Origin of the sequence: Streptomyces phaeolivaceus (assembly GCF_009184865.1) — a bacterium.
In the GTDB taxonomy this organism is placed as follows: Bacteria; Actinomycetota; Actinomycetes; order Streptomycetales; family Streptomycetaceae; genus Streptomyces; species Streptomyces phaeolivaceus.
The window spans coordinates 9982128-10095767 of the sequence record NZ_CP045096.1 but is presented as its reverse complement, the minus strand read 5'-3'; the positions used below and the strand labels follow the sequence as shown (position 1 = coordinate 10095767).

Here is a 113640-nt window from a genome sequence, read left to right as displayed (position 1 = left end):
CTGCTCTCCGGGGGCGCCCCGCCCAGCGCCGTCGCGCGCCGGATCGGGTACGCCCACCTACCCACGTTCAGCGCCGCCTTCTCCCGCTTCCACGGACTGTCTCCGCGCGACTACCAGCAGCGCGAGTCCGAGCGGAGCCGGTAGGCCGGCAAGTTGGACGGCCAGCAGCCGGGGGGAGCTTGGGCCTCTTCGGCCACTCGATCAGCAGCCAGCAGCCAGCGATTGGGCAGGATGCCGTCCCGCCAGCCCTGCTCGGCTGAGGCGGCGGCCCGGATCGGCCGCTCGACGGCGTCGCCGACAGGGCGGAAGCGCACGGCGGAGCACGACAGCAACCCGCTTACGATCGCGGGCGGTTGAACCAGCGTTCGACACCCCACTCGATGCTCGCTCAGGTAGGGCCAATCGACTCGTTCGAAGTTAGGCGGCCTTCCCGAAGGCGCTCCTTACCGGGGCGGGCGCTGGTAGCGGTGTCAGTGCCGCCCTGGATACTCGCGCCATGCCGAACACAGGGCTGGATGCCGCCGCCCACTCCTTACGGACCTGGCTCAACAGCCGGCACTTCACCGACCTGACCGCGCACCAGGTGACCAGGTTCCTGACCGATTCGACTGCTCAGTGGGCCGACAGCCTTGGCTACAACGCCCAGCGGGAGGTCTGGCTTCCGGCAGAGCCAGAGCAACCGCGCCCCCGGCGGCTCGATCTCCAGCTCAAGCACCGTTCCGGCAAAGGCCGGCTCATCAGCATCGAGATCGACCGAAGCAGCAAGCTCCTGTCCCTCGAAAAGCTCACCAAGGCCGCCGAACTCGGCGATCACGCCCTGTGGCTCCGCTGGAGTCGCGAAGCTGTCCGCGTCCCGATCCCGCCGACCGTCCGGCTCATCCGTGCCCAGATCCTGCGCCGCACCGTCATCCACGGGCCCAACCGGTACTCACTCCAGGTCGAGAGCTGCGGCTAAAACCGGGTACCTCCGGCGAACCGCCGCTCCCAGGGCCCCAGTCGCGTCCGGCGGCTGCCCGAGTCCACCCGTCGTCCGCGCAAATTCTGCACCGCCCGGTGCCGTGGCCGCGCCGCCCAGGGCCATGCGCCGCAGGGGTCTCATTCCCGGCAGCCCCATCGCGGCTTGCCGCGTCCTCTGCCCTCTGCCCTCTGCCCTCTGCCCTCTGCCACCGAACCTGGATCGCTTGCCAGTGATGTTGGACCGCTGCTTCGTTCGAGGGTTGTCCGACACGGACCGAAGGGCGCGGGCGTACGCCAGTTGTGTGTCAGCTTCTGTCTCGTGCGCTCGCCCGGACGGTCGGCGTCCGCTCCTGGTGGATCGGGAAGGACCCTGGCGCAGACCGTACTCGTACTTCGCGCGGCACTCCACGGCCGGGTCTCGTGCTCTTCGGGGCCATCTCGCGGCCGGTCACTCGGGGCTTCGGCCCCGCGCGGGCCAACAGGAGCCGGACGAACCGGGAGCGGCACCCTTGCGCCCGACCCGAAAGGTGATCCATGACCACACGCACGCCGGCTGATCCGTCCGCACAGGCGCTCTACCAAGCCATGTCCGGCCTCGCCGGTCCGCTGAGTTCCGGCGAAGGCTCCGCGCCGGACTTCGCCGCCGCACCACGCGCGGCAGCCGGCGAGGAGAAGTCGGTGCTGATCCTCGGCGCGGGGGTCGGCGGGCTGACCGCCGCCTACGAACTGGGCAGGCTCGGCTACCGGTGCACGGTCCTGGAGCCCCAGACCCGTACCGGCGGTCGCAACCGCACCGCCCGCAAGGGCGACAAGCTGCACGAACTCAACGGCGAGGGTGACAGCCCGGTCCTGACCCACACCTGCGCCTTCGACAAGGGCCTCTACCTCAACCTCGGCCCCGGCCGCATCCCGTACCACCACCGCCGCGTCCTGAAGTACTGCACCGACCTCGGAGTGGCGCTGGAGCCGTACATCATGGAGACCACGGCGAACGCCGTGCACCGCGCGGGCCACACCCCGCCCGGCCGCCCCTGGCGCAACCGGCGGATCGCCAACGACACCCGCGGCCACCTCGCCGCGCTCCTGTCCGCCACCCTGACCGACGGAGACGAGTTCACCGGTCTGCTGCGGGACCTGCTGCGCAAGTTCGGCGACCTGGACGAGGAGGGCGAGTACCACGGCTCCACCCGCTCCGGCTACGCCGAGCCCCTGGAGGTCCAGGAGTTTCCCCGGCCCGCGCCCCCGCTGGCCCTGGCCGACCTGGTCGCGTCGGAGTTCTGGAAGCACCGCTTCTACCAGCCTGTGGACTATCTGTGGCAGGCCACGATGTTCCAGCCGGTCGGCGGCATGGACAAGATCGTCCACGCTCTCACCGAGCGGATCACCGCCGAGTACGACGTGACCGTCGAGCTCAAGGCCGAGGTCACGACGGTCGATCTGACGGGCGACGGCGTCACTGTCACCTACCGCTCGGGGGGCCAGGAGCTGACGGCGTCGGCCGACTACTGCGTGAGCAACATCCCGCTCCCAGTGCTCAAGCGGCTCACACTGAGCGGCTTCTCCCCAGAGTTCCGCAACGCCGTGGGAGCGGTGGACTTCGCGCCGACCTGCAAGGTCGGCTGGCAGGCCAACCGCCGGTTCTGGGAGAACGACCACAACCAGATCTACGGCGGCATCAGCTGGACCGACCATCCCATCACCCAGTTCTGGTACCCCTCCAACGACTACTTCTCCAAGACAGGCACCCTCACCGGGGCCTACAACTTCGGCGACCACGCCGAGGAGATGGGCAAGCTCGCGCCGGGCGACCGGCTGCGCCTGGCCCGGGACGGCGCGGCTCAGCTGCACCGCGAGTTCCTGGAGAAGACCACCGTGCCCCAGGACCTGGGCGTCACCATCGCCTGGCACAAGGTGCCCCACCAGCTCGGCGGCTGGGCCGACTGGGACCCGGCCGACCCCGGCCACCAGGTCGCCTACAAGCAGCTCCTCCAGCCCGAAGGCGACGGCCGCTTCTACGTCGTCGGCGACCAGGCGTCCCCCCTGCCCGGCTGGCAGGAAGGAGCCATGATGTCCGCCCAGTACGTCGCCGCCCAGATCCTCGGCCTCCTCCCCCGCACCGCCCCCGAAACCGTCCAGGTCCCCGACGCCACCTTCCTCACCCAGGGCCTCTGACCACAGCACACGCTCGGGGCCCGGCCCACGGCAGCCGAGCCCCGACCTACCGACCTACCGACTGACCGGCGGATGAGCCCGTGAGGCGGAGCTCGCGGGCCATGCTTCGGCCCGCCCCTGGTCCGGCCCGCCGCCGCGGAGGACGACGGAGGCATGGGCGAGCACGGCCACGGCCACGGCCACGCCTACGCCTACGACGGCGTCGCCGAACCCGCGCGGCCGTCTGCCGCGAGCCGCCCTCCCGGGTCGGTCTCTGTCGGATCCGCCTCCTATGCTGTACGCCCTGCTGTACAGTCAGGGGTATGTCGAAGTCAGTGACGATCCGGGTCCCCGAGGAACTCCACGCCCAGCTGCAGGAGCGTGCCGAGACAGAGGGCACCACGGTGACCGCGCTCATCACCGAGGCCGCGCGCAACGCGGTCCGCGACCCCCGTCTCGAGGACGCCGCGGAGGTCTTCCGCCAGTTCGTCGCCGACAACGCGGACGCGTTCGACGCGGCCTTCCCCGACGACGCGCCCGCCCGCCCGGACGCTGCCGGGCGCCAGGGGCGGGCTGCCTGAGGTGGAGCTCCACATCGACATCCGCTGGCTGCTGGAACGCCAGGCGGAAGTACTGCCCAAGCAGCCCGAGGTCCACGACTTCTCCAACCTCGTGGCCGCCGTCGCCCGCCACCGCGTCAACACCCCGCAGGTCGGCGCCAGGGTCGACAACGCCTGGCGCGCGGCAGCCCTGATGCACGCCGTGATCCGGCTGCGCCCCCTCCCGGCCCGCAACGCCCTGTACGCCGCCGCGATCGTCGTCGCCTACATGGACGGCGCCGGCGAGACCGTCGACCCGCCGTACGGCGCGCTGATCGACCTCGCCCGCGACATCGACGCCGACCGCGCCGACGGGTACGACACGGCCGACCGCATCCGCTCCTGGCGGATCTGACCGTGCGCTCCACCCGGCCGCCGCTGATCACAGTGCACTGGTTCCGTGGGGGTCCCGTACAGCCCGCCGGCTACTGGATCTGCGCGTTCCCGGACTGCGGGTGCCACCGGGCTGATCACGTCCAGGCCAGGGCCAGTGGCTCGACCCGGCGCACACCTTCACACCGCAACGCATCGCGCGGTCCCGCTGCCGGACGTGCGGCTACCACCGGCAGCACACCAGACACCTGCCGTGGATGAGGGACCAGTACCCCTCCGGGTCAGGGAGCGGAGCAGGTCGCGGGCGACGGACTGAGCGTGTTCGCGGAGCGGAATGTCCTGCTTGTTCCACGTGGCGGACACATAGTTGGCAGGTAGGCCACGGCACGGTCGGAGTCGCTCGGGCCGCTGAAGAGGACCTGGCCGGCGGCGAAAGCGACGTCAGCGGCCGGGGTCGACAGCTCCCCGTCGCCGGCGCCGGGGTCCAGGCTGCGGTCGTAGTCCATGACCGACTCCTAGCGGAACCAGGCCCGCCGCGAGCCGCTGCGGGTCTGGACGGTGATGGCGTCCTCGCGCGGGTTCATTCGGTCGGCGTGGCGACCACGAAGTGCGGATGTTCGAGATAGATGGCACCGCGATGCAGAGCGACCTGCCCGGCATGCAGGCGGTCAGCGCACGGTGACCAGCATCTGGTCGATCGCCGGCAGGGAACTCGGCATCTCCGTCGTCCGGGAATCGCCGGTGCACCCTGGCAGGGCGTGACTCGCCCTGCCACCGCACGGTGCAGTCGTCCTCCGGAACGACGTGTGCGCAGGTCAGCAGGGTGCCGGGACCGATGAAGAAACCGGAGCCCTCGGATTCGCCGCAGCTGATCTGCGCGACGACGTGCAGCAGGAGGTCCTCGATGGTCTCCTCACCCGTCACACAGCACCCCCGATGCTGATGCCACAAGGTGGTATCAAGGTCACACAGGACAGCGCTTACCCCAACTGGCCGGAAATAAAGCATATATGAGCAACAAAGAGGCCGTACTCCGGTTGCAATACGAATGTACGTTCGCAGCTGGCCGACGGGGACCGCCGCCGCTCCTGCCGAGGACGGCGCCGCCGCCGATTCGGGATTCGTCGGCATTCGAGCAAAGTTGCAGGTACACGGCTCCGCAACTTCGTACCATGTGCCTGCACTTGACCATCTCGGACCCTCACCGCACCGCATACGGACCTCATGGAGGCGCGATGTCGTCAGACGGCTCGACCGTGGCGCGCGCTTGAAGGGCCCGGATGCGGTCCTGGACGAGCTGACCCGGATCCTGCTGCGTCTCGACGGTTTCCGGGACGAGCGGACGCGCCAGGTTCTCCTGGAGGAACTGGCGGCGGAGACCGGCGAACAGATCGAGGTCGGGGGCGATCCCCTCCAGCAGGCGCGCTCCCTGATCCGCCAGTGCGCACGACGGCCCGACGTGATGCCCGTACTCGTGGACCTGCTGCGCGACTTCCACGGAGACATCGCCGAGACGCTGCGCTTCCGTGAGCTGACGCCCCGGCTCGCCTCGCCCCCGCTGCTCACCGGGGACGAGCGCGACGAGCTGCTGAGCATGCTTCACCCGCGGGAGAACGACGGTTGGCGCGGCGCCTACGCCTGGGCGGCGCCGCTGGTCCCGGAACGGCCGGACGACCTTCGGCACGCCCTGGAACTGCTGGAGGACCTCATCAGTCCGTCCAGGGACGTCCCCCCGCTCGTGCGCTTCGTTCTCGCACTCGCCGATCGTTCGGCACCGCACGACCGCCGGCGCCTGCGGGAGTGGGCGGGCCGGGTCGCCGAACGCCTCGGCGTCCCCGCCGTTCGGCTGACCGGCCCCACCGTCCCCGACCGCCCCGGGCCACGGGAGAGCGTGACCCTGGTCCTTCGTCTCCAGCCCTTTCTGCCGAGGCGTCCGGAGTATCTGCTCTCGGTGTGGCTCGGCCACGGGGGCCGGCAGTGGATGCCTCTCGTCCATGAGGACGAGCCGCAGCGCCTCGACCAGATCTCGGCCAGGATCGACGACTTCCTCGTCACCGCGCGCGAGTACGACCGTGACGGGCCGAGCCGTATCGAGTTCATGCTGCCCCGCGAACTGATCAACCTGCCCGTGGAGCAATGGCAGGTGTCGGAGTCCGCCGACGGCCCGGAGCAGCCGTTGGGATGTCTGTATCCCGTCGTCGTACGGGACCAGGACCGCCAACGCGATCCCGATGTCCGCCGGTTGTGGGAGGCCAAGTGGCGGCGACTGCGGCACGAACACCTGGACGCCTCGTCGTCCCTCCTGCTCGACGCGGAACACCCGGCCTCGGGTCGACACGACCTGGTGCCGCGGATGATGCCGGCTCTCACCGTGCTCGTCGCTGGGACGGCAGCCTGGGAAGACCGAGGGGACACCCTCCAGGAACACCTGGAGGCCGCCCTGGAGGCAGGTGTGCCCATCATGCTGTGGGATCGCGGAGGGGGATCTCGGAGCACTCGCTACTTCAAGGAGAGGCTGGCTCCCGAACTGGCCGACGAGGGGGGACGCGCCAGACTTCCGCACACCATTTTGGACTTCCGCAGACGAAGCGCGGGGCTGGAAGACGCGCGCCGGTTCGCCGACCTCGCTCTGCTGTGGGACGACCCGGAACACTCCCCGGTTCAGGCCGGAGGGTTCCACGCACCTCTGTGAGACCTCATGAACGAAGGGCAGGCATCGCTGGTGTCGCACGCATGGCACGTCTACCGAGGCACGGGAGTACCGCACGACGGCATCGAGAAGCTGCCGCCGCCGCCGCCGTGGCGCGCCCCCTCAGCGGCCGAATGGCCGTACGGTCGCCCGGCGCCGGACACCCGGCTGCGCGGCGCCGTCTACCAGGTCACACCGGAGATCGTGGACGTCGTCAACGCCGCGCTGTACCTGCGGCGCCCCCTGCTCGTCACCGGTCCACCGGGCTCGGGCAAGTCCAGCCTCGCGTACCACGTCGCCCACGAGCTGCGGCTGGGCCGTGTGCTGAACTGGCCGATCACCAGCCGCTCCACCCTGCGCGACGGCCTGTACGCCTACGACGCGCTGGGCCGCCTCCAGGACGCCAACCTGAGTGCGGACCCGGTGGTGCCCGCAGAAGACTCGGCCTACTTCGACCGTCATGGCCAGGGCATCGGCAGATATCTGCAGCTCGGCCCGCTCGGCACCGCGCTGCTGCCCGGCGGGGTGCCGCGGGTGCTGCTGATCGACGAGATCGACAAGAGCGACCCGGATCTGCCCAACGACCTCCTGAACATCTTCGAAGAGGGCGAGTTCGTCATTCCCGAACTCGCCCGCCTCGACCATCCTGAGGCCCATGTGCAGGTGTACGACAGTCCACGCGAGAGAGTGCGCGTCCACCAAGGACGCGTGTGCGCCGACGCGTTCCCCTTCACGGTGCTGACCAGCAACGGCGAGCGGGAGTTCCCTCCGGCGTTCCTGCGCCGCTGTCTGCGTCTCGACCTTCCCGAACCGGGCCTCGACCTTCTCGTCCGTATCGTCGAGGCGCATCTCGGGCGGGAGGCCGTGGAGCGAGGGGCGGCGCTGATCGAGGAGTTCGTCCGGCGCAGGCCCACGGAGGCCCTCGCCACCGATCAACTTCTCAACGCGGTCTATCTGCTGCTCAGTGGCGGAACCGATGACGGCCTCCGCGAGACCCGAGAGGGAGACGGCGTGCTGCGCACCGTCATGAGGCGTCTGGATCCAGGGTTCTGATGACCGACGATCTCATCACCAGACTCCTGGCCGACGTCGAGGATCAGCCGACCTGGCAGGAACTGGCCGATGTCCTGTGGCTGGCGGAGCGCCTCTCCCGGGAGTCGAACGGCCGCCCCGGTGCCCGGCTCGGGGAACAGCCACCGGTCCCGGACGCCCGGTCCCCGCTGGATTGCGGGCCGCCGGCGGGCCGTACCAGGCCACCGGGGGCGGACCCACCGCACTCGGAGCCCGTCCAGCTGTACGCGGACGTTCCCCGGGACGTGCTCTCCGCGTCGGCGCGCCTGGCCCTGCCCGGCGGGCAGGACGCGGTCGGGAACGCGACGCCGGTCCGGCTGCCGACGACGCCCGCACTGCGCGATGTGCTCGCGTTACGCAGGGCACTGCGCCCCCTGGGAGGCCGTGCCTTCCCCGGGCCCGAGCTGCAGTTGGACGAGGAGGCCACCGTGGAGCGCATCGCCGACACCGGGTTCTGGCTCCCGGTGCTGCGCCCCGCTCCGGTGCGCTGGCTCGATGTCGCCCTGGTCGTCGACGACAGTGTGTCCATGGCCGTGTGGGACCGCGCGGTACGCGAATTCCGGGACCTGCTGGACACCGCCGGCGCCTTCCGGTCGGTCCAGGTGTGGTCTCTGCCGTCGGAGGAGTCCCGCTCGCTCGGGGTCGTCCTGCGGCGTGGACTCCCCGCCCGCGCGTCGACCACGTCGGCCGCCTACAGCAGCCCCGGCGAACTCGTCGATCCGACCGGACGGCGGGTGGTGCTCGTGGTCTCGGACTGCATCAGCCCCTCGTGGTCGGACGGCACGCTGGAGCAGTTGCTCCGGCTCTGGGGACGCAGCGGTCCGGTCGCCATCGTGCAGCCCCTGCCCCGCAGGATGTGGGAGCGCTGCCCGCTGAATCTGCACAAGGTCACCTTGCGTGCGCCCGGTCCGGGCGCCGCCAACACCAGACTCGTGAAGCCCGGTGCGCCCATGCCCGTGCCCGTGCTGTTGCTGGACCCCGACTCGATCGGCCCGTGGGCATCGCTCACCAGCGGGGAGTCGTCGGTCGTCGACTCCCTGGTCACCCTGGTCGGGTCATCGCCCCCGCAGCGGCCGGAGCTCCCGGACGACCCGGCCACGACGGAACTCTCCCCCACCGAACTGGTGCAGCGGTTCAGGAACGACGCCAGCCCGGAGGCCTACAACCTGATCGTGTACCTGTCCGCCGTGGCGCTGAGTCCACCCGTGATGCGCATCGTGCAGCATCGGATGCTGAACGACCCGCGTCCCTCCCAGCTCGCCGAGATCTATCTCAGCGGCCTTCTGGAGCGCACCGAGGACAGCGTCGGCGCACGCGGTGACGACATCGTCTTCGACTTCCGCCCGGGGGTACGCGCGGAACTCCTCGGCGCGCTCCGCGGCAAGGCCGCACGGCAGATCCTGCGGTACGTCACCGAGTACCTCGAAACCGCGCACGGCTCTCGGGTCGAGTTCGCCGCGCTGCTGCGCAACGACGACACCGCGGTCGCGGAGCTGCGCAGACACCGGCCGTTCGCCGAGGTGTCCGCGCATGTGCTGCGCCGGCTCGACGCGAAGTACGAGACGGTCGCGCGAAGTCTGGAACGGCCCCGGATGCCCGACGTGACGACCGACGCGGCAGCGGACGCCCACGAGGTGTGGGGCGCTGTGCCGCCGCGGACGGCCGAACTGCTGGACCGTGAGCGGCTGCTGGACGAGTTGCACCGGGCGCTGACGAGCGGTGGGACGGCGCCCCAGGTCCTGTATTCGCCGGAGGGCGGAGGTGCCACGGCTGTCGCGGTGGAGTACGCGTACACCCTCGGCTCGGCGTTCGACTTCGTTCTGTGGCTGTCCGCGGGGTCGCCCACCGTCGGCGGCGCCGAGCGGGCCCGCCTCGCCGACGAACTGGCGCGGCGGAGCCGGCAGGGTACCGAACCGTCCTGGCTGGTGATCGTGGACGGCGCGGCGGCCGGAGAGGTACTGCCGGATCTGCCCGCCGGCCGCCGCTCGACGCTGATCACCTCGTCGGCCGCGGACTGGCCCGAGGGGTTCGCCGTCCACCGCGTGCCCGCGCTGAGGCGCCGCAAGGCCTTCCCGCTGGCTCGGCTGCACGCCACGGAGGTGACGGCCCCGCAGGGCCGGCACCTTGCGGAGCGGTTCGGCGGATCTCCCCTCGCGCTGGAGCTGGCGGCCACCTTCCTGGCGGTCACCGGCGAGCTGCCCGAGGCCGGTCCCGAGCGCGCCGGGCCGGGCGACGGCTCCTCGGCGGCGTCCGAGGCGACGTCGGAGGCGGTGTCCGACCATGCGGTCGAAGCGTGCCGGATCTCCCTCGACCATGTCCTGCGTACGGAACCGTCCGCCCGGGACCTCCTGCACCGGCTGGCCGTCCTCGCCGCCGGCCCCGTGCCCCTGACACTTCTGGTCGGCCGATCGCCGAACAAGTCGGGGCAGGCCTTCGATCCGGGGCTCACCGCGTTGCGCCGCCTCGCCCTGCTGCGGGGCGGTGAGCCGGGCGGTGAGTACGTCTTCGTCCACCCTGTCGTCCGGCGCGCCTGCCAGGAGCGGTTCTCCGAAGAGGAGTTGGCCGAGGCCCGCAGGGCGGTGCGCGCCCGGATGGTCGAGGACTACGGCCGCGACGCGCCGGACGTCCCCGCGCTGTGGTCCCGATTCGGCGCGCTGACCCGGCATCTGGACCCGGTGGGTGCCCTCGGCGACACCGATGCCTACGTCCGCGAACTCGTACTGGGCCAACTGCGGTACCTGCGTGCCTGCGGCGACACGACGGGCTGCCGGGCGCTGGGGACGCTCGCTCTGCGGCGGTTGGCCGCCACCGCCGATGCCGGGCATCCCGGTGTGCAGGCGCTGGTGGCGCTGCTCGCGGACCTGTTCGAGGAGTGCGGTGCCGGGGAGGACGCGGCGGCGCTTCGCGCCGACCCCGTGGGCTGGTCGCGGCAGGAGCCGGGCGCGACGTGACAGCCACCACGGGGGAACCGCCCACGCCCGCCCGGCGCCGCCGGGCCCTGAGCATCGGTGTCTCCGCATTCGCGCCCCATCCCGATTTCGGGAGCGAGGACGAGGACGAACCCGATGCCTTTCCCTTCGCCCTCGACCATGTGACGGCCCTGAAGGAAGCCCTCGAACACGAGGCCTTCGGCTACGACTGCACCACCCTCACCACCCTGGGCACCGAGACCACCGGCACCGCCACCGGCGCGGCCAACGATCCCGGGCCGACGGCGGCAGTGCTCGGGGCCGCGATGCGCGAGGCGCTCATGGAGTCCTCCGGCGACGACGTGTTGATCGTGCACGTACTCAGTCACGGACTGCCCCGCGCCACCGGGCTGTACGTTCTCGGATCGGACAGCGCGTATCTGCCGGAGACCTCGGTGGACGCGTGGCTGGCGGCGATCGAGGACTTCCCGGGCCGTCCGGCCGTGCTCTTCCTCCTCGACCTGTGCCACGCGGGAAAGGCCGCCCGGCAGGACTGGCAGTTGCGTTCCCTGGACGGTTCGAACCGTGCCTGGGTGGTGGCGGCGTCGGGCGAGGCACAGGTCGCCCTGGACGGACGGTTCACCAGGGCGGTCGCCGACGTGCTGACCGACATCGCGGAGAAGCGGATCCAGTACGACGACGCTCGGCCCTTCATCGACTACTACTGGTTCGTCGGCGAGGTCCAGGCACGGGTGGATCAACTTGCCGAAGCCTCCGGCGGTCTGCGCCAACGGGTCACCGCCGTCGCGGTCGACAGGGCCGCTCCCGACCTTCCCTTCCTGCCCAACCCGTGCCATGACTCCAGTCGGCGCAACCGCGTCCGCAGCGAGATCGGGGCCGAACTGGGCCATGAGCTGGGCGCGTTCCTGGACGAGGTCGTCGGCCTGCCCCACTTCGCCCGCCACGCCCGCGGCGGGGCGGGCTTCCCCGAGGTGTCCCGGGCCGAGGACGGCGAAGGCCTGTTCACCGGCCGTGCGGCGGAGACAGCTCACCTGGCCGAATGGTTGGAGGACGAGAGCGCCTCGCGGATCTGTGTGGTCACGGGCAGCCCGGGAGCCGGCAAGTCGGCGCTCATCGGGGTCCTGCTCTGTGCCGCCCATCCGGAGCTGCGGGCACGGACGAGGCCGCTGTGGGAGCCCCTGGGCCGGTCCGTGACGGTGAGCGCTCCACCGGCCGCCGTGCACGCCCGGCAGCGCACGCTGAGGGAGATCGTCGACGCCCTGGTCCGGCAACTGGGCCTGAGACCGGCGGCACCGAACGGAGAGGCACCCGCCGACTGGACCGTGGAGGCGCTGATCGACGCGCTCCGCCGGCTGACGGGCCCGCCTCCCGTGGTGATCATCGACGCACTCGACGAGATGCGGTACCCGCACGAGGCCGTGACGACGCTGCTCCAGCCGCTCGGCACGGCCGTCAGACCCGACGGCAGACCCGTGTGCCGGCTCCTGCTGGGCGCCCGTCACGAGGAGCCGTTCACCACGCTCGTGGACTCGGCCGCGACCTCGGGGGTCCTGGTCGACCTGGACGCCACCCGACCCGAGGACCTTGAGAAGGACCTGCGGGAGTACATCGTCAAGCTTCTCTCCGTCGCGCTCGGCGACACCATGGCGGACACTCCCGCCCAGGAAGCGGTGACCGCCTTCGCCGCCGCCACGGCCAAGGCGATCGCCGGCACCGCGACCGGCCCCTACCTCATGGTGGCGCTGTACGCGTCGTACGTACTCCAGGACTCCGTGCGCCCCCGGCTCGCGGACGCGGCCACGGCGCGGGAGCTCGGCGCCGAGGTACCCCAGACTCTCCCCGGCCTCCTCGACCTGAGTTTCGGTCAGGACCACACCCATCAGTTGCTGCGTCCGGTGCTCGCGGCCCTCTCGTTCGCGCAGGGCGACGGTATGCCGGTGTCCGCGGTGACCGCCGTGGCACGGGCGTTCGCGCCCACCACCGTGCGGGTGGACGACACCACGGTGGGACAACTCCTGGACGACGTAAGGGCGTTCCTGCGCTCGGTGCCGGACCGGGGCACGATGCTGTACGGGTTGCTGCACAAGAGTGTCGCGGACGAGCTGCGCCGACATCCCGTCCCCGTGGGGCCGCAGTTGTCCGACACTCCCGAGATTCTGGTCTACGAGGCACTGGTCGGGGCCTTGCGATCGGGCCCGGACGACCGCCCGTCATGGGGTGTGCCGCACAGTTATCAGCTTCGCCACCTGGCCCAGCACGCGGTGGACGCCGGCCGGTTCGACGAGTTGTGCGGCGACCCCGAGTTCCTGGTGCACGCCGACCCCGACTGGCTCGTGCCCGAACTGCGGCACGCCGTCTCCGAGCCGGCGCACAGTGCGGCAGCCGTCTACCGGACGAGCGTTCATCTGCACCGCCGGGTGGAAGCCGGGCAGCGGCGCCACATCCTGGCGCTCGACGCGGTCCGGCACGAGGCCCGCACCTTCGCCGACCGGCTCGCCGATCCCGCCCCGGGCACCGGGTCCCTCATGCTCTGGCGTCCGTCCTGGGCGACGGGAGGCCGGATCAGCGCGGCCCACGCGTTCACCCTCCAGGTGCCGGACAACCGGGTGACCGCCCTGGCGGCGACCACGGTAGGCGACACACCGTTCGTCGTCACGGGGAGCAGGAACGGCAGGATCCGCGTGTGGGACACCGGCACGGGGCGACAGCGGGCGTCGGCGGACCCCCGGTTCGGGGAGGTACAGGCTCTCGTCTGTACGGAGGTCGAGGGGGCGCCGGTCCTGCTGGGTGCGGGCAGTGGGGGTGCGCTGGCGCTGTGGGATCTGCCCGACCTGACGCCCCGGAGCCTGTCGTTGGAGGGGCACACCACCACGGTGCGGGCGCTCGCGTGCGGCGAGGTGGTGGGCAGTCCGAGCGCGCTGACCGCGGACGAGTCGGGCCGGCTGCTGCTGTGGGACCTCCACGGCGACGAACCGGTGAGTCCGTTGCGGCTGCCCCGCGGTCAGGGCCGGATCACCGCGCTCGCGCAGACGACGGACGAGAACGGCAAGGCCCTCGCGATCACGGCGGACGACACGGACCGGATCCGCTTCTGGTCGCTCGTCACCGAGGAGGAACAGGGCCCCGGAATCCGCCACCCGTCACCGGTCAGAGCCCTCATCGTCCTCACGGCCCGGGGATCGGAACAGATCGTGACCGCCGGAGAGGACGGGCACATACGGCTGTGGAACGCCCGCACCCACGAGCTGACCGCGCGGTCGGCCGCACCGCACGACCGCCATGTCTACGCGCTGACCCGCGTCACCGGCGAGGAGGGCGTCCGAATCCTGAGCGGCGGCAGCGACGGAACGATCCGCAGCTGGGACCCGGAGGGGGACAACCGCCTGCTGTCGGAGGTCAACCGCTTCGTCGGCCACATGGGCGCGGTGACCGCTCTCGCCCACCCGAAGTCCGACCCGCCGGTCGTCATCTCCGCGGGCACGGATCCGGTGCTACGGGTGTGGAACGTGCCGTGGGAACGTCAGCGTCCCAGCACCCCGGTCGGACACACCTCCTGGGTCACCGCCCTCTCGATCGCCACGCTCCCCGACCGCGTCCTGCTCGCCTCGGCGGGTGCGGACGGCCACATCCACCGCTGGCACCTCACCGACGGAACCCCGTACGGCAGCACCCCCATCGCTGCGGGCGACGCGCCCGTGCACGCCCTCACCACCGCCGTTCTGGACGGCCGCCCGGTCCTCGCGGCGGGGGCAGCCGACGGACGTATCCACCTCCTGGACGTCGCCGACGGCACACCGTACGGCACCCCCGTCACCACCGGCACCGGCCCCGTGCACGCGCTCACGGCCACCGACCTCGACGGCCGCGTCGTCCTGTTGTCGGGGGGAGCCGACGGGCTGCTGCTCTGCTGGGACGCGGCGTCGGGCGAGAGGCGCGGACTGCCGTTCGCCGGGCATGACGGCGGCATCAACGCCGTGGCCCGCGTGGACGTGGAGGGCAGACCCACCGCTGTCTCCTGCGGTGACGACGGCGCCCTGCGGACCTGGGACCTGCGGACCGGCCTGGCCACGCGGGCTCAGGTCGCGGCACACGACGGATGGGCGACGGCACTGGCCTGCACGGTGCTCGACGACGGCACCGCGGTCGCGGTCACCGGTGGGCAGGACGGCACCGTACGTGTGTGGGACCTGGCGAGCGGCGCCGCGCTGTTGGATCCGCTGGAGGTCATGGGCGGTGTCAACGCCGTGGCCTGCGGAGTCGTCCTCGGAGTACCGGTGGTGGTCGCCGCCGACGACTGCGCCCTGCGCGTCTGGGACCTCGCGTCGGGCCGGCTGCGGGAGAACATCGGGGTACCGGGAACGGTGCCCGCCCTGCTCCTGCGCGATCACCAACTCGTCCTGGGCTGCGAGTGGGAGGTCGTGGTGCTGCGCCGTACCGGGAACCGGGAGAGCTGACCGCCTCAGGTGGAGGGGAGGAACGGGCTCAGCTCGCGGGCGAGTTCCGACTGTGCCAGATAGCGTGTCGCCTTGTGCGAGGCCACCAGGCCCAGGGAGACCTCGTAGTGGGCGTCGATGCCCGGGAAGCGGCTGGGCAGATCGCGCGGCAGGGCCACGATGTCGCCCACGTCCGCGATGTTCACCCAGCGTCTGACCTTCGGAGGCCGCTGCCCCTTGTTCTCGTCGTTGCCCTCGCCCAGCGAGAGGCGCTCGAAGAACGCGTGCGGCATGCCGAGCGGCGAGCCGAGCGTCACGAGCAGGTCGAGTTCGACCGGGCTGTGCCACAGCGTTTCGTACGCCACGACGGAGCCCAGCGAATGCGCGATCACCACCTTGGGCTTCCGCTCTTCCAGCACCCGCCCCAGCTCCGCGCGCACGGCCGCCCGTCGCGGCGAGCCGGGGTCCGAGACATAGGTGTCCGCCTCACGGCACAGCATGATCACGAACCGTCGGGCCGCCGCACCGTACCGTTCGGCGAGCCACTCGGCCGCCTGCCGGACGGGCTTGGTGCCCCGGCCCATCGTGACCTCCGTGGGCGCACCCAGCGCCGACACCCACTCCACCAGGAGCCGTTGACCTCCTGGCGGCAGCAACTCGGCCTCGTCCGAGCCCTGAGCGGTTCCGAGGTGGAGCAACGGGGCGTAATAGGCGGTGTGAAGTGTCCTCGGCTCGGGGGGCAGCCCCAGCGCCTCACTCCACTCGGCGGCGAGTGCCTCACCGGCCAGCTCCGCGCTGCCGGCCTCGGTCAGGTACCGGTAGCACCGAATGCCGTGAACCCCGACGATCATGTCGCCTCCCCCGCCCGGCACCGACGCCGCGCCCCGCGGGCAGCGTAGGACACGAGCAGCGACGTACGCAGTCGAACTCGCGATCCCGAGAAGCGAGCTCCCCTTCGCCCGGCACCCCGGCGCGCCACAGGCTTCGTGATCGTGCGCCGCGACGGGGACCAGTTGGCAGAAGGCACACCAGCCTGGGGTCACCGGGTGCAGGAAGCCGATGAGGCGCGGGCGAGGTCGTCGTCTCCGCCGGGGCCTCGTTCGAGTCCGGAGTGGGTGATGGGCCGGACTCCGAGGTCTGGGAGCCGCAGTCAGTCATCACCATGCGGGTGCCGGAGCCGGTGGCCGTGCGGCTGCTGACGCGGCATCACGGGCTCTCCTACATCCGCCATCGCCACTGCCAACGAGTGGAGCGACCGCACCGCCCCGGACCCTCGATCCCAGCGGTCCCCCGACCCCTGCCGGACGCCGCCTCCCTCCTCATGCCTCCCGCAACGCCGGAGCAGGCCGCTCCCCCGACCCCCGGACGATCAGCCGGGTCGGGACGGTGATGGTGAGGGCGCGGGTGCGGTCGCCGTCGAGGCGGGACAGGGCCGTGGTCGCTGCGGTTCTGCCGATTTCCTCGGGGTTCTGGGCGACTACGGTCAGGGCCGGTTCGAGGGCCTCGGCGAGTTCGACGTCGTCGAAGGCGACGACGGCGACGTCCTTGCGTCCGCTGCGCGCGAGTTCGGTGACTATGCCCAGCGCGACGATGTTGTTGCCGGCGAAGAGGGCGGTGGGGGGATCGGTCAGGCCCAGGAGCTGGGAGGTCGCGGTGGAGGCGCCGTGCTGGTCGTGGGCGTTGGTGATCAGGGCGCGGTCGGCGGGGAGGCCTGCCTCCTGGAGGGCGGAGCGGTAGCCGGCCAGGCGCTCGCGGCGGGTGTAGAGCTTGGTGGGGAGGTCGCCGATGAAGCCGATGCGCCGGTGGCCGTGGGCGATGAGATGGGCGACGCCGTCGTGCGCACCGTCGCGGTTGGTGCTGACGACGTTGTCCGTGGGCAGGCCCGACCCCGGGCGGTCGAGGAAGACGACGGGCAGACCGGCGGTGCGGTGGGACTTGAGGTGGGAGTGGTCGGCGCCGACGGACGGCACGACCATCAGGATGCTGATGCGGCGGGCCAGGAACTTGTCCGTCAGGGCGCGTTCACGGTCGGGCGCGTCCGCGGAGGAACCCATCAGCAGGGTCAGACCGCGGTCGCGGACGGTGTCCTCGATGGCGCGGGCCACGGCTCCGAAGAAGGGGTTGCCGAGGTCGGGGATGACCAGGCCCACGGTGGTGTCGGGGCCGCCGACACGGATGTTGCGGGCCATCAGGTTCGGCTGGAAGCCGAGCCTGTCGACGGCGGCGAGGACCTGTTCCCTGGTCCGGGCCGAGGCGGGGCCGTCCTCGTTGAGGACACGGGAGACGGTCTTGGCGCTCACGCCGACTTCTCGGGCGACGTCTGCCAGGGTGGGACGGCGGTTCGCTGCCATGAAGGAAACGGTCTCCTGTGCTCGTCACCCGCGGGTTCCGGCCACGGCCTGGGCCGGACCCCGTGAGTGCTCGGTCGTACGTCAGTGGGCCTGGACTCCCGCGGCCTTGGCCGCCGCGGAATCCGCCACGACAGTATCTCCGGCCGCGTCGACGGTGAGGGCGCCGGTCATGATGGCGACGACCTCGGCCATGGAGTAGTCGGAGGGCTTGATCACGGCGGCGCGCCTGCCCAGCCGGTGGACGTGGATCCGGTCGGCTATCTCGAAGACGTGCGGCATGTTGTGGCTGATCAGGACGACCGGCAGGCCCTTGTCCCGGACGCGTCGGATGAGGTCGAGGACCTGTCCGGACTCCTTGACGCCGAGGGCGGCGGTGGGTTCGTCCATGACGACGACGCTGCGGGCCCAGGCGACGGACCGGGCGACCGCGACGGCCTGCCGCTGTCCGCCGGAGAGGGTCTCGACCGACTGGGTCAGCGAGCGCAGGCCGATCTTCAGGTCGGCCATGTGCTCGGCGGCCTCCTGACGCATGCGTTTCTTGTCGAGCATGCGGAAGACGCTGCCGAGGACGCCGGGGCGGCGCAGTTCGCGTCCGAGGAACATGTTCGAGGCGATGTCCATGGAGGCGGCCACGGCGAGGTCCTGATAGACCGTCTCGATGCCGTGGGCGCGGGCGCTCTGCGGTCCGGAGAAGGTGATGGGCTCGCCGTTGAGCCGTATCTCGCCGGCGTCGGGGGTGACCGCGCCGGTGAGGGCCTTGATCAGGCTGGTCTTGCCGGCGCCGTTGTCGCCGATGACGGCGAGGACCTCGCCGGGCAGCAGTTCGAAGTCGGCGCCGTCGATGGCGGTGACCTGGCCGTAGCGCTTGACCAGACCGCGGGCCTGCAGCACGGGCGTCGGGGCGGAGGGGGTGGTCATCGGGCCTTCTTCCGGGAGAGCTGGTCGACGGTCACCGCGAGGATCACCAGGACGCCGGTGATCAGGGTCTGGTAGATGGAGGCGACGCCCATCAGCTGCAGGCCGTTGCGGAAGACACCGACGATGAGGACGCCGATGAAGGTGCCCAGGACCGAACCGCGCCCGCCGAAGAGGCTGGTGCCGCCGAGCACCACGGCGGTGATGCTGTCGAGGTTGTCGGTCTGTCCCGCCTGGGGGTCGCCGACGCCGGTGCGGGAGATCAGCAGCAGGGCGGCGATGCCGTAGAGGACGCCGGCGACGGTGTAGACGCCGATGGTCAGCCGGGAGGTGCGGATGCCGTTCAGCCGCGCCGCCTCGGGGCTGTTGCCCAGGGCGTAGACGTGCCGGCCCCAGCCGGTGCTGCTGAGCGCGTAGGCGAACAGGAGGAACAGGGCGATGGTGACCAGGGAACCGTAGGTGATGTCGGTGCCGCCGAGCGGGAACGTCTGCCCGAGGGCCGTCAGCGGGCCCGGCAGGTTGGTGACCGTCTGCTCCTCGGAGTAGATGTGCGTCAGAGCGAACGCCACGTTGAGCATGCCGAGGGTGACGATGAACGGCGGCAGCGGGATCTTCTGCACCAGCAGCCCGTTGAGCAGTCCGAAGCCGCCGCAGACGACCAGGCCCAGGGCGATGGCGGCGAGCGGTGGCAGGGAGCCCTCGGCGGCCATCTTGGCGATCATGATGCTGCCGAACGCCATCACGGCGCCGCACGACAGGTCGATGCCCGCCGTGAGGATGATCAGTGTCTGCCCGATGGCGAGGGTGCCGACGACCATGACCTGCTGCACGATCAGCGAGAAGTTCCCGCCGGTGAGGAACTGGTCGGTCGAGAGGGAGAAGAAGGCGCAGGCGAGAAGGAGGGCGACCAGGGGGCCGGTGGTCGGTGCCGTGAGCAGGCGGCGGGCCGTGGTCGGTGCTTTGAGCTCGGCGTACGGCGAGGACGTGTCCGGGGGTGTGGTCGTGGCTGTCATGCGAAGTCCTTGTCGGAAGACAGAGGTCGTCGCCCGCCCTGGAACGGAGGCCAGGAGGGGGGCAGGAGGGAGGGCAGGAGGACGAGCGGGCGGCCGTCCCCCCGGTCGGGGGAAAGGGACGGCCGCCCCCGCTGAGGGGAGAGCGAATGTCGTACGGGCCTCAGGGGCCGAGCCGTGCGGGCCTCAGGGGCCGAGCCGTACGGGCTTCGGGGCCGCTCAGCCCCAGCAGTTCTCCAGGCCGTAGGCGGTGTCCTTGGACGTGACCCCGTCCTGTGCCTTGTCGGTGATCAGGGTGACGCCCGTGTCGGTGTAACCGGACGCCTTCTTGCCGTCCTTGGCGTAGGTGACGACGGCCTTGACGCCCTCGGAGGCCATCTTCAGCGGGTACTGCTGCGAGGTGGCGGCGATGGTGCCGTCCTTGACCGCCTCGGTCCCGGTGCAGCCGCCGTCGACGGAGACGATCAGGACGTCCTTCTCCCGGCCCTTGGCCTTGAGCGCGGTGTACGCGCCCAGCGCGGCCGGCTCGTTGATCGTGTAGACGACGTTGATGTCCGGCTCCTTCTGGAGGCAGTTCTCCATCGCCGTCTGGCCCTTGGCCTGGTCGCCGCCCGTGTCCTGGGCGCAGACGACGTCGTCGTCAGTGGCGCCGAAGCCCTTGAGGAAACCGTTGTGCCGCTGGACGCCGACGGAGACGCCCGGCGCGAGGTCGAGGGCGGCTATCTTCGCGGTCTTGCCCTTCATGGCGGCCTTGGCGTACTCGCCGATCAGCTCGCCCGCCTTGAGGTTGTCGGTGGCGAAGAGGGCGTCGACGGCGCTTTCCGGCTCGGTCGGGGTGTCCAGGGCGATGACCAGGACGCCCTTGGCCTTGGCCTTCTCTATCGCGGGCACGATCGCCTTGGAGTCGCTCGGGGTGATCAGGATGCCCTTCACTCCGGCGGCGACCATGTTCTCGATGGCCGTGACCTGACCGGCGTTGTCGCCGTCGAACTTGCCGGCCGCGGTCATCAGCTCGACGCCCTCGCTCTTCGCGGCCTTCTCGGCGCCCTCCTTCATCTTCACGAAGAACGGGTTGGTGTCGGTCTTGGTGATCAGGCCGACCTTGACCTCACCGGAATCGGAGCCGGCGGAGGCCGATCCGGAGCCGGAGCCGGAGCCGCAGGCCGTCAGGGTGAGGGCCGCGACGCCCGCGACGGCGGCCGTTCTGAGGAGGGAGGAGGAAAGGCGAGTGGTGCGAGACATGATCGACTCCTGTGGGATAGCGGGCGGCACGGGGTCGGATGCAGAGCATGCCGTCCGGGGTGTCATCGTTGACTCATGTCATCGTTGACACTGCCTGGCGAGGATGATGGACTCCCTCTCCCGGAAACGTCAATGCCCTTCACCTGTCACAAATCGGCAACGCCCGAGCCCCACCGCCCGAGCCCCACCGCCCGCGGGCGGTCGCCCGGTGGCAGCGCCGGGACGCGTCCGGTCCGTCGTTACGTCCGTCAGAGATGAGCAGCCCATGAGCACGCGTCAGATCACCGTCCTGGGAGAGTGCGTCGCGGACGCCTTCACCGAACCCGCGAGCGCCTCGGACGAACTCGCCCTGCGCGTCCTGCCGGGCGGCGGACCCGCGAACACGGCGGTGGCCCTGGCCCGCCTCGGCACCCCGGCCCGCTTCCTCGCGCGGCTGTCCGGCGATGTGTTCGGCCGCCTGTTCCGCTCCCATCTGGAGGCGTCGGGGGTGGACCTGTCGTACGCCGTCCCGGCCGCCGAGCCCAGCACGCTGGCCGTGGCGGAGCTGGACGCCCGGGGGCAGGCCGCGTTCTCCTTCCACGCGCAGCACACGGCCGACTGGCAGTGGACGGCCGAGGAGCTGGCCCGGGTGGACCTGTCCGGAACCGCCTGTCTGCACACCGGATCCCTGGCCCTGGTCCGCGAGCCCGGCGCGGCGGTGGTGGAGGACTTCCTGGCGACGGCCGCCCCCGGCGCCACCGTCAGCATCGATCCCAATGTCCGGCCGCTGCTGGTGCGCCCCGACGTCTACCGTGCCCGGCTGACGCACTGGTGCGCCCTCGCCGATGTGCTCCGGCTGAGCGAGGACGACCTGGAACTCCTGCTGCCGGGTACCCCGCCCGAACAGGCCTGCGACATCTGGCACGCGGCCGGGGCGCGGCTCGTCGTGATCACCCGCGGGGGCGACGGCGTGCTCGCCTCGCTCGACGGCGCGCGGATCCAGGTGCCCGCCGTGCCGACGACCGTCGTCGACACGGTCGGGGCGGGGGACTCCTTCACCGCCGGGCTGCTCCACCACCTCGGCGAGCGCGGACTTCTCGGCGGCCGGCTGACGGAGGTCGGGCTCGACGACGTCGCGGAGGCATGCCGGTTCGCCGTCCAGGTGGCGGGGCTGACCTGCTCGGTCGCCGGCCCCAATCCCCCGTGGCGGAGCCGGCTGCCGGAGCCGGCCACGGCCGACCGGGCGTGACGGACGGCGGACCGCCCAACAACGCATGACGACCGAACCGTTGACGCGTCGGCCGGATTGCCGCCATCATCGGGCCACTCGATGTCATCGATGACACATGTCAACGATGACACTCTCTGGCGGCGCCGTGGACGACGGCGCCGGCGAGACGTCACTTTCGATCGGTCCGCGCCGGGCATCAGGCTCCGCGGCACGGACGGCCGCAGCACAGGAGACGACATGAGCCCTGGACGTTCATCCCGGCATGCCCGCACCCGGCTGATCGCGGCGGTGGCAACCGTCTGCGCCCTGTCCGCCGCCCCGCTCGCTCCCCATGCCGTGGCCGCCGACACCCCGCCGTACTCCGAGACCTACCGGCCCCAGTTCCACTTCACGCCGGAGAGGAACTGGATGAACGACCCCAACGGCCTGGTGTACTACCAGGGCGAGTACCACCTCTTCTACCAGTACAACCCGAACGGGAACTCCTGGGCCGACATGTCCTGGGGCCACGCGGTCAGCGAGGACCTCGTGCACTGGGAGGAACTGCCGCTCGCCCTGTCGCACGACGACGAGGAGATGGTGTTCTCCGGCAGCGCCGTCGTCGACGAGAACAACACCAGCGGGTTGGGCACCAAGCAAAACCCGCCCATGGTGGCGATCTACACCAGACACGACAGATCCACCGGCATCCAGTCACAGGCACTCGCCCACAGCACCGACCGCGGTCGCACCTGGACCAGGTACCAGGGCAACCCCGTCCTCGACATCGGCTCCAAGGAGTTCCGCGACCCGAAGGTCCAGTGGTACGCGCCGACCCAGAGCTGGCTGATGACGGTGTCGCTGTCCACCGAGCACAAGGTGCGGTTCTACTCCTCCAAGAACCTCAAGGACTGGACGCAGCTCAGCGAGTTCGGCCCGGCCGGCGCGACGGGCGGGGTGTGGGAGTGCCCCGATCTGTTCCCCCTCGCCGTCGACGGGGACAAGAGCAACATCAAGTGGGTCCTGGTCGTCAACATCAACCCCGGTGGTATCGCGGGCGGTTCGGCGGCCCAGTACTTCGTCGGCGACTTCGACGGCACGAAGTTCACCGCCGAGGACGACGGGACCTACACCCCGCCCGCCGGGACCGTCGTGCAGGACTTCGAGGGCTCCGGCTTCGGTGCGTGGACCGCCACGGGCACCGCGTTCGGCCCGGGACCGGCGGCCGGGACACTCGACGGGCAGCAGACCGTCTCCGGCTTCGACGGCAGCGGCCTCGCCAACAGTTTCCACTCCGGGGACGGCACCACCGGCACCCTCACCTCCCCCGCCTTCACGGTCGACAGCCCCTACCTGAACTTCAAGATCGGCGGCGGCCGGCACCCGCACCGGCCCGGGACGGTCCTCGCCGACTTCGAGGGCGGCGCCTACGGCGACTGGACGGCGACCGGCGACGCCTTCGGCCAGGCACCGGCCACCGGCACCCTCCCCGGCCAGCAGCAGGTCTCCGGCTTCCAGGGCGGCGGCCTGGTCAACACCTTCCTGAACGGCGACGCCGGCACCGGCACCCTCACCTCGCCCGAGTTCACCCTCGACAAGCGCTACGTCAACTTCCTCATCGGCGGCGGCAACCACCCCGCCGGCTCGGCCGGCCCCACCGCCCTCGAACTCCTCGTCGACGGCCAGGTCGTCCGCAGCGCCACCGGAAAGGACGCCGAGGCACTCGAGACGGCCTCCTGGGACGTCGGCGACCTGGCGGGCAAGAAGGCGCGGATCAGGATGGTCGACGACAACACCGGCGGCTGGGGCCACATCAACGCGGACCAGATCGTGCTGTCCGACACCGAGGCCCTACCCGGCTCCCAGGAGACCTCCGTCAATCTGATCGTCGACGGTCAGGTCGTCCGCAGCGCGACCGGCTCCGACAGCGAGACGCTGGACTGGGCCTCCTTCGACATGCGCCCCTACCTCGGCAAGCAGGCGCGGATCCAGCTCGTCGACATGAACACCGGCGGCTGGGGCCACATCCTCGCCGACCGGTTCACCACCGCCGCCTCGCCCGCCCTCTCCGTCCTGCGGCGCGCCGGCTGGGTCGACTACGGCAAGGACTACTACGCGGCCGTGTCCTGGGAGAACACCCCGGGCAGCGAACGGCACATGATCGGCTGGATGAACAACTGGGACTACGCCGGCGCCGTCCCCACCTCCCCCTGGCGCGGAGTGCAGAGCATCCCCCGCCAGATGGCGCTGCGTACCGTCGACGGCCGCGTCCGGCTGACCAGCGAGCCGGTGAACAGCGTGAAGTCCCTGCGGCAGGCCTCCCCGGCGACCGCGACCCCGGACACCGTGACGAACACGTCGAAGGCGCTGATCGGCCCGGCCGCCGAGGGCAAGGCGCTCGACATCGAGGCCACCTTCTCCCCCCAGGACGCCGACCGCTTCGGCCTCAAGGTCCGCACGGGCGCGGGTGGCGAGGAGACCGTCATCGGCTACGACACCACGACACAGGAGCTGTACGTCGACCGCACCCGCTCCGGCGCCGTGGACTTCAACGGCACCTTCCCCGGCGTCCAGACAGCGCCGCTGAAGACGGACAACGGCAGGATCAGGCTGCGGATCCTGGTCGACTGGTCGTCCGTCGAGGTCTTCGGCGGCAACGGCGAGGCCGTGATCACCGACCAGATCTTCCCCGACCCCGCCAGCCAGGGAGTGCGGGTCTTCGCCGAGAACGGCTCGGTGAAGCTGGACGAGGCCACCGTCTGGCACCTCGACTCCGCGCACGACTGATCGACTCCGCGCGCGACCGACCCCGACCACGCGACTGACCCCCGACCCCGACCCCGACCACAGAGGACACCGCACCGTGAACAAGACCCTGCTCGCCGAGTTCACCGCCCGCGAGGGCGCGCAGGACGAGGTCACCCGCCTGATCTCCGAGTACGCCGAGAAGGTGCGCAAGGAGGACGGCAACCTCGCCTTCGACGTCTACACCAAGGCGTCCCGCCCCCGCGCCTTCTGGATCTTCGAGGTGTACCGGGACGAGGACGCCTTCCAGGCCCATCTGAAGGCCCCCTACGGCGGCCCGTTCAACACCGCGCTCACCCCCCTGATCGAGGAGGACGCCTCCGTGCTGACCTTCCTCGACCCGGTGACCTGACGGCCCCTCGCACCGAACACCGCGGGGGCCGGGCGGGTCGCGTACCTGGCACCGGCTCCATGGGGCGGTCAGGCCGAGGTGGCGACGCCCAGTTCGGCGAGCAGAGCGCGTACCCGCTGTTCGACGGCGTCGCGGATCGGCCGGACGGCCTCGGCACTCCGGCCGGCCGGGTCGTCGAGCTGCCAGTCCAGATACCGCTTGCCGGGGAAGACGGGGCAGGCGTCGCCGCAGCCCATCGTGATCACCACGTCCGAGGACCGCACGGCCTCCGTGGTGAGGACCTTCGGCGTCCGGGCGGAGATGTCGATGCCGACCTCCTTCATCGCCTCCACGACCGCCGGGTTGACGGAGTCGGCGGGCGCGGAGCCGGCCGAGCGGACCTCGACCCGGTCGCCGCCGAGGTGGGCGAGGAAGGCGGCACCCATCTGGGAGCGGCCGGCGTTGTGGACGCAGACGAACAGGACCGACGGGCGCGGGGCGGGAGTGCTCATGGCGGATGTCTCTCTCGAGGGTGTGGTCAGGGCGAGACGGGTTCGGGTCCGCCGCTCGGGACGCCGGGCTCGCGGCGTGCCGGGACGGTGTCCGGAGCGGCGTCAGGGACGGCGTCCGGGGCGGTGTCCGGGGCGTAGATCGCGGCCACGGCGGCCAGGCCGAGCGCGGCGCCGAGCAGTTGGGCGGCGATGAACGGGGCGACGGAGGCGGGCGCGATACCGGCGAAGGTGTCGGTGAAGGCCCGGCCGACGGTCACCGCGGGGTTCGCGAACGACGTGGACGAGGTGAACCAGTAGGCGGCCCCGATGTAGGAGGCCACCGCGGCCGGAGCGAGCGCGGCGCGGCCGACCCGGGCGAGGCCGAAGATCAGCAGGATCAGCCCGGCCGTGGCGACGACCTCGCCGAGCCACAGGTGACCGGCGGACCGGTCGTGGGTGGAGAAGTCCACGAGCGGCCTCGCGAACATCGCGTCGGCCAGCATCGCCCCGCCGATCGCGCCCGCCGTCTGGGCGGGCACGTACGCGGCGACGTCGCGCAGGGGGAAGCCGTCCGGGGTCCGGCGGCCGGTGAACCAGGCGGCCAGGGTGACGGCCGGGTTGAAGTGCGCGCCGCAGACCGGCCCGAGCAGCAGGATGAGGACGCCCAGGGCGAAGACGGTGGCGAGGGAGTTGGCGAGGAGTTGGACGCCGACATCGCGCGACAGCTCGGTGGCCTGGATGCCGGAGCCGACCACCACCGCCACCAGCAGTCCGGTGCCGATCGCCTCGGCGGCGACGCGGCGGCCGAGGGAGGCGTTCACGTGGTGGCCCCGGCGGGCTGCGCGGTGGTCAGGAACGCGGCGACCCTGTCCAGGACTCCGGGCAGCACCCAGTAGTAGACCCAGGTGCCTCGTCGCTCGCAGTCGATGAGGCCGGCCTGGCGCAGCAGCTTGAGGTGGTGGGAGATGGTCGGCTGGGACAGGTCGAAGGCAGGGGTCAGCTCGCACACGCAGACCTCCCCGCCCTCGCCGCGCGAGGCGATCATCGACATCAGACGCAGCCGGACCGGGTCTCCCAGGGCCTTGAAGACCTTCGCCAGCTCGGCCGCCCGGTCCTCGTCCAGCGGTGCGGCGGCCAGACCCGGACAGCAGGCGGCGTCCCGGCCGATCACCTCAAGCTCTTGTTTCGACATGCCTCTATGTTGACATCCTTCGATTCAAGGCGCAAGGTTGCATCAACGAATATCGATACAGGCCGTTCCGGGCCCATGCTGCGGCCCGCCACCTGGGAGTGAGTCATGAACGAGCAGTCCACCGACCTGCGTGAGACCGTCCGCCGGCGGTATGCGGCGGCAGCCGTGAAGGTCACCGAGGGCGGCACCGCGTGCTGCGGGCCCGCGCCGGTCGAGGTCGACGAGAACTTCGGCGCCACCCTGTACGCCGCCGACGAGCGTGACGCGCTGCCCGCCGAGGCCGTCGCCGCCTCACTCGGCTGCGGCAACCCCACCGCCGTCGCCGAACTCCGCGAGGGCGAGCGTGTCCTCGATCTCGGCTCCGGGGGCGGCATCGACGTACTGCTCTCCGCGCGCCGCGTCGGCCCTGCGGGAAGGGCGTACGGGCTGGACATGACCGAGGAGATGCTCGCCCTCGCCCTGGCCAACGCGGCGAGGGCGGGGGCCGCGAACGTGGAGTTCCTCAAGGGCACGATCGAGGCGATCCCGCTGCCCGCGAGCACGATCGACGTCGTGATCTCCAACTGCGTGATCAACCTGTCCGTCGACAAGCCCGCCGTGTTCGCCGAGACCTTCCGCGTCCTCAGGCCCGGCGGCCGGTTCGGCGTCTCGGACGTCGTCGCCGACGACACCCTCACCACCCGGGAGCGGGCCGAGCGCGGGGACTACGTCGGCTGCATCGCCGGAGCCCTGTCCTTCGCCGAGTACCGCGCGGGACTGGAGGCGGCGGGCTTCACCGACGTCGAGATCGTCCCGACGCACCCGGTCGCCGACGGCATGCACTCCGCGATCGTCCGCGCCACCAAGCCGCCGACCACCGAGACCCGGCCCCGGCCCGAGGTGACCGAGTCCGCCGGCGCCTGCTGCGGTGTAGACGCATGCTGCGGTGGCGACGCCCGCCGCACCTGAGCCGAACCCACGTGGGAATGCCGCGGACATCGCCCGGACAACCTCCGCGCCGGAAGGAATCCGCGACTGGCCACCTTGACGCGTAACCTATGGGTTACATTTCTGGTGTGGACGAGCTGAGCGAGGTGGCCGAGGCGATCGCCGATCCGGTGCGCCGGGAGATCCTGACGATGTTGCGCCGCACCCCGCTGACGGCGGGCGACATCGCTGCCCGGTTCACCATCAGCCGCCCTGCGGTCAGCCGCCATCTGCGGGTGCTGCGGGAAAGCGGCCTGGTCCGGGACCAGCAGATCGGACGCCACCGGCGTTACTCCCTCGTCCGCTCCCGGCTGGGTGAACTCGCCGCCTGGCTCGCCGAGTTCGACACCCGGCCTGTCGACTGGTCGCAGCGGCTGGCGGCGTTGGAGACCGAGGTCCACCGCGCCCGTCGGGACCACGGTCGGGCCGAGCCCGCGAACGAGCGCCACACCGCGCACCATCCCAAAGAGGACACGGCATGACGCCCGAGCCCACCGGACGACTCATCCCCACGCCGACAGGTCACGACCTGATCCTCACCCGCAGCTACCGCGCCCGCGCCGACGACGTCTGGGCGAGTGTCACCGAGCCGGAGCGCACCGCCCGCTGGTTCGGCCCGTGGCGCGGCCGGGCGGCACCCGGCCGCACCATCGAGGTGCAACTCGCGTTCGAGGAGTCGGCGCCTTGGTGCCGGGTCCGGATCGAAGCCTGCGAACCGCCGCGCCGACTCGCCGTCTCGATGCAGGACGAGGCCGGATCCTGGCAGCTGGAGCTGCTGCTGGCCGAGACCGACGGCACCACCGAACTCCGGCTGATCCATCACCTCGCCTCCGCGGACAACCTCGGCGAGACAGGCCCCGGCTGGGAGTACTACCTGGACCTGCTCACCGCCGCACGCACGGGCGGGCCACGGCCCGACTTCGAGGACTACTACCCCGCGCAGAAGGCCTACTTCGAGTCCCTGGCCTGAACCCGACGCGATGCTCTGCGGGGCATCACCCCACTGGCCTGCTCAACGCCACGGGGCGAGGTGGTACCAGACCTGGCAATTCCCGCCGTTGCAGGGGAGGGTGTAGGCCTTCCCGTCGTAATTGGCGTCGAGGCACCGTCCGGTGGCCTTGTTGACGATGCGGTACACGTGGGTGTGGCGCTGCGTCCGCTCGATCCATCGTGAGCCGAGATCTTCGACGCGCCAGCGTTGGTAGTTGCCGTTGTTGCGGGTGAGGCCGTAGACCTTGCCGGCGCCGTTGCTGTCGAGGCAGCTTCAGACCGCGCCGTCGCGGACGATCGCGTAGTAGCCGCCCTCCCTCAGGTTGAACGCGAATTTATGACCGGGGACCGAGAAGCTCTGCCCTCGCCTCCCGACTGGCCGAGCAATTCCCGCTCGCCGAAAGGCCGTTGGCCCTCACCTGCGACAGCACCGCCCCCGCACACGCCCACGGAAACCCCGACGAATACGAACGGCTGCCGCGCAATCTCCTCGACAACGCCGCCCGGCACGCCGCACACCGCATCCAGATCACCATCCGGAACGAGGACGACTGGGTCGTCCTCACGGTGCACGACGACGGACCGGGCGTGCCCACCGAGGACGCCGAGCGCGTCTTCGAACGCTTCGTCCGGCTCGACGACGCCCGCTCCCGCGACCAAGGCGGCACCGGACTGGGCCTCGCCATCGCCCGCGCTCTGGCCCACCGCCACCGAGGCACCCTCACCCTCACCCTCACCCCCCGGACCCTCGGGGCATGCTTCCGGCTACGCCTTCCCAGAGCCCCCGGCACCGCCGAGAAATGACACGCTTCACCGCGGGCCGCCCTGCGAAACCGGAAGACCACCAGATGGCACGCGATCGCAACGCGGCGGCCGCCATCGGGTGGGGCGCGAGAAGTCAGGAGCTTCGGTCCCCTCCCCCGGTCGTCAAGGTGGCCTGGAGGTCCGCCTGTTGGAGTTCGACGAGCAACTCCCGCTGGCCTGCGAGCAGTTCGGTCAGGATGCGGCGGGCCGCGCGGAGCAGCTCGGCCACGTCGCCGCCGGCGAGCGCGTAACTGACCGTGGAGCCCTCCCGGATGGAGACGACGATCCCCGAACGGCGCAGTACGGCCAGTTGCTGGGAGAGGCTGGACGGTTCTATCTCGATCTCGTTGAGCAGGTCACGTACGGGGAGCGGGCCGTTCTGCAGGAGTTCGAGGACGCGGATGCGTACCGGGTGTCCGAGCATGCGGAAGAACTCGGCCTTGGCCTGGTAGAGGGGGACCTGCATGAGAATCGCTCGCTCCCTGTCGTGTTCGACGGGCTCTCTGGGCACGGCGTCCACTGGACGCTCCCGCAGGCGGTGCCACGCTCCCATCCTGGTGGATCGGGCCTCGCACACCCGGGGGATTGACCTGATCCGGATTTTCCCAGTTGAAGAATTCTTCAAGTCATGGGCACGCGAGGCCGCGGGCAGAGTGTGCTTCTACACCTCTAGTTGCACTTCCACGCGCTTGAGCTGGTGGCGGGCCATGGCCAGGTTCGACCTTTCCTTGTCGAGCACGAGGTAGAGGAACAGTCCGTTGCCGCTACGGCCCTTGAGCGGCTGGATGATGTGGTACTGACTGCCGAGCGTGATCAGCATGTCCTCGATCTCGCCCGTGAGTCCCAGGTGCTCCATGGTGCGGGTCTTGGCACGGATCACATCCGTGTTGCCCGCCGCCGCGACGTTCAGGTCGAGGTCCTTTCCTCCCCCGAGCGTGCCCAGTGCCATTCCGCTGGTGTAGTCGACCAGAGCGGTCCCCAACGCCCCTTCGATCGACGTCATGATCTCCTTCAGGGAGATCTCCACATTGCTCATACCAGCGTCCCCTCCTCATCGATTGCGCGGCTCGGGCCTCGGCCCTCCCCGCCGGTGCAAGGACCCTATGAAGCAGCTACGGACGGCATGCCTGCTGTTCCGGTACTGAACGCGGGAGATCCGAAATGGAGAGGGAGGCGTCGTTTATGACCGCGCATCCTTCGTAAGCGGTCGCTGCGACGCACGAGGAGGACGGCGTCTCCGCCGAGTCGAACGGCTCCGGCAGGACGATGCGCGTTCAACACCCCATGCAGGCGCGCAATGTAGCGGTGGAATCCCGGCCACCGAACCGGGACTCCACCGCACCACCGAACAGCGGGCAATGTTCCGCAGCCGCTGTCGACAGACTCGGCCGGCTCCGGCATGGCCCGTGCCCGCTCCGGGACTACCTGAAGCGCGCCCACGCGCCGGTGCGCCAGTCGGCCTTCGCCCGCCTGACCGGTGGCCGAGGCCGCGGTGTCCAGAGCGATGAGGTCGTCGCCGAAGTAGAGGCAGCGGCCCGTAGCCCGAGCCGGTCGCGGACCAGGCCCTCGAAACCATTCCGGTGCGCGGTGAGCCAGGCCATGCAGTAAAGCCCCTGATTGATCACGCCGACGGCGGTTCCCCGGTGGTACGTACTCGCTCACGAGGAACGCGACACCCGACATCGTCCCCGATGTGCACCCCGACAACGCTCTGCTCGTTCACTCCGTGCCGATGGCACGTTGGAGAAGACGGTCCGGCTATCGCCAACCCGGTCGGACTCCGCGCGCGTCTCTCAACGGACCGGGCGCCCCATACGCTGTGCGCACCGCCAGCTTCACCCGATCCATACGTACACGCACGACGGAGCAGTACCTCGTGCCCGAACTCTGGGCCGGAACGAACGCCGGCAAGACCGGGCACCACTCTGCGGTCCAGGCGCCGATGACGCGGCTGGCCGCGTTGAGACAGTCCGGCGGAGTGACTATCTTCGTGGGGTGAGTGAGCGCGTGATGCAAGAGCCCACCTTGATGGTGCTGACAGCCCTCGCGGACGCACCCCGGCACGGATACGCCATCGCGCAGGAGGTCAAGGCGATGACCGGCGGCCGTGTCGTGCTGCGTACGGGGGCCCTGTACGGAGCCCTGGACCGCCTGCTGGCCGACGGTCTGATCGACGTCGAGCGCGAGGAGGTCGTCGATGGCCGGGCCCGGCGGATCTTCACGTTGTCCTCGGCGGGGCGGGAACGGCTGGCGGTGGAGGCCGAGCGCCTGGCCGCGACGGCGAGGGAGGCCACTCGCCGCCTGTCCGTCACGCGGCCCTCGGCGGACGCCACTTGATCGAGCACGTGCTGCGGCTGTATCCCGCCGCCTACCGACAGGCTCATGGCGGGGAGATCGCCGCGACCTATCGCGAAATGACCGCGGGTGAGCCGCTGAGCTCACGGCTGCGAGAAGGTGCGGGTCTGGCGGCGCACGCGATGCGGGTGCGGATGGGGCTGGGGTCGGCCTCTCCCGTCGCGCAGGTTCTCGCGCTGGCGTATCCGTTCGCCCTGGCCGCCTCGGCCGCCGCGTGCGGACTGCACCTGCTGCGCTGGTACGCCGGTCTGGTCGCCTCGCCCACCCCGTTGGGAGTGCAGCTCGGCACCGACCTGCGGAGCGCGTGGGGTGCGCTGCTCGTCTCGTCGCTGATCGTCGTCGCGGGTGCGGCGTCGGCGCTGGCCGGCCGGTGGCGTGCGGGGGTGCCCTGCACGGTGGCGGGGCTGCTCGTCTTCGCGGTGGCCGCGGTGGCCGCGGTGGTCAGCGGGCCGGCGTTCGGTGACCCGGTCGTCACCCCGGCCGCGATGGCCCTGGCGGCGGCCGTGGTGCTCGCGTGCCCGCCGGACCGGCGCCCGGAGAACACCTCGGCGGGCTGGGCGGGCATGGCCGGTGCCGTGATCGCGCTCGTGATCGTGCCACGGGCCGCCATCGACGCACGCGCGGTGCCGTGGGTCAGCACCGACTACGGGTGCTGGCCCGTGCTCGTCCTCGCCGCAGCCGGTGTCGTGCTGACCTGGCGCAGCGGATCACGAGGCGGCCGTGAACTGGGGGCGATGGCCCTGGCGTCCCCGCCTCTGCTCGCCCCCGCCTACACCACCGCGTGGGGTGAGACGACTGCTGCCGCGTGCCTGGCAGCCGTATTGCCGACGACCGCGGTCATCGCCCTTCTGGTCGGCCGCTCGGGCCGAACCGGACGCGCCTTCCCCTGAACGGCTGACCGCGTCCGAGCATCCAGCCGGGGCACGGTGGCGTCCGCCACTCAAACAATAGTCCGTTTGACGTAATATTCTGCTCGACGGACTATAGGGCCCGGCGAGAGGATGCCCATGCCGTTCACCCTGTCCCACCCCGCGGCCGTACTGCCGTTGATGCGGCGACCCTTCAGCCGGGCCGCGCTGGTCACGGGAGCCGTCGCACCGGACATGCCCTGCTTCGTCGTCACCACGGGCCTGCCCGTCAGCGCGCAGTCCTGGTACGAACCCTTCGTCAACGCCACGACCTCGCACACCGCTCTCGGCGCCGTCACCGTCACCCTGCCGTACGCCCTCGCACTGTGGGGCCTGTGCCGGGCCGGCCATCGCCCGCTGGCGTCCCTGCTGCCGGTACCCGTCACCCCGTCAACCCTCACCCCGCCGCCGGCCCGGACGGTCGGCACCCTGATACGGCGAGCCGGATGGATCGCCCTGTCCGCCCTGATCGGCATCGCCACGCACCTGCTCTGGGATGCCTTCACCCACCATGACGGCTTCGTGGTCACCCATGCCCCCTGGCTCACCTCCCCACTGGTGGGCGGCCTCACCTGGGCGCGGGCGCTGCAGCACCCGAGCACGATCGGCGGCCTGGCCGCCACCACGGTGTACACGTGGCGCAGGCGTGCCCGCCTCCGTACTGGTGAGGGCGGCACCAAAACCGGCGGCACAACACGGCGCCTTGTCCTCCTCGCCATGGCTCTGGTCACGGTCGTCGGAGCCGTCGCCCACACCTGGCGGCGGCTCGCCGGCCCAGAGCCGGTGGCAACCGGGACAACCGGACTGCCGCTGCGCGTCGTGATCGAAGGGGTGCTGTCCGACGCGGCGAAAGGCGCGGGCGTCAGCCTGATCGGCGCCCTGGTCCTCCACGTCACCGTGTGGTGGATCCGGCACACCGTCACGGCACCCCGCCGCGACGAGAACGGAGTCGGCTCCGCGGACCACGACGCCCCGCAGGCAAACACCACCGCCTGACTCGCCACCATCGAAACCCAGTGCCGCCATGCCCCAGGGCCAGCCATGCCTTCATCGGGCCGGTGGCGTGGAGGGCCAGATCCGGTGCACCCGGTCAGGTGACCATCGCCATCGGGTGCGTCAAGCCGCCAGCATTCCTTGGGCGATCGCTGTGCCGAAGCAGCCGGGAAGGGCGGCAGAGAGCGCCTCACCGCCGTACGGATGACGATCGTAGGCTGGCGCCCCGGCCGGGGACATAGTCATCCTCGCCGTGCCGTACGCCGGCGCGGCGGCGGTGGGAGGGAGTACGGGGACGCGCTGCGCGGCAAGGTCGTCGTCGACATCACCAACCCTGTAGCCCCCGACCTGCAGAGCTTTGTCGTCCCTGACGGCGGTTCCGGCGCTCAGGAGATCGCCAAGGCGGCCCCCGACGACGCGCATGTCGTCAAGGCGTTCAACACCGTGTTCTCCCACGTACTGGCGGCCGGGCCGACCGAGGGCCGCCCGCTGGACGTGTTCATCGCCGGCGACGACGCGCACGCGAAGGCACGCGTCTCGGCGTTCGTCGAGAGCTTGGGGCTGCGCCCCTGGGACACCTGGCAGCTGTCCATGGCGCGGGCCCTGGAGAACGTCGGCCTACGGGAGTTGGGCCTCATGAAGCACTCCGTCAAGCACACCGATTTCTCCCTCGACGTCACCCTTCTCGACTGAGGGCTCTCCCATCCCTACCTCTCGTGCCGCATTACGCCAGTTCGCTCGGCGGCATGAAGAGACTCTGCACCTATTACCTCAAAAGGACAGTTGAATGCGCGTTTTCGTCACTGGGGGGACCGGCCATTCCGGTACGTACATCATCCCCGAACTCATCGCCGCCGGGCACGAGGTCACCGGCCTGGCCCGGTCGGACGCTTCTGCGGCGGCCCTGTCCGCGCTCGGCGCGAAGGTGCGTCGCGGCGACCTCCGGGATCTCGACGGGCTCAAGGCGGCAGCCGCGGACTCCGACGGCGTCATCCACGTCGCCCACAGGCAGGATCTGCTGCCCTCCGGCGGACTCGACGCCGTGGCCGCCGCGGAACTCCCGATCATGCTCGCGTACGGCGAGGCTCTCGCGGGAACCGGCAAGCCGCTGGTCACGGCGGGAAGCATCGGCTCGCCCGGGAACCTGGAGCGGCCGGTCACCGAGGAGGACCCGGCCCTCCCCGCCGGCGAGGAGCACAGGGGCACCCTGCGGGTCCGCAACGTCGTGGAGAAAGCCGTTGTCGACCTCGCCGAGGGGGGGTGCGGTCTTCGGTCGTACGGATCGCCAACATCGCGCACAGCACGACCGATCGTGCCGGCTTCCTCCCCACCCTGATCGCACTCGCGAAGGAGAAGGGGGTCGTCGGCTACCACGGCGCCGGCGCGAACCTGTGGAACGCCGTACACATCCGCGATGCCGCCACCTTGTTCCGCCTGGCGCTGGAGAAGGGGTCGGGCGGCGCATATTGGCACGCGGTCGCGGACGGTGGCATCCCGTACCGCGACATCCCGTACCGCGACATCGCCGAGGCCATCGCCGGGCGCCTGGGCCTGTCCGCCGTGAGCGTTCTCGACGATGCCCTGATGCCGCCGGGGTACTTCGGGTTCCTCACGAATATCGTCACGCAGAACTATCCGGTGTCCAACCTCATCACCCGCCGGACCCTCGGCTGGGAGCCCACCCTGCCCGGCCTGCTCGCCGATATGAACAACGGCCATTACTTCCCCGCCGGCTGACGGCAGGAACCCGGATCGCAACGAGGCCCGGCAACCGGCAAGTTCGGCTTGTCGCAAGGACCATCGCACAACTCGCTGCCGAGGCCGGCACCAAGTGGTGCCCAGCAACTCGCGCAGAGGGCAGGCGGTGGAAGTGCAACCCGTCGCCCCCGACCGAACTCCTCGGCCTCGTCGTTACCGACGACTGCGACGGCTCCCTCAGGAACCCCAGGCAGTGTGGCCACGCGGGACGCCACCGCCAGAAGATCCCGCTCGCCGGCTCCGGTGATGAGGAAGACGTAGACATCCCCGTCCTCCTCGCCCTCGTCGAAGACTTCCACGTCACCTTGGTCTTCGAGACCGGACAGGAAGTCCTCGACCTCCTCGATCCAGGGAAACGGGTAGGAGCCGTGGGGCAGACCGGGCGTCGGCAGCAACGGCACATGGATCTCAACAACCATGACAGGCACCAAGACATCCTGCCCCAGAGCTTCCGCCCGGCTCAGCCAAGGGCGAGCCTCGTCAGCAGCCCGACCGGGATGAAAGAGGCTCACTGCCTCCACATCCTTACGGCACACGTCGGCGGATCCATGAGGAACCTCATACGCTCGCCCGTCGGCTCATGGACGTACTTGCCGTTCACCCGCGACGCCTTGACTTCGACCGACCCGGCCACGGTCGTCACCGGCTGCGGCCGGTGATAGCCGTCGCGGACGACCAACCGTCTTGCCGGAGCCGACACACAACTGTGTGGTTCGGCGAACATCATGGCCCGTGCCGCGCGCGGCAGGGTGAGCGCATGCAGCCGGGGTGACGCTGGTCCCGGCCTGGAGCTCTGGCGCGAGCGAGAGAGCGGTGACCGGTTCTCAGGCCTTGGCGGCCTGCCAGGCGATCGCGGCCGGATGTGTCACGTACCACGGGGAGTTCGGCCAGGTGAGGGCGTCCCGGGCGTGATCGGTGGTGAAGGGGACGCTCTCCGCGAAACGGAGTGCCCCGGCTTGCGCGCCTGCCCCCGGTACCTCGTGGTTGGCGGCGACGACGGACGGAAAGGGGATCAGGACCCGGCCCGTGCCGCACGAGGCCTCGATGTACAGCCCGGTGAGGAAGGCATCCTCTGGCGGGCCGGAGCCTGAAGCAGCACGTCCACGACGCGACAGCGCTCTCCGTCCGACCACCCGACCACCCGACCGTCCGCTGCGTCGTGGCGGATGTCGGCGGAGGCAGAGGCGGCGGCAAAGGCGGCGGCGGCGGCGGAGGCGACCGGGGGCGCTCCCGCTCACGCGCCGCCTTGGTGACGGCTCGATCGTGGCTGTGTCGACTGCGGCTGTATCGACATCAGTGCCGGGTGGTGTTTTCTCACGACCTCCGGGTGGGCTCGGGCCCATCCCTTGAGTTCGTTCCAGCCGAACTCCGCGAACAGCGGGTTGCCGGGATCCTGGGTGATGCCTCTCGCATCCGCCGCGGAGGGGAAGGGAAGTGGGGCGATGCGGGCGTCGAGCCGTGGGTTGTAGAAGAACGGGGCGGAGAAGCGCTCGCGTGCGCCCGGTGGGGAGACCACCCGGTGGTTGGTCGCCCTGAGATACCCGTTGGTCGCCACTTCCAGCAGTTCACCCAGGTTCACCACGAAGGCGCCCGGCAGGTGGGGCACGTCCATGAACCCGGCGCCGTCGGGCGATTCCACCTGCAGGCCGGGCACTTCGTCGGTGAGCAACAGGGTGAGGAAGCCGTAGTCCTTGTGCATCCCCACACCCTGAGCGTCGCCCTCGGGAGATCGCCCCGGGTAGCGGACGAGTTTCAGGTGGTTGCGCGGGTTGCCCGCGAAGACGTCGTCGTAGAAGTGCGCGGGGCCACCGATCGCGGCGAGCAGTTCGTGCAGCAGTCGGTGAGCGACACCGCTGAGGCGGTCCATCCAGGCGAGCGCGACCTCACGCAGCGCCGGCAGGGCGACCGGCCACTGGTTCGGCCCTTCCAGCCACCAGTACGGCGGCTCGCCGGGGCCGGGCACGCGGGCGGGCAGCTCGTTGCTGATGTCGAGTTGGTCGCGTCAGTCGCGGCGTCCCTGGGTCTGCTCGTTTCCGATGCGCGTGTAGCCGCGAAAATGCGGGGAGTTGAGGTTGTCGACGGCATGCCGTTCGCTCTCCGGCAGGGCGAAGAACTCACGCGCCGTGTCCAGGAGCCGGGCCTGGTCGGCAGGCGCGACACCGTGGCCGACGAGTTGGAAGAAGCCGACGTCGCGGGCGGCCCGGTGGAGCGCGTCGTGTCCGGCCCTGGCGAGCACACCGAAGTCGACAAGGTCCCTCAACAACCGCGACGTCTGCCCCTTGTCCAGCCCGTTCTCCTCGGCGAGCCGGACCACGCCGGGCCCCCCGCGCGGGTCGAGTTCGCCGCGGACCACCCGCTCCACCAGTGCGAGCCCTCGGGGCAGCGCCCCCGTCACCACGTCCATCCGCCGGATGGTACCGGCCGCGCTCGCCCCGCCGTCCTCGGACCGAGCCTGCTCGGCGTCGGCGGCCGGCCGGCACCATCAGCATCACCCTGGCCCCGACGGACCGGGGCCGTCGCGCCCGTCGTAGTGAAGCCCGCGGCGGTATCAACGTGGGCTCGAACTGCCCGACCCTGAGAATCGGGCTGCTACCCGCGCGTGTCGTCGAGCGCCATATTGCCCGTGCCGCCGCACGCGTTCGAACCGGTGGTCGCCGCGAAGGCTGGTGCGCGCGAGCGGTGGGGACACGGCAGCCCTATGGACGGTGTCCGTTCCGGTGATCGTGTTCCTCCGGCCGGGACCGCCACCGATCGAGCGGCTCTTCCGGGGCGAGCCGGGACAACGCTTCCGTCAGGCGCTCGCAAGCCTCCTCGATTTCCCGGAGGGTGCGTTTGCGCTCGGTGATGAAGGCCGAGAGCACGAGGGCGGTCAGTGACACGGTGCCGTTGAAGGTCTGCAGGATGATCATCTGGGCCAGGAGTTCGTGGCCGGAGAACGGGCCCACCCCGGCGGACCCCGCGCCGACGGCGATCACGGAGGCGACCAGCGCGCAGGGAGCGGCTCCGGCCAGCTGGAAGCGGAACGCCGCCCAGATCAGGAAGGGCCCGACGAGGAAGAGGAGGTTGATCGTGCTGTGGGTGGCCACCATGGTGACCGCCGTCGTCCCGCCCAGCAGGGCCACCGCCTCGGCCCAGCGCAGGACGGGTACGCCGCGAGGCAGCCGTGTGATCCGTACGGCCAGCAGGAACGGCGCGATCACCAGTACTCCCATCGCGTCGCCCGTCCACCACACCGCCCAGGTGGACCAGAATTCATGGGCCGCCAGCGCGCCGGAGATCGCCAGCGCTCCCGTGCCGACCGTGGCGCTGACCAGCATCCCGCTCAGGGCCCCGAGGAAGACCAGCGCCAGAGCGTCCCGCAGCCGGTCGAGGGCGGTTCGGAATCGCACACCCCGCAGGAGAAGGCAGGCGCACACCGGAGCGAGCGTGTTGCCGACCGTGATGGCGAGCACGGGAAGGATCGACGGTCCGAGTCCCACGTTCACCAGGAACGCTCCGAGCGCGATTCCCGGCCACACCCGCAGTCCCCACCACAGCAGAGCGACGAGCGCGATGCCGGTGGGCGGCCAGAACGACGTGACCTGCCCTCGCACCAGCTCCTGCTGGAGCCCGATCCTGCCGGTGAGGTAGTAGGCGGCCACTACGGCAGCCAGCCGCAGGCCCTGGGTGACGTACGGCCGGAGCCGCTGCCCACGGGCCTCGTCGGTCATCCCCGGCCACCTCGGCGGGGCAACCGGACGAGGCCGGCCACCCCCTCGTCGTACAGGCCGAGCATGACGCTCACCCTTCGTCCTGCCGCTGCGGCTGAAGCCCTCCGTATCGGAGGACGAGTACGGCGGCATCGTCGCGGTGGCCGGTGTGATCCGCCACCTTGACTATTCTCCCGGCCAGCTCGTCGGGGGCGCCACGCCAGGCGTCGCGGGCGAGGGAGGCCACCCGTTCGAGACCTTCCTCGATCGGGTGGCCAGGGCCTTCCACCACCCCGTCGGTGAGCAGCACGAACACACCCACGCCGGTCAGCTGCCGACGGGTCGACGGATAGGTCTCACCGCACTGGATACCCAGCGGCAGACCACCGTCGTTCAGCACGATGTCGCAGCGGCCGTCCGCCCCGGCCCACACGGCGGGGACGTGTCCGGCACGGGCCTCGGCCAGCTCGCTCGTGACCGGGTCGAAGCGGAGGAAAGAGCAGGTCACGAACAGTCCCGAGTCCATGGAGACCAGCAGATCGTTGGTGCGTCGGAGCACCTCGGCCGGATCGGTGGTGGCGGTCGCGACGGCCCGCAGACAGATGCGCACCTGCCCCATGAGAGCCGCCGCCTCTACATCGTGACCCTGCACGTCGCCGATCGCGAATCCCACGGAGCCGTCCGGCATGGTGAAGCCGTCGTACCAGTCGCCTCCGATGTCCAGCCCCGCCCGCGCGGGCGCGTACCGTCCCGCGGCGTGCAGGGAGGGCAGGACCGGCAGCCGGGCGGCGAGCACCTGACGCTGGAGCTCGGTGGCGAGCTCCACCCGGGCCTGCTGGAACTTGACCCGGTCCAGCACTCGCCCGGTCAGATCCTCCAGCTTGTGCAGCAGCTCCCCGGTGCCACTGGACGAAGCGGTGCGTCGGTGAGGCACGGCATCACACTCCGGCTTCCCTCGGAGTCGCGCCCTATGTCAGGTCTTCACGGTACTCCGGGTGCCGCTCCCTACTCGGCTTGCATCCCGCCTCGTGGATGTGCGGGGTGAGTGAGACGGAGGCCCACAGGCGTTCTCGTGCGGCGGCGAGGCGGGCCAACGGTCAGTTGTCGCTCGGGGCAGGCGGCCTTCGAAGGCCATCTGGAACGCGTTGAGGGGTAGGTGCACTTGGGGGGCGGCGGCCTTGTGGGGGGGAGTGCCCGCAGGCGCGGACGGCTCTGCGGATACGGGCCGCGACGCTCTCGATCACGCAGCGGGGTGGACCACGCAGACTCTGGACAATCGTGCGCGGACAGACGGTCTCCACGGCCTCGGACAGGCCCTTGAACCCGTCGCGGACCCGCATCAGCACGTCCCAGGCCGGCAATCGGAACGGCGGCGTGCTCGCTTCCGCAGCAGACAATACGCTGCGGTTCGTCACCGGCATCGTCGTCGGCGCGAGACTGCTCACCACCGGGTGTGCTGCTGCGGTCTGTGGGTCGGGCAGCGCGGAAGCGGGGACCCTGTGCGCGGTGCCCCAGGGAACCGTCGCTACCCGCGAGCGCCTCGCACCGTGAGCCGAGTCAGTGCCCTGGCCTTGTGCTCACGCCTGCTTTCGGCCGGGCGGGCGGTGTCGTCGGAGTTCGACGGAGTACACGGGTCCGGGGAATTCCCAGCCGTCGGAGCCTTCGCCGATGTCCGCGACGATGACGTTGTCGACGAAGTGGTCCTCGAAGCCGTCGTCGGTGGGTTCACCGCGGAGCCAGAGATCCTCGATCGCGGCGACAACCAGGCCGAGGACGTCCACAGCCAGGCCCCGCTTGCGGCCCGGCACCCGTTTCGCGGCGTCTTTGCCCGTCGTGACCGAAGAGACCCCGATGGCCGCCCGGACACTCTGGGGGTCCAGGATCACCAGGGTCGGGTCCTCTGATCGCCGGGTTCCTCTCCCGCGCCTGACAGCGCGGGAGTTCATGGATCTGCTGGTCGGTGCCGTCGTCCCGCCAGGCGGCGAAGTAGTTACGTCGCACTCCTGGGCGGCAGGTCGTTCGGCGGCAGGGCCCGCTGACAGTCGGTCCGGGACTGGTAGAGGATCGCGTCCACGATCTCCCGCATCGGACAGCGGCCCTGACGGCCGCTCACGGAAGGGTGCCGGTACTTCCAGGCCGTGAGCACCGGCTCGACCAACGCCCACTGCCCGTCGGACAAGTCGCTCTGGTACGGCTTGCGTTCACCCACCCCACCGACCAGGGCACTTTCGGTAGCGACGAACTCATCGTCCCTGCCCTCCTGGCACCGAGGTTCCGGTAGAACCGCTCCGCCGGAGGGTGAGATACCACGCGCACGCCGGTCAGGCCTGCCTGGCAGCTTCACCGAGCATGTGGTCGACCAGGAGTCGGCCGACGCCATGTAGTGGGCCGTGGGATGGGTCGCACCGGCACAACATGGGGGGCACATGGCCGGGTACCTCTCACCATCTGATCCGCGCACGCTCGCCAAGACCCCCGCAGGCACCACCGCCCGATCGTCCCGACACTGCCGGGACCGAGCCGGGCGCCGCGATGTCGTGGACCCGCGTGTCCCGCACTCCGGAACGGTAACTGGCATGGTCCGTCGGTGTTCGCGTCTGCTGGCGTGACACCCGCCGCTTCCGGACGGGTGGTCCCGTCCAGGTACAGCGCCACAGCCCTTCCCCCCCCCACATGATCCAGGAGGTGGCACAGGCCGTGCCGCGAGAGTCCACAGCGCTGCCGCTAGGCGGATTCACTCTTGACCGCAACCTGCCCGAGCCGCTCTACCAACAGCTCTACGAACGGCTCAAGGACTCGATCTGCAGCGGACAACTCCGCCCCGGTGTACGGCTGCCAGCCACCCGGACGCTCGCGCAGGAACTCCAGGTTTCCAGGAACACCGTGCTGGTCGCCTACGAACGGCTCGTGACGGAACGGTTCGCCACCGGGCAGGTGGGGTCGGGAACCCATGTGGCCGTCCACCGGGGCGAGGAGGGACAGGGGGACGGGGGATCTTCGGCCGTCACGCGGCTGCCGACGCCGCCCGAGGCGTCGGGCCGGACGTCCCAGCTCTCCGGCACCGCACGGCTGATGCTCCAGGCCACGCGTACGTTCGACGGTCGGCAGCCGGCCTCACCGGCCGCCGCCCAACCCTTCGTCCTCGGCGTACCGGCGCTGGATCTTTTCCCCGGCAAGCTCTGGTCCCGTGTCGTCTCACGCCGTGCCGCCCGGCTGCCGAATTCGCTGCTGCACGCCCAGGACCCGGTCGGCTACTGGCCCTTGCGCAAGGAGGTGGCCACCTATCTGGGCCTGACGCGGGGGGTGTCGTGCACGGCGGAGCAGGTGGTGATCACGAGCAGCACGCGGACCATCACCCATCTGATGGCCCGGGTCCTGCTGGAGCCCGGCGAGCAGGTGCTGGTCGAGAACCCGGGGTTCCCCGGCGCCCGTGCCGCGCTGGTGGCCGCCGGTGTCGTCCCCTGCCCGGTGGACGTGGACCACGAGGGGCTGTGCGTCTCTTCGGGCGAGAGCCGCTACCCGTGGGCGCGGATGGCTCTGGTGACCCCCAACCACCAGTTCCCGACGGGCTGCCGTATGACGGAGTTCCGGCGCGGTGAGCTGCTCGACTGGGCGGTGCGGTCGGACGGCTGGGTGATCGAGGACGACTACGACGGGGAGTTCACCTCGGGCAGTCCGCTCCCGCCGCTCCAGCGGATGGACACCGCGAACCGGGTCATCTATCTGGGCACCCTCAACAAGGCGCTGTTCCCCGCGCTGCGGCTCGCCTACGCCGTGGTCCCGCCGGATCTCGTCGACATCGTCGCCGCCGCCCAGCACTCGGCGTACGGGGCGCCGCCGGTGCTCGAACAGGCGGCCGTGCACGACTTCATGGCGGAGCATCACTTCGCCCGGCACATCCGCCGAATGCGCCAGGCCTACGGGGAGCGGCGGGAGGCCTGTGTGCAGGCCCTGCGGGACCAGTTCGGCAACATGGTGCGGGTGATGTCGGCCGCGGGCACGCATCTGGTCGCCGGGTTCCCGCCGGGTACGGACGAGCGCCTGCTGGCCCGGCTCAGCTGCCGATCCGGGGCCACCGTGTACCCGCTCTCCTCCTACCACTCCACCGGGAGGACCCCCGTTCCGGCGCTTGTCCTGGGCTTCGGTGCCACCCCTCCCGAACAGGCGGTCCTCGGTGTGCGCCGGATCGCCGCCGCGTTCGAGCGGTCCATCCCCGCGGAGGGGCGGGGGTGCGGCCTCGACGGGTAGGGGGCGGACGGGGCCGGTCGGCCACGGCGTCCGTACGGTCCGTCACACCGGGCTCCCCGTCACCGTCGGCGCGACCGCGCCCGGATCCGGGCCCAGATCCGGGCCGGGATCGGACGCGGCTGCGGGGAGCGCTTCGCCGAGCAGTGCGGCGACGGTCTCCGCGCAGCTTCCGCAGCCGCTGCCGGCGCGGGTGCGGTGGCGTACCGCCGCCAGGTCGGCGCAGCCGTTCCGGGCGGCGGAGCGGACCGTGCCCGCCGGGACGTTGTGGCAGTGGCAGATCACCGTCTCGTCGGGGAGCGGTCCGACGGCCGCCGACCGGCCCTGCAGCGGCCCAGGGACGACGAGTTCCTCGACGGGGGCGGGCAGTGGCCGGCCGCTGCCCACGAGGGGGCGCAGCGCCGTGTATCCGGAGGAGTCCCCCACGAACGTACCGCCGAGCAGCCGACCCTCGCCCGACACACGGAGGCTGCGGTACACCCCGGCCCGGGTGTCGAGGTGGGTGGCCTCGTACGCGCCGGGCGCCGTCTCCTGCGGCTGGTCGCCGAGCGAGGCGACCACCACACCGAGCAGCTTCAGCCGGGTCGCCGTGTCCCATCCGGTGAAGGTCCGGGTGCCGCCGGCGAGTCGGTCGGCGACCACCTGGGCCATGGCGTTGCCGGGGGCCAGCAGTCCGTGGGCGCGTCCGTCAGGAGTGAGCGCGCAGTCCCCGACGGCGTAGATGTGCTCGTCCCGTGTGCGGCACGTCTCGTCGACGACGACGCCGCCCCGCTCCCCCACTGCGAGTCCGCAGGACCGGGCGAGTTCGTCGCGGGGGCGTACTCCCGCCGCGAACACCACCACGTCGGCCGCGATGGCGACGGGCGGGGCGCCGTCGGGCGGTTGGAGCCGTACGCCGGTGGTCCGGTCGTGCGCGTCGGTCTCGACGGCGGTGAGCCGGGTGCCCGGGTGGACGGTGATGCCGAGGTCCTCGATGTGGCGACGGAGCATCCAGCCGCCGTACTCGTCTAGTTGACGGGGCATCAGCCAGGGGGAGAACTCGACGACATGGACCGTCATCCCGAGCGCCCGTAGCGCGCCTGCGGCCTCCAGGCCCAGCAGCCCGCCGCCGATCACCGCGCCCACTCCCATGCCCGCTCCCACACCGACGCCCGCACGCGCCGCGTCGCAGTGCGCGCGGAGGGCCCGTACGTCCGCGGCCGTCCGGTAGGTGAAGCAGCCGGTGGCGTCAGCCCCGGGGACGGGCGGGACGAGGGGGCGGGCGCCGGTGGCGAGGACCAGGGTGTCGTAGTCGAGGACGCGGCCGGCGGCCGTGGTCACCCGGCGTCGGCGGCGGTCGATCGCGACGGCCGGGTCCCCGAGCTGGGTGCGGACGCCCGTGCGGTCGCCGAAGCCGGGGTCGCCCAGCAGCAGTCCTGCGGGGCCGGTGCGCCGGAAGAGGCGGTCGTCCGGGTCCGACTCGCGGAAGTACCGGGACAGTTGGATGCGGTCGTAGGGGGGTACGTCCTCTTCGGCGACCACCGTGACCCGGCGGTCCCGCAGCGCGCCGCGGGCGTCGAGGGCCGTGAGCAGGGTGTGGCCGACCATGCCGTGGCCGACCAGGACCAAGCGGTCACTCATCCGTCCCCTCCGAGGGCCGAGACCAGGTGGAGGCGGTCCGGGGGCAGGCGCCGGGTCGACTCGTAGGCCCGGCGGACCGTGTCGACGGTGGACAGATCGCCGAGCAGGATGCCGCCGACGACGTGGTCGTCCCGGGTGACGATCTTCTTGTAGACGCGCCGTCGGTCGTCGAGGACGGAGAGCACATCGGTCCTGGCCCCGCCCCGGTGGACGGTGCCGATGCCGGTCGTGGCCTCGCCGAAAACCGCGAGGTCGACGTCTCCCGCGATGAGCCGGGTGAGGGTGCGGGCGCCCGTGAACCGGGCGTGCGGGTCGTGCCCGGACAGCCGCGCGGCGAGCACCTCGGCCTGCTGCCAGGCCGGTACGGCCGTGTCGTGCACGACGCCTCGGTGCTCCGCACAGTCGCCGACCGCGTACACGCTGGGATCGCCGACGCTGGCCAGCGTGTCGTCGACCACCACCCCCGCCGCGACCGGGAGTCCGGCCGCGCGCGCCAGTTCGACGCGCGGCCGGGTGCCGCAGGCGACCACGACGAGGTCGGCGGCGACCGAGTCCCCGTCCCCGAGCGGCACCCTGCTGGGCCCGGGGCCTCGGGCCGGGGCCGTCGCGGGTGTTCCCGTGCGTACGGTGACGCCCGCGTCCTCCAGGACACCGCGCAGCAGCGCGCCGGCCCTGCCGTCGAGGCGACGATGGAGCAGGTGGGGGCCGCGGTGGACGAGGGTCACCGGGTGGGTACGGGCGGCGAGGGTGAGGGCGGTCTCCACGCCCAGCAGACCGCCGCCGACGACGACCGCGCGGGTGCGGGCGTCGGCGCGGTCGGTGGTGAGGTGCCGGCAGTCGTCGAGGGTGTGGAGGTGGTGTTCGCCCGGGGTCGGCCGTGTCCGGGGCCAGGGGTGGTGGGGTCGGCTGCCGGTAGCCAGGACCAGCGCGCCGTAAGGGTGTTCGAAGCCGGTGGAGTCGACGACCGTGCGGGTGGCGCGGCGCACGGCGACGACACGGACGCCGGTCCGCAGGTCGATGCCGGGCGGCAGGGGCAGGGCGATGTCGTCGGGGCGGTGGTGTCCGGCGAGGACGCCGGTCAGGAGCGTGCGGTTGTAGGCGGGGCGGTCCTCACCGTCGAGGACGGTGATCCGGACGTCGGGGCTCAGGGCCGCCAGCCGAGTGACGAATCGCGCTCCCGCCATGCCACAGCCGACGACGAGAACGCGACGCGCGGCGCCGTCTTCCCGTGCCACAGGCCTTCCCACGGGTACCTCCATGAACCGATCGACCGATCAAAGGGCTTGTACGGCGGTCGCCGCACACGGCCGTCCCGGCGGGCGGGAACGGGGCGCGGCCACCGGTGCCACGTGTACGGCGCACACCTTGAACTCGGGCATGCGCGAGACCGGGTCGAGCGCGGGGTTGGTGACCGTGTTGACCCGGCCCGGACCGGACCAGTGGAAGGGCATGAACACCACGTCGGGGCGGATGTCCGTCGTCAGCCTCGCCGGGGCGACGACCGTGCCCCGTCTGCTGGTCACCGTCACCGGCTCGCCCTCCGCCACGCCGAGCCGGTCGGCGGTCGCGGGGTGGATCTCGACGTACGGCTCCGGCGCGGCGGCGCGTGCCGCGGCGACCCGGCGGGTCTGCGCCCCGCTCTGGTAGTGGGCCAGCACCCGCCCGGTGACCAGGTTCAGCGGATACCGCTCGTCGGTGGGCTCGGCCGTGGGCCGGTGGTGGACCGGCACCATGCGGGCCCGGCCGTCGGGTGTCGCGAAGGAGTCCAGGAACAGCCGGGGTGTTCCGGGGTGTTCGTCGGCGGGGCACGGCCAGAACACCCCTTTCTCCGCGCTGATCCGTTCGTAGCTGATGCCCGCGTAGTCGGCCCGGCCGCCGGTCGACGCGGCCCGCAGTTCCTCGAAGACGAGGCGCGGGTCGGCGGGGAAGCCCTCGGTGCGGCCCAGCCGGGCGGCGAGGGCGGAGAGGATCTCCAGATCGGTGCGCACCTGGGCGGGCGGCTCGACGGCCTTGTGGCGCAGGATCACCCTGCCCTCCAGATTGGTCAGGGTGCCGGTCTCCTCCGCCCACTGGGCCGACGGCAGGACGACATCGGCGAGTTCGGCCGTCTCGGACCGTACGACGTCCGCGACCACCAGCAGGTCCAGCGCGCGCAGCCGGCGCTCGACATGACCGGCGTGCGGGGCCGACACGACCGGGTTGGAGCCCATGACCAGCAGGGCCCGGACCCCGCCGGGGGTGCCGGCGGTGTCGAGCATCTCGTAGGCCGAGGTGCCGGGTCCGGGCAGTTCCCCGGGGTCGATGCCCCAGACGCGGGCGATGTGCGCGCGGGCCTCCGGGTCGGTCAGGCTGCGGTAGCCGGGCAGTTGGTCGGCCTTCTGTCCGTGCTCGCGCCCGCCCTGTCCGTTGCCCTGGCCGGTGAGGCAGCCGTATCCGCTGTACGGTCTGCCCGCCTTGCCCAGGGCCAGACAGAGGTTGATCCAGCCGTGCACGGTGTCGGTGCCCTTGCTGTGCTGCTCGCTGCCCCGGGCCGTGAGCACCATCCCGGTGGGCGCCTGCGCGAACATCCGTACGGCGTCGCGTATCTGGTGGGCGGGGACGCCGGTGAGGCCTTCGACGCGGGCCGGCCAGTACTCCATGGCGGTGGCGCGCACGGCCTCGAAGCCCGTGGTGCGGGCGGCGACGAAGTCCTCGTCGACATGGCCCTCGGCCAGGGCGATGTGCAGCATGCCGAGAGCCAGGGCGAGGTCGGTGCCGGGCAGGGGGCGCAGGTGCAGGTCGGCCCGTGCGGCGGTGCGGGTGCGGCGCGGGTCCACCACGATCAGCCGCCCGCCCCGCTCAGCGAGCCGGGTGAAATCGCGCAGGGCGGGCGGCATGGTGTCGGCCGGGTTGGCGCCGACCAGCAGGACACAGTCGGTGCCGGCGATGTCGGCGAGCGGGAACGGTAAGCCCCGGTCCAGGCCGAAGGCTCGGTTGACGGCGGCGGCCGCGGACGACATGCAGAACCGGCCGTTGTAGTCGATCGCCGACGTGCGGAGCGCGACCCGGGCGAACTTGCCCAGCAGATACGCCTTCTCGTTGGTCAGTCCGCCGCCGCCGAACACCCCGACGGCGTCCCGGCCGTGCGCGGTCTGCGTCGCGCGGACGCCCTCGACCACGCGCCGGAGCGCCTCGTCCCAGCCGGCGGGCCGCAGCGGTGTGCCCCGGCCGTCGCGGACCAGGGGTGTGGCGAGCCGGCCGGCCGGGTCCAGCAGGTCGACGGCGTGCTGTCCCTTGCCGCACAGCGCACCCCGGTTGACCGGGAACTCCGGCCACCCGGACACCGCGAGCGGTGCCGGTCCGCCCCTGTCGGGCCGTAGCACCGTCCCGCACTGCAGGGCGCAGTACGGGCAGTGCGTACGGACGCCGTCGGCCCGCTCGGTCATCGGAGCCCGCCCTCCGCGGCCCGTGCCGGTGCCACACGGTCGGCCGTGGGCGCGGCGTCCTGACCGGACGTGCCCGCGAGCAGCACCCGCAGCGATGTGGCCGCTTTCAGCAGCATCTCCTCGTACTCCTCGACCAGATCGGAGTCGAGCACGATGGCGCCTCCGGCGCCGGCGTGCAGGCCCTCCTCGGTCAGTACGGCGGTCCGGATGACGATGTTCAGATCGGCCGTGCCGTTGCAGGACAGGAAGCCGATGGCGCCGGAGTAGACGCCGCGTGCCTGGGTCTCCAGGGAGTCGATGATGTCCAGGGTCCGCAGTTTGGGCGCGCCCGTCATCGAACCGCCAGGGAAGCAGGCGCGGACGCAGTCCAGGGCGTCCGCGTCGGCGCGGAGCCGGCCGCGGATGGTGGACACCAGCTGGTGCACGGTGGCGTAGGTCTCGGTGCGCATCAGCCGGGGAACGGTGACGCTGCCGACCTCGCACACCCGGCCGAGGTCGTTGCGGAGCAGGTCGACGATCATCAGGTTCTCGGCCCGGACCTTGGCACTCGTCGTCAGCTCCCGGCGGAGCCTCGCGTCCTCCGCCTCGTCCGCGCCGCGCCGGGCGGTGCCCTTGATGGGTTTGGTCTCGACCATGCCGTCACGGGTGATGCGCAGGAACCGTTCCGGGGAGGAGCAGGCGATCTCCATGTCGCCGAGACGCAGATACGCGGCGTACGGGGCCGGGTTGGAGCGCCTGAGGGAGCGGTAGTAGCGCAGCCCGTCGGCGGGACGGGGGGCCTGGACTGCGTTGGTCAGACAGATCTCGTAGCTCTCCCCGGCGAGCAACTCCTGTTTGCAGGTGGCTATGTCGGCGAGGTACTGGGCGCGGTCGCGCACCAGCGCCGGTTCCAACAGGGCGTTGTCGACGGCCTGTTGGTCGGGCACGGGGGTCGGGCGGGGGCGAGGCAGGGCGGCGAGCACGGCGGCGGTCCTCTCCAGCCAGACCGTGGCGTCGCGGTCGGAGCGCGGGCTGCCGTCGCTGAGGGCCAGCAGATAGGTGGCGCCCTGCTGGTGGTCGACCGCGATCAGCCGGTCGGCGAAGATCCAGTACGCGTCCGGGGTGGGCGAGGTGTGCTTGGCGGTGGCGCCGCAGTCGGCCTTCAGCTCGTAGCCGAAGTAGCCGACATAGCCGCAGGAGAAGTCGACGGGCAGGGCGGGGTTCTCGACGCGACGGGCGCGCAGCGCCGTCTGGAGGTAGTCGAAGACGGTGCCCTCGACGCGTTGGGGCTGCCCGCCGGCCGCCGTGACCTCGACGGCCCCGTCGCCGACGCGGTAGCGGACGATCTCGGAGAGCGGGCCGGAGGCGTCGCCGAGGAACGAGAAGCGGGACAGCCGCGGGTCGATCAGGGAGCTGTCGAGCCAGAAGGCGTGCGTGGAGTCGGCGAAGAGCCGGGTGAAGGCGGCCTCGGTCTCCACCGCCGACTCCATGATCCTGGAGTGCAGGCGGTAGGGGCGGGGCTCGACGGGCCGGGGCGCGGGCCGGGTGGCGGTCTCCACGGGTGCCAGGTGGGAGCCGGAGCGGACCGGCGTCCGCCGGAGCGTGGCACCGCGCGTGGAACGCTGCGTGGAGCCGCGCTCGTGGTGGAACCGCTCGGTCAGATCACGGAAGTTGCCGAGCAGTTCGAAGCCGAACTCCGTGGCGACGGACTCGGGGTGGAACTGCACACCCCACAGCGGGCGCGTCCGGTGCCGCAGGCCCATCAGCACGCCGTCCTCGGCCCACGCGGTCGCCTCCAGCTCCGGCGGCAACGGCTCCCGCACGCACAGCGAGTGGTAGCGCACGGCGGTGAAGTCCTGTGGGATGCCGTGGAAGAGTTCACGCCCGTCGTGGCGTACGGCGGTGAGGTGGCCGTGCCGGGCCGCGGGCGCCCGGACGATCCGCGCGCCCGACCCGGCGGCGATGCCCTGGTGACCCAGGCACACGCCGAGCACGGGCAGCCGGGCGGATTCGATGATCGGCGCGCAGGCGCCGAAGTCCTTCGGCCGGGTGGGATCGCCCGGCCCGGGAGAGATCACCACGTTGTCGAAGTCGTTCAGGTCGAGCGTCGCGCACTCCGGTGAGTCGTTGTGCACGACCACGGGTTCGGCGCCGTTCACCTGCGCGACCAGCTGGAAGAGGTTGTAGGTGTACGAGTCGTAGTTGTCGACGAGCAGGGTTCGCATGGCGACCTCCCTGGAAACGGCACGGCACGGCCCTCCCCGAGGGCACGGTGGCTGGGGGTGGTGTTCTGGGAACGGTTCACACGGCGAGCTTGGCGACCATGTCCGCCAGGGTCGTGAGCTGCTCGTTGTTGAGCCGGGGATCGCACAACGACTCGTAGGCGGCGCCCAGTTCGGCTTCGCAGGTCACGCGGGTGCCACCCACGCACTCGGTGACCTCGGCCGCGGCGGCCTCCAGATGCACGCCGCCGGGCCACTCGCCCATGCCGCGCAGCACCTCGAAGAAGTCGGTGACCTCGTCCAGCATGTCCTTGAGGTGACGGGTCTTGACGCCGGTGCCGGTCGCCGTGGTGTTGCCGTGCATGGGGTCCGACATCCAGACCACGGGGTGGCCCGCGCCGCGTACGGCGGTGACGAGTGCCGGGAGCCTGCCGCGCAGTTCCCGGGCGCCGAGCCGGCAGATCAGGGTGAGGCGGCCCGGCCTGCGGTACGGGTCGAGCCGCTCGCACAGGCGCACGATATCGGCGGGCTCCGCACTCGGGCCGATCTTGACGGCGACCGGGTTGGCGATGCCCGCCAGGAACTCCACATGGGCGTCGCCGAGTTGCCGGGTGCGGTCGCCGATCCACGGCAGGTGCGTGGAGAGCAGAAACCATTCACCGGTGACGGGATCCTGGCGGGTCAGCGGGCTCTCGTAGTCCAGGAGCAGTGCCTCGTGGCTGGTCCACAGCCCGGTGTGGCGCCAGCCCCGGTCCTCGGTCCAGCGGGTCTGCCCGTACCCGTGGACGAGCGAGCGCAGTGAGCCGTCGGGGGCGGCCTCCTCACTCCGGTTCCACAGCGCCTCGCGGGCGGCGGCAGGGTCCCAGGCCCGCGGGGCGAACGAGCCGGCCGTCTCGTGGGCGAGGGCGGCGAGTTCACGCAGGACGTTCCTCGCCGTGTGGTAACCGGACAGCATCCGGTACGGGTCGGGCGTGCGGGCCTCCTCGTCCGGCTCCGGCCCGTTGACCGTGAGCCCCCGGAACACCGGCAGCGATCGGCCGGCCACCTCCTCGACGGCGGCCGAGCGGGGCTTGGCGAACTGCCCCGCCAGCCGGCCGACGGTGACCACGGGCAGGTCCAGACGGGTGCTGACGCGTTCCGCCACGGCGCCCAGCACCCGGTGCTTGTCCCGGGCCCCGGTGACGGCCGCCGGACCGAGCGGCTCGGCGCAGTCGCCGCCCTGGAGCACGAACGCCTCCCGGTTCTGCACCCGGGCCAGGGCCGCGAGGACGCTGCGGACGTCGCTGGGCGTGGTGAGGGCGGGCAGCAGCGCGAGCCGGTCGGTGACGGCGGCCACCTCGTCGGGGTCGGGCCATTGCGGCTGCTGGCGTATCGGCAGTCCCCGCCAGGCGGGCGGATGCCAGGACGGTGCGCTCGGACCGGCCTGGGGCTCCTCGCCTTCCTGGGTGTCGGGGACGTGGTCGGCCGGGCCGACCGGTTCGAGCAGGGGCGGAACGGGCATGCGGGTGCTCCTGTTGCGGATCGAGAACGGCATGGCGTCGTGCGCTGTTCGAAAGGGGAAGAGGGGGAGGGACGGTCCCCGCGGCTCAGAGTGTCCGGCCGATTTCCTGTGCGCGGGCATGTGCGTCGCGGCGCAGGAGATCGGCGTCCTCGGCGATCTGATGCGCTCTCAACTGGATCGTGGAGATGTCGGTGACCCCCGCCCACCGCAACCAGCTGTCGAAAGCCGGTTTCTGGTGGTCGTCGCCGAATGCGGCCGGCATACCCGGCCCGTAGATCGAGCTGGTGTAGACGACCACTGCTTTCTTTCCCTTGAGAAGACCCGAGTAGCCGGAGTCCCGGTCGAAGGAGAAAAGCATGTGGGCCTGGCTCACCACATCGATGAAATGCTTGAGGACATAGGGAATTCCGAAATTCCACATGGGGACGCTGAACACGTAGCGGTCGTAGCTGTCGAAATGCTCGAAGACGCGCCGGACCTCCTTCCAGGCCACGGCACCCTCGCCATCGGCCTGTCCCCCGGCCGCCTCGGTCCGTTTGGCCCCGACCGCCGCCGCCCCGAACTCGGGGAGCCGCTCCCGCCAGAGGTCGAGTTCGTCGGTCGTCGCGTGGGGACGGCTCCGGCGGTAGGCGGCGACCAGCGTCTCGGCGATGGCCCTGGACTGCGAGCGCTCGCCCATGGGAGAGGCGGCGATGTGCAGCAGCCGTGCGGTGTCCGCGGGCGCGCTTGTGTTCTCGGGCGCGTTCATCGGACGACCGCCTTGGAGCGCATGAGGAACTCCGCGAGATGACCGTCGTGCGGGACGCCCGGCGCCATCCAGTGGGTGGGGTGGTCGCCGACATGGACGTTGCTGATGGACGGTTCGTCGACCAGGCGCTCGACGAGCTGTCCGACGCGCTGTTCGTCGCGGCCGATGACGGTGAGCACCAGGGTGTTCCGCAGCGGCCCGATGCCGTCCTCGGGTGTCCAGGGGGCGACCCAGACACAGGGGAAGGGGAGTTCGACGCCGAGCCGCGACGCGTCCGGCCGGTCCAGCTGGATCACCGCGGGGCGCAGTACGGCGCTGCCGTCGCCCAGTTCGTCGACGATCCCCTCGCCGCCGAGGTGCAGGCGCGCGCCGTCCGCCTGGCCGAGCAGGTACTTCTCCAGGCTGCGCGCGTCGGCGGTGAGGCAGACGGGGAGGACCGCCTTGTCGTCCTCCGGCGGCAGGCTGGGCAGGTGGGCCAGCCGCTCGGCGATGGCCTCGGCGACCGGTGCCGGGTCGCCGGCCACGAGGACGGCGGTGGCGTTGACGCAGGCGACCCCGGCCTCGTCCTGGATCGAGGAGACCACGGTGTCGAGCGCGGACGCCATTCCACCGGCCCCGACCAGGCCCTCACCGATGCCCATGTCCGCCAGCAGGATCTTGGATCGCCCCGGGCCTTGGGTCAGTACGTTCGGATGCGCCCGGTACTTCTCCACAACCGCGTCGCCGCCGTACACCAGGGACAGATCGGCACCCCGGACGATGTCGTCGGCCACATGGTGGTCGGTGGGCAGCAGCAGGAGGCGGTCGTCGCCGATGCCCGCCTCACGCAACGCCGTCACCAGCCGGTGCGGGGTGAAGGGCTCCCGGCCGGAAGGCCGTACCGCGACCCGGTAACCGAGCATCAGCGCTTCGAGCCAGAGGCTGTGCACGCCGGGGTGATTGCCGGCGGCGTGCACGGCGAAGACGTCGCCCCGGCGGGCCCAGACCGCGCCGCCGCCCCGGGTCAGCGGGTCCCGCCAGTGTCCGGCCGTCGCCGTGGGGCGGGCGCCGCGCACGGTTCGTTCCACCTCGGCCGCCGCGCGCTCGATCCTGGCGGTGGCGGACCTCACCACCGCGATCGGCACACCGGCGACCCGGCTCACCAGGCGCTGGTGTCCCGGGGCCGACAGACCGCCGACCGTACCGTGCGCGAACGCGTGCCCCGCACGGGCGATGACCTCGGCGAGTGCACCGGGGTCGGCCGGGCGGGCAGCGCGCAGCGCGGACAGGCCGCGCCGGACGAACAGCCGTGGTACCTGGCTGAGTTCGGCGACCGGCCGCCCGGTGACATCGGCGACGGTCAGCCGATCGCGTGTCCGGAAGGGCCCACGGGGGCCGAGCGCGTCGAGCTGGACCGGGTCGCCCGGCGCGGCGTCCGTCGGCACGTCCGTCGCCGTACCTGTCGGGCCGCCCATCAGTAGACCCCTTCGATGACGACCTCGTCGTCGAAGGTCCGGACGGGGCTGACGTCGGCCACCGAGTCGCCGAGTTGTCCGGCCTCGGGGCGGATCCGGGTGGCGACGTCCCGTTCCAGGTTGTTGGGGAACAGGGCGCCGCGGCTGATGTGGTTCATGACGACCTGGCCGCGGGCGCCGTAGGGCACCGGCCGGCCCGTCCCGGGGTCGACGACGGAGAAGGTGACATGGGGCGAGAAGGGATCGAAGACGCACTCCTCCTCGCTTCCGGCGCGCTCGACGGCCCCGCAGAGGATCATGGTGCTGCCGTAGTTCCCGAACCACTGGACCTCGGGGAAGACCTCGGTACGGAACAGGTGGCGGCTGTCGGCGTCCATGTGGGCGCCGCTCCAGATGATGACCCGGACCTTCTCGTTGACGAGTTTGACGAGGTGTTCGTGCTCCGCGAGCCGTTCCAGCAGCGGGGGTGTGACGACCAGGACGCCGATGTCCTGGGTCTCCAGCAGGAACCGGCCCTGCTCCAGGAGGTGTTCGACGTAGCGGCCGGCCTCGTCGGCGCGGCCCTCGGCGATGCACTTCTTCACCCAGCGCGGGTCGAGGTCGATGGTGGAGGTGAAACCGCCCCGGCGCCGGGCCTGCCGGGCCACGACCTCTCCCCATAGATGGGGGCCACTGGGGATCATGGCCAGCCAGTGGGCGCCGTGGGGGTGGCCGCGCTCGTCCATCCGCCGGGTCGACCAGGTCACGTACCGGTCCATCCAGTCGGCGAGATAGGCGACCCGCTTGGGGGCGCCGGTCGTGCCGCCGCTCTCGTAGACCCCGATCACCTCGGCCGACGGGCCGTAGCCCTGCGGGACAAGGTCCCGGGCGGGCACGTCCCGCAGCTCGTTGACGATGTTGGGGAACAGCCGGAGGTCGTCGAAGGTCCGTATGTCCCGCAGCGGGTCGAAGTCCAGGGTCCGCGCCCTGCGGAGCCAGTACGGCGAGCCCGTCTCGGGGCTGAAATGCCACCGCATGGCGGCCTGGACGAACTCGTCCGGGTCGGGGATCTGGTCCGGGGGAAAGGTCAGGACGGGGTCGGAGGCGACTGCCATGTTCACTCCTTGGATCCGGGTGCGGACCGGCGTGCGGACGGGGACATCGGATCGGGGTTCAGACCGGAACAGCTACGTCGGAGCGGGAGTCGTGGGCGGTCCGGGGGCGGGGGCGGAGATAGACCGCCCAGGTGACCGTGGCGCAGGCCGCATAGAAGACCAGGAAGCCTGTGAACGCCGGGACCCCACTGCCCCAGCCGGCGAAGGAAGCGCGGAAAGCGAGGTTGATGAGGACACCGCCGAGTGCGCCGAGCGCGCCGGTGACCCCGATGAGCGCGCCCGACAGCCGCCGGGCGTGCGCCAGCCGAGCCCTCGTGCCCGCGTCGCCCGCATCACTTGCCTCGCCCGCGTCGGCTCCGCCGTCCCGCAGGGCCTTCGCCCGGAAGATGGCCGGGATCATCTTGTACGTGGAACCGTTGCCCGCTCCCGCGAGGGCCAGGAGCACTATGAAGTCGGCGACGAACAAGGTGAGCGAGTCCGTGCGCGAGGCCACGACCGCGACGCCGGTGCCGAGCATCAGCGCCACGAACACGGCGAAGGTGACCTTCGCACCGCCGATCCGGTCGGCGAGCCAGCCGCCGCCCGGCCGGGTCAGCGAGCCGAACAGCGGTCCGAGGAACGTGAGCGACGCGGCCTGGAACGGCGTCCGGTCGAACTGTGTCTGGAGCACCAGGCCGAACGCGAAGCAGTAGCCGATGAACGAGCCGAACGTGCCGAGGTAGAGCAGGGACATCACCCAGCAGTGGGCGTCCCGCAGGACGTCCCGGAGGGCGTCGGTGTCGTTGCTGTTGCCGGGCAGGTCATCCATGAAGAGCGCGGCGCACACGGCGGCGACGACGATCGCCGGGATGAACACCCCCAGGAGCAGGCGCGGTTCGGACGCTCCGACGGTGCCCAGTACGGCGAGGGCGGCCAACTGGGTCACGGCGACACCCAGGTTGCCGCCGCCCGCGTTCAGGCCGAGCGCCCAGCCCTTGTGGCGCTGGGGGAAGAAGGCGTTGATGTTCGCCATGGACGAGGCGAAGTTGCCGCCGCCGAGACCGGCCACGGCGGACACCAGCAGCAGCGTCACCAGCGAGGTGCCGGGGCGCAGGTACATCGCGGCCAGCAAGGTGGGCACCAGCAGAACAGCCGCGCTGAGGACGGTCCAGGTGCGTCCGCCGAACCGGCCCACGGCGAGCGTGTAGGGGATGCGCAGGACGGCTCCGACCAGGGTCGGGACGGAGACGAGCAGGAACTTGTCGGCCGGGGACAGCCCGTACTCCGGTCCCAGGAACAGCACCAACACGGACCACAGGCTCCAGACGGAGAACCCGACGTGCTCGGCGAGGATCGAGAACGCCAGATTCCGCATCGCCACGCGCCGCCCCGAACGGCGCCAGAACGCGTCGTCCTCCGGATCCCAGTACCGGATCCCGTGCGCGCGCGAGCCGCGCTTCGCCGCAGCGCTCATCGACAACCTCCCGAAGCGGACGGACACGCCGGAGTGGACGGACGCACAGGAGCCGAATCGTGGCACCGGGCCAGGGCCCGCCCGTGGGCAGTCGGGCGGAGCCACGGCACCGGGCCGGAGCGCCGCCGGTCGGCAGCGCCCGTACATGACGCCGGCCGGCAGCGCCCGTGCACGACTTCCGCCGGGCGCTCGCGGCGCGCCGCGGCCGTGGCGGGTGTCGTGATCCCGCTCGTCCCCGTGATCCCGCTCGGCCCCGTGATCCCGCTCGACCCCGTGATCCCGCTGATCTCTGTGATCCTGCTCATCTCGGTGATCGCGCTCATCCCCGCGCTGAGTCCGCCGCCACGATCAGGATCCGGCGGTAGACGGAGGGATCGTCGGACTTCAGGACGACGGCGCTGTCGCCGGGCGCGCCCGCCCACCGGTAGTCGACCCCGGGGTTGGGCCAGGAGCCGCCGTCGGCGGTGAACAGGTGCGGGCTCGTCACCGCCCCGCCGGGGGCGAAGTCGGCGACGTGCGCGAGGGTGGCGGCCCGCGCGCGCCCGGTGTCCAGGGCCTCGCCCAGGGCCCCGGCGTCCACCTCGGGCACCGACCCGGCGACGTCGAGCACCACATGACGCATCGTGATGCAGGCGCTGTCGGCGAAGAACGCCCTGCGCAGTGCCCGGTCGAGGGCCTCGCTCGCCGTCGGGCCCTGCTCCTTGGCCGCCTGCACCGCCTCCGCCGCGAGCAGCCGGCTCACCGGCCAGCGCCAGTCGGGCTCGGCCCAGGGCCGCCAGCCCGCGTCGGGTTCCATCTCCGCCGCGACCGGGATCTCGGCGTCGATGACGGGCTTGGGCAGGGTGCCCCGGTTGACGACCTCCAGCAGGACGGCCCGGTGGTCGAACCGTACGGCCTCGACCAGGCCCAGTTCGGCGCGGATCCGCCACAGCCGGTGGACGGCGACATGCGCCCAAGGGCAGGCGAGGTCCGCGTAGACGGCCACGGTGCCCGGCAGAACGCCGATCATGTGTCAGGGGTCCCTTCTCCTGTGCTGGTACACGCCCGGTCCGGCCGTCCGGCCCCCTGTCCCGCGGACGTCCCGGATGGGAAGTGCCGGGACGTCCGCGAAGGCGGGCCGGTACGGAGGCCGAGGGCCGGGTACGGGTCTAGGCGGCCTTGGTCTGCCGGCGCCGGGCGGCCGGGGCCGGGGCGTTCGGTGCGGTGCGCGCCGAGCGGGTGCGGGCGATGTCGAGCCCGTGGTCGTCGTCGGAGAGGAGGACCTTCTCGTAGGTGGTGCGCACCTCGCGCTTGAGCACCTTCCCGGTCACACCGAGCGGGATGTCGTTCTCGCCCTTGACCAGCACGACCGCGGAGAGCTCGTGCGCGCCCGCCGTGCGCAGCGCCCCGTTGAGCTGGGCCAGCAGCTCCCGCGAGGTGAGGTCGCAGCGCTCGGCCAGTCGGACCACGGCGATGGGTTCGGACAGTTCCTCGTCGGCGGGGCTGATGGCGGCGGCCACGACGCAGTCCACGGCCTGGCGGCACGCCTTCAGGACGATCTCCTCCGTGGGCAGGCTGTAGACGGGCCCGCGAGCGGTGTGGATCACGTCGGTCGCACGGTCGTACTGGTAGAAGCGCCCCTGCTCGTCGTAGTACCCGATGTCGCCGGTGAGCCAGAAGCCGTCGTGCTTCGAACGGTGCGTCAGATCGGGGTCGTTCCAGTAACCCAGGGTCTCGGTCGGGGTCTTGACCGCGATGAACCCGATCTCGTTCGGGCCCAGCCGCTTGCCGTGCTCGTCGTAGACGGTGGCCTCCTCGACGATGGGCTCGGGGTATCCGACGCACCGCTTGTAGGCGTCGGTGTCCGGGCCGTGGATGTTCTGGAACACGGCCATGCCCACCTCGGTCGAGGCGAGTCCGTCGATGTAGCGCGAGCCCTGACGCCACTTGCCGCCAACGCGGTGCCTGCCCAGCCGTACCAGCTCACGGACGTGCGCCTCGTGCGAGGCGTCGGCGGTGCTGAGCCAGGTGGTCACCCGGGAGGCCACCGAAGGCTCCACGCCCAGTGCCGCCAGCTCGCCGAAGGTGATGGGGAAGGCGATGACCACCGTCGGCTTCCACCAGCGCATGACCTCGGCCACGGCCGGTCCGCGCTGCTCCTCCATCACCAGGGTCGGTACGCCGGTCAGGGTGGCCATCATCATGTAGCTGAGGCCGGAGCCGTGGGACGGCGGGAACACCAGCAGGTTCTTGTCGTCGACGCCCGACGGCATGGTGAGGATGCGGGGGCGCTTGCCCGCGAAGAACTGGCGGTGCCCCAGGATCGGCGCCTTGGGCATGCCGGTGGTGCCCGAGGAGTGGGCGATCAGCACCGGGTCGTGGTCGCCGTGCATGTACGGGTAGCCGACGGGCAGCGGGCCGACGCGGCCCGCCGAGTCCACCTCCTCCTGCGAGACGGTGAATCCGAACCCCTCGGGGCTGTCGGTGGCCGCCAGCAGGGTCTCCAGCCGGTCGACGTCGGCGACGACGCCACGGGGCTCCAGCCGCTTCAGATAGCGTGCCGCGGTCTGCGGCGCCATGCTCGGGTTCACCGGGGCGGGAATGGCACCGATGCTGTTCAGGGCCATGAAGTGGACGAAGTTGGCGATGCCGTCCCCGCTGTAGATGCCGACCCGGTCGCCGCGTGCCACGCCGGCGGCGTGGAACCAGCGCGCGTACCGCTCGGTCGCGTCCCGCAGATCCGCCAGGGAGTAGCTGCGGATGTCCTTCTCGCCGCCGCCGCGCGGCAGATGGTGCAGGAGCGGGGCGTCGAGGTCCGCGGCCCGGTCGAGGGTGTGCCACAGGAAGGTCCCCACGCCGAGGGAACGTTCGGACACCAGCTCAAGCCGCGCGCGCAGCCCGCGGTGCGAACGGCCCAGCTTCATACGGCGGACGGACGCCAGATGGCGCTGCAGGGATCGGATCTTCATCTCGGCTCTCCTTGACTCTGTACGGGGACTCCGTGCTGAAAGTCAGTGCAGGGGTGGGGTGTTGGGATGCGGTGTCGGGATGCCGTACGGGACCGGGGTGTGGGGACTCCGTGCCGGGCGACCGGGGACCGGGGTGGCCCTCACGGCTCGGCGGTGGTGCTCAGCCCGGGGGCAGTGGTGTCAGGAGCGAGTCCAGGTGGGCCTGCCAGGGGCCGGCCGCCCCGAGGGCGGCGCGCGCCGCCGGTGCGTCACCCGGCGCCCAGCCGGTCACGACCCGGATGCCGTGCAGGGCGCTGGTGATCCACACCTCACAGCGGGCGAGGCGGGCGGGGCTCACCCTCGTGTGCCGCACCGTCACCCCGAGCCTGGCGGCGTGGTCGAGCAGCAGCCGCCGGGTGATGCCGGGCAGGATCCGGCCGTCGTCCCGGGCGGTGCACAGGTCGCCGCCGTCCCACCACAGCAGGCTGCTGAAGGCTCCCTCGACCGCGTGGCCGTCGCCGTCGACCAACAGCGCCTCGTCGGCTTCGTGGGCTCTGGCGCGCTTGCGCAGCCTGCCCTGGGCGCCGAAGTCGGGGCCCTTGACCGTGGGACGGGTGCGCGGATCGGCCTCGTCCGCCACCCAGACCCGGGCGGTGTCCCGCAGCGCGGGGGCCGGGCGCAGCCGCAGGGCGAGCCTGGGCGACGGGCCGGCGAGCAGTTCGACCCGGGGGAACCAGGCGCCGCGGCGCGGCAGCCTCGCGGTGACGGCGGCGCGGAACTCCGCGAGCTCGGCCCGGTCGACACCTTGCGGGCCGACGGAGTTCGAGAACCGGTCCCAATGCATTTCGTAACTCCGGACCCGGCCGTCCTGGACCAGCCAGGAATCCGCGACGACCATTCCCCGGTCATTCTCCTCGGCGGCGAGACCGCCGCTGGAATTCCATACGAGAAAGGACTGGCTGTCGATTTCGGTACGCATGACGGTGACCCTCCTCATTCCGGGCGAAGAACTCCGGACACAAACTCCGGATGCCGACTTCCCGCTGCCATGAAGGTAATGAAAGCGAGAATGGAATAACAGAGCCATGTACGCGCCGCGTTGAGGGAGCCAATCCCGCTGTATACGATCGCTGTATACGAAGGGCTGGGCCGAACAATGGCCCCTGACCGAAGGACGCCCCTTTTCGGTGCGTGATCTTGTGCGCGATCGACTCCGTCAGCGGCCGGGCCCTCGAAGGGGGCAGCCGACAGGACCGAATCCGACCGTGGCAAGAAGGGATCGAAAACCCATCTCAGCGACAGCCAGGCCCTCATCCCACCGGTCCGCGACACTCCGCCCATCCGTTCCCGTCGCGGCCCACGACGGCTCGCTTCCCGTGGCATCCGGCATCGCTCGCCCGAAGGGGCATCGAGTCATCGCGACGCCTGGGCAGACATCGCTGGGGCCGTGGAGCGGACGCTGCCCTGGCTGTCCGGATGCCGACGCCTTCACCGCCGCAACCCTGATACGCCACCGCAGACTCGCCAAGAAGAATGACGTCCAAGAGACCTGGAGAAAGGGGCGTCAGGCCGCGAAGTCCCGGTCGCGCGTCTCCGGCAGGGCCAACACGCACAACAGACTGACCAGACACAGCCCGCCCGCGTAGACACCGAGGACGAGAGGCGACTTCCACTGGGAGTTGAGCCAGGTCGCGACCAGCGGGGCGAACCCGCCGCCGAGGGTGTTGGCGAGGATGAAGGTGGCCGAGGCTCCCGTGTAGCGCAGCCGGGCCGGGAACAGCTCGGGCAGGAAGGCGGCGATCGGCGCGAACATCAGGATGAACAGGACCAGGCCCACCGTGAACGCTCCGGTGATGACCAGCCCGTTGCCGGTGCCCATCGAGCCGAACATGGGCAGCGCCCACACCGTGGACCCGATGGCCCCGGTCATGATGACCGGCCGCCGCCCCACCTTGTCGGCCAGCCGGGCGACCGGTATCACCGCGGCGGCCGTGATGCCGGCGGCCACGCTCGCGGCGGCCAGCATCGTGTTCTGTGCCATGCCGAGCGCCTTCGGCCCGTACGACAGGCTGTAGACGATCGTCAGGTAGTAGACGGCGGAGCCGCCGACCGCCGACCCGATGCCGAGCAGCAGCTGTCCGGGGTACTCCTTGACCAAGGCGCCCAGCGGGAACCGCGGGGCGGCGGGGCGGTCGCCCGGGGTCTCGGCGCGGAACACGGGGGACTCGCTCACCTGGGTGCGCACCCAGAACCCGACAACGATGAGCAGGGTGCTCAGCAGGAACGGCACCCGCCACGCACCGTCGGCGAAGCCGTCCCGGCCGGCGACCGCGATCGTCGGCAGGATCACGGCGCTCGACAGCAGGAAGCCCAGCAGCGCGCCGATCTGGGGAATGGACGCGTACACCGCCCGCCGCCCCGGTGGAGCGTGCTCGGCGGCGAGCAGGACGGCGCCGCCCCACTCGCCGCCCATGCTCACGCCCTGGAGCAGCCGCAGGGCCACCAGGAGCACCGGGGCGAGGACACCCACAGTGTCGTACGTCGGCAGCAGGCCGACGCCGACTGTGGCGATGCCCATCAGCACCAGCGAGGTCACCAGGGCGCGCTTGCGGCCGAGCCGGTCGCCGATCGTGCCGAAGAGCACGACGCCGACGGGGCGGGCGAGGAACGCGGCGGCGAAGGTGAGGAAGGCCGCGAGGGTGGAGACCGTGGAGCTGCCGGACGGGAAGAAGGCCGGGCCCAGGACGAGCGCGGCAGCGGTGCCGTACACCGCGAAGTCGTAGTACTCGATCGTGGTGCCGACGAGGCTGGCGACGGCGACGCGCGACACGTTCTCCTTGGCCTCGGGCGGTGGGGCGGGGGGTGTGACGGTACCGACCGCGACGGCGTCGCTGCTGGTCTCGGACATGGAGCGGTTCACCTCCGGCAGGCCCGGCCATGGAGAGTGACCCGGGCCACAGTGGGGACTGGTGCCGTGGACTGTAGGAGGACGGCGACCGGTCGGCGCATCGCTGTGCCGCCCTGCGGAACACCGGCCGGCCGTCGGCCAGAAACCCACCCGAACACCTGCAACATGCATGTTTTTCCGGGGCTTCACGTGCACGCGCCATGCCCTGTCGGATCCCTGTGATCGACAGGCTGTCACGGCCCTCTACAACCCGCGATCAGCCCTCTGCATGGGACCACGTCCATCCTGATGGGTAGTCGCGCATCTTCGGGAGCCCGTCATGTCAGTTCACTCCCCCACGTCCGAACTCGCCGGGAGCCCACTCGTCGATACCTCCCACCCGCCGCACCAAGTCGACCCCTATCCGGCTGTTGGGCATCCTCCAGCGCAACGAGCTGATCGTTCGCCACGGCCGCCCCGTGGTCGAGGCGAAGGATGTGCAGGCACAGGTCGATCGCCGCTGTGGCTCCCGCGCTGGTCAGGACGTCGCTGTCGTCGATGTAGAGCACCTTGGGGTCGACCTTCACCGCAGTGTGGACGCGGGCCAGTCGCTCGGCGTGAAGCCAGTGTGTGGCTGCCGGACGGCCGTCGAGGAGTCCGGCAGCCGTGAGCACGAACGCCCCCGTGCACAGGGACACGATCCGGGCCGGTGTCGGGCATGAGCCCTCCGCCGGTGCGCAGTCCCGAGGGTGCGCAGAGACGCGGGTCGTACCAGGGTTCCGACGCACCGAGATGGGGTCAGCCGAAGACCTCCCAGGGGATGGTCAGCTCGAAGATCGGTGCGTCGGCGGTCACGGCGACGGTCATCACGTGGCGCTTCATGTCAGTGATTTAGCGATGGTTGTCGCTACCGCCACTCGGGTGACGGGCTCGGGTGCGAAAGCCTCGACATCGGCCCCCGACCGCCGGGCGTTCGCCGATTCCGCACGAGCAAGGCGAGTGAGCACCTGTGTCTGCGGAACTGCCCGACGCGACACCCCCCACCTGCACCTCCCCGTCCGCGTCCGTCCCCACCCGGCGCACGTTCATCGCGACCACCACCGCCGTCGGGGGTGCCGTGGTGGCAGGCGGTCGGGACTCGGCCTCGTCCCCGTCGGGCACCGGGCCCACGGCCGTCGGAACCACTCCGCGGCTGGGCGGCGACGGGATCGTCGACGACGTCGGGGACGGCACCGCGGTACTCCGCCCCGCGGTGCACCAGGTATCCGGTCCCGATGCTCCGCAGACCCGCGTCGAGCTGCCCTTCCCCCACGTGTGGGTGGCGCCGTGGAGCCCCGAGGCAGGGGTCGAGCCGCTCAGGGACACCGTGGTGCTCACGGCCGTCACCGACGACGAGACGCTGGTCGACCGGCTCGTCGACGAACCCGGCATCGCCAACCTCCCTCTCGGTGACCACGCGACGCACTGGCTCTCCCCCGGCATCCCGCACGACGACTACGTCGAATCGTTCCTGATGCGCACGAAGGCCTGTATCCGCTGATCATCTGCCGTGGCGTCATCCGTGCGGTGGAACACCCGTCATGACGCGTTCCTCAAGGCGGGTCTCCCGGTCGGCCGCACGGAAGGGCGCCGATCCGAGCCAGCCGAGAAGGAATCCGACCGGCACCGAGACGATGGCCGGGTTGTGCAGCGGGAACAACGAGAAGTCCAGGCCGGGCAGCAGGGCGCCCGCGTTTCCGGAGATGTCGGGCGACAGGCACACCAGTGACAAGGAGGTGGCCAGACCCCCGTAGATGCTCCACACCGCGCCCCGGGTGGTGAAGCCCTTCCACAACATGCTGTACAGCAGGGCGGGCACGATCGCGGAGGCGGCCACGGCGAAGGCCAGGCCGATGAGGAAGGAGACATTGAGGTTCCGTGCGGCCAGGGCCAGCACCGTGGCGCTCGTCCCGATCACCACGGCCGCCACCCGCGTCACAAACAGCTTGCGCCGCTCTGACACGGTGTCATGGGTGATGACCGCGCCGTAGATGTCGTGGGCCAACGAGATCGCCGCGGCGAGGGCGATCCCGGCCACGACGGCCAGCACGGTGGCGAACGCCAGGCAGGCGACGAGACTGAGCAGGAGCGAGCCCCCGAGTTCCGCCGCGAGGAGAAGCACCGCCGTGTTCCCGGAAGGGTTGTCCGCGACGATGGACTCCGTACCGACCAGTGCCGCCGCCCCGAAGCCGAGTACACCGGCGGCCACATAGAACACACAGGTCAGCAGAGCCGCGTACTGAACCGATCGCCGCGCGTCGCGCCGGGAAGGCACGGTGTTGATCCGCATCAGGAGATGGGGCAGCCCGGCGGCTCCGACCAGCAGGGCCAGTTGTTCGCTGGCGGAGTCCAGCATCGTCGTCGCACCGTCGCCGAAACGCAGCCCAGGCTGCAGGAAGCGTTCGCCGTGACCGCTGTGGTCGGCCGCGGCGGTCAGGAGCGCGCCCGGATTCCAGTCGAATCTGGACAGGACCGCAAGTGCCAGGGCACCGCCGCCGGCCAGCAGCAGCACCGCCTTGAGCGTCTGAACGAGCGTGGCCGCTCCCATTCCTCCCAGAACGATGTAGAGGATCATGAAAGCGCCGAGGACGACTGTCATGCCCTGCTCCATGTCCCGGCCGGCCGGTCCCAGGATTCCCAGCGTGAGCGCGCTCGCGCCGACGAGCTGCGCGGTCAGGTACACCAGGCAGACGAGGAGCGTGGCGATACCCGCCGCCAGATGCACCGCCCGGGGCCGCAGACGACGAGCCAGACGGTCGCCGATGGTGAACTCTCCCTTGCCGTGGTACCGCTCCACGACCAGCAGGAGGACGACGATCCAGGCGACTGCCGGCCCCAGAACGGACAGTGTGCCGTCAAAACCGGTGAGGGCGATCAGGCCGGGGCTGCCCAGCAGGGCGGCGGCGGACATGACGTCTCCGAAGAGGGCCAGACCGTTGTGGGCCGGCGTCAGTCGGCCGTCGCTCACGTAGAACTCCGAGAGGGTCCCTCGCTGCGGAGCGGCCCACACCGCCAGGAACAGCACGCAGACGAGGAAGCCGGCGAAGACGGGCAGATATGCGGTGACGCGATCCGGTGTCATGGGCGGTGTCCCAGCTCCTCGACGGACGTCCCCGAGCTCTCGGGGAGGGGGTCGAGCGAGGTCTCCGCATACCTCCCGTACCACAGGGCACAGGCCGCGACGACGACCAGTTGGAGCAGGCCGAGGCCGAGACCCACGTTCAGCGGGCCTGCCACCCGCAGGGCCATGAAGTCCCTGCCCCCGTTGGCCGAGCCGATGATCATCACATACAGCGCGACGACCGGAACGCCCGCGAGGAGGGCGCGGCGGCGGGCGGCGCCCGCCCGCCGTGCGGCGCGCGCCTCGTGGGCGTCGTCCGACATCGTCCCGGGGGCGACGGGCACCGGGTGGGCCCCGGGACGGCGCCGAGCCAGGTCCGCGGCAACACGTAAGGCCCACGCCCGGCGTTCGCGGAGGGCGTGGGCCTCGGTGTCTCGTGAGCTCAGCGATCGCGCATACCGGAGGCCGAGTTCGTCCGGGCCTGCGAACGACGTGTAGCAGTCGTTCATCGCCCGGAACAACTCGTCGTCGGAGTACAGGCATCTGTGGTCGAGTCGGCTCAGGTAGAGGACGACGACCGCGAGCGGGTCCTGCAGAGGAGGTCTGTGATGGGGATACATGGGTGGCTCTCCGCGTGGTGGGGTCCACTGCGCACTCGGGTGTGGCGTTGCTGCCGTACGGAAGGAATCGTTGTGGCGTGTGCGCCGCCATCAGACGCTCTGTCACCGCTGTGGGCACAGCGGCTGTACCGTTGTGCGGCACGCTCAAACCCCTTCCTGGCAAAGGGAGTTGCTTCGGGCGGCCCGCCGCGGTGCCGACGCCGGATGGCCCGACCGCCGAGGGGGCCCCAAGAGGTTCCCTTCGGCCACGGGCCATGGTCGGGCGTAGCCCCGTCAGAACAATGCGCCGCGCGGATTTCGAGGCGTCGAGGGGTGGGATCCCCGCCCCTCGGCCGCAGTCCGCTTCCTGGCGCGGGAATGGGCCGAGGGAGGGGAAAGCCATTGCCAGATGGAAGCGACCGGACTTCTCCGACATTCTCTTGAGATTCCGGTAGGGGAACGTGGGAGGGGCTGTCCGCCGAGGTCAACCTGCGGTGACGGAGAGCAATTCCCCGAATACATGCCGCATGGTGAAAGGCACCGCCCGCTGGGAATTGGGCATGATCCGGGCTCTGCCGGCCGGCGATCGGAACAGGATTCCACTCCGCCGTACGCGTTGTTTCCCCTCTCGCTTACAGTGGGAGCATGTCGTCGGGAAACGTCGTGGTGGCACGCAATGTGCGCCTCCTCAGAGAGCAGCGGGGGCTGTCGCTGGCCGAACTGGCCCGCCAGGCCGGCCTGGCCAAGCAGACGCTGTCCAAACTGGAGTTGGGCACGGGAAATCCCACGGTCGACACGCTGTTCTCCATTGCGGGCGCGCTCGGCGTGCCGGTAACACGGCTGGTGGCCGAACGGGAACAGGTTATGACTGTGCAGCGGGACGACGACGTCGTCTGGGAGCGGCACGACGGCTACGAGTCCCGATCGTTGGATCACGTGTACGGGTCCGGTGTCATAGAAAACTATCTGGTCCGCGTCAACTGTTCACAGGGCATGGAAAAGCCGTCCGAGCCGCACCCGGTGGGCACCCTGGAACACCTGTACGTGATTCGGGGCCGGGTTCGGGTAGGGCCCGCCGACACCCCGGTGGAGCTGACGGCAGGTGACTTCGTGCGGTATCCGGGCGACCGGCCGCATGTGTACGAATCGCTGGACGGGGAGGGCCTGTTCCACATCGTGGTGAGCGTGCCGCGTGCGCAGCCCGGCACCGGCGGCGTGACCGTCGAACACACCCATGGGCCCAGGCGGACATGAGCGCCATCCTGTGCGCGGGGCAGCGGGCGGGCACGACTCCCACCGGTCAGGCCTCGGGCTGACCGCCTCGTCCGGACGGTAACGCCCCGCGGGCCCTGGCCGCGACGACCGCGCGGGCCGCTTCGTAGGCCACGCGACGCAGGGCGTCGGCGTAGCGCGAAGGGGCGAAACGGTGGTCGGCGCCGGCGACGGAGAGCGCGGCCACGGGACGGCCCAGAGGACCCATGACCGGTACGGCGACGCAGATCAGGCCGAGGGTGGCCTCCTGGCGATCGTAGGCGATGCCGTCCCGGCGGATGCGTCGCAGTTCGGCCCGCAAGCGGTCGGCGTCGGTCAGGGTGTACTCGGTGAGGGCGGGCAGTCCCGCCTCGATGGCCGCCTCGGCGGCGTCGTGGTCGAAGGCCAGCAGGGCCTTGCCGACAGCCGTGCAGTAGGCGGGCAGCCGGGCGCCGATCCGGGAGGGAGAGCGCGCCGCACGGTGGCCATGGATCTTGTTGACGTACACGATCTCCGTGCCGTGCAGCACGGCCAGATGAACCGTCTCGTGCGTCAGTTCGTACAGGTCGGCGAGATGGGGCAGCAGCCATTCCTGGAGCAGCGGCGGCGTCGGCCCGTAGACGCGGTTGCCGATGTCGAAGAGTTGGGCACCCAACCGGTAGTTGCTGCCGACCCGCTCGACGAGTTCGTTGCGTTGCAGGATGCCCAGCAGGCGGAAGGCCGTCGACTTGGTGAGGCAGGCACGTCTGGCCAGTTCGCTCACCCCGACCTCCCGGTCGTGCTCGGCGAGCGACTTCAGGAGTACCAGCGCCTTGTCGACCGCTGTCTGCTGCTCGGAACCGGGGCTCGGCCCGGCGGGGTGTGGGGGGTTGGTGTGCTCAGGAGGAATGGCGGTGGCGCGCATGGGCGGACTCCGAGGGAGGAAGCACTGGAGCGGCCATTGAAGTGGACGCGCGTCCAATGTAGGAGACCATGTCCGGGTTGTAAACGACGCGTGCCGGGCCAGTGTCGACAGCAGGGGCTCCGACCAACACCGAAGTGCACCACCTCCACGCCCCGCGACCCTGGGTCGGAACTCCCCGTCGACCGGTCGGGGCCCGTGCCGCATCCGTGCCCCCACCGCCGCGCAGGGCGCCTCACGAGAACGGACCGGCGTCGGCGCCGCAGCCGATCGCCGCTGGTCACGCCCCTGGAATGCCGACGCCCGCACGTGATGTGCGGGCAGCGGTGTCAGAGCCCAGGGAGGGCCTCCGGATACGGACGCACCCGGAGGCTCAACCCGCGGACGTGTAGCCTTCGGCCGTCTCGCTCTCCGTGGCGGGCCCCTGGAGGGCGAGCCCACCGGGGACGGAGCTGTCGACCTTTGTGACATACGTCTGGCGGGACGGCTGCCGACCGGTGGCGGAGAAGTCGAGGGCCGACGTCAGACCACCCGTGTCGACGTTCTTCAGCTGCCGGAACGCCGTGTTGACGCCTTCGCGGGTCAGGTCCCGGTTCTCGCACGCCTTGTCCAGGACCTCGGCGTAGACCAGCGCACTGGCATAGCCCAGGTTGACGAAGCTGTTGGGCTGGGTGTCAGGGAACTTCTCGGGGAGAGCGGCGGCGACCTCCCGCGGTCCCTCGTCCGTCGAACTGAACGGGGCTATGGAGGTCATCACGGACAGGTTCTTCTCCAAGGCCGACCTGGCGGAGGTGGAGAGCAGGGACGGGTCGAAGGCGGGTGTGTTGGCCAGCAGCGGCACGTCGTATCCGAGGGAGGCGGCCACGCCCGCCACCGACGCGGTCTGACGGGGACCGACGCTGAGCACGATGGCTTTCGCACCACGGGACTTGAGAGTCGTCACCTGTGCTGTGAGATCGGTGTCGGTGGCCTTCACCTGGATCCCCTCCAGTTTCAGACCCAGTTCCTCGGCGGCGTAGGTACTGCCCTGCAGCGCGGAGTTGCCGTAGTCCCCCTCGAAGTAGATGTGGCCCAGGACGTCTCCCGACTTCAGGTCCTTCTCCCGCACCAGGTGGTCGATGCCGTTGACGGTCTCGACGTCGTAGGTGTTACCCATCACGATCATGTCGGGGTTCTTCAGCAGGGTGGAGGACCATGCCGTGGCCACGGTCAGCGTCCTGGCATCCGTGATGTCGGTGTCCAGGGCGCTGGTGATGGGCGATCCGAGCATCTGCACGTACCCGAGGACCTCCGGTTCCGTCTCGGCGTAGAGGCTCACGGCCTTCTGCACGTCCGTCCCGTGGTCCTTGACGACGAGTTCGATCTCGCGGTCGCAGATGCCGCCCGCGGCGTTGATCTTGTCGATGTAGAGCTGGTTGCCCTGGACGATGATCTTTCCCTGGGCGCCGAAGACCCCCGACAGGTCGGTGAGCGCGCCCAGCGTGATGGTGTCGGCGGTGACGCCGGGCCCCGTCTTGGTGCCGGAGGAGGAGTCGGCGGTCTCGGTGGCCTTGCTGCTGCAGCCGACAGCGACGAGTGAGAGTGCGGCGACGGCCGTACCCAGTCTGGTGGGCGAATTGACAAGCATCCAAAGTCCCTTTCGGAGGTTGGTCAGGAAGAGGCGGTGGTCATGTCCTGTGGGGGAAGTGCGGAGTGGCCGACGGGATCAGGGGGCGAGCCGGGATCCCCGGGGCCGGCGGCGTCCGCCCGATACCGGACGGCGAGACGCAGGCGCCTGCCCAGGGCGACGAGCCCTCCCGGTTCCAGGAGGATCACCGCGACGATCGCGACGCCGAAGACGAGACGGGCGGCCACCGCCGGGTCCACTCCGGACGTTCCGGGCTCGGCGAGGAAGGTGAGCAGTCCGCTGTAGTGGCTGAGCAGGCTGGGCAGCCCGGTGACGAAGGCGGCACCGAGGACGGCACCGGTCACGGAGCCGAGCCCGCCGATCACGATCATGGCCAGGTATTCCACGGAGAGGACGAGCCCGAAGTACTCGGGCACCACCCGTTGGAACGCCTGGGCCAGCAGCACACCCGCCAGACCCGCGTACATCGACGACAGGACGAAGGCGGAGGCCTTGTAGCGGCTCACCGGTACGCCGACGACGCCGGCGGCGGTCTCGTTCTCGCGCATGAGGACCAGGGCACGGCCCGGACGGCCCGCGAGCACCCGCCGGGCGAAGACGGAGGCGACGACGACGCAGACCAGGGCCACGTACCACTGGCGTTCGCGGTCGCCGAACGGCACGCCCAGCAGCGTCAGTTCCGGGTCCCGGCCGGTCAGCTCGAAGCCCAGGACGGAGAGTTCGGGCACGCCGCGTCCGTTGAACCCACCGGTCACCGAGGACAGGTTGAACAGCAGGTGCTGGCCGAGGAACACCAGGGCGAGCGACGCGAGCCCCAGATACAGTCCGCGGACCCGGCCGGCGACCGGGCTGAACAGCAGTCCCGCAACTCCCGCCGTGGCCACCGCCAGAACGGCCGCGAGCAGCGGCGGCAGTTCGAGCCCGGTGAGGGTGATGCCGCCGCCTCCCGGCCCCGGTGCTCCGGCGAACCAGCAATAGGCGTAGGCGCCCACGGCCAGGAAGAAGGCGTGCGCGAGGGAGAGCTGGCCGGCTGTGCCGACGAGCAGGCTGAGGCCGATGGCACCGATCGCGGCGGCCATGACCATGACGCCGAGCAGCAGCCAGAAGCCGCTCAGGTAGAAGGGCACCATCAGCGCCAGGATCAGGCCGACCGCGGGAAGGACACGGCTGACGAGGTTCGTACGGTCAGACACGGATGAACTCCCTGGTGCCGAAGAGCCCGGACGGCCGCCACATGAGCACCGCCACCATGAGGACGTAGGGCATGACATCGCCGAAGCCGGCGCCGAGGAAGCCGAGCTCCGAGCCGTACCCGGCGGTGAGGGACTTCGCCATGCCGACGGTGATGCCCCCGACGATCGCGCCGTGTGTGGAGTCCAGGCCGCCGAGGATGATCGCGGGTATCGCGGCGAGTGCGATCGTGCTCGCATGGCTGTCCAGGCCGGCGGACGGGAACGTGGACATGAAGACGCCCGCACCCGCGGCGAGCGCCCCGCCGATCATCCAGGAGACCGTCGCGACCCGGCCGAGCCGGATTCCCATGAGGGACGCGGCCTCGGCATCGGCCGACGCCGCCCGCATGGCGACGCCCCACCCGGTGTACCGGAACAGCATCAGCAGCAGGCCGAGGGTCACGACCGCGACAGCCATGGCGGCGATGCGGGCCTGGGGGACGGTGACGCCCCCGAGCCGCACGGTGGCCGCGCCCCACGGATCGAGCATGGACAGGACGTCGGGGCCGATACGCCGGGTGAGTTCGGTGGTCAGCACGACGTCGACACCGATCGTGGCGATGGCCAGCGCCATGTGGTCGTGGCCGCGGGCCCGTGAGAGCAGAAACCTGATCAGCAGGGATCCGGCGACGGTGATGACGATCCCGGCCACCGACGCGGCCCAGAAGCCGGCCGAGGGGGCGATGCGCGCCACCGCGTACGCGCCGAGCGCCAGCAACGAACCCTGGGCGAAGTTCACGACCCGGGTGCCCTTGTAGATGATCACGAACCCCATGGCGATGAGTGCGTAGAGCATGCCCAGCGACAGTCCGACGGCGAGGAGTTCCAGTAGGCGTGTCATACGTGCTCCGCAGTCGTCGTTCCATCGGTCGCCGTTCCGTCGGTCGTCGCGCCGACGGTCCCCGATCCGGCGTTCGCCGAGTCGTCGCCCGCCGTGGTATCGGACGTCGGTTCGTCGGCTCCCAGATAGGCGCGGATCACCTCCGGGTCGGCGCTGACCTCGGCAGGTGTGCCGTCCGCGATGCGGCGGCCGAAGTCCAGGACGGTGACCCTGTCGGCCAGGGCCATGACCATCGGCATGTCGTGCTCGATGAGGAGCACGCTGACGCCGATCTCGTCCCGTGCGCGGCGGATCTGACGAGCCATCGCCCAGGACTCGTGGTGGTTCATCCCGGCGACCGGTTCGTCCAGCAGCAGCAGTTCGGGCTCCGCCGCCAGAGCCCTGGCAAGCTCGACGCGCTTGCGCTCGCCGTACGACAGCAGGCCGACGGGTACGTCCCACCGGTCCCCCAGGTCGAAGAACCCGGCGATCTCACGCACGCGCTCGCGGTGCCGTCGCTCCTCGTTCCGGGCGGAGCGCAACCGCAGCCCGGTGGCCACGAACCCGGCTCGCGTGAGGTGGTGCCTGGCGACCATGAGGTTCTCGGCGACACTCTGGTCTCCGGCCAGTGCCAGGTTCTGAAAGGCCCGGGACACACCCAGGGCGGCGATGCGGTGCGGAGCCATGCCCACGAGTTCGCGTCCCGCGTACCGGACGGAACCGGCGACCGGGCGGTAGACCCCGGACAGAACGTTGAAGCAGGAGGACTTGCCCGCCCCGTTGGGGCCGATGACGGCGTGCACGCTGCCCTTGGCGACCTCGAACGAGACCGCGTCCAGCGCCGTGACCCCGCCGAAGCGGACCGTGACTCCGTCGACCCGGAGGATCGTGTCCTCGCTCATGCGGACCACCTGGCCGGCGCGCGCTCACCGGGTTTCGTCGGCCCGTGCTGTTCCGGCCCGGCGTCACCGCCGAGGTAGAGCCGCCGGATCTCGTCGGATTTCCGCAGTTCGGCGCTGGGGCCGGACAGACGTACCCGGCCGACCTCGAAGACGTAGGCCGTGTCGGCGACGGACAGGGCCATGGCCGCGTTCTGCTCGACCAGGAGCACTGCGGTGCCCTGCCGGTTGATCTCCCGGACGATCTCGCCGATGCGCCCCACGATCCTGGGCGCCAGGCCCAGCGACGGTTCGTCCAGCAGGAGCAGGGAGGGACCGGACATCAGTGCCCGCCCGATGGCGAGCATCTGCTGTTCGCCGCCGGAGAGCAGACCGGCGCGCTGCTCCCTGCGCTCCGCGAGTACGGGAAAGAGCTCGTACACCTCGTCCCGTCTGCGGGTTCGGGCGACCCGGTCGCGGACCAGCACGGCCCCGGCCCTCAGGTTCTCCTCCACCGTGAGGGTGGTGAAGATCCTCCGCCCTTCGGGTACTTGGACCACCCCGGCGGCCACGATGCCGGCGGCGTCCAGCCCGCGCAGCGACCGGCCGTCGTAGGTGATGGTGCCCTCGTCGACGGTGCCGCGGTGGTGTCCGAGCGCTCCTGACAGGGCACGCATCAGCGTGGACTTGCCCGCGCCGTTGGCTCCCAGTACCGCGACGGCGGCACCGTCCGGGACCGTGAGGGTGACATCGTGCAGTGCGATCTGCGCCTTGCCGTAGTGCACGGCCAGTCGGCCGACTTCGAGCACGCCGGGGTCACCCCCCGCCGGACCGGTGAGAGCGGCCTTCGGGCGACCGTGGTGTGGAAGGTGGTGGCATCGTGGACTTCCCTGGAGGAGGCGGGCTCCCCGGCCTGACCGGAGATGGCTACCGCGTGTGACGTGGGGCACATGGAAATCCCGGACAAGCAGGGGGACCACACACCGTTCCGCCCTGCGGCACGCGACGTGAACCGCTCCGGGTCCGGTGCCGGACGTCCACGCGGGCCGCGCGGGAGGGAGAGAACCGGATCCAGGACGAGCGCGACGGCAGGTGCGGCATCACCGGTGGTCTCAGGCATGGAGCGGCTCCCGAGGTGGAAAGGGCGCCGCGCCGTCCGGCGGCACGACGCGGCGCACACCGGACACCCCGGACCGGCACGTGACGTGGCCCACGTCAGCGGCGTGCCGCACCACGGAACAGCGGCTGTTCCGCAACCGGGCGGTGGCATGTGCTGGCCACATGCTTCAACACGACACCGACGGCGCCGGTCCGGCGGCTCCCGGCAGGGGCGACCCCGCTCAAGGAGGACCAGCGACGACGTCCACCGCCGCCCGCCGCGAGGCGCGCCGCCTGGCCCGCGCCCTTGAGTCGACCGTCGACATCAGCGCGCACCTCGACCTCGACCACGGGCTCGTCGACCGCACGATCCTCAGCGACCGGGCGATCTACCGGCAGGAACTGCGCCGGGTCTTCGCACCGAGCTGGCTGTTCCTGGCGCACGAGAGCCAGTTCAAGAAGCCCGGTGACTTCTTCACCACCTACATGGGCGAGGACCCCGTCATCGTCTCCATGGGCCGGGACCGGAGACTACGGGCGTTCCTCAACGCCTGCCGGCACCGCGGGATGCGGGTCTGCCGGGCCGACGCGGGCGCCACGAAGGCGTTCACCTGCAGCTACCACGGCTGGTCGTACGGCCTGGCGGGCGAGCTGGTCAACGTGCCCAACGGCGAGGACTACCCCGCGCACTTCGACCGGCAGGAGTGGGGTCTGACCCAGGTCGCGCAGCTCGACACGTACAAAGGGCTCGTCTTCGCGACCTGGAACCCCGAGGCGCCGCCACTCGTCGAGGCGCTGGGCGGGATGACCTGGTACATGGACGCGATGCTCGACCGCGACCCGGAGGGCACCGAGGCCCTCGGCGGGGTCCACAAGTGGGTGCTGGAGGGCAACTGGAAGCTGGCGGCCGAGCAGTTCGCCTCCGACTGGTACCACGTCAACATCTCGCACGCGTCCGCGCTGATGGTGATGTCACCTTCCGGCAAGGGGCCGAAGGCGGAGATCGTGCAGACGCCCGGACGGCAGTACACCGATCCGCTCGGTCACGGCGCCGGCTTCCCCACCCACCCCAAGAGCCGCTTCGACGACCGGGTCGTGCACGGTCACTACGACTACGAGGCACTGCGCGACCGGCTCGGTGACGCCCGTGTCGAAGGGCCCATGACCACCGGTCACGCCACCGTCTTCCCCAACTTCTCCTACCTGCCGGTCAACGGCTCCATCCGCGTCTGGCACCCCAAGGGCCCTGACCGGATGGAGGTCTGGGCCTGGACGATCGTCGACAGGTCCATGCCGCAGGAGGTGAGGGACGCCCAACGGCTGTACAACCTGCGGACGTTCGGGCCGACCGGCATCTTCGAGCAGGACGACGGCGAGAACTGGAGCGAGTGCCAGGCCACCGCGCACGGCTTCATGGCCGGCTCGATGGCCCTGAACTACCAGATGGGGATGGGGCTCCAGGCCGAGGACGGCGTCCATCCCGGCACCACCGGCCACCTCTACAGCGACGGTGCCGCCCGCGGTTTCTACGCACGCTGGCGCGACCTCATGAACACGCCGGCCTGGCACGAGAAGGACCAGGCGAAGGCCCACGAGAAGGACACCCCATGAGCACGACGAGCACCGGCGTCCAGGTCGCCGAAGTCGACGACATCGATGACGGCGAGGCGCTGAAGGTGCCCGCGGAGATCACCGGCCACGGCGACGCCATCGCCGTCTTCCGCGACGCCGGCGCCTACTACGCCCTGGACGACACCTGCTCCCACGGCCAGGCCTCCCTGTCCGAGGGCTGGATCGAGGACGGCGAGGTCGAGTGCCCGCTGCACAGCGCCCGGTTCTGCCTGAAATCGGGGCAACCGCAGTGCATGCCGGCCACCACGGCCGTGCGCGCCCACCGTGTCGAGGTCCGTGACGGCGGGATCTGGCTGCACCTCGGTCCCGACGAGGGGGCGGCAGGATGAACTCCTGCCGACGCATCGCCGTCGTCGGCGCGGGCCTGGCCGCCGTCTCCGTCTGCGACGCCCTGCGCGCCCTGGGCTACGACGGCGAACTGGCGCTTTACTCCGCCGAACCCGGGCTGCCGTACGATCGTCCGCCGCTCAGCAAGGACGTACTGCTGGGCCGGGCCCGGCGCGAGGACGTCCTGCTGCGGCCCGAGCACTGGTACACGGAGCAGCGCGTCGCCCTGCGCGAGAGAACCGTGGTCCGGGCGGTCCGCCCGCACGAGGGCGGCCTGGAGCTGGCGGACGGCACCGCGGTGGACGCGGACCGGGTCGTCCTGGCGACCGGCGGCACACCGCGGGCGTTGCCCGTGCCCGGTGGTGACGATCCCGCCGTGCATGTGCTGCGCACCTGGGAGGACTCCGTGCGGCTGCGGGAACGGCTGCTGCCCGGTACCCGGGTGGCGGTCGTCGGTGCCGGGCTGATCGGTGCCGAGACGGCGGCGGTGGCCGTGGCACGGGGCTGCCGGGTCACCCTGGTGGACCCGGTGGCGATCCCACTGGCCGGGGTGGTCGGTGACGCCGTCGCGGGCGCTCTGCACGGCCGGCACACCGCCGAGGGCATCGACGTGATCACGGGCGGAGTGTCACGCCTGGAGCACCGCCCCGGCGGCTCCGGCGTCGTGCTGCGCCTCGCCGGGCCGGGCGGGTCCGTCTCGGCCGACCTGGTCGTGGCCGGCATCGGGGTTCGCCCGGCCACCGGCCTGGCCGAGGCGGCCGGACTCCACGTGGACGACGGCGTCGTCGTGGGCACCGGGCAGCGCACCTCCCACCCGAACGTCTTCGCGGTCGGCGACGTGGCACGCCACAACGGCCACCGTGTGCGGCACGAGCACTGGGAAGCCGCCCAGCGCAGCGGCGAGGCCGCGGCCCACGGCATTCTCGGCCGGCCGCTCCCGGAGCCCGGCGTGTCCTGGTTCTGGTCGGACCGGCACGGTTGCCGTCTGGAGGCCGTCGGCACCATGGCGGACGCCGAGCGGACCGTGGTGCGCGGCAAACCGGACAGCGGTGCCTTCACCGTCTTCGGACTGCGCGACGGCCGACTGGTGGCCGCGGCGGCCATCGACCGCGGACGCGACATCAAGTCCGCCCGCAGGATCGTCGACCGGGGCATCCCGGTCGACGCCGCCCGGCTCGCCGACGAGAGCACCGACCTGCGCGCGCTGCTGAAACGGTGACCGCGCCGCCGTGCCGTCCCGTGGCACACGCTCTCCCCGAACCACCCCCTCCGCGCTGGAATGTCAGCACCGAGCAAGGCCCGCAGGAGGCCCACCCATGAACACCCACCCACCGGAGGCGACGGTGACGGGCCCCCCGCCCCTCTCCTTCGTCGAGGAGACCCGGCTCCACTTCGAGGTGCAGCGCCTGTACGCCGTCGAGGCACAGCTGCTCGACCAGCACCGGTACGCGGACTGGCTGGAGCTGCTCGCCGACGATCTGCGCTACTGGGCGCCGGTGCGCACCAACCGGCTGCGGCGCCAGCAGAGTCTGGCCGACGGCGCACCGGGCGAGGTGGGGATCTTCGACGAGACCAAGGCGAGTCTGGCCTGGCGGATCCGCCGCTTCGACTCCGGGATGGCCTGGGCCGAGGACCCGCCGTCACGGACCCGGCATCTGATCACCAACATTCTGGTCGGACCGGGCGAGGAGCCGGGTGAGTACGTCGCCGAGTCGGCGTTCCTGTGCTACCGCAACCGGCTGGAGCGGGAGGTCGACGTCTACGCCGGCGGCCGTACCGACGTACTCCGCCGCACCCCGGAGGGAACGCTCCTGATCGCCCGCCGCACGATCCTGCTCGACCAGAACGTCCTGCTCGCCAAGAACATCAGTACCTTCCTGTGACCGGAGACCTCTCGTGACCACAGCTCGGGCGGAAGAGCCCAAACTCGTCGAGCACACCGTGCGGACCACGCTCGGGCCCATGGCGGTCACCGAGGCCGGTGAGGGGCCGGTGCTGGTGATGCTGCACGGCGGCGGTCCGGGCGCGGGCGCCGTGGCCAACTACCACCAGAACCTGCCCGCCCTCACTCGCCGCTTCCGTGTCGTACTGCCCGACCAGCCCGGTTTCGGCGGCAGCTACCGTCCCACCGAGGCCGACCTGGACGCCCGCAGCATCACCGAGATCACCGTGGACGCGCTGCTCCAGACCCTGGACGGCCTCGGCGTCGACCGCTTCCACCTGCTCGGCAACAGCCTCGGCGGCGCCGCCGCCCTCGCCACCGCGCTCGCCGCCCCCGGACGGGTCGAGAAGCTGGTGCTGATGGCGCCCGGCGGTGGCTGGCTGCCCTTCGGCCCCACCCCGACCGAGGGCCAGAAGGCGATGTTCCGCTACTACAACGGCGAGGGGCCGACCCTGAGGAAGATGCGGGACTTCATCGGTGTGATGACGGCCGAGCCCAAGCGCTGGGCGGACACGGCGCAGGCTCGCTACGAGGCGTCCCTCGACGAGTCCCACATCGCCTTCTACCACCGCTACAACGCGGCCTTCGCCAAGCGGCACGGCATGGACCCGCTCTGGCAGCGCGTCCATGAGATCGAGGCGCCGACCCTCTTGCTCTGGGGCCGTGACGACCGCACCATCACTCTCGACGGGGCGCAGCTCATGCTCAGGCGGATCCGCGACGTACAGCTGCACGTCTTCGGCGGCTGCGGCCACTGGGTGCAGGTGGAACGGCAGGCGGAGTTCGAGCGTCTGGTCACCGACTTCCTCAAGGAGCACTGATCCATGGGCTGGCTGGAGGGCGAGGTCGTCCTCATCACCGGCGGCGGTTCCGGCATCGGTCGCGCCGTCGCCCTGCGCTGCCTGGCCGAGGGCGCGAGTGTCTCCGTGGTCGGCCGCAGCGCCGAACAGCTGGAGGAGGTGGTGCGCGCCGCGGGTGACCGTGGCGCGCGCGTGCTGGCGGTGCCGGGCGACGTACGCTCCCCGACCGACCTGCACGACGCGGTGGACGCCACCGTCGAGCGGTTCGGCAAGCTGGACGTCCTCGTCCCGAACGCCGGTATCTGGGACTACCACCGCAGCGTCACCCGGCTGACCGGAAAGGAGCTGTCGGCGGCCTTCGACGAGATCTTCGACATCAACGTCAAGGGCTACGTCCTCGCCGTGGAGGCCGCCTGGCGTGAACTGGTCGCGACCCGCGGCAGCATCGTCATGACCCTGTCCAACGCCTCCCTCCACACCGACGGCGGCGGCTCCCTGTACACCGCCAGCAAGCACGCCTGCCTCGGTCTGCTCCGCCAGTTCGCCTATGAGCTGGCGCCGAAGGTCCGCGTCAACGGCGTCGCCGTCGGCGGTATGCGCACCAAGCTGCGCGGCCCCGGGAGCCTGGGGCTGCAGGACCGCACGCTGGAGGCCTCCTTCGCGAAGAACGAGGCGTCCGGCGAGAAGCAGCCTCCTCTCATTCCCTTGTACGACTCCAGCGTCGAGCCCGAGGACTTCACCGGGCCCTATGTGCTGCTCGCCTCCCGCGCCAACAGTTCCACCGTCACCGGTGCCGTGATCCCCGCGGACGGCGGCATCGCCGTCCGCGGCTTCCGAACCCCCGCCGGCGGCGCCACTCTCTGAACGCCCCTCCCCTCCCCTCCCCCCGTCCCCGACAGTCACCGAAGGAGCCGACGCCATGGCCGCCGTCGACATCAGCCCCGCCGCCGCCCTGCGTCGCAGAGCCCAGTCGCCCACCCCCGCCGTCGTCTACGAGGGCCGCGAGGTCTCAGCGGCCCAACTCGTCGACTCCTCAGCCGAGTTGGCCGTCAGTCTGGCTGCGAACGGGCTGCGCCGAGGGGACCGGATCGCCTACCTCGGCTTCAACAGCGTGACGTTCCTCGAAACGATGATCGCGGCGGCGCACCTCGGGGCGGTCTTCGTCCCCGTCAACTTCCGGCTCGCGGCCGACGAGGTCCGCCACATACTCGACGACAGCGGCGCCCACACCCTCGTCGTCGAGGAGGGCCACCGAGAACTGGTCGAGTCGATCGCGGCCGAGGTGCCGGCGCGCCGGCACGTCCTGGTCGACACCGACTCCGTGTGTCCCGTGACAGCGGCCCCCGACGCCGTCTGGACACCGCTGTCGTCGCTGTACGGCTCCGGCCGGACCGCCCGGGAGCCGGTGGCACTGTACGACGACGACCTCGCGATGCTCATGTACACCTCCGGCACCACCGGCCGGCCCAAGGGCGTCATGCTCACCCACGGCAACCTGTGGTGGAACGCGGTCAACGTGGACAGCGTCGTCGACACCCGGGCCGACGACGTGAACCTGGCCGTGGCCCCGCTGTTCCACATCGGCGGTCTCAACGCCCTCACGCTGCGTACCCTGTTGCGCGGCGGCACCGTCGTCCTGCGCCGCGGCTTCGACCCCGCACAGTGCCTGGAGGATCTGGTCCGGCACCGCGTGTCCTCCTTCTTCGCCGTGCCCGCCATGTTCGCCGCGCTCGCCCGGGTTCCCGGCTTCGCGGAGGCCGACCTGGGCGCCCTGCGGTCCGCGATCGTCGCCGGGGCTCCCGTGCCGCCCCAGCTGATCAGGGACTACGGCGCGCGGGGCATCCTGCTTCAGCAGGCGTGGGGACTGACCGAGACCGCACCCTTCGCGACCTATCTGCCGGCCGGGCTGACGCTGGGGAAGGCGGGATCGGCGGGCGCTCCCATGCCCTACACGGAGGTCTGCCTCACCGACCCCGTCACCGGTGTGCGGATCCAGGAAACGGACACACGCGGCGAGATCTGCGTGCGCGGCCCGAACGTCACCGCCGGCTACTGGAACAACCCCGACGCCACCCGCGCGGCCTTCGACGACGCGGGCTGGTTCCACACCGGCGACATCGCCCACCGGGACGAGGACGACCTCTACTACATCGTGGACCGCCTCAAGGACATGATCATCAGCGGCGGCGAGAACGTCTACCCCGCCGAGGTGGAACGCGTCCTCGCCGCCTGCCCCGGAGTCCTGGAGGCCGCCGTCATCGGCGTACCGGACCCGCGGTGGGGCGAGAGCGTACTCGCCGTCCTGGCCTGCGAACCGGGTACGGCGCCCACCGTGGAGGAGGTCCGCGCGTTCGCCGGCGACCACCTGGCCCGCTACAAACTGCCCACGCGGGTGATGGTGGCCGAGCAACTGCCGCGCAATGCCAGCGGCAAGCTGGTCAAGGCCGAACTGCGCCGCTGGGTGGAGTCGCACCAGCCCGTCAAAGCGGTGTGAGCCCGCCATGGCAACCGCCCCCGGCGCCCCGCCGGCCCTCGGCGAACCCCCGCTCGGCGGCCGGTGGATGCTGCGCGCCCTCGCCGGACCGCCCAGCGGGCTCCCCCGCCGGCCCGCCCGGACCTACGCGGTGCGGGCCGCCGAGGGTGGTCCGGAACTGTTTCTGGAACTCCACCGAGTACCGGACCATCCGCTGCGGGCCTGCTATCCGTTCGGAGCACACGATCTCGCGATCGGCCTCGTCCCGCCGAGCCCGGACGGCGCCGGGCCCGGACCCGGTCCGGCCGCACGTCTGCTGCGCGACCTCGTGCCCGCCCTGTTCGCCCTCGACCCGCGGTGCCGCCGGGTGATCGCCGCACCGGACGAGGACGACACCGCCACCCAACTCGTTCTGGAGGAGGGCGGGTTCAGCCGGATCGTGGAGGCTGACCTGCCCGGCGGCAGCGTCGTGCTGTTCGCGGCGGAGCCCACCGGCATCGCCAGGCTGTCCACCGCGCTGGACGACATGCCCCACTGACGGCCCCCGCCCACTGACCCGACCCGCCCTTCGCGCCGGTCGGGTCGGCGTGCTGTCCGCACGTCCGGGACCGGCGGGGTCGCGTCCTGCCGGGTCGGCGCTCTCTCGGCGCCCGTGCACGGTGTGTGCTGCACAGCGGCACACCGGCTATGGCCCCGTGCCTGGTCGGAGCGAACGTGAGCACGTGCTTGCCGCAACCGCTGTTTCCCAGAGCGCCGCCGACCCGCTGTCGGGGCTGGTGCTGCGCGACGTCCCGGAACCCACGCCGAGGCCCGGATGGTCCCGGGTCCGGGTCGTGGCCTCCTCACTCAACATGCACGACCTGTGGACCCTGCGGGGCGTCGGCCATCCGCCGGAACGCCTCCCGATCGTCCTCGGCTGCGACGCGTCCGGGTACGACGACCACGGCAACGAGGTCATCGTCCACCCGGTCCTCGGCGACCCGGACGCAGGTCACGGCGACGAGACGCTCGACCCGAACCGTGCGCTGCTCTCCGAGCGGCACGACGGCTCCTTCGCGGAGTACCTCGTCGTACCGACCCGCAACCTGGTGCCGAAGCCGCAGTGGCTGTCCTTCGACGAGGCGGCCTGTCTGCCCGTCGCCTGGACCACGGCCTACCGGATGCTGTTCACGCAGGCCCGGATCAGGGCGGGCGACCGCGTACTCGTGCAGGGCGCGGGCGGCGGGGTGGCCTCGGCCGCGATCAGGCTGGCCGTGGCGGCCGGGGCCGTCGTGTACACCACCAGCCGGAGCGAGGCGAAGCGCGTCGAGGCCCTCTCGTGGGGCGTGCGGGCTGCGCTGCCCACCGGTGAGCGGCTGCCCGAGCGGGTCGACGTCGTCATCGAGACCGTCGGGGAGGCGACCTGGTCGCACTCCCTGAAGTCGCTGCGGCCGGGTGGCTCGGTCGTGATCGCCGGTGCCACCAGCGGCGCCAACCCGCCCGCCGACCTGGGCCGGATCTTCTACCTCCAGCAGCGCGTCCTCGGCTCCACCGGTGGCACCCGCGCCGAGCTGGTGTCGATGCTGCGCATGCTCGACGCCACCGGAGTACGGCCGGTGATCGACCGGACCCTGCCGCTCGCGGAGATCCACAAGGGCTTCCAGCTCATGATCGACGGCGAGCTGACCGGAAAGCTCGTCATCCACCCGTCGGCCACCCGCCAGTAAGGAACCCCGTCACCATGACCGCAGCAGCCGTCGGGCTGTCCCACTCGCCGCTCATCGGCAGGAACGACCCGGAGCCGGAAGTCCTGGCCCGGGTCGACCGGGCCGTGGCGGGCGCCCGGGACTTCGTCCGCGACTTCGACCCGGATCTCGTGGTGCTGTACGCGCCCGACCACTACAACGGCTTCTTCTACCGGGAGATGCCACCGTTCTGCCTGGCGACCGAGGCGCACGCGGTCGGGGACTTCGGCTCCGAGGCGGGCCCGCTGTCGGTCGACGTCGACGCGGCCAAGGCCCTGGCGCAGGGTGTCCTCGACCGGGGCGTCGACCTGACCGTCTCCGCCCGGATGACCGTCGACCACGGGTTCGCGCAGCCGCTGGAGGTGCTCTTCGGCGGCATCGACCAGGTGCCCGTCGTGCCCGTCTTCGTCAACGGGGTGGCCACCCCCCTGTGTCCGGTGAGCCGGATCAGGGCCCTGGGAACGGCGGTGGGCGAGGCCGCCGCCGGGCTCGGCCTGCGGGTGCTGTTCGTCGCCTCGGGCGGCCTCTCGCACGACCCGCCGGTCCCCGTCCTGGAGGGTGCGCCGCCACCGGTCGCCGACGCGCTCATCGAGGGCCGCCCCCCGACACCTGAGCAGCGGGCCAGGGGCGAGCGGCGAGTGGTCCAGGCCGGCCGTGACTACGCCGCCGGGTCGAGCGGGATGATCCCCATCAACCCGGACTGGGACAACCGTCTCCTCGATCATCTGGAACGCGGCGAACTCACGGAGTTCGACTCCTGGACGGTGGAGTGGATGGCGAAGGAGGGCGGGGGCTCGGCACACGAGGTCCGCGCCTGGATCGCGGCGTTCGCCTCTCTCGCGGCGACCGGCCCGTACGCCATGACGTCCCGATTCTACGAGGCCGTTCCCGCTTGGATCGCCGGGTTCGCCGTCGCTACGGCACAGGGGCGGTGACCGGCACGGCAGACAGGAATCCCCGCACGGACGCGATGGCGCAGGCCACCGCCGGCCGGAAGAGCGGTCCGGCCTCGCCCGCCGTCCTGCGTCGGCTGGGTCTCGGCCCATCCGACTTCGGGGTGCCCTTCGCAGGCATGGACGTCGCGGCCGAGGCGAAGGTGCCCTCCCGACCTCGGCCCCAGCCCCAGCCCCAGGCCGAGATCGAGATCGAGATCGGCTTCGCTCGCAAGGAGGACCTGGCCGGTGCGAGCGCGGTCGCCCATCGCGTGAGCGCCCTGCGGGAGGTCATGCGATACCAGGACTACGGCTCGGCGTTCCCTCCCACGCGGCGATCATGCTGGAGGGAGCGGGTCGTCCACCCGCAGCACCGACTCCGGGTGGGTGGGCACGGCACCGATACTGATGACCGACATGGCCAACAGCCGACTGAGCCTTTGCCATCGCGAGGCGACCGCCACGCACCCTCAGTAGCCTGGTGACACCGCAGAAGGGCATGCGCTGCCCCGGTCGGCAAGGTGGCTCGGAGGTCCGTCTGTTGGAGTTCGACGAGCAACTCTCGCCGCCGACGGGCGCGTAACTGACCGTGGAGCCCTCCCGGATGGAGACGACGATCCCCGAACGGCGCAGTGCGGCCAGTTGCCGGGAGAGGCCGGACGGTTCTCTCTCGATCTCGTTGAGCAGGTCTTGCCCGGGAGCGAGTCGTTCTGCGGCAGTTCGAGGACGCGGATGCGTACCGGGTTGCCGCGGACAACAGCTCGGTGAGTGCGGGCTCATCGTCGACGATGAGCACACGGATCCCGCCGTCGTGGGCGACTGCATCTCCAGGCAAGCCTTCCCTGCGTCACGTCGTCCCGGGAAGCGCTGGTCGCGGTTCTGGGCACCGCGGCGCCCTATCTGGAGTGTTCCTTCCGGCGGACAGCCCACGGCTGGGGGTTCTCCTTCGGCATCGCCGACACCGTGGCGTCCCGGAAGGCTCTCAACGGTGATCACTGGCACGACTGGACATCGGTGTCCTGCCCCACGCTGCTGGTCCGTGGAACGCGCAGCGACGAATTGACGGCCGACCACGCCAAGGAGATGGCCGCCCGTTGCGCCGACAGAGTCCGCCTCGCCGAGCTGCCCGCCGGTCACGTCGTGCATCACGACATACCCACACGGTTCGCCGACACGGTCACCGCCTTTCTCCCCGAACCCTCCTGAACCACAGTCCCTCAGGCTGCCGGGCGATATCCGTCATAGTCCGGGTCATGGTCTTGGTCATGGTCATGGTCCCCATGGGTTCGGTGGTGCTCGCGGGCCAAGTGGCAGCGCCAGTACGCTCGGAAGTCGCCGTCGCCGATGAGGCTGAAGAGTGCGCGCAGCTTGAGGACAGCGCCGGCGCCGTGGCGCTGCCAGCCGGGCAACTGCGCGGTGGGGGCCCGCTGTTCGATGGCCTCATCCGCCTGACCGGCCTTGCGACCTCGGCGGCATCCACAACCGCATCCGTCATGCCTGCTCAGAAAGTCCCCCGTGAAGGAGCTCCACCCGGCCCGGCTTGGTCGGTGGATCGAGACGAGGCACCGGTCGAAGTGGGTGAGGGGTGATCAGATCCAGGCGAGCCCTGACCTTCTGCCCTGCGGGCAGCGCACGTTGGGGTGAATCATCCGCTCTTCAGCACCTGATCTCCGATCATCCCCGATCATGGAGACTGCCCGGATAACGGACCAAGCAACGCTGGAGGGTGCGCACATGGCGGTGGAGACCTGCACACGGCAGGAGGAACCTGTCGCGGGACGGGTATGGACGGTGCGCCTGGACCCCTACGGCCGCCTCTCCGCCGGCACAGTCCGGCTCTCCTGCACCCGCCCGGCCTGCCCTGATCAGCGCCTTCCCGGCGGCGCCGCTGGACGCAAAGCCGCGGTCGAACACATCAACCTGCACCTGGCCCACATCCGCGCGGGCGGCGGTCCCCGCGGCGAGGCGTGGTGCGCCTGCCGGGCCGCCGACTGCTCCTGGCACACACCCGACCCCGTCGGCGGACCTCGGGGTGGCAACCGGTCGGCTCCGGAAACGGCCCGGTGCGGCGGACCTGTGACCTTGACCGTGTACGCGGAGCGGGCCGGACGACTGTGGCGCATCGCTGAGATGTGCGCGCGGTGCGCGGCCGCCACCCCCGACTGCCGTGTCCTGGCCACCGCGGCGCCTCCGGCCCGCACCACCCCGGCCGGGACGGACCGGCAGACCCCGACGCCCGCCGCCACGGCGAGGGCCGGCGTAGCGGCGGTCTTCTCCGACCACCGCCCCTCCCCCACGACCGACGCCTCGCCGTCACCGGCCACCACACCTTCACCCGCACCCGCACGGGTCCCCCATACCCGTGCCGCCTCATCCCGCGCCTCATCCCGCGCGGCGTCCCGGCCGGCCAAGCGGTGGGGGAAGATCGCGCAGCGGATCGTGCCGCACGACCTCGAGCCCGACGTCCTACGCCTGGAGCTCATCGAACTCGGGGACGCCTTCCGCGCCTACCAACAGCGCCCCGAACCCGACCTCCCTCTCCTCGCCGAACTCCACGAGCGCAAGGCCCGCGCCTTCGGCCTGTGGGCCGACGTGAGCGGCGACGACTCCCTGCGCCACGAGGCACACCGGGCCGAGAAGGCCGCGCAGACCACCCTGGAGATGCACGCCAACCGTGGTGGCCAGGCCATCGGCGACACAGCGGACGGCAGCGTACCGGTTGTGGAACGGCTACTGACCCGGACACAGGCCGTGCACGCCCGCACCGTGCTGGACTACGTCCAGGCGCACGCCCCGCACCCGGAACCCGAAGTACACCTCGCGGTGCTCATGCTCACGCTGCGGGCGGCACGCGCCGGCGCCGGGAACGTCACCGGCCAGGACCTCACCGGCTGGCTCCAAGACGATGCCGAGCGGGTGCTTCAACTACTGCTCGACGCGGACTGGCTGCGCCTGCCCGGCAGCATCGGCGAAGTGATGGCTGCCCGCCCGGAGGGCCCCGTCGCGGTCACCGTCCCCGCTCTGCTGCCCGAGCAGCCCCGCCCGTTCACCTTCGGCAAAGTCACCCGCGCGAGGATCTCCGGCTGGGCACAACGAGCCGTGGGTGACCGGAAGATCCGCAAGAAGAAGGCCACCGCGTCCGCTCGGCTCCTGGCCCTGTACACCGCCGCCCACACCCGCCCCGACGGTCGTCTCGGGCACGCCCAGGACGGCGGGCTCCACTTGGACCAGGCCACCGCGTTCTGTGCCCTGACACCCGACCAAGTCGCCGAACACGTCGAACTGCTGGTCGCCGCCGACTGGCTCGCCGAAGCCGACATCGCCGGAGACCGGCTGCGTGGACAGCTCACCGAGCGCGTCCTCCCACTGGGAGGGCTGCTGTAGGGCGCCGGTTGCCCCGCCTGGGGCATCAGGCCAACCCAGTCCTCTGAGGCGCAGTCCGCATTCATTGCCTGCTGCCGTCCGACCTGCCGGACCGACCGACTCGCCCAACTGTGCCAGGACTTGAAGGTGCTGACCAAGGCTCAGCGCGGACTGGCACAGGTCCTCGAGGACGAACAGCCGCTCCTCCTCCAACCGGGCCGCGGCTGCCGCGTCGCACAGCCGACCGTGCGCGGCTCCCTCCAACGCGGAACCGCGCCACAGGCCCAGCGCACCGCACAGCAGCGTGGACGCGGTACGCGGATCGGATGCTGACCAGTCGCGAGACATGTGCCTGCAGCGCGTTTCCCGCCTTCTCCGGTGCGTTGTCGCCCCACAGCTCGGAGATCAGCTCGTTGGCCGGCACCGGTGCCCCGCGCGGACCAGCAGCGCGCCGAGCAGCGCCCGCCGCTTGGGACTGGTCAGCGGAACGCTCCGTCGTCCGATGTCGTCGTAGATCCCAGGGGCCCCAGTACACGGAACTGCATCAGAACCATGAGTACTCAGGTACTCCTAGTCTCCGCCGGGGGCCGCCGACCTCGGTCACACCGCTCGGCCGCCGGTGTGGTGCTCGGAGCGGCGGGTGGCCGGAAGGTGAGTGCCGCCTACTCACTCGCACGCTCAACGGCCCATGGTCGGCTGAAGGCCGGGCAGCGTGACGACTGGGAGTGAATGACGTGCGCCAACCGGCGGAGGCGGCCGGCAGCCGCAGGGGGGCCTCGCTGTTCGCGGGCACGACCGCCTCGTACTCTGCCGCCTCGGCCGCCCGGCCGATCGCGCGGGCCGTCTCCGCCATCAGCCGGGCCGAGTATCCGTAGTAGACGTCACTCATCAGCTGGGCGTTGGTCTTCTGCGGGGCGAGCCAGTCCCCGGTGAGGGAGTCCTGCCCGGCGTAGGTGTCGCCGGTCTGCTCCTGGATCCAGTCCAGGTAGCGCGTCATGGAAGGCCAGTTGCCCTCCACGACGGTCGTGTCGCCGGTCATCTGCCAGATCGTCCAGGGGAGGACGACTCGACTCCGCAGTCCGCCCAACCGCTGCCGCCGCCGGGGAAGTTGTAGCGTCCGCCGGGGGCGACTCCGGTGTACTGGGCCTTGTCCGCGCCATAGATGACCTGGGAGTCGACGACGGTGTCCTGGAAGTGGCTGAGGAAGACGGCGGCGTCCGCGTTGTAGAGGCCGGTGGTGGCGAAGACCTGGGTGTCGCCGGTCCAGCCGAGGCATTCGTCGCGCTGCGGGCAGTCGGTGGGCACCCAGAGGTAGTTGCCGCGCTGCCCCCAACGGATGTTGCTCGCCAGCTGGTTGACGTCGGAATCGTTCGTGGTGACGGTCCCGGTCTCGCGGACGGCGGAGGTCGCGACCCTGCCCGTCAGCCGGGTGACCGTGACGGTGTCCGACGCGGTGACGGACACATAGCGGAAGCCGTAGAAGGTCCGCAGGCTGGCGCTGTCCGTGCCGCTTCTGGTGATCGTCCCAGGCAGCCGCGCTGAGTCTCCTCACCGAACTCCAGGACACGCTCGGGTGCGCCTACCTGTTCATCACACACGACCTCGCCGTCGTCAAGGAGTTCGCGGCCCGCACCCTGGTGCTGCAGCACGGACGCATCGTCGAGGAGGGACGCAGTATCGACGTGTGCGACCGGCCGCGGCACACGTACACCCAACGCCTGGTGGCAGCCGCCCCCGTCCCGAACCCGGACCCGGACCCGCAACGCAGCCGCCGCAAGCGGCGGTCGGCCGTGGAGGCGGCCTCGTAGCGGAGCGCCTCCGACACGGTCAGGGCAGGAGGTCCGGCAGTGCCTTCGTCAGGTCTTCCGGGCCTCTTCCGGTGCGGCGCCGGTGCTGTGCCACGTCGGTGGAAACGGACGACCGCCGGTCGCGGGTACTGCGGCCGCCGGGACCAGCATGGTCGTGCCGCCGAGCTGCGGCGCGGTTGAGGGACATACAGGGGAGGGCTCCTGAACAAGGTCACCATCAGGGATGTCGCCGAGCTCGCCCGGGTGTCCCAGTCCTCGGTGTCGAAACTACTTCCCCAAGCCCCACAAGCTCTCCGATACCACTCGGGAGCGGATCGGGCAGGCGGTGGAAACACTGGGGTTCGTACCGAACGACGCGGCATGTACCTGCTGATGGCCAACGACACCGGCTCTCGCCGGCGGGAACAGGAGTACTTGCAGCTCTTCGAGCAGCAGCGCGTCGGCGGCATCGTCTCGCCCGTCGGCGATGTCGAGCCGGAGCTCGACCGGCTCCGTCAGCGCGGCATCGCCAGTGTGCTCAGCGCACGACGCGCGATTTCGCCCCAGCAGGCCTCGGTCTCGACCGACCATGTCGCCGGCAGCGGTCTCGCGGTCCGGCATCTGATCGAACTCGGCCGGAGGAGGATCGGTTTCGTCGCGTCCTCATTCGATCTGCAGCAGATCGCCGACCGGCAGCGCGGCGCCCTGTCCGTGATCGAGACCGTGCCGGACGCGAGCATGGAGATCATCTCCGTTCCGGAGCGTTCGGTGCGGGCAGGCATCGCCTGCGCCGAACGGCTCATGGCACGCAGCCCCGCCGACCGCCCCGACGCCCTCTTCTGCGCCAACGACCTACTGGCGATCGGCGTCATCCAGGCCTTCGCGACCGGCGGACAGGTGCGCGTACCGGCCGACATCGCCGTGGTGGGCCATGACGACATCGAGTTCGCCCAGTCGACCGCCGCGCCCTTGACCACGGTGCGCACACCGCACGCGCGTCTGGGCGCCGCCGCGGCCGATCTGCTGATCGACGAGATCGCCGTGCTGCGCGATCCCGGCACGGCAGGCGCGGGGCGCACGACGGCGCAGATCGAGTTCGCACCCGAGCTCGTGGTGCGCGCCTCCAGCATCGGCTCCTGAACCCGGGAAACCTTGACCGCAAGCCTGCGGAGCATTGGGGTAGATCGTTTTACCATTTCCCCCTCGTGCGCTTCAGGAGAACTTGTACCCGGCGAAGTCCGCGATGTGGACGTATCCGAGGCGTTGGTAGAGGGCGTTGCTGGTGGGGTTGTCGGGGTCGGTGAACAGGACGACGTGCTTCGCGCCGGTGGCCAGCGCGGTGCGGCTCGTCTCGGCGGTGACTGCTCCGGCGTAGCCGCGGCCCCGGAGGTGGGCCGGGGTGTAGACAGGGTCCACGCGGACCATGCCGCCGACGATCGAGGTGGCCGCGGCCATGGAGGCGGGGGTGCCGTCCGGGGTCTCCCAGAACGTGTAGTGCCTGTCGCCGAAGCGCGAGTCGTCCCAGGCGCCGGCGTCGATCAGGTCGAGGGAGGTCTGCTCCCCGACGTCGACGCAGAACTCACGGCAGAAGCGGATGACTTGTTCCCGGTCCGGCTCGCCCACGCCTCGCGCCCGGCCCTCCGGAGACGGGTTCTGCGGGGTGAGCGTGCCGAGACGGTACAGGTGCGTCCGCCAGAAAAGTACCGGTGTCGCGCTCGTGTGCCGCTGCCATGCCTCGGCGAAAGCGTCGGCGGTGTCGTGGTCAGCGATGACGTTGGAGGGCTTGTGGCCGAGATCGGCCAGGTGAGCGGCGAGGGCGTCGGTCTGCTGGGCGGAGAGGGGGGTGAGGCCCAGGCGGCCGGACGGAGTGAGATAGAAGATCGCGTGGACCTCGCCTTCTGACACCAGTCTGCCGAAGACAGGGGCTGTGGTGTCGTGTTCGGCTGCTCCGCGTATCCGCAGCTTCTCGATGTCCGTCAGCGGCGTGTTGTGCAGGGCGGGGCGCGAGCACAGGAAGTCCCAGGCTCGGGCGAGGAAGTCGTCGATGTCGTGGGTGAGGTGCCAGTTGTCCGGGCGCATGCTTCATGATCCCCGATGTCCTCGGCGCAGGGACCACTTGCTCGACGTCTTTCAGCCATGCACAACGCAGGCTCCTCCGTCGGTCGTGGCCTCAGGGTCGCGGCGCAGTGGATGAGCCGCGCCCGTACGGGCGGACGGGCGGACGGGCGGACGGGTCACAGTTCGGGTCCCCCCTTCCTGCCCCTTCCCGCCCCTTCCCGCCCCTTCCCGCCCCTTCCCGCCGCTTCGCGGGCCGGTCCGTCCCGGTTATCCAAGCGTTCTCGACTCGTGTCCGTTGTTGGACGTGGGCGTATCGCATCGTCGGATCCGGGCGCGGATGCGGCCAGCGTCGCCGTGGTCCAGTTGTTCGAGGATTTCCAGGGCTTGGTGCAGGGCTCGTCGGCCTTGGTCGTGGTGGCCCGCGTCGAGTAGGGCATCGCCGAGGTGGGCGAGGGTTTCGGCTACCTCGAAGCTGTCGTCGCGGTCCCGTCGTAGCCGCAGGGCCTCCTGGAAGCAGGTGATCGCCTCGTCGTGTTCGCCGAGGTGTCGGTGGGCGAAGCCGAGGCTGTCCCAGGTCGCGCCCTCGCCGTCGGGGTCGTCGCACTCCTGGAGGACGCGCAGAGCCTGTCGGCAGTACTCGACGGCCCGACGGTGGTCGCCGAGGTGGGAGAGTTGCCAGCCGATCTGGTTGAGGACCCGGCCCTGTCCGACGAGATGGCCGACGGCTCGCAGCAGCTCCAGGGCCTGTTGGGCGTGGCTCAGCGCCAGGGTGTGCTTGCCCAGTCGTCCCAGTACGTTGCTGAGGAAACGAAGGGCCTGAGCCTGCCCGACCCGGTCGCCCAGGTCGCGGCAGAGCCGGTGCGAGCGGCGCAGGGCGGCGACGGCCTCCACATCGCGGCCCTGCCGGGAGTGGACGCGAGCGAGGTTGCGCAGGGTACGTGCCTCGCCGGCGGTGTCGCCGACGCGCTGGGCCGCGTCCAGGGCGGCCAGATGGGTCTCGACCCACTCCTGCCAATGCCCGGTGAGATCGAAGAAGCTCACCATGGCGCAGGCCAGTTGCCAGGCGTGGGCCTCGAATCCCGTACGGGCGGCGGCCGTTCGCACCGCCTCGATCAGGTTGGGCAGTTCCGCCGCGAACCAGGCCAGGGCCGGTTCGTAGGCGTCGGGTCGCTCGGGGGTGACTCCGGGCGCGGGCTCGGCGGTAAGGATGGGCTCCCGGTGTCGGCTCAGCGCCGCGGTCGTCGCCACGGCGCTGTGGAGGTAGTGGTCGAGGAGGCGGCGCAGCGCGGCGCCTCGATCGGCCTCCGCGTCGAGCGTTCGGGTCAGTTCGCCGGCGTAGACGCGGAGCAGGTCGTGGAGGGTGTATCGGCCGGGGAGGTGCTGGCCCAGCAGATTGGCGAGCTCCAGTTCGCTCAGGGCCGAGCGGGTGGGACCGGGAGGGAGCCCGCAGAGACTCGCGACCGCCTCTGTGCCGATGTCGGGGCCGGGGTGCAGCCCGAGCAGCCGGAACATGCGGGCCGCCTCGCCGCCGACCATGTTGTACGACCAGGAGAACACCCCTCGCATGTCCGTTGACGGATCGCCCCCGGCGAAAGGGGTGAGACCGGCTCCGGCCTCGCCCAACTCCCGGGCGAACCCCGACAGGGGGAACCGCGGGTTCATCGCGGCCCGTGCCGCTACGATCGCCAGCGCCAGGGGCAGCCGGGCACACCGTGTGACGATCTCCGCCACCGCGTCCCGTTCCGCCGCGACCCGGGCCGCGCCGAGCCGCCGGATCAGCAGGTGTCGCGCCTCGTCCTCGGTCAGCAGGTCGAGCGGGAGCGGCTGGGCGCCGTCACACGCGACCAGTCCTGTCAGCTGGTTCCGGCTGGTGACCAGCGCCAGACAACCCGGGGAGCCCGGCAGCAATGGTCGTACCTGCTCGGCGTCGCGCGCGTTGTCCAGCAGTACGAGGATCCGCTTGCCGGCGAACAGGCTCCGGTACAGTCCGATCTGCGCCTCCGCCTCCACCGCGATCTGTTCGGCCGGCACCCCGAGCGCCTCCAGGAATCCACGGATCGCCTCCCCGGAAGTCATCACCGACTCCGTCGGATGGAACCCCCGCAGATTCACATACAACTGTCCATCCGGAAACCGATGAGCCGCCCTGGCCGCCCAGTACACGGCAAGAGCGGTCTTTCCCACACCGGCGGTGCCCGCGATGGCCGATATGACCACCGTTCCGGGCGCGCCGACACTCTGTTCACGGTCGAACTGCCGCTGCTGAGCGTCGAGTTCCGAGTCGCCGCCCAACAGCGTTTCCAGCGCGTGTAGTTGTGCGGTTCTGCCTACGAAATTGGCCAGAGGCGCGGGGAGTTGGGCTGGTGCGTTCCAGCCGGGCCTGGGCTCCGGGGCCGGAGACATCGGCGCGAGAGTCGGCGTCGTACCCGGCCGGTCCGTCGCTGCCTGCGCGAACTGCTGAAGGGGCTCGTCCGCCAGCGCCAGCGCTTCGGCCAGCTGCCGCATGGTGGCGGGTCTCGGCCGGTTGATGCGGCCGGTCTCCAGGTGGCTGATGGTGCGCACACTCACCCCCGCTCGCTCGGCCAGTTCCTCCTGTGTGAGCCCCAGCCGCCGCCTGTGGTCACGCAGTAATTCCCCGAGCATCGGCGCCCCCCTGGTACTGCCCTCGCGTACTGCCGCTTGGTCACCTCAACTGTCCCGCTTCCTCCACGACTTCTGAGAGGCGGCGCCAAGCCAGTTGCGGGGTCAGTTGCGGGTCAGTTGCGTGCTGCATGCGTGGTCCTTTCGTGGTGAGAGGGCGGGACGACTGCCACAGTTCGAGGACTGCCCCAGTGCGGGAATCGCGTGGATGCAAGCGGCTGCCGTCGGCACTGCGGCACTGCGGCACTGGCCGGAACGGCTGACTCGGCGGCGCAGGTCCATGTCCACGTTGACGTTGACGTTGACGTTGACGTTGATGTTCACGTCCGCAATTCCCTACGGAGGGGTCGAGTTGAAGGGAGAGGTCAAGTCGATATGAAAGGTCTTACGGCGCGATTCGCGATCGCGTGTGCAGCGGCACCGCTGGTGGCATTGGCGGCCGGAGTTCCGGCGAGCGCTGGCAGTGGCGCCCCGGTCGACGCAGCGGCGGCGAGCGGCCGAGTGATCAACGGCGACGGTGACACCTCGGGCACATGCCTTGAGATTACGGACACCGGCAGGGGCTCCGCCGTGGTCATGGCCCGCTGCCACGTGAACGCCCACCAGGGCTGGGACCTCGTACCGGTCGGCTCCGGCTACTTCACGATGCGGAGCCACGACGCCGACGCGGCGGGCAAGTGCCTGACCGGCTTCGGTGAAGGCGTCCAGGTGGAGATGCGGAGCTGCAACGGCCAACGGACGCAGCAGTGGTTCATCCTCTACCACGCGAACGGGTGGTTCCAGCTCCAGAACCGGGCCCAGAGCAGCCAATGCCTCGACGTGCGGAGCAACGGCCTGAGCAATGTCGTCCAGACCTGGCTGTGCGGCCCGGCCAACAAGGGCAACCAGCTCTGGCACTGGCACACCGTCTCCTGATCGACCGAATCCCGTGGACACCGTCCCGGGACCCGAACCAGTGGAGGACGCAATGACAGCGATAGGCAGGAAGACAGAGCAAACGGGGTCGAAGCCCCTGCGGCCGGCCCGGAAGCTCACGACTCTGCTCGGGGCCACCGCACTCCTGGTGGGGTTCGGTGCCACCGTCGGGGCGCCGACGGCCAGCGCCGCCGCTCCATGCGACTACGTCGCCTACACCAACAACTCCTCCGCCGTGGAGAAGTTCAAGGGCACCTACAACCTCAAGACCCGCCCGGCCGCGGAGTGCGACAACGTGATCTCCGTGCCTGCGGGCACGACGTTCTACTCCTGGTGCTACCACTGGAACTACTACAAGAACTTGTGGGTCTACGGGCGGATAGCCGGCACCGACATCCGCGGCTGGACGTCAGTGGCCAACCTTGAGTACCAGGGCGGAGACGTCAATTTCTGCTGACGCACGAGACCCGGCTACCGCCTTCGCCGGTGCGGCTCCAGGGACAACCCTCGAACGGCACCGGCAAAGGAGGACTGCTGTCAGACACTCCGGCTCGATCTCACCGGCAGGAGTCTGCCCGCCCGGATCAGCGTCCGCCCCCAACCGCTCTTCCGCCGCTCAAGTCCCCCTAGGTTTCAGGCTGTTCCGCCTCGGCGGCTCCTGAACCACCAGGCTCCGCCGCCAAGCAGGAGGACTCCGGCGCCGATGCCCAGGGGGACGGCGAGGGACATGCCGTCGTCGCCGTCGTCCGCGTTGGTGCTGTCCGCCGCCGGTTCGGCCGAAGGCGTCTCGGTGTCCGGCTTCGTCGAGGGAGCGGCGGTCGTGGGCTCTTCCGAAGGGCTGGGTGTGGGGGTGACGAGCTTCGCGCCGGGTGCCGCGGCCTTCAGGTCCAAGCGGGGCGCGGGGTGACCGTGCCCGTGGCCGTCGCCCTCCGCCTCCTCCTCCAGTTCGATCCAGCGGTCCACCTTGCCGTCGCTGTACGACTGGAGGGTCTTGAACACGAGCGACTTCGCGTCGGGCAACTGCCGTACCGTGACGACGTACTCGACGTCCTCCCCGACCGCGAGCTTCGTGCCCGACACCGTGTAACCCCGGTCGGTGGGGGCGAACTTCCAGCCGTCCGGGCCCTCCCCGTACGTGATGTCGGCGGGGACGAGGCCCTCGGGCAGGATCACCTCGACCTTGGTGATGCCGGCGGAGCCCGACTCCGACTCGGCGGAGAAGGTCAGTTCGACGTTCTGATCGAGGGCGCGGGCGCCCTCCGCCTCGACCTCCGCGTGGGCCGCGGCCGGACCGGCGGTGGCGACGACGACCGCGAGCGTGACAGCCGTGAGCGCGGCGGCGCGGCGCAGGGTTCGTGCCGAAGTAGGGCGATGCACAGGTACTCCTCTGATGAGCGATGGAGGGGAGGGTGTTCGGTGTGTTGGGCGCGCTGCGGCGGATCAGGCCGCTACGGCGAACGGTGTGTGGCTTTCGAAGCGGTACAAGCTGCCCAGTGCCCGCGGGAACGTGTCCTGCCTCAGGTCGTCGGCGCGCCGGCGGTCGCCGCCGAGGGCCGTCACATGGCGGTGGACGTCTCGGTGCAGGGCGCGGACGAACCGTTCGACGGCCTCCGGTCCACCGCTGCGGGCGGCGAGCGCCCAGGCCGTGATCGACGCGTCCCTCGACACGCCGGTCAGCTCTTCGTTCGCTTCCTCGCGCGAGGAGTTCAAGGCAGAAGTGATCACGTGATGTGTGTCCTTCTCGGGGATCCGGATACCGGCGGCCGAGCCGACGCACACGGAACAGTGGGCGGCACGGCACGAACCGGTGAAGGGACGGACGGCCGGGTACGGGAGTGCGCGGCCGAGGCCCGAGGGAGTGGAGCCGACAGATCGTCGTCTCCGGCTGCCCCGGGGAACCGACTGTCGTCAGGCGACAGCGGTCCCGACGGGCGGTCCCCGAGAAGTGATCGCGTAGGCGAGGAGGAAACGGTGCGGCGCCCGGTCGGAACGGTCCCGGCGGACACGGAGTTGGGGATGGCTCGGCGGCGCGAACACCCGCAGGATCAGGTGCAGCGGAGCGGTCAGCCACCCCGCCAGCGCCCGCAGGATACGGAAGGCGGCGCGCTCGCCGCACGCGAGCCACAGACCGCACGCCAACGCGGCCAGCAGGTGGACGGCCAGCATGCCGACCGAGGACATCTCAGGTATCCCAGGCGAGCCGGAAATACCGTCGCGCAGCGCGTGCGCGACCCCCACGTGGTCCGCATGCCCCATGTGGTTCATGTGGCCCATGTGGCCCAGGGAGTCCATGGAGGTCGCCATGGGGTCAGGCGCCGTGCCCGGTCCCGTGTGCGCAGCGCCCGGCAGGTGGTCTGTCCACCGCTGGACGAGCGTCCCACCGCCGACCGAATCCGGCTGAGCGATCGCCTGGGCTAGCGAGAACGACGTATGGAGTACGGCCTGTGCGGCGACCGTGGCGGAGCCGACCAGCAAGGGTCCGCGCTCCCGGCCGCCCAACCTCCAGGCCGCGCCGCCGGTCACCAACGCGCCGGCGACCAGGGCCCACCAGGGCACCGCGGTGCCCGACATCATGACGTGCCCCAGGGAGGTGAGCAGCACGCAGACAGCCGCGAACACGGCGGCCCTGAGCGTACGAGAACACCTCCCGGCAGTCATCGCGCCACATCCTCGCAGTCCGTGTCCCACGCGTCACGGGAGAGTACGGAATTGCCCCTGGCCTCCGACTCATTCCGGCCGTTGTGATGCACGACACACAACGGCGGCGGGCCCTGCGCGCCGATCAGTTGGAGCCCGTCGCCGTAGTGACCGAGCGTCGAGCGGCTGAAGGACGGACGCCTTACGGCGCCCTGGACGATGTCCGGTCACTCGGCATCGGGTGGCATGCACGGAACGGATACGTCCAGTGCGTCCCGTGTCGCCACCATGGGCCTGGCTGGGACAGGGCCGAACGTGACCGCCGAGCTGCTCGCGGTTGTCCCCGGGGCACTCGGCCTGACCTGGCTCACCCGAGCCCGGGACCGGGCCAGAGCAGGGGAAGCGGACGAGGGAGGGGAACTGCCGCGCGACGCCACCGCGTCGATGGAGGTGACCCCGAGTGGGATCCTGTCCCCTGCCCGCCACGCCGCGATGGCGCTGGGGATGTCGGTCGTGATCGTCCTGCTCGTTTCACGCGGCACCGCGCAACGGCCGTCTCCCTCAAGCCCGTTGTTTTCGCCGACTCCGCATGGGGAGGGACGTGTGGGGGCCGTCCATGGACGGAACTCGGCGGGCGGAGCGCGGAGTTTCCAGAGGGGTGAAGGCCGATGTCCGACATGGTCACGACGTCCAGGGCTGTCGTGGACGGGGCATGGCCCTGGGAACAACCGGTCGCCGGGGCGCATCGGCTGCGAGCGGCGCGGGAGTGTCTGAGCCGTCTACGCCGTCTACGCCGTCTGAGCGAGGTGTGGTCGTTGTTCGTCGCGACGACGGTGTTGCTCGCGGGCGGGTACGCATTGCTGGGTTCCGTCGCCGGAGGCGCGCCCGGCGCGGTGATCGGAGCCGTCGCGGGAGTCTCGGTCAGCGCACTGCTGTACCTGGCCGTCGACCGAGCGATATCGGGGACGAGGAGGCACCGCCGCACCGCCCGACGACAACGGCACAACCCGTCCCGCATGAAACGGCGTTGACGGGAACGGACTCCCCCCGTCGGCCCCCGAGTCCGGATCCATGACTCGGGGCTCGGGGCTCGGGGCTCGGGGCCGGGACTCGGGGCCGGGACTCGGGGCCGACGATTCCGCCACCTCGTACCGCTGCCTCCACGATCGCCGCACGCAGCAGCGCGTCGTGCAGGTCGGTGCCGGTGACGGTGACCGAGCCCGCCGCGACATTGACGTCCACCTCGCTCACGCCGGTGACGATGTAGTTCTTCTGTGCCATCGCGCAGCCCCTGGGTGTCGGTGAGGCGTCGGTACACCTCCAGGTACGTATCGCCGTCTTGTGTATCGGGGCGGCGGTACGGCGGCGGGTGGCGCCGACGGCGAGCGCGTCCAGGCCCGTGCCGGCTGGCTGAATTTCGCGGATCCTGTGCCCGTCGGGCGGTGACGGGCCATTGCCCTCGGCCACTCCAGTGGTCGTTCGGCGGGCCCGTTCAGTTCCCGCCGATTGGCGTGGTTCTTCACATGTGTTGGGGTCGTTTGGGGGGGGAACGAGGCGCCGGTCATCGTAGACCTGCCGGACCGTCCGGCGCGACGGAAACTGACGAGGTGGCACAGATGGCGGCCGACGTGAACCCGGAACCGATCGCGACCTTCTGCGGGAACTGCGACTGCGGTTGTCCCAGCTCTTCGTGGACCCGCACGCCCCGAGGCCAACCGTGTGCGCATCACCGACGACTTCGGACAGCAGGTGCAGATGAGCGAGGACCAGTTCGCCGACCTCGTCGCCCAGGCCAAGGCAGGGTCGCTGGACCGACTGACGGTGGCGTCGGTCTGAGGTCGGTGGCGGTCTGAGGTCGGTGGCGGTCTGAGGTCGGTGGCGGTCTGAGGTCGGTGGCGGTCTGAGGTCGGTGGCGAGTACGACGCCTGTGCCTGTGGAATACGGCTCCCCGACCGGCGGCGTCCTCGTCTTCCCGGACGCCGCCGGTACAGCGTCGCTTCCGCCGATGTCACTGGTCCTGGATGCGGCGGAAGGGGCGGTCGGCTTCCAGTTCGAACGCGGTCTCCAGCAGCTTGCGTTCGTCGCCGGGGCGGGCGGAGAACATGACGCCGATGGGCAGCCCCTGCGTCGTCGCGCTCGCGCTGGGCAGCGAGAGGGACGGCGTGCCGACGATGTTGTCGAGCGGCGTGAACGCCACATACGCGAGGAGCCGTTCGATCAGCTGCGTGTAGGGAACGGTCGGGCTGAGGTGGCCGATCGGTGGCGTGGTGTGCGCGAGCACGGGTGACAGGACGAGGTCGAGCCGGCGGAAGGCCGCCGCGTGTGCCTCCTTCGCGCGCTTCAACCGCCGCAGCACTCCGGGAGTACGCCGCCACTTGCGCAGATAGTCCTCGCGCAGCCCCCGGCTGAGGCCGTCCATGCGGCGCCGGTCGAAGTCCGCGCCGAGGGTCCGGCCCGAGACACCAAGGAGGAAGGACAGCAGCCCCCAGTACGTGAGGAAGTCGTCGGTGAAGTTCGGGTCCATGTCCAACTCCACCGGCTCCACGGTGTGTCCGAGCCGTTCGAGCGTGGCCACGGTCTCCGTGACCGCCGCCCGGGTCGCCGCGTCGGAGTGGACTCCGTTCGGCGAGTCCAGCAGGAACCCGATGCGCAACCGGCGCTCCGAGGGACCCTCGACCAGACCGACAGGTGGCAGTGCGGGGCTCCGCCGGTGGGTCTCGGCGGCGGCGAGGAACGCGGCGGTGTCCCGTACGGAACGGCTCACGATTCCGTCGGAGACGATGTCGATCGGCAGCCGGCGGCCCAGATCGCTTCCCACGACACGGCCACGACTGGGCTTGAGGCCGACGAGTCCGCAGCAGGCCGCGGGGATCCGGATCGAGCCGCCGCCGTCGTTGGCGTGCGCGATCGGCACGGCGCCGGCGGCGACGAGCGCGGCGCTGCCGCCCGACGAACCGCCCGCCGAGTAGCCCGTGTTCCACGGGTTGCGCACCGGCTCCGCGCCGTCGTACTCGGTGCTCGCGTTGAACCCGAACTCGGGTAGCCGGGTCTTGCCGAGCACCGTGACGCCGCTGCTCAGGAGCTGCTGGGTGAATGGTGCGTGTCGGCGTGCCGCCCTGGGGCGGAAGGCCGCGCTGCCGTGGCCCGTGGGCAGCCCCTGGTAGTCGGTGTTGTCCTTGACGAAGGCCGGCACCCCGGCGAACGCGCCGTCCGTCGCGGCGGCGGGCGCCGGGTTGTCGACGTGCGCCTGGACCGCGCCCAGCCGTGCGTCGATCGCCCGCACCCGCTCCTGGGCGGCCCGCGCGGCCTCTGCCGGGGAGACCTCGCCCCGGCGGATCGCCGCGGCGAGACCGACGGCGTCGTGCTCTCCCAGGGCGTCGTCGCGGAATGCGTGCACGATGGTCCGTTCGTCGAAAGTCGTCACCGCTGCCTCAGCCCCTGCCGTGTGGATGGTCGCCGCCATCATTCCTTACCGATAGGTAACATGCGAGGAATTCACCAGCCCCTTCGATGTCGTCGGGCGGACGGGGCGGACAGGTGATGCGTGATGTCCTCATGTCCTTGCATGTCGACGAGCGCGGGCAGGACACCGCGACATACGTGGACCGATGGCAGGACACCGCGACATACGCCGACTGCGGGTCACGGCGGTCGTGTCAGGCGCGCCCGTGCCCTCCCCTGCGGACCGTGCCGAGTTGTGTGCGGTCCAGGTCCGCGCCGGTGAACCTCTGGGCCACGGAGCGCAGGACGTCGGCCATGGCCTGGGCGGGTGGTGTGGCCTCGCGGGACGTGGCGCGGGCGAGCAGGATGCGGCGGGTGGGGGCCGGTACGTCGGATCCGAACGGCAGCAGGCGTACGTCGCTGCGGCGGCTGGTGAGGGCGAGCCGGGGTGCGAGGGCGATGCCGAGTCCGGCCGCGACCATGGCCTGGGCCTCCTGGTAGTCGTGGGAGACGTAGGCGATGCGCGGTTCGAACCCGGCCCGGTGCCGGGCGCCGGGTGCCGGGCGCAGGGCGCCGTCCGGGCGTTGATGTGCGTGAGCGTTATGAGAAGAGCGCCCCGAGGTCCGGCTTCTTGTCGCCGAAGACGCCGTCCTGCTCACCGAGTTCGGCCAGCTTCTCCAGGGAGGCGGTGTTCACCTCGGTCGGCCAGCTGGGGAGGATCAGCTCGTCCAGCACCTCTCCGCTGATCTTGGTGTAGCCGGTCAGGATCTGGCGCGCCTCGTCGGGGTGGGCGGAGGCGTATTCCAGCGACTCGTTCATCGCCTCGGTGAACTTCTTCACCAGGGCCGGATCCTGCTGCGCGGTCTTCGTGGAGGTGAAGTACGTCGCGAGGGTGAGATTCGGATCGGTCTCGGCGAACGGCGAGGCTATGACACGGGCTCCCTGACCCTTGGCGACGGTCTGCGCGGGCTCCCCCATCCACGCGGCGTCGACTCGGCCGTCGTCCAGCGCGGCCGGCATCTGGTCGAAGGGGATCTCGACGAACTCGACCTTCGTGGGGTCGCCGCCGTCCTTGCGCACGGACTCGCGGACCGTCGTGTCACCGATGTTCTGCAGGGTGTTGACGGCGACGGTGCGTCCGGCGAGGTTCTTGGCGGACTTGATCGGGCTGTCCTTCTTGACGAGGACGGCCGTGACGTCCGCACCCACCTTGCCGTTGGAGGCGGCGCCGTTCGCCACCGACTTGATGGGAACGCCCTTGGTCTGGGCGAGCATCAGGGACGTGGTGTTGCTGAACCCGAACTGGAACTGTCCGCTCACCACTCCGGGGATGATCGCGGCCCCGCCCTGTGCCGGGACCATCTTGAGCTCGATGCCCCGACTGGAGAAGAAGCCCTGCTTCTGCCCCAGATACAGCGGCGCGACGTCGACGATCGGGATGACACCGACCGTGACCTGAGTGGTCTTCCCGTCGCCCGCCGAGGAGTCGGCGGCGCCGTCGGAGTCCGACGAACCGCAACCGGCGACTCCGGCGACACTGCCGACCGTCATCGCGACCAGGGCAAGCGTGACCACGCACCTTTGCATGGTTCCTCCTTGAGAAGAACGGAACGGACGACTGCCGGGCGGGACGAGGAGAGCGGGCGGAGATACCGACGGCGGACGAGCATGCAGCCATGTTGTGCACTTCACTGACGCCCGCAATCTACATACCTAACACCCTCTTGTCAGTCCCCTCACCGAAGGAATTCGCCGCATGTTTCGTCCCGTCACCACCGTTGCCAGAGTGCGGAGTTGGGCCTTGCCCCAGCGCCCGCCCTGAACCACTGTCGGACGTCATACCGGCCCATCCGTCTCCTGCTGCTTCTTCGACGCCCACAGGCTCGTCACGGTCGTGACCGCGAGGACCAGGACGATGAACCCGAGGGAGAACGGGATGGAGATCTCCGGGACATGCGCACCGGACTCGTGCAGGGCGTGGAGGACGAGCTTCACGCCGATGAAGCCGAGGATGATCGACAGGCCGTAGGAGAGGTGGACGAGCTTCTTCAGCAGGCCGCCGATGAGGAAGTACAGCTGGCGCAGGCCCATCAGGGCGAAGGCGTTGGCGGTGAAGACGATGTACGGGTCCTCGGTCAGACCGTAGATCGCGGGAATGGAGTCCAGGGCGAACAGGACGTCCGTGGAGCCGATCGCGAGCATCACGACCAGCATCGGCGTCATCACCCGCCTGCCGTTCTCCTCGATCCACAGCTTGGTGCCGTGATACCGGTCGGCCACCCCGAAACGCTTCTCCACCGCCTTGAGAAGCCTGTTCTCCTCGTACTCCTCCTCATGGCTCCCCTTGCGGGCGTCCTCCACCAGCTTCCACGCCGTGTAGATCAGGAACGCGCCGAAGAGGTAGAACACCCAGGAGAACGTGGAGATGATCGCCGCACCGGCCGCGATGAAGACCGCCCGCAGCACCAGGGCCATCAGCACCCCGACCATCAGCACCCGCTGCTGATACTGCGAGGGCACCGCGAACTTCGCCATGATCAGCACGAACACGAACAGGTTGTCGACGCTCAGCGACTTCTCGGTGATGAAGCCCGCGAAGAACTCCCCCGCCGGCCTGCCCCCGCCGACCGCGAGTATCACCAGACCGAACGCGATGGCCAGAGCGATCCAGACGGCCGACCAGATCCCGGCCTCCTTGATCGACACGTCATGGGGTTTGCGGCCGAAGAAGAAGTCGACGCCCACCAACACGCACAGAGCGACGACGGTGAGCAGCCAGCCGGTCAGGGAGACGTTCAAGATTCCTCCGGGGCGGTCAGGGCCGGACACTTCCGCCGCCTGCGTGCGCGGAAGTCACTCAAACCTCACCCGCCGCTGTACAGCGCCCGTCCAAGGTGCGTACAGCCCGAGGACAACAAGCACCCAAGTCACGCTTGGTGACAGCCCGACCACCCCACGGCCAGGTGGACCGGTGCGGGAGTCCGGCCGCGGTGATGGCCGGTGAGTTGAAGGCGAGCGGTGAACCGAACGCGCCCCATAGCACCTACCGCCGTGCGCACCCGCTCAGGGTTGTGTGACGGCTCTCGCGCAGCAGACCGGATCACTCGGAAGGGGGCGGCCCAGGGATGAGGTCATCCGTTACCTGAACGTCGTCCTCGCGCGGACGTTTGCCGTTCAGGTCCGGCTCGCCGACGATCTTGAAATCGGGCGAACTCTCTCCTTCGCAAGGCGTTTCCCCGTTCCTGTCGTCAGACTCCCGAACGAACAGACAGTCACGGTCCGAGGTCGTCGCGGATGCCGAGCACGTCGTCCGCGGAGTCGGGGCAGTCCACGGAGGTGTTCGCGGTGGTCTTCTCCTTGACGCGCTTCTGGACCTTGCCGATCGCGTCGGGGTCGCCGCAGGCCATCTCCAGGGCACGACCCGGCTCGTCATCTGTCGAAGACCCGTAACAGTCCCCCCTGGCCATCAGCACTTGGTCGTTGTCGCTGTACGGCGACTCGGACGGACTGCTCGACGGGGTCTCGCTCCCGGGCCGGGTCGCGGCCGAGGCCGACACGGCGGGCGGCGCCGACGACGCACGCGTTCCGTCGTCGCCGTCCGAGCAGCCGCCGGCCGACAACAGCACACCCGATAAGACGGCCGCTCGTATCCCGCGCCCGTACCGCATATCAAGGCCCGCTGCGTCGGCGTTGCGGCCAGCATGGAACGTCCCTATGGGTCACGCAAGCCCCCGCTCACCTTGCGCCCCGGGGAGGCACCCTCAGGCGAAGACACGCAACTTCGCTGTTGTGACACAGAGGATGCGCTGATGGTCTGTCCAGCGGGCTTTGACATTTACACGTGAAGCGTCAGCCGGCGGGACTACCCTGCTGTGTCGTGCAGGAGACACGTCTCGACACTGCTCGGATCCGAGCGGCTCGCCGGGTGATCGACCCGATGTTTCTCGACACTCCGCTGTACCGCTGCGAGGCACTGGAGCCCCGCCTCGGATGCGCGGTGAGCATCAAGCTCGAAACGGCGAACCCGGTCCGCAGCTTCAAGGCCCGCGGCACCGAGGTCGTCGCGAGTCGGCTCTCCGACGACGGCTCGCAAGCCGTGGTGTGCGCGAGCGCGGGCAACCTCGGCCAGGCCCTCGCCTGGTCCGGTCGCGGCAGGGGACTCGACGTCACCGTCGTGGCATCGCGCTTCGCGACTCGGGCCAAGCTCGACCGGATCCGCGCACTGGACGCGAGGCTGGAACTGGTCGATGGCGACCACGAGTTGGCGCGCGAGCGGGCCGCGGCCATCGCGCGCCACGAGAACATCCGATTGGTCGAGGACAGCCTGGACATCGAGACCTGCGAAGGCGCGGCGACCATCGGCCTGGAACTGTTGGAACTGGTGGACTCCGAGCCGTCGTTCGACGCCGTCCTCATCGCTCTCGGCGGCGGGGCGCTGGCCACCGGTGTGGGGCATGTGGTGAAGGCCCTGGCGCCCGAGGTCGAGGTGATCTGCGTCCAGCCGCTGGGCGCACCGGCGCTGACACACTCCTGGCGCCAACGGCGCGTCGTCACCACCGACTCGGTCGACACCATCGCTGACGGCGTCGCCGGCCGGTTTCCCATCCCGGCCGTCCTGGACGATCTCCTGCTGGTGGCTGACGACGCCGTCCTGGTCCAGGAGGCGTCGATCATCGCCGGTATGCGGATGCTCTTCGACCACGCGGGCCTCGTCGTGGAGCCGTCGGCCGCGCTCGGCGTCGCGGCGGTCCTCGAAGACCGTGACCGCTTCGCCGGCCGGCACGTAGCCATCATCGTGTGCGGCAGCAACGTCGACGTGGACGCCTTCCACCACTGGGTCGGTGCTGCCGTCCACAGCCCTTGGTGACCTGCAGACCGGACGATCTCCGCGTCGAGAAGACCGAGCGTGTGGGCTGCCCTCCAGCGGGCCCGCCGGCTTCAGAGGAGCCGTCGACCCCGTGAAGCAGTGCGCTTGCTCTCGGGCTTCGGACGGGCCACACCTCCGCCCCACGACCTAGGCTACGGGCATGAAGGAACGCTCAAGCGAAGTACCGACCGACCTCTATCCAGAGTTGGCCGTGCCGGGCGGCTTGGGAGAAGCCCTGATTCGCGAAGCGGCTCGCCACGGGCACGACGTGGGCCCCATGGAACCGGTTGAGGGGTTCGCCCCTGCCGTGGCCGTATGCCGTGTTCGGGGAGAGGCGCGGTTCGCGGTATACGCGACCAACGACGACGAACGCGAGTTCCGAATCGAGATCTCCACGGACTCCGGATGGCCGTGGGGTGCCTTCGGCAGCACCGACAGCCTCGCCGTGGTGGCCGCCATCCTGCACGAATGGTGTGAGGGCGCATCGACCGGTCAACTGCGCCGCGAGTGGCAGCTCCTCGCGGATGACCCGCTGAAGGCGGCCCCGCCTGGAAGAGTCGTGTCGACGGCCTGGCGGCTGACCTTGGAACGCTCGCGGGTGATCAGGCTCGGCGACGCCGAACTCGCCGAGGCTCTCCATGCGCGGCCTGCCCTCCGCGTCTTCTTCCCGTGGCCGTCGCACGGCCAGTTCAGCCTGCTCAGCAGCACCGCCGATCCGTTCCACAACGAGCTTCCGCGTGTGATTCCGACAATGGACGGACTGTGGGATGTGGTCGCGGTGGGATCCGCGCAGACACCGTCACGTGTGCTCGGTGCCCGCCTCGGCGCCGACGACGCCGCAGCGCTGGTGGCGGCGAACATTCCCCCAGGCAGCGGCCCGGCCGTCGAGGGAGGCTGGCCGGAGCGCGAGGAAACTGTCTGACCTACGACGGTCAGGGAGCGACGGGCTCGTGGCCCAACCCCGCATGGCCGATCAGATCACCGGCGGCCCCGCCTCGACGCGGCCTAGCACCGGAGGGAGCCGGTCCAGATCGGGGCCGCTCTGTATCTGCCGCTCGTCCCACCATGTGGCCCCGGCGTCGCGCAGGGGACCGATGGTGTCCCTGGCCTTCACCGCGTCCGGGGACGTGGCACCGCCGAGCACGATCTCGAAGGGGCGCTCGGCCCCGGCTGTACGGTGCTCGCGCACATGGCCGACCAGCTCGCGTACCTCCGCCACGTCCGGCACATGACCATGCCGGGCCGTCTCGAAGAGCGGTACCGCGCCGTCCTGGTCGCGACGACGGCCGAACCGCTCGCCGACGCCCATGAGCACGCCACCGCCCGCGCGGACATGAAACCGGTGGAGCTGCTGATGATGGCCAACACCATCGCGACCGTCGCCGAGTTCACCCCCGGCGCCGGCGAACGTCTCCTCGACATCGCCTTCGACGGCATCACACCTCGCTGACGGCCGGCGGACGAGCCGCCGGTCCCTCGCGCCACCGGCCGACGAGGCGGGAGCGACCGTCGGTGGAGCGGCGCCCCCTGTCCGACGGCGTCGCCCACGACTACCTGACGCCTTCGCCCACCACGGCGAGGGCCGAGCGCAGCGTCGCCATCAGTTCCTCCTCCGCCTCCCCCGGGTCGGTCTCCGGTGCGGCGGTGCGCCAGATATGGCGCTCGACCGCCGCACGCAGCGCCGCGTTGAACATGGCCGCCTGAACCGTCACCTTGAGGCCGTCCTCGGGCAGCCCGAGACGCTCGGCGAGCGCGCGGGCGAACGCGGGTTCGGCCTCGTCGTACGCCTGGAGCCAGATGGCACGCAGGCCCGACTCGGTACGGGTCAGGCGGACCAGATCGGCGACCGCGGCCTGCTCCGCCCCTCCGACGATGCCGAGGCCGCTCGCGACGGACCGGTCGAAGAGGTGCTCCAGCGGCCGGCCGGGGGCCCATTCCCGCAGCAGGGCCGCGGCCCGGTCGATGCCCTCCGAGAGCAGCGGCCGTACACAGCTCTCCTTGGTCGGGAAGTACCGCCACACGGTCCGCGCGGAGACGCCGACCGCCTCTCCGATCTGTTCACCGGTGGTGGCCGCGACGCCCTGGGCGACGAAGAGTTCCACCGCGGCGCGGGAGATGTCCCGCCGGATCTCGGCCTTGCGCTCTTCCGTCAGGGGTGGTCGTCCCGTGCGCCCCCGGGCCGCGGTCATGAGCCCTCCAGATCCGGCGATCGCCTGATCGCCCTCCCTGGGAATTCTCCACCAAAAGTTTATGTCACTCAAAGACATTAAGTCGTAGGCTGGCATCACCGCAGGGCAGGCAGGGGCCTTGCGCCGCATCGCGAGAACTATCGGCAGGAGCGCCACATGGCCAGTGAATTCGACGGCCGCAGTGTCATCGTCACCGGAGCGGCTTCGGGTATCGGGCGCGCGACAGCCCTGGCGTTCGCCGCCAAGGGCGCGCGAGTCCTGGTGGCGGACCTCAACTCCGAGGCCGCCGGGTCGGTCGTCAAGGAGATCGAGGAGGCCGGCGGGACCGCCGTCGCGGTCACCGGCGACCTCAGTGAACAGGCCGTCGTGGACCAGGTCGCACGGACCGCCGTGGAGCGGTTCGGCACAGTGGACGTCCTGGTCAACAACGCCGGGATCATGGACAGGATGTCCGCTCTCGGGGATGTGTCCGACCCGGAGTGGGAGCGGGTCATCCGCGTCAATCTGACCGCCCCGTTCCTGCTGACCCGGGCCGTGCTCCCGCACATGCTGGCGGCGGGCAGGGGCGCCATAGTGAACACCGCCTCCGAGGCCGGGCTGCGCGGCAGCGCGGCGGGCGCCGCGTACACGGCCTCGAAGCACGGTGTGGTGGGCCTGACGAAGTCCCTCGCGGTGATGTACCGCAAGCAGGGCATCCGCGCGAACGCCGTGGCCCCCGGCGGCACGGCGACCTCGATCGTGGTCGAGGTCGACCAGGCGGCCCACGGCCCGAAGACGCTCGGCCCGCACTTCGTCAACCTCGGCGATGTGGCCCAGCCCGAGGAACAGGCCGCCGCCATCGTCTTCCTCGCCTCCGACGCGGCGAGCAACATCAACGGCGCGATCCTGCCGGTGGACGACGGCTGGTCGGCGGTGTGACGCGGTCCGAGCGGGCCGGAAACCCCCGCGCGCGGGCGGTGAACCCGTCACGGATTGCGCGGTGACACGGACGCCGATGACAGCCGTGCCCGTACCGGCCCGGCATCCGCCTCAACTCGGGCGCGGCTCCCGTACCATCGCGATCTCCCCCGGCCCCGGCGTCACCGCACCCGGCGTCGGCCGGCCGGTGAGGAGTTCCACGGCGTCGGCGGCGACGGTCACCTCCCCGCCGGCACCCCCGTGGTCGATGCGGAACAGGTAGTCTGCGGACGGGGACCGGCGGCGTACCACCTTCACGCCGTCCGGTGCCGTGCGGACCGGTTCGACGCCCGCCTCGGTGCGGATACGGGTGAGGAGGGCGGCGAGGGTGACCGGGTCCGGGCGGGTGGCGCGGTACCAGGTCGTGCCCTCGCCGTACGCGTGCCGGGTCACGGCGGGTACGCCCGTGAGCGGCCCCTCCGTGTACGCGGCCACCGCCTCCGCGCCCTCCAGGCGCAGCCGTTCGGACCACAGGGAGGCCGTGCCGCCGCCGGTCAGCGCGACCGTCTCACCGGGTCGCAGGGGGAACAGCTCGTCCGACCTCACCCCCGCCGCCGCCCGGAACGCGCCCGGGTAAGGCCTGATCCTCGACAAGCCGGGGAGCCGCCCGTGCGACGGCGCCATCGGCCAGCACGCCGACGTGGTCGTCCAGGGTGACACCGGGTACGTCTTCTCCTTCACCTACCCGGGCCGTGACGGCACGGTCGCCGAGGACGACGACACCCCCGCCACCCGCCACTCCGTACTCCAGGTCGCCGCCGCCCGGGTCGTCGGCGGCAGACCGCACTGCGACCGCGACGAGCCCGTCGTCCTCGATCTGTCCCCGGCGCCGTAGGGCACCGGGCCTGCGGAGGGCTCAGGGCGAACGCGCCACCGAGGGCGGTGTGACCGGTCCTACGGCCGCGGGCCCACCAGTTCCCCGTAGAGTTCGCGTTCCTCCGCCGGGGTGTGGGCCGCGGCGAGGCGGTCCGCCCAGTCGGTCTTCAGCTCGTCGAGGAAGGCGTGCCAGCTCTGGCCGGTGCCGCCCATCTTCCCCAGCTCCACCAGCCGCTGGTTGTTCTTCATCTTGCCGTCGCCGATCTTGTCCGGCTTGTGGCCGTGCAACGAGGACTCGGGGTTGGCGGTCGCCTCCGTGGACTTGACGCCGTGGTGGTAGCCGACCGGGCTGGCGGCGTGCGGCGCGATCGTCTCGATGCCGACGAGCAGGGAACCGTCCGTGGAGGCGGTCGGTTCGGTGAACACCAGGAGCATGTGGCCGTAGGAGCCGTTCGGGAGGACGACGTCGCCGTTCCAGTCCTTGGTGCCGATGCCGCCGATCGCCTGGTTGATCCCCAGCAGCTTCGGGGTGGTCACGCCCGGAACCGCCTTCGACGCCACGTTCGTCAGGGACGCCCCGACGCCGCCCTTCTCCGCGAAACGGCCGGACGTCTCGCCCTTGTTCGCGCCGACGGAGGAGCGGTGCGTGGCGAAGCCGCGTTCCATGACGCGTTTCTCCTCCTTGCCGACCTTGGGGACGCCGAGGAAGTCGAGCAGCTGATTCGGGTTCTCGCCGTCCTGGAGCGCGGGGATACGGATGTTCACGCGTCCGCCGTGCGCGAGGGCCCGGATGACGTCGCCTTCCCGGTAGTCGACGTGCTTCTTGTTCTTGGTGTACTGCAGGCCGTGGCGCAGGATGAGCAGGACGTTGGTGAGGACGTCCCGGGCGAGGCCGTCCTGCGCCTTGTGATCCTCCGTGATGAGGTCTTTCGCCTCGGGGTGCCTCTGGTCGTCCCGCACGCTCGCCGGGACCAGGGTGTCCAACGCCGTCTCCCGGATCTGCGTGTCCCGCTCCGCCTCCAGCTCCCGGCGGTCGCCACTGTCCTCGGGCAGCGCCTGTGTCCGCATGAAACGGCCCAGGGTGTAGGCGGGGTTGATCGGGATGGGGGCGCCGGAGGCGGGCCGCTGGGTCTCGAAGGCGAGTGAGGCGGCGAGGATCCGTCGGCCCGGGGTGAGCTTCAGCCAGTCCGAGTAGTCGGGCTTCTTCTCCGCGGCCGTTTCCTTGCCCTTGCCCTTGCTGTCGCCCTTGCCCTTGGAGTTCTTGGACTTGTTCGCTTCCGTCGCGGCGCGCTTCTGGCCGGCGGCGATCCTGTGGCCGTCCGCCATGGTGCCGATGCCCACACTGTTCAGCCACGCGGGCCGCTTCTCCGACAGCAACTCGATGTCCTTGAGCTCCTGTTCCCGGAAGACCTCTCCGAGGACGAGCCGCCGCTCCAGGACCCATCGCATCTTGGCCTCCGGGAGCAGCCAGTCCTCGGGCCACTTCTTGTGCGGCTCCCAGATGTTGAACTTCCGCTTCTTCTGCCGCGCGTGCTGCTCGCTCGACCGGGCCAGCCGGACGATCACCGCGTCCGGGTCGGTGGACGTCTGCAGAGACGCCTCGTCGGGCGGCGGGCCCGCCTCGATCTCCTGTTCCTGTACCTGCTCCTGCTGTTGCTGCACGCGCTGGACCGTCGCTGCCACGGCGCGGTTGCCCGCGGCATGCTGGAGCGCCAACAGGCCGGTGGGGTCGTCCACCGTCCGCGACGGGACGCTCGACCGCCGCTGCCGCCCGTCCCGGCCCTGCTCCCACTGCTGACGCTGCTGTCGCTGTGTGTGCATCCCTCAGACTGACCTGCCGCCGGTCCCGTCGGAAGAGCGGTCGGGGCGACCACCGGGGCAGAGTGTTGCCCTTCCGTTCACTTGGCGTATGTGTTCAGGCGGTCGCATACCGTCGAATGCCGGCTGCGACCGTCTCGCTGTCTCACCGCCTCACCGCCTCACCGCCTGAACGTCTGAACGTCTGAACGTCTCAAGACGAACCGGGCCGCCGCCACGAGACACAGCACGCGGCCAGCCGCTAGCCTCGGCCCTCATGAAACAGCGGAAGCGCAAGAAGCTCTCCCGGCGCCTCTTCAGCGCGATTCCGGCGGGTGACACCGCTGCCGTGAAGGCGGTACTGCGGGCGGGGGCGGACCCCGAGCGAACCGACAGCGAGGGCACCACCCCGCTGTACGCCGCGTCCGTGAACGGGGAAGCCGAGATCGCCCGTCTGCTTCTGGCGGCCGGCGCCTCGCCCGACACCGAGAGCAGCGGAATCGGCGCGGAGGGTACGCCGTTGTGCGCAGCCGCGTGCTGGGGGCACACCGCGACCGTGCGTGAACTGCTGGCGCACGGCGCCGATCCCAACGTGAAAGAAGATCACGGCACAGGCTGGTCCCCTCTGGACTGGGCCGAGAACGGCCCCCACCCCGCGACCGTCGCCCTTCTCATCGCGGGGGGCGCCACCAGCAGCGGGCGAGCGACATAGGACATGGCGACGGCGGGGCACCGCATCGGTGCCCCGCCGTCGCGACATGTCAGTCGACCCACCACTTGCCGCACTTGGTGATGCCGTCGAACTCACCGCAGGCACGTGCGGCGTAGCTGGAGTTGTAGACGGACTGGGTGCGGCTGCCGGTGTAGGGGCCGCACATCTTCCAGCCATCGGCCTTCGCCTGCTGGTCGGTGACGATGCCCTTGAAGTTGGGGAACGAGTGGAAACTGCGGTCGACCCACAGCCGGTCGCCGGTCTTGCGGCCGGACTTGATCTCCGCGCGGCTGTAGCGGTCGAGCGCCGACTCGTTCTGCAGCTCGACGCGGCGGCCCCTGAAGTCGAACGAGGCGCCGGACTCGACGGCTCGGAAGACACCGACGACGGCGATGCCGTCGCAGTCGTCCTCGGTGGCCGAGGCCGCCGACGCGGGGACGAAGACTATGGCGCCACTGCCGACCAGCACGGCCGAGGCCGCGACCACACGGCCCAAACGGGGCTTCTTCACATGGGTTCCTTTGGTGAGTGAGGTGCATGAGGTGCATGAAGCGCATCGCCATCCGTATCCGTGCAGCTGATGGCGTCTGCGGCGTTCCCAGATTCCAGAACACCGGCGCCCCGACGACAACAGCCGCCACCAGCCCCGGGACAGCGGGACCGTCCCACCCCGATTGACCTGTGAAAACGGGGGTGCCTTGGGACGACGCTGGGACGCTGGGCGCACTAAGATCCGGGGCATGGCGCTGACGACGCACGACGTGGACCGGTTCGAGGCGACGAGGCCCCGGTTGGAGGCGATCGCTTACCGTCTCCTCGGCTCGGCGAGCGAGGCGGAGGACTCCGTACAGGAGACGTTCCTGCGCTGGCAGGCGGCCGACGTCGACCGGATCCAGGTGCCCGAGGCCTGGCTGACGAAGGTGCTCACCAACCTCTGCCTCAACCAGCTCACCTCGGCCCGCGCACGCCGGGAGACCTACGTCGGCCAGTGGTTGCCCGAGCCACTGCTCACCGGCGACCCGATGCTCGGCCCGGCCGACACCGCCGAACAGCGCGAATCCGTCTCGTACGCGGTCCTCACCCTGCTGGAGCGCCTCACCCCCAACGAGCGGGCGGTGTACGTGCTGAAGGAGGCCTTCGACTACCCGCACCGGGAGATCGCCGAGATCCTCGACATCGGCGAGTCCGCCAGCCAGCAGATCTTCCACCGCGCGAAGAAGCACGTGGCGGCGGGCAAGGCCCGTACGGAGATCGACGACGCGACGGCCCGGCGGATCGTCGAGGAGTTCCTCGCGGCGGCGACCAGCGGGAGGACCGAGCCGCTGATCAAGCTGCTCACCTCGGACGCCATCGCGGTCGGCGACGGCGGCGGGAAGGTCCCGGCCCGCGCCAAGGCGTTCGAAGGCGCCCTCGCGGTC

General features: G+C 70.8%; 95 protein-coding genes and 15 pseudogenes (2 of these 110 running past the window's edge). 51 read left to right on the top strand and 59 right to left on the bottom strand.

Going from position 1 to position 113640, the window contains the following annotated elements:
* From F9278_RS45920 to F9278_RS45900, 5 genes are all read left to right on the top strand, one after another.
* Positions 1–144: the final stretch of a helix-turn-helix domain-containing protein gene (locus F9278_RS45920; RefSeq protein WP_226967243.1), read on the top strand. 984 nt of this gene lie to the left of the window's left edge; 144 of the gene's 1128 nt are visible here — the last part of the coding sequence; its start codon lies beyond the left edge, outside the window; it ends in the stop codon at positions 142–144.
* 352 nt (positions 145–496) lie between these two features.
* Positions 497–955, top strand: coding sequence for a hypothetical protein (locus tag F9278_RS45915; RefSeq protein ID WP_152173592.1), 459 nt, complete (start codon positions 497–499; stop codon positions 953–955).
* A 536-nt stretch (positions 956–1491) separates the two neighbouring features.
* Positions 1492–3129, top strand: a complete 1638-nt coding sequence (locus F9278_RS45910; RefSeq protein ID WP_152173591.1) for a flavin monoamine oxidase family protein — start codon at positions 1492–1494, stop codon at positions 3127–3129.
* Positions 3130–3431: 302 nt separating this feature from the next.
* A complete protein-coding gene (locus F9278_RS45905) occupies positions 3432–3689 on the top strand; it encodes a YlcI/YnfO family protein (RefSeq protein WP_152173590.1) in 258 nt (85 codons plus the stop codon).
* A 1-nt stretch (position 3690) separates the two neighbouring features.
* Positions 3691–4062, top strand: coding sequence for a toxin Doc (locus F9278_RS45900; protein WP_193241941.1), 372 nt, complete (start codon positions 3691–3693; stop codon positions 4060–4062).
* Positions 4063–4321: 259 nt separating this feature from the next.
* Here the strand turns inward: F9278_RS45900 and F9278_RS45895 are convergent, their stop codons facing one another.
* Positions 4322–4546, bottom strand: a complete 225-nt coding sequence (locus F9278_RS45895; protein WP_152173588.1) for a hypothetical protein — start codon at positions 4544–4546, stop codon at positions 4322–4324.
* 761 nt (positions 4547–5307) lie between these two features.
* Between F9278_RS45895 and F9278_RS45890 the strand changes: the two genes are divergently transcribed.
* Genes F9278_RS45890 through F9278_RS45875 form a run of 4 tightly spaced genes read left to right on the top strand, consistent with a single transcriptional unit; the run spans position 5308 to position 15184 of the window.
* Entirely contained in the window at positions 5308–6732 is a 1425-nt protein-coding gene (locus F9278_RS45890; protein ID WP_152173587.1) for a VMAP-C domain-containing protein, read from the top strand.
* Between the two features lie 6 nt (positions 6733–6738).
* Positions 6739–7782, top strand: coding sequence for an AAA family ATPase (locus tag F9278_RS45885; protein ID WP_152173586.1), 1044 nt, complete (start codon positions 6739–6741; stop codon positions 7780–7782).
* Positions 7782–10751 (top strand): SAV_2336 N-terminal domain-related protein, encoded by a 2970-nt coding sequence (locus tag F9278_RS45880; protein ID WP_152173585.1) that lies wholly within the window; start codon positions 7782–7784, stop codon positions 10749–10751. Before F9278_RS45885 ends, F9278_RS45880 begins: the two co-directional genes overlap by 1 nt.
* Complete coding sequence (locus tag F9278_RS45875; protein WP_152173584.1) at positions 10748–15184, top strand: NACHT and WD repeat domain-containing protein; 4437 nt, start codon at positions 10748–10750, stop codon at positions 15182–15184. Before F9278_RS45880 ends, F9278_RS45875 begins: the two co-directional genes overlap by 4 nt.
* Positions 15185–15189: 5 nt before the next feature.
* Here the strand turns inward: F9278_RS45875 and F9278_RS45870 are convergent, their stop codons facing one another.
* From F9278_RS45870 to F9278_RS45850, 5 genes are all read right to left on the bottom strand, one after another.
* Positions 15190–16014, bottom strand: a complete 825-nt coding sequence (locus F9278_RS45870; RefSeq protein ID WP_152173583.1) for an alpha/beta hydrolase family protein — start codon at positions 16012–16014, stop codon at positions 15190–15192.
* 468 nt (positions 16015–16482) lie between these two features.
* Positions 16483–17514: a LacI family DNA-binding transcriptional regulator gene (locus F9278_RS45865; protein WP_152173582.1), complete on the bottom strand. Its 1032-nt coding sequence runs from the start codon at positions 17512–17514 to the stop codon at positions 16483–16485.
* An 81-nt stretch (positions 17515–17595) separates the two neighbouring features.
* Positions 17596–18432, bottom strand: coding sequence for an ATP-binding cassette domain-containing protein (locus F9278_RS45860; RefSeq protein ID WP_152173581.1), 837 nt, complete (start codon positions 18430–18432; stop codon positions 17596–17598).
* Complete coding sequence (locus F9278_RS45855) at positions 18429–19442, bottom strand: ABC transporter permease (RefSeq protein WP_152173580.1); 1014 nt, start codon at positions 19440–19442, stop codon at positions 18429–18431. Before F9278_RS45855 ends, F9278_RS45860 begins: the two co-directional genes overlap by 4 nt.
* A 216-nt stretch (positions 19443–19658) precedes the next feature.
* A complete protein-coding gene (locus F9278_RS45850; protein ID WP_152173579.1) occupies positions 19659–20681 on the bottom strand; it encodes a sugar ABC transporter substrate-binding protein in 1023 nt (340 codons plus the stop codon).
* Between the two features lie 265 nt (positions 20682–20946).
* Here F9278_RS45850 and F9278_RS45845 point away from each other — a divergent pair, with 265 nt between their 5' ends.
* From F9278_RS45845 to F9278_RS45835, 3 genes are all read left to right on the top strand, one after another.
* Complete coding sequence (locus tag F9278_RS45845; RefSeq protein ID WP_152173578.1) at positions 20947–21909, top strand: carbohydrate kinase family protein; 963 nt, start codon at positions 20947–20949, stop codon at positions 21907–21909.
* 219 nt (positions 21910–22128) lie between these two features.
* Positions 22129–24657, top strand: a complete 2529-nt coding sequence (locus tag F9278_RS45840) for a glycoside hydrolase family 32 protein (RefSeq protein ID WP_152173577.1) — start codon at positions 22129–22131, stop codon at positions 24655–24657.
* 76 nt (positions 24658–24733) lie between these two features.
* Positions 24734–25027, top strand: a complete 294-nt coding sequence (locus F9278_RS45835) for a putative quinol monooxygenase (protein WP_152173576.1) — start codon at positions 24734–24736, stop codon at positions 25025–25027.
* 68 nt (positions 25028–25095) lie between these two features.
* Here the strand turns inward: F9278_RS45835 and F9278_RS45830 are convergent, their stop codons facing one another.
* From F9278_RS45830 to F9278_RS45820, 3 genes are read right to left on the bottom strand one after another with little or no spacing between them, the layout of a single operon-like run.
* Complete coding sequence (locus F9278_RS45830) at positions 25096–25518, bottom strand: arsenate reductase ArsC (RefSeq protein ID WP_152173575.1); 423 nt, start codon at positions 25516–25518, stop codon at positions 25096–25098.
* 26 nt (positions 25519–25544) lie between these two features.
* Complete coding sequence (locus F9278_RS45825) at positions 25545–26318, bottom strand: aquaporin (RefSeq protein ID WP_152173574.1); 774 nt, start codon at positions 26316–26318, stop codon at positions 25545–25547.
* Positions 26315–26689: an ArsR/SmtB family transcription factor gene (locus F9278_RS45820; protein WP_152173573.1), complete on the bottom strand. Its 375-nt coding sequence runs from the start codon at positions 26687–26689 to the stop codon at positions 26315–26317. The genes F9278_RS45825 and F9278_RS45820 overlap by 4 nt, the downstream gene beginning before the upstream one ends.
* Positions 26690–26794: 105 nt before the next feature.
* On the opposite strand from F9278_RS45820, the gene arsM reads away from it, so the two are divergent.
* The 3 genes from arsM to F9278_RS45805 all read left to right on the top strand — a co-directional run bounded on the left by arsM (position 26795) and on the right by F9278_RS45805 (position 28625).
* Entirely contained in the window at positions 26795–27637 is an 843-nt protein-coding gene (gene arsM / locus F9278_RS45815) for an arsenite methyltransferase (protein WP_152173572.1), read from the top strand.
* 107 nt (positions 27638–27744) lie between these two features.
* Entirely contained in the window at positions 27745–28137 is a 393-nt protein-coding gene (locus F9278_RS45810; protein ID WP_152173571.1) for a metalloregulator ArsR/SmtB family transcription factor, read from the top strand.
* Positions 28134–28625, top strand: coding sequence for an SRPBCC family protein (locus F9278_RS45805; protein ID WP_152173570.1), 492 nt, complete (start codon positions 28134–28136; stop codon positions 28623–28625). The genes F9278_RS45810 and F9278_RS45805 overlap by 4 nt, the downstream gene beginning before the upstream one ends.
* 42 nt (positions 28626–28667) lie before the next feature.
* On the opposite strand, the pseudogene F9278_RS48990 reads toward F9278_RS45805, so the two are convergent.
* Positions 28668–28847: pseudogene (locus tag F9278_RS48990) on the bottom strand (RICIN domain-containing protein); the annotation flags it as partial.
* A gap of 155 nt (positions 28848–29002) precedes the next feature.
* On the opposite strand from F9278_RS48990, the pseudogene F9278_RS45795 reads away from it, so the two are divergent.
* Positions 29003–29449, top strand: a pseudogene (locus tag F9278_RS45795) (sensor histidine kinase); the annotation flags it as partial.
* A gap of 94 nt (positions 29450–29543) precedes the next feature.
* On the opposite strand, the gene F9278_RS45790 reads toward F9278_RS45795, so the two are convergent.
* A complete protein-coding gene (locus tag F9278_RS45790) occupies positions 29544–29915 on the bottom strand; it encodes an ArsR/SmtB family transcription factor (protein ID WP_152173569.1) in 372 nt (123 codons plus the stop codon).
* Between the two features lie 195 nt (positions 29916–30110).
* Positions 30111–30485 carry a roadblock/LC7 domain-containing protein gene (locus tag F9278_RS45785; RefSeq protein WP_152173568.1) on the bottom strand — a complete coding sequence of 125 codons (375 nt, stop codon included), beginning with the start codon at positions 30483–30485 and terminating at the stop codon, positions 30111–30113.
* A gap of 974 nt (positions 30486–31459) precedes the next feature.
* On the opposite strand from F9278_RS45785, the gene F9278_RS45780 reads away from it, so the two are divergent.
* The 5 genes and pseudogenes from F9278_RS45780 to F9278_RS45760 all read left to right on the top strand — a co-directional run bounded on the left by F9278_RS45780 (position 31460) and on the right by F9278_RS45760 (position 35442).
* Positions 31460–31786: a PadR family transcriptional regulator gene (locus F9278_RS45780; RefSeq protein ID WP_193241939.1), complete on the top strand. Its 327-nt coding sequence runs from the start codon at positions 31460–31462 to the stop codon at positions 31784–31786.
* Positions 31783–32694 (top strand): hypothetical protein, encoded by a 912-nt coding sequence (locus F9278_RS45775; RefSeq protein ID WP_152173566.1) that lies wholly within the window; start codon positions 31783–31785, stop codon positions 32692–32694. The genes F9278_RS45780 and F9278_RS45775 overlap by 4 nt, the downstream gene beginning before the upstream one ends.
* 117 nt (positions 32695–32811) lie before the next feature.
* Entirely contained in the window at positions 32812–33708 is an 897-nt protein-coding gene (locus F9278_RS45770; RefSeq protein WP_193241938.1) for a DUF4184 family protein, read from the top strand.
* Between the two features lie 201 nt (positions 33709–33909).
* On the top strand, positions 33910–34398 hold the full coding sequence (locus F9278_RS45765; protein WP_226967241.1) for an NADPH-dependent F420 reductase: 489 nt from the start codon (positions 33910–33912) through the stop codon (positions 34396–34398).
* Positions 34399–34492: 94 nt separating this feature from the next.
* Positions 34493–35442, top strand: a pseudogene (locus F9278_RS45760) (SDR family oxidoreductase).
* On the opposite strand, the gene F9278_RS45755 reads toward F9278_RS45760, so the two are convergent.
* From F9278_RS45755 to F9278_RS45720, 6 genes and pseudogenes are all read right to left on the bottom strand, one after another.
* A complete protein-coding gene (locus F9278_RS45755; RefSeq protein ID WP_226967240.1) occupies positions 35424–35882 on the bottom strand; it encodes a hypothetical protein in 459 nt (152 codons plus the stop codon). The pseudogene F9278_RS45760 and the gene F9278_RS45755 sit on opposite strands and share 19 nt — an antisense overlap.
* Before the next feature lie 405 nt (positions 35883–36287).
* Positions 36288–36596 carry a PIN domain-containing protein gene (locus F9278_RS48030; RefSeq protein ID WP_226967239.1) on the bottom strand — a complete coding sequence of 103 codons (309 nt, stop codon included), beginning with the start codon at positions 36594–36596 and terminating at the stop codon, positions 36288–36290.
* A 101-nt stretch (positions 36597–36697) separates the two neighbouring features.
* A pseudogene (locus F9278_RS45740) lies at positions 36698–37726 on the bottom strand (isopenicillin N synthase family dioxygenase).
* A gap of 433 nt (positions 37727–38159) precedes the next feature.
* Positions 38160–39173, bottom strand: coding sequence for an MASE1 domain-containing protein (locus F9278_RS45735; protein WP_152173564.1), 1014 nt, complete (start codon positions 39171–39173; stop codon positions 38160–38162).
* A 70-nt stretch (positions 39174–39243) separates the two neighbouring features.
* A complete protein-coding gene (locus F9278_RS45730; RefSeq protein WP_152173563.1) occupies positions 39244–40086 on the bottom strand; it encodes a PP2C family protein-serine/threonine phosphatase in 843 nt (280 codons plus the stop codon).
* Between the two features lie 820 nt (positions 40087–40906).
* A pseudogene (locus tag F9278_RS45720) lies at positions 40907–41361 on the bottom strand (transposase); the annotation flags it as partial.
* Positions 41362–41825: 464 nt separating this feature from the next.
* On the opposite strand from F9278_RS45720, the gene pdxR reads away from it, so the two are divergent.
* Positions 41826–43400 (top strand): MocR-like pyridoxine biosynthesis transcription factor PdxR, encoded by a 1575-nt coding sequence (gene pdxR / locus F9278_RS45710; RefSeq protein WP_152173561.1) that lies wholly within the window; start codon positions 41826–41828, stop codon positions 43398–43400.
* Between the two features lie 42 nt (positions 43401–43442).
* Here pdxR and F9278_RS45705 read toward each other — a convergent pair whose 3' ends face one another.
* The 12 genes from F9278_RS45705 to F9278_RS45650 all read right to left on the bottom strand — a co-directional run bounded on the left by F9278_RS45705 (position 43443) and on the right by F9278_RS45650 (position 60799).
* Positions 43443–45017 carry an FAD-dependent oxidoreductase gene (locus tag F9278_RS45705; RefSeq protein WP_152173560.1) on the bottom strand — a complete coding sequence of 525 codons (1575 nt, stop codon included), beginning with the start codon at positions 45015–45017 and terminating at the stop codon, positions 43443–43445.
* A complete protein-coding gene (locus F9278_RS45700; protein WP_226967238.1) occupies positions 45014–46264 on the bottom strand; it encodes an NAD(P)/FAD-dependent oxidoreductase in 1251 nt (416 codons plus the stop codon). The genes F9278_RS45705 and F9278_RS45700 overlap by 4 nt, the downstream gene beginning before the upstream one ends.
* Positions 46265–46291: 27 nt before the next feature.
* Entirely contained in the window at positions 46292–48442 is a 2151-nt protein-coding gene (locus tag F9278_RS45695) for a molybdopterin oxidoreductase family protein (RefSeq protein ID WP_152173558.1), read from the bottom strand.
* Positions 48439–50646 (bottom strand): aminodeoxychorismate synthase component I, encoded by a 2208-nt coding sequence (pabB, locus tag F9278_RS45690; RefSeq protein WP_152173557.1) that lies wholly within the window; start codon positions 50644–50646, stop codon positions 48439–48441. The genes F9278_RS45695 and pabB overlap by 4 nt, the downstream gene beginning before the upstream one ends.
* Before the next feature lie 76 nt (positions 50647–50722).
* The gene (locus tag F9278_RS45685; protein ID WP_226967237.1) at positions 50723–52144 is read right to left on the bottom strand and encodes a 3-deoxy-7-phosphoheptulonate synthase class II; all 1422 of its coding nucleotides are present in this window, start codon (positions 52142–52144) and stop codon (positions 50723–50725) included.
* 85 nt (positions 52145–52229) lie between these two features.
* Positions 52230–52892, bottom strand: a complete 663-nt coding sequence (locus F9278_RS45680) for an FMN-dependent NADH-azoreductase (protein ID WP_152173555.1) — start codon at positions 52890–52892, stop codon at positions 52230–52232.
* Positions 52889–54346, bottom strand: a complete 1458-nt coding sequence (locus tag F9278_RS45675) for an aldehyde dehydrogenase family protein (protein ID WP_152173554.1) — start codon at positions 54344–54346, stop codon at positions 52889–52891. Before F9278_RS45675 ends, F9278_RS45680 begins: the two co-directional genes overlap by 4 nt.
* Entirely contained in the window at positions 54346–55440 is a 1095-nt protein-coding gene (locus F9278_RS45670) for an acyl-CoA synthetase family protein (RefSeq protein WP_152173553.1), read from the bottom strand. The genes F9278_RS45675 and F9278_RS45670 overlap by 1 nt, the downstream gene beginning before the upstream one ends.
* Positions 55441–55498: 58 nt before the next feature.
* Entirely contained in the window at positions 55499–56893 is a 1395-nt protein-coding gene (locus tag F9278_RS45665) for a nitrate/nitrite transporter (RefSeq protein WP_152173552.1), read from the bottom strand.
* 319 nt (positions 56894–57212) lie between these two features.
* Positions 57213–57902, bottom strand: a complete 690-nt coding sequence (locus F9278_RS45660; protein WP_152173551.1) for a DsbA family oxidoreductase — start codon at positions 57900–57902, stop codon at positions 57213–57215.
* 139 nt (positions 57903–58041) lie between these two features.
* On the bottom strand, positions 58042–59841 hold the full coding sequence (locus F9278_RS45655) for a class I adenylate-forming enzyme family protein (RefSeq protein WP_152173550.1): 1800 nt from the start codon (positions 59839–59841) through the stop codon (positions 58042–58044).
* Positions 59842–60001: 160 nt separating this feature from the next.
* The gene (locus F9278_RS45650; protein ID WP_193241937.1) at positions 60002–60799 is read right to left on the bottom strand and encodes an aminotransferase class IV; all 798 of its coding nucleotides are present in this window, start codon (positions 60797–60799) and stop codon (positions 60002–60004) included.
* A 221-nt stretch (positions 60800–61020) separates the two neighbouring features.
* Here F9278_RS45650 and F9278_RS48985 point away from each other — a divergent pair.
* Positions 61021–61333: pseudogene (locus F9278_RS48985) on the top strand (IS5/IS1182 family transposase); the annotation flags it as partial.
* Positions 61334–61384: 51 nt separating this feature from the next.
* Here the strand turns inward: F9278_RS48985 and F9278_RS45640 are convergent.
* Entirely contained in the window at positions 61385–62728 is a 1344-nt protein-coding gene (locus tag F9278_RS45640; RefSeq protein WP_226967236.1) for an MFS transporter, read from the bottom strand.
* Positions 62729–63168: 440 nt separating this feature from the next.
* A pseudogene (locus tag F9278_RS48015) lies at positions 63169–63414 on the bottom strand (DJ-1/PfpI family protein); the annotation flags it as partial.
* A gap of 464 nt (positions 63415–63878) precedes the next feature.
* Here F9278_RS48015 and F9278_RS45630 point away from each other — a divergent pair.
* Positions 63879–64247, top strand: a pseudogene (locus F9278_RS45630) (aldehyde dehydrogenase); the annotation flags it as partial.
* A gap of 15 nt (positions 64248–64262) precedes the next feature.
* Here F9278_RS45630 and F9278_RS45625 read toward each other — a convergent pair.
* A complete protein-coding gene (locus tag F9278_RS45625; RefSeq protein ID WP_152173547.1) occupies positions 64263–65828 on the bottom strand; it encodes a solute symporter family protein in 1566 nt (521 codons plus the stop codon).
* Positions 65825–66427, bottom strand: coding sequence for a DUF485 domain-containing protein (locus F9278_RS45620; RefSeq protein ID WP_226967235.1), 603 nt, complete (start codon positions 66425–66427; stop codon positions 65825–65827). The genes F9278_RS45625 and F9278_RS45620 overlap by 4 nt, the downstream gene beginning before the upstream one ends.
* Before the next feature lie 624 nt (positions 66428–67051).
* Between F9278_RS45620 and F9278_RS45615 the strand changes: the two genes are divergently transcribed.
* Entirely contained in the window at positions 67052–67660 is a 609-nt protein-coding gene (locus tag F9278_RS45615) for a helix-turn-helix domain-containing protein (protein WP_226967234.1), read from the top strand.
* A 46-nt stretch (positions 67661–67706) separates the two neighbouring features.
* Here F9278_RS45615 and F9278_RS45610 read toward each other — a convergent pair whose 3' ends face one another.
* The 6 genes from F9278_RS45610 to F9278_RS45585 form a co-directional block, all read right to left on the bottom strand.
* On the bottom strand, positions 67707–68561 hold the full coding sequence (locus tag F9278_RS45610; RefSeq protein WP_152173546.1) for an IclR family transcriptional regulator: 855 nt from the start codon (positions 68559–68561) through the stop codon (positions 67707–67709).
* Between the two features lie 370 nt (positions 68562–68931).
* Positions 68932–70185 carry an ABC transporter substrate-binding protein gene (locus F9278_RS45605; protein WP_152173545.1) on the bottom strand — a complete coding sequence of 418 codons (1254 nt, stop codon included), beginning with the start codon at positions 70183–70185 and terminating at the stop codon, positions 68932–68934.
* Positions 70186–70208: 23 nt separating this feature from the next.
* Positions 70209–71378: a branched-chain amino acid ABC transporter permease gene (locus tag F9278_RS45600; RefSeq protein WP_404818998.1), complete on the bottom strand. Its 1170-nt coding sequence runs from the start codon at positions 71376–71378 to the stop codon at positions 70209–70211.
* Entirely contained in the window at positions 71371–72258 is an 888-nt protein-coding gene (locus F9278_RS45595) for a branched-chain amino acid ABC transporter permease (RefSeq protein ID WP_152173543.1), read from the bottom strand. The genes F9278_RS45600 and F9278_RS45595 overlap by 8 nt, the downstream gene beginning before the upstream one ends.
* Positions 72255–73139 (bottom strand): ABC transporter ATP-binding protein, encoded by an 885-nt coding sequence (locus tag F9278_RS45590; RefSeq protein WP_152173542.1) that lies wholly within the window; start codon positions 73137–73139, stop codon positions 72255–72257. Before F9278_RS45590 ends, F9278_RS45595 begins: the two co-directional genes overlap by 4 nt.
* Positions 73136–73924 carry an ABC transporter ATP-binding protein gene (locus F9278_RS45585; RefSeq protein WP_152173541.1) on the bottom strand — a complete coding sequence of 263 codons (789 nt, stop codon included), beginning with the start codon at positions 73922–73924 and terminating at the stop codon, positions 73136–73138. Before F9278_RS45585 ends, F9278_RS45590 begins: the two co-directional genes overlap by 4 nt.
* A gap of 472 nt (positions 73925–74396) precedes the next feature.
* On the opposite strand from F9278_RS45585, the gene F9278_RS45580 reads away from it, so the two are divergent.
* From F9278_RS45580 to F9278_RS45535, 10 genes are all read left to right on the top strand, one after another.
* The gene (locus F9278_RS45580; protein WP_152173540.1) at positions 74397–75824 is read left to right on the top strand and encodes an aromatic ring-hydroxylating dioxygenase subunit alpha; all 1428 of its coding nucleotides are present in this window, start codon (positions 74397–74399) and stop codon (positions 75822–75824) included.
* The gene (locus tag F9278_RS45575) at positions 75821–76174 is read left to right on the top strand and encodes a bifunctional 3-phenylpropionate/cinnamic acid dioxygenase ferredoxin subunit (RefSeq protein WP_152173539.1); all 354 of its coding nucleotides are present in this window, start codon (positions 75821–75823) and stop codon (positions 76172–76174) included. Before F9278_RS45580 ends, F9278_RS45575 begins: the two co-directional genes overlap by 4 nt.
* Positions 76171–77391 carry an NAD(P)/FAD-dependent oxidoreductase gene (locus F9278_RS45570; protein ID WP_152173538.1) on the top strand — a complete coding sequence of 407 codons (1221 nt, stop codon included), beginning with the start codon at positions 76171–76173 and terminating at the stop codon, positions 77389–77391. The genes F9278_RS45575 and F9278_RS45570 overlap by 4 nt, the downstream gene beginning before the upstream one ends.
* A 97-nt stretch (positions 77392–77488) precedes the next feature.
* Positions 77489–78055: a 3-phenylpropionate/cinnamic acid dioxygenase subunit beta gene (locus F9278_RS45565; RefSeq protein WP_152173537.1), complete on the top strand. Its 567-nt coding sequence runs from the start codon at positions 77489–77491 to the stop codon at positions 78053–78055.
* Positions 78056–78068: 13 nt separating this feature from the next.
* Entirely contained in the window at positions 78069–78935 is an 867-nt protein-coding gene (locus F9278_RS45560) for an alpha/beta fold hydrolase (protein ID WP_152173536.1), read from the top strand.
* Positions 78936–78938: 3 nt separating this feature from the next.
* Entirely contained in the window at positions 78939–79778 is an 840-nt protein-coding gene (locus F9278_RS45555; RefSeq protein ID WP_152173535.1) for an SDR family NAD(P)-dependent oxidoreductase, read from the top strand.
* 55 nt (positions 79779–79833) lie between these two features.
* Positions 79834–81408 (top strand): acyl-CoA synthetase, encoded by a 1575-nt coding sequence (locus F9278_RS45550; RefSeq protein ID WP_152173534.1) that lies wholly within the window; start codon positions 79834–79836, stop codon positions 81406–81408.
* Positions 81409–81415: 7 nt separating this feature from the next.
* Positions 81416–81925 carry a GNAT family N-acetyltransferase gene (locus tag F9278_RS45545; RefSeq protein ID WP_193241936.1) on the top strand — a complete coding sequence of 170 codons (510 nt, stop codon included), beginning with the start codon at positions 81416–81418 and terminating at the stop codon, positions 81923–81925.
* A 184-nt stretch (positions 81926–82109) separates the two neighbouring features.
* Complete coding sequence (locus tag F9278_RS45540; RefSeq protein WP_152173532.1) at positions 82110–83093, top strand: zinc-binding dehydrogenase; 984 nt, start codon at positions 82110–82112, stop codon at positions 83091–83093.
* 14 nt (positions 83094–83107) lie between these two features.
* Positions 83108–84046, top strand: a complete 939-nt coding sequence (locus F9278_RS45535) for a 3-carboxyethylcatechol 2,3-dioxygenase (RefSeq protein ID WP_152173531.1) — start codon at positions 83108–83110, stop codon at positions 84044–84046.
* Positions 84047–84604: 558 nt separating this feature from the next.
* Here F9278_RS45535 and F9278_RS48010 read toward each other — a convergent pair.
* Positions 84605–84792 (bottom strand): annotated as a pseudogene (locus tag F9278_RS48010) (transcriptional regulator); the annotation flags it as partial.
* Between the two features lie 214 nt (positions 84793–85006).
* On the opposite strand from F9278_RS48010, the gene F9278_RS45520 reads away from it, so the two are divergent.
* From F9278_RS45520 to F9278_RS45510, 3 genes are all read left to right on the top strand, one after another.
* Complete coding sequence (locus F9278_RS45520) at positions 85007–85249, top strand: alpha/beta fold hydrolase (RefSeq protein WP_193241935.1); 243 nt, start codon at positions 85007–85009, stop codon at positions 85247–85249.
* Between the two features lie 47 nt (positions 85250–85296).
* The gene (locus F9278_RS45515; RefSeq protein WP_152173530.1) at positions 85297–85632 is read left to right on the top strand and encodes a hypothetical protein; all 336 of its coding nucleotides are present in this window, start codon (positions 85297–85299) and stop codon (positions 85630–85632) included.
* Positions 85633–86119: 487 nt separating this feature from the next.
* The gene (locus F9278_RS45510; protein ID WP_319023139.1) at positions 86120–87427 is read left to right on the top strand and encodes a hypothetical protein; all 1308 of its coding nucleotides are present in this window, start codon (positions 86120–86122) and stop codon (positions 87425–87427) included.
* 111 nt (positions 87428–87538) lie between these two features.
* Here the strand turns inward: F9278_RS45510 and F9278_RS48980 are convergent.
* Positions 87539–87754, bottom strand: a pseudogene (locus tag F9278_RS48980) (BTAD domain-containing putative transcriptional regulator); the annotation flags it as partial.
* A 451-nt stretch (positions 87755–88205) separates the two neighbouring features.
* Positions 88206–88891, bottom strand: a pseudogene (locus tag F9278_RS45500) (alpha-L-rhamnosidase-related protein); the annotation flags it as partial.
* A 152-nt stretch (positions 88892–89043) separates the two neighbouring features.
* On the opposite strand from F9278_RS45500, the gene F9278_RS48005 reads away from it, so the two are divergent.
* Together F9278_RS48005 and F9278_RS45490 are read left to right on the top strand one after the other, a co-directional pair.
* Entirely contained in the window at positions 89044–89214 is a 171-nt protein-coding gene (locus tag F9278_RS48005; RefSeq protein WP_226967233.1) for an ABC transporter ATP-binding protein, read from the top strand.
* A gap of 360 nt (positions 89215–89574) precedes the next feature.
* On the top strand, positions 89575–90333 hold the full coding sequence (locus F9278_RS45490) for a substrate-binding domain-containing protein (protein WP_152173528.1): 759 nt from the start codon (positions 89575–89577) through the stop codon (positions 90331–90333).
* A gap of 72 nt (positions 90334–90405) precedes the next feature.
* On the opposite strand, the gene F9278_RS45485 is transcribed toward F9278_RS45490, so the two are convergent.
* The 3 genes from F9278_RS45485 to F9278_RS45475 form a co-directional block, all read right to left on the bottom strand.
* Complete coding sequence (locus tag F9278_RS45485; protein WP_152173527.1) at positions 90406–91272, bottom strand: GNAT family N-acetyltransferase; 867 nt, start codon at positions 91270–91272, stop codon at positions 90406–90408.
* Between the two features lie 246 nt (positions 91273–91518).
* The gene (locus tag F9278_RS45480; RefSeq protein ID WP_152173526.1) at positions 91519–93894 is read right to left on the bottom strand and encodes an ATP-binding protein; all 2376 of its coding nucleotides are present in this window, start codon (positions 93892–93894) and stop codon (positions 91519–91521) included.
* A 102-nt stretch (positions 93895–93996) separates the two neighbouring features.
* The gene (locus tag F9278_RS45475; protein WP_152173525.1) at positions 93997–94215 is read right to left on the bottom strand and encodes a hypothetical protein; all 219 of its coding nucleotides are present in this window, start codon (positions 94213–94215) and stop codon (positions 93997–93999) included.
* Positions 94216–94266: 51 nt separating this feature from the next.
* Here F9278_RS45475 and F9278_RS48000 point away from each other — a divergent pair, with 51 nt between their 5' ends.
* A complete protein-coding gene (locus F9278_RS48000; protein WP_152173524.1) occupies positions 94267–94806 on the top strand; it encodes an RICIN domain-containing protein in 540 nt (179 codons plus the stop codon).
* 52 nt (positions 94807–94858) lie between these two features.
* Entirely contained in the window at positions 94859–95263 is a 405-nt protein-coding gene (locus F9278_RS45465) for a hypothetical protein (RefSeq protein ID WP_226967232.1), read from the top strand.
* Between the two features lie 176 nt (positions 95264–95439).
* Here the strand turns inward: F9278_RS45465 and F9278_RS45460 are convergent, their stop codons facing one another.
* From F9278_RS45460 to F9278_RS45450, 3 genes and pseudogenes are all read right to left on the bottom strand, one after another.
* Positions 95440–96183 (bottom strand): DUF1775 domain-containing protein, encoded by a 744-nt coding sequence (locus tag F9278_RS45460; RefSeq protein ID WP_152173523.1) that lies wholly within the window; start codon positions 96181–96183, stop codon positions 95440–95442.
* Between the two features lie 84 nt (positions 96184–96267).
* A pseudogene (locus tag F9278_RS45455) lies at positions 96268–96531 on the bottom strand (sigma-70 family RNA polymerase sigma factor); the annotation flags it as partial.
* Between the two features lie 183 nt (positions 96532–96714).
* Positions 96715–97425: a hypothetical protein gene (locus tag F9278_RS45450; RefSeq protein WP_319023138.1), complete on the bottom strand. Its 711-nt coding sequence runs from the start codon at positions 97423–97425 to the stop codon at positions 96715–96717.
* 686 nt (positions 97426–98111) lie between these two features.
* Here F9278_RS45450 and F9278_RS46660 point away from each other — a divergent pair.
* A complete protein-coding gene (locus F9278_RS46660) occupies positions 98112–98474 on the top strand; it encodes a hypothetical protein (RefSeq protein ID WP_193241933.1) in 363 nt (120 codons plus the stop codon).
* A 585-nt stretch (positions 98475–99059) separates the two neighbouring features.
* Positions 99060–99279: pseudogene (locus F9278_RS48975) on the top strand (hypothetical protein).
* 172 nt (positions 99280–99451) lie between these two features.
* On the opposite strand, the gene F9278_RS45435 reads toward F9278_RS48975, so the two are convergent.
* From F9278_RS45435 to F9278_RS45415, 5 genes and pseudogenes are all read right to left on the bottom strand, one after another.
* Positions 99452–100867: an amidase gene (locus F9278_RS45435; protein ID WP_152173521.1), complete on the bottom strand. Its 1416-nt coding sequence runs from the start codon at positions 100865–100867 to the stop codon at positions 99452–99454.
* Positions 100868–101099: 232 nt separating this feature from the next.
* Positions 101100–101426 (bottom strand): annotated as a pseudogene (locus F9278_RS45430) (LysR substrate-binding domain-containing protein); the annotation flags it as partial.
* A gap of 58 nt (positions 101427–101484) precedes the next feature.
* The gene (locus tag F9278_RS45425; protein ID WP_152173520.1) at positions 101485–102471 is read right to left on the bottom strand and encodes an ABC transporter substrate-binding protein; all 987 of its coding nucleotides are present in this window, start codon (positions 102469–102471) and stop codon (positions 101485–101487) included.
* A gap of 249 nt (positions 102472–102720) precedes the next feature.
* On the bottom strand, positions 102721–103683 hold the full coding sequence (locus tag F9278_RS45420; protein WP_152173519.1) for a TerC family protein: 963 nt from the start codon (positions 103681–103683) through the stop codon (positions 102721–102723).
* A gap of 473 nt (positions 103684–104156) precedes the next feature.
* Entirely contained in the window at positions 104157–104510 is a 354-nt protein-coding gene (locus F9278_RS45415) for a hypothetical protein (RefSeq protein ID WP_152173518.1), read from the bottom strand.
* A 251-nt stretch (positions 104511–104761) separates the two neighbouring features.
* Between F9278_RS45415 and F9278_RS45410 the strand changes: the two genes are divergently transcribed.
* Both F9278_RS45410 and F9278_RS45405 read left to right on the top strand, forming a co-directional pair.
* The gene (locus F9278_RS45410; RefSeq protein WP_152173517.1) at positions 104762–105751 is read left to right on the top strand and encodes a threonine ammonia-lyase; all 990 of its coding nucleotides are present in this window, start codon (positions 104762–104764) and stop codon (positions 105749–105751) included.
* A 160-nt stretch (positions 105752–105911) separates the two neighbouring features.
* On the top strand, positions 105912–106673 hold the full coding sequence (locus F9278_RS45405; protein WP_152173516.1) for a DUF6193 family natural product biosynthesis protein: 762 nt from the start codon (positions 105912–105914) through the stop codon (positions 106671–106673).
* Between the two features lie 51 nt (positions 106674–106724).
* Here F9278_RS45405 and F9278_RS45400 read toward each other — a convergent pair whose 3' ends face one another.
* Positions 106725–106970, bottom strand: coding sequence for a hypothetical protein (locus tag F9278_RS45400; RefSeq protein ID WP_226967231.1), 246 nt, complete (start codon positions 106968–106970; stop codon positions 106725–106727).
* On the opposite strand from F9278_RS45400, the gene F9278_RS46655 reads away from it, so the two are divergent.
* A complete protein-coding gene (locus F9278_RS46655) occupies positions 106941–107201 on the top strand; it encodes a hypothetical protein (protein WP_193242122.1) in 261 nt (86 codons plus the stop codon). The genes F9278_RS45400 and F9278_RS46655 overlap by 30 nt on opposite strands.
* 100 nt (positions 107202–107301) lie before the next feature.
* Here F9278_RS46655 and F9278_RS45395 read toward each other — a convergent pair whose 3' ends face one another.
* The gene (locus F9278_RS45395) at positions 107302–107940 is read right to left on the bottom strand and encodes a TetR/AcrR family transcriptional regulator (RefSeq protein WP_152173515.1); all 639 of its coding nucleotides are present in this window, start codon (positions 107938–107940) and stop codon (positions 107302–107304) included.
* Positions 107941–108096: 156 nt separating this feature from the next.
* Between F9278_RS45395 and F9278_RS45390 the strand changes: the two genes are divergently transcribed.
* Entirely contained in the window at positions 108097–108858 is a 762-nt protein-coding gene (locus F9278_RS45390) for an SDR family NAD(P)-dependent oxidoreductase (protein WP_152173514.1), read from the top strand.
* 111 nt (positions 108859–108969) lie between these two features.
* Here the strand turns inward: F9278_RS45390 and F9278_RS45385 are convergent.
* Positions 108970–109485 (bottom strand): annotated as a pseudogene (locus F9278_RS45385) (beta-galactosidase trimerization domain-containing protein); the annotation flags it as partial.
* Positions 109486–109537: 52 nt separating this feature from the next.
* On the opposite strand from F9278_RS45385, the gene F9278_RS45380 reads away from it, so the two are divergent.
* Positions 109538–109732: a hypothetical protein gene (locus F9278_RS45380; protein ID WP_193241932.1), complete on the top strand. Its 195-nt coding sequence runs from the start codon at positions 109538–109540 to the stop codon at positions 109730–109732.
* A gap of 59 nt (positions 109733–109791) precedes the next feature.
* On the opposite strand, the gene F9278_RS45375 is transcribed toward F9278_RS45380, so the two are convergent.
* Positions 109792–111534 (bottom strand): PE-PGRS family protein, encoded by a 1743-nt coding sequence (locus F9278_RS45375; protein ID WP_152173513.1) that lies wholly within the window; start codon positions 111532–111534, stop codon positions 109792–109794.
* Between the two features lie 253 nt (positions 111535–111787).
* Between F9278_RS45375 and F9278_RS45370 the strand changes: the two genes are divergently transcribed.
* Positions 111788–112222 carry an ankyrin repeat domain-containing protein gene (locus tag F9278_RS45370; RefSeq protein ID WP_152173512.1) on the top strand — a complete coding sequence of 145 codons (435 nt, stop codon included), beginning with the start codon at positions 111788–111790 and terminating at the stop codon, positions 112220–112222.
* A 49-nt stretch (positions 112223–112271) separates the two neighbouring features.
* Here the strand turns inward: F9278_RS45370 and F9278_RS45365 are convergent, their stop codons facing one another.
* Positions 112272–112733 carry a hypothetical protein gene (locus tag F9278_RS45365; RefSeq protein WP_152173511.1) on the bottom strand — a complete coding sequence of 154 codons (462 nt, stop codon included), beginning with the start codon at positions 112731–112733 and terminating at the stop codon, positions 112272–112274.
* Positions 112734–112962: 229 nt separating this feature from the next.
* Between F9278_RS45365 and sigJ the strand changes: the two genes are divergently transcribed.
* A protein-coding gene (sigJ, locus tag F9278_RS45360) for an RNA polymerase sigma factor SigJ (protein ID WP_152173510.1) crosses the window boundary here: on the top strand, positions 112963–113640 show its 5' portion. The gene runs 267 nt beyond the window's last position; 678 of the gene's 945 nt are visible here — the first part of the coding sequence; it begins with the start codon at positions 112963–112965; the stop codon falls past the right edge of the window.

Excerpts from the sequence above, each read along its gene's own strand:
- F9278_RS45895 (WP_152173588.1), bottom strand. The coding sequence starts at position 4,546 with ATGGACTACGACCGCAGCCTGGACCCCGGCGCCGGCGACGGGGAGCTG.
- F9278_RS45575 (WP_152173539.1), top strand. The coding sequence starts at position 75,821 with ATGAGCACGACGAGCACCGGCGTCCAGGTCGCCGAAGTCGACGACATC.
- F9278_RS45830 (WP_152173575.1), bottom strand. The coding sequence starts at position 25,518 with ATGAGCACTCCCGCCCCGCGCCCGTCGGTCCTGTTCGTCTGCGTCCAC.
- F9278_RS45755 (WP_226967240.1), bottom strand. The coding sequence starts at position 35,882 with ATGGTTGTTGAGATCCATGTGCCGTTGCTGCCGACGCCCGGTCTGCCC.
- F9278_RS45655 (WP_152173550.1), bottom strand. The coding sequence starts at position 59,841 with ATGAAGATCCGATCCCTGCAGCGCCATCTGGCGTCCGTCCGCCGTATG.
- F9278_RS45620 (WP_226967235.1), bottom strand. The coding sequence starts at position 66,427 with ATGTATCCCCATCACAGACCTCCTCTGCAGGACCCGCTCGCGGTCGTC.
- F9278_RS45860 (WP_152173581.1), bottom strand. The coding sequence starts at position 18,432 with ATGACCACCCCCTCCGCCCCGACGCCCGTGCTGCAGGCCCGCGGTCTG.
- F9278_RS45565 (WP_152173537.1), top strand. The coding sequence starts at position 77,489 with ATGAACACCCACCCACCGGAGGCGACGGTGACGGGCCCCCCGCCCCTC.
- F9278_RS45840 (WP_152173577.1), top strand. The coding sequence starts at position 22,129 with ATGAGCCCTGGACGTTCATCCCGGCATGCCCGCACCCGGCTGATCGCG.
- F9278_RS45680 (WP_152173555.1), bottom strand. The coding sequence starts at position 52,892 with ATGAACGCGCCCGAGAACACAAGCGCGCCCGCGGACACCGCACGGCTG.
- F9278_RS45695 (WP_152173558.1), bottom strand. The coding sequence starts at position 48,442 with ATGACCGAGCGGGCCGACGGCGTCCGTACGCACTGCCCGTACTGCGCC.
- F9278_RS45370 (WP_152173512.1), top strand. The coding sequence starts at position 111,788 with ATGAAACAGCGGAAGCGCAAGAAGCTCTCCCGGCGCCTCTTCAGCGCG.
- F9278_RS45375 (WP_152173513.1), bottom strand. The coding sequence starts at position 111,534 with ATGCACACACAGCGACAGCAGCGTCAGCAGTGGGAGCAGGGCCGGGAC.
- F9278_RS45665 (WP_152173552.1), bottom strand. The coding sequence starts at position 56,893 with ATGAGCGCTGCGGCGAAGCGCGGCTCGCGCGCGCACGGGATCCGGTAC.
- F9278_RS45765 (WP_226967241.1), top strand. The coding sequence starts at position 33,910 with ATGACGATCGTAGGCTGGCGCCCCGGCCGGGGACATAGTCATCCTCGC.
- F9278_RS45580 (WP_152173540.1), top strand. The coding sequence starts at position 74,397 with ATGCTTCAACACGACACCGACGGCGCCGGTCCGGCGGCTCCCGGCAGG.
- F9278_RS45820 (WP_152173573.1), bottom strand. The coding sequence starts at position 26,689 with ATGTCGAAACAAGAGCTTGAGGTGATCGGCCGGGACGCCGCCTGCTGT.
- F9278_RS45615 (WP_226967234.1), top strand. The coding sequence starts at position 67,052 with ATGTCGTCGGGAAACGTCGTGGTGGCACGCAATGTGCGCCTCCTCAGA.
- F9278_RS45905 (WP_152173590.1), top strand. The coding sequence starts at position 3,432 with ATGTCGAAGTCAGTGACGATCCGGGTCCCCGAGGAACTCCACGCCCAG.
- F9278_RS45885 (WP_152173586.1), top strand. The coding sequence starts at position 6,739 with ATGAACGAAGGGCAGGCATCGCTGGTGTCGCACGCATGGCACGTCTAC.
- F9278_RS45405 (WP_152173516.1), top strand. The coding sequence starts at position 105,912 with ATGAAGGAACGCTCAAGCGAAGTACCGACCGACCTCTATCCAGAGTTG.
- F9278_RS45850 (WP_152173579.1), bottom strand. The coding sequence starts at position 20,681 with ATGTCTCGCACCACTCGCCTTTCCTCCTCCCTCCTCAGAACGGCCGCC.
- F9278_RS45425 (WP_152173520.1), bottom strand. The coding sequence starts at position 102,471 with ATGCAAAGGTGCGTGGTCACGCTTGCCCTGGTCGCGATGACGGTCGGC.
- F9278_RS45570 (WP_152173538.1), top strand. The coding sequence starts at position 76,171 with ATGAACTCCTGCCGACGCATCGCCGTCGTCGGCGCGGGCCTGGCCGCC.
- F9278_RS45865 (WP_152173582.1), bottom strand. The coding sequence starts at position 17,514 with ATGGCAGCGAACCGCCGTCCCACCCTGGCAGACGTCGCCCGAGAAGTC.
- F9278_RS45650 (WP_193241937.1), bottom strand. The coding sequence starts at position 60,799 with ATGCGTACCGAAATCGACAGCCAGTCCTTTCTCGTATGGAATTCCAGC.
- F9278_RS45480 (WP_152173526.1), bottom strand. The coding sequence starts at position 93,894 with ATGCTCGGGGAATTACTGCGTGACCACAGGCGGCGGCTGGGGCTCACA.
- F9278_RS45535 (WP_152173531.1), top strand. The coding sequence starts at position 83,108 with ATGACCGCAGCAGCCGTCGGGCTGTCCCACTCGCCGCTCATCGGCAGG.
- F9278_RS45660 (WP_152173551.1), bottom strand. The coding sequence starts at position 57,902 with ATGATCGGCGTTCTGCCGGGCACCGTGGCCGTCTACGCGGACCTCGCC.
- pabB (WP_152173557.1), bottom strand. The coding sequence starts at position 50,646 with ATGCGAACCCTGCTCGTCGACAACTACGACTCGTACACCTACAACCTC.
- F9278_RS45590 (WP_152173542.1), bottom strand. The coding sequence starts at position 73,139 with ATGAGCGAGGACACGATCCTCCGGGTCGACGGAGTCACGGTCCGCTTC.
- F9278_RS45735 (WP_152173564.1), bottom strand. The coding sequence starts at position 39,173 with ATGACCGACGAGGCCCGTGGGCAGCGGCTCCGGCCGTACGTCACCCAG.
- F9278_RS45785 (WP_152173568.1), bottom strand. The coding sequence starts at position 30,485 with ATGAGCAATGTGGAGATCTCCCTGAAGGAGATCATGACGTCGATCGAA.
- F9278_RS45870 (WP_152173583.1), bottom strand. The coding sequence starts at position 16,014 with ATGATCGTCGGGGTTCACGGCATTCGGTGCTACCGGTACCTGACCGAG.
- F9278_RS45770 (WP_193241938.1), top strand. The coding sequence starts at position 32,812 with ATGCCGTTCACCCTGTCCCACCCCGCGGCCGTACTGCCGTTGATGCGG.
- F9278_RS45395 (WP_152173515.1), bottom strand. The coding sequence starts at position 107,940 with ATGACCGCGGCCCGGGGGCGCACGGGACGACCACCCCTGACGGAAGAG.
- F9278_RS46655 (WP_193242122.1), top strand. The coding sequence starts at position 106,941 with ATGGCCGACCAGCTCGCGTACCTCCGCCACGTCCGGCACATGACCATG.
- F9278_RS45780 (WP_193241939.1), top strand. The coding sequence starts at position 31,460 with ATGCAAGAGCCCACCTTGATGGTGCTGACAGCCCTCGCGGACGCACCC.
- F9278_RS45685 (WP_226967237.1), bottom strand. The coding sequence starts at position 52,144 with ATGCCCGTTCCGCCCCTGCTCGAACCGGTCGGCCCGGCCGACCACGTC.
- F9278_RS46660 (WP_193241933.1), top strand. The coding sequence starts at position 98,112 with ATGTCCGACATGGTCACGACGTCCAGGGCTGTCGTGGACGGGGCATGG.
- F9278_RS45790 (WP_152173569.1), bottom strand. The coding sequence starts at position 29,915 with ATGCAGGTCCCCCTCTACCAGGCCAAGGCCGAGTTCTTCCGCATGCTC.
- F9278_RS45805 (WP_152173570.1), top strand. The coding sequence starts at position 28,134 with ATGACGCCCGAGCCCACCGGACGACTCATCCCCACGCCGACAGGTCAC.
- F9278_RS45490 (WP_152173528.1), top strand. The coding sequence starts at position 89,575 with ATGTACCTGCTGATGGCCAACGACACCGGCTCTCGCCGGCGGGAACAG.
- F9278_RS45915 (WP_152173592.1), top strand. The coding sequence starts at position 497 with ATGCCGAACACAGGGCTGGATGCCGCCGCCCACTCCTTACGGACCTGG.
- F9278_RS45390 (WP_152173514.1), top strand. The coding sequence starts at position 108,097 with ATGGCCAGTGAATTCGACGGCCGCAGTGTCATCGTCACCGGAGCGGCT.
- F9278_RS45675 (WP_152173554.1), bottom strand. The coding sequence starts at position 54,346 with ATGGGCGGCCCGACAGGTACGGCGACGGACGTGCCGACGGACGCCGCG.
- F9278_RS45855 (WP_152173580.1), bottom strand. The coding sequence starts at position 19,442 with ATGACAGCCACGACCACACCCCCGGACACGTCCTCGCCGTACGCCGAG.
- F9278_RS45910 (WP_152173591.1), top strand. The coding sequence starts at position 1,492 with ATGACCACACGCACGCCGGCTGATCCGTCCGCACAGGCGCTCTACCAA.
- F9278_RS45545 (WP_193241936.1), top strand. The coding sequence starts at position 81,416 with ATGGCAACCGCCCCCGGCGCCCCGCCGGCCCTCGGCGAACCCCCGCTC.
- F9278_RS45465 (WP_226967232.1), top strand. The coding sequence starts at position 94,859 with ATGACAGCGATAGGCAGGAAGACAGAGCAAACGGGGTCGAAGCCCCTG.
- F9278_RS45595 (WP_152173543.1), bottom strand. The coding sequence starts at position 72,258 with ATGACACGCCTACTGGAACTCCTCGCCGTCGGACTGTCGCTGGGCATG.
- F9278_RS45555 (WP_152173535.1), top strand. The coding sequence starts at position 78,939 with ATGGGCTGGCTGGAGGGCGAGGTCGTCCTCATCACCGGCGGCGGTTCC.
- pdxR (WP_152173561.1), top strand. The coding sequence starts at position 41,826 with ATGATCCAGGAGGTGGCACAGGCCGTGCCGCGAGAGTCCACAGCGCTG.
- F9278_RS45845 (WP_152173578.1), top strand. The coding sequence starts at position 20,947 with ATGAGCACGCGTCAGATCACCGTCCTGGGAGAGTGCGTCGCGGACGCC.
- F9278_RS45670 (WP_152173553.1), bottom strand. The coding sequence starts at position 55,440 with ATGGCAGTCGCCTCCGACCCCGTCCTGACCTTTCCCCCGGACCAGATC.
- F9278_RS45705 (WP_152173560.1), bottom strand. The coding sequence starts at position 45,017 with ATGAGTGACCGCTTGGTCCTGGTCGGCCACGGCATGGTCGGCCACACC.
- F9278_RS45550 (WP_152173534.1), top strand. The coding sequence starts at position 79,834 with ATGGCCGCCGTCGACATCAGCCCCGCCGCCGCCCTGCGTCGCAGAGCC.
- arsM (WP_152173572.1), top strand. The coding sequence starts at position 26,795 with ATGAACGAGCAGTCCACCGACCTGCGTGAGACCGTCCGCCGGCGGTAT.
- F9278_RS45485 (WP_152173527.1), bottom strand. The coding sequence starts at position 91,272 with ATGCGCCCGGACAACTGGCACCTCACCCACGACATCGACGACTTCCTC.
- F9278_RS45515 (WP_152173530.1), top strand. The coding sequence starts at position 85,297 with ATGGTCTTGGTCATGGTCATGGTCCCCATGGGTTCGGTGGTGCTCGCG.
- F9278_RS45880 (WP_152173585.1), top strand. The coding sequence starts at position 7,782 with ATGACCGACGATCTCATCACCAGACTCCTGGCCGACGTCGAGGATCAG.
- F9278_RS45625 (WP_152173547.1), bottom strand. The coding sequence starts at position 65,828 with ATGACACCGGATCGCGTCACCGCATATCTGCCCGTCTTCGCCGGCTTC.
- F9278_RS45640 (WP_226967236.1), bottom strand. The coding sequence starts at position 62,728 with ATGTCCGAGACCAGCAGCGACGCCGTCGCGGTCGGTACCGTCACACCC.
- F9278_RS45610 (WP_152173546.1), bottom strand. The coding sequence starts at position 68,561 with ATGCGCGCCACCGCCATTCCTCCTGAGCACACCAACCCCCCACACCCC.
- F9278_RS45605 (WP_152173545.1), bottom strand. The coding sequence starts at position 70,185 with ATGCTTGTCAATTCGCCCACCAGACTGGGTACGGCCGTCGCCGCACTC.
- F9278_RS48000 (WP_152173524.1), top strand. The coding sequence starts at position 94,267 with ATGAAAGGTCTTACGGCGCGATTCGCGATCGCGTGTGCAGCGGCACCG.